Raw genomic sequence first — 115,343 nt, 5'->3', positions numbered from 1 at the left:
CAAGTCATAAATCTGGCTGGATGGAATATCCGTTTTCATATTGTTGCCGACCGCATCCAGAATTCCCCCGATGCTGGCAACTCCGCCGACACTCTTCAGTTCTTTTACAATTTCATTCAGAACTTGCTGCTGCCGTTCATTACGTGCAATATCCGTGGACTCCGCTGTATTGCGGTTTGATTTACGATATCGGATGAAGTCCAGTGTCTGCTTTCCGTTCAGCGTCTGCACGCCTTTTTTCAAATTAATGTCCGTTCCGTCCCAATTATCTACATACCTCATATCCATATCCACATTCAAGGTCAAGCCGCCCAGCTCATCTACTATCTGTTTGAAGCCCTCAAAATCGATGGTTGCCATGTAATCAAACTTGACTTCGAAAAAACTGCCGAAAAAGTCTTTCGTTTTTTTCATCGCTGTTTCCGGTTCAGTCAGGGTAAAATGTGGGTAAAAATAATTAGCTTTATGTGATTCGCCATTCTTTTTCAGCTTCATTTCCACATCGCGAGGCAGAGATACGACCGTCGCAGACTTCGTTTCCGGGTTGAGCGTAACCGCCATAATGACATCACTGTTCAGAGTACCGGTTTCTTCACGGGAATCGACACCCATCAGCAATATGCTGAGCGGTTTAACTTTGGCTGACTGTGCAGGGGGAACGACTTCCGTTGTTCCGACTTTCTTGATGAGGGAATCCGTCTTCGAATATAGGAAACCGACATAGGTACCGATTCCGATAATAAACATCAAGACCAGGATACCGCTGGTGACGGTTATTTTTTTCCAGAGCGGCCATTTGGGTTTCTTTCTTAGCTTACGCTTCGGACCAATACCAGCGGAAATTGGGGATGAATTCGGGTTGGTGACATCAGACATAGGAGAAAACCTCAATTCTTGAGTATAATTAAACTGTTGGTAGAAATGTATAAGCAGGAAATTCAGATGGTATAATTATATATAAGGTAAGGAGAGGAAAGAGTTACAAAATAGTTAAACATTCGACAGATTCCTTTTCTATTATGCCAAAGAGGTGAGAATCATGCAATTCATGAATATTTTATGCGCATATGACGGTTCTAAGATTTCGAAGCAGGCGCTTGAGAATGCAGCAGCACTGGCCAAGAGCAACCCGGGCGCCGTGCTGGACGTAGTACATGTGGCAAGCATGCCATCCTTGGTTGTCGGTGAAGCTCTGATTGCGACTCCGGCTGTTATGTCAGGGGAATATTATGAAGCTGCCGAAGAGATTGCGGAAGAAGCCAGACAGCGTCTTCTCTCCCTCTCACAGCCCGCGGATGTACATATTCTGAACGGCAATCCCGGCCGGATGATCATCGAACATGCGGAACGCACGAATAGAGACCTGATTATTATCGGCAGCCGCGGATTGAACGGGGTCAGAGAATGGGTACTGGGCAGTGTAAGCCATTATGTTGTACAGCATGCCAAAATTCCCGTTCTGGTTATCAAATGAATAATATTTTCACCTGTGAAGCATCTCTTAGGAGGTGCTTTTTCCGTATAATAAATTTCGATAAATTTTCCGTTGCTCCTCCTTATTCCGCTTTCTCTTCTAGAATTCTTTCATTTAATGGCTGACCAATAAAAAAAGAACCCGGATCGGGTTCTTTTTGTTTATATTGTTTAAGAGGCCATTCCGCGGCAGACCTCGGCACAACTGCGGCAAGCCTTGGCACATTCCTGGCAATGCTCATGGTCATGCTCGGCACACTGCTTCGCGCAAATTTCACATATAGTTGCACACAGGTTACAAATCTCTACGACAAAAGGACTCTGCCGGGACATCGCGGATGCGGCGTATGCGCAAATATCGGCACATTCGCGAGTCAGCCGGATGCATTCGGCCATGTGAGAAGCATCCTCTTCCTGTAGACAAGCAGAGAAGCAATAATTGCAAGCCTTGAGGCAGAGCAAACATTCTTCTATGCACCTTTGAATTTCTTCATTATTCGCTTCGTGGGTCATATCATAGCGCATGTGAATATTCCTCCTTCATTGTTAACCTAAGGAATATTAACCTATTTAAACACTCTTGACCCTCCTGGGCTTCATTTAATTCTTACCGCCCATCCGCGCTCTAGCTGTGAACCCAATAGGCGCTGCAATCATCCAGCCGTTTCATAAATCCGTATTCGATCAAATACCTTCTCAGCGTTACATAGTCATCCCAGGCTTCTTTGAGAATCTCGTTTACTTCCTTCTCGCTATATTGTTTGCCCGCTTCAAATCGTGTAATAAGCTGGCGGAGAATCGCTACCTTGCGCTTCTCTTTCTTAGGGAATTTCGTAAGACGCCCGTCTACTCCATCCGGAAAATAAGTCCTCATAAATTCTTCATTTTCCTGCTCCGTAATGGCAAATCTTTCATCAAGCACCGTTGCAGTCTTTGGAACCGGGATAAAGGAGGTGTCACGCCCATTCTCTACTTTTTTATCAAGCAGTCCCATAAGGGCTAAATAAACCTTAGCCTGCTTCTCTCTTTCCCTCATCGTGAATCGGTGATTCCGGATTGTTGAGGTGCTGCCGCCACCCAGTTCCTTTACAATCTCTTTATCCGATAAGCCGCTGTGAAATAAACCAATCAGCTGTTTCTGCAAATCCGTTAAACCCGTAAGCTTTTTATTCATATTCAGCAAATAATGAAACATCGATTCGTGTTCAGCGATAATATGCAAAGAAGCGAACTTCTCAGCTTCGTAGAAGATACCCGCTTCCTGATAAATGATACCTTTGGTAAAAGCTCTCCCGCAAACTAGACATACGAAGGAATCTTCTTTATCCACATAAACGTACCCTTTTTGTATTTCATCTGTAGACGCCTTCCAAAACAATTCCGAAACATCTTTCAAAACAAACACCCACATTCTTTGTTTATATTTATATAAACAATTTAATATATTGTTTGTTCAATGTCAATGCACAGCCGTTCTTGGAACGTTCATTCAACCTCGAATACATAAAAAACCGCTCCCGGTGAGGGAACGGTTCTGGCTGCATTATTCACTGCAGGTAGAAGGTGGAGGTGTTTCACCTGCTTCTACATTAATCTTGTCCGCAATGGTATCCCGGATAACCGACATGACCAATTGCAGCTGGTAGTTAATATCCACTTGCGATTGCTGGAATTCCCTGACGATGGGAATATTGTCGAGTTCATCCTGAAGATCTTCAATTTCCTTCTCGATCTTCTTCACCATCACTTCGTTATCGAACTTTTCAAAAGCGACGATTTCCTTCTGTTTTTTCTTAATCGCTGAGATCAACGTCTGAATATGCTCGTTGGTTGCGATCTGGCGCTCAGCCTGCTGATAAAATTGCACTTCAGTCGATGTCGTAAGCAGTTGCGCCAATTCTTTTGTTTTTGCGAGAATATCTTCCCTTACTACCATTTCTGTGTTGGTGAAGTGCTCCATGGTACACGCTCCGATTCTTATAGTGGCGTTCCTAGATCGATATTTGTAAAGGTTCTTCAACAAGCTCGCCCTTGACTAACCAGGTTTGAGGCTCAGTTACAAGCACATGAGCAAACGATCCGATCAGCTCCTTAGGACCTGTGAAATGTACCAGCTTATTGGTACGGGTACGGCCTGACAGAACTTCGGAATTTCGCTTGCTTTCGCTTTCTACGAGCACTTCGACAATCTGGCCGCGCAGCCTTTCATTGCCTTCCTTGCCATAGGTTGCGATTGCGTCGTTAAGACGCTGCAAACGCTCTTTCTTTACTTCCATCGGCACATTGTCTTCCATTGCGGCAGCAGGGGTGCCTTCCCGCGGAGAATAAATGAACGAATAAGCAAAATCATACTTAACTTCCTTGACGAGGCTGAGGGTATCCTCAAACTGCTCGTCCGTCTCGCCCGGGAATCCTACGATGATATCGGTACTGAGCACTACATCCGGAATCGCCGCTTTGATTTTGCCTACAAGCTCGAGATAACGTTCCCGCGTATATTTCCGGCTCATTTTTTTGAGAACTTCGCTGCTTCCCGATTGAACGGGAAGATGAATGTGCTCCATCAGATTCCCTTTATGCGCCAGAACCTCGATCAGGCGATCGTCAAAATCACGCGGATGCGAAGTCGTAAAACGGATTCTAGGAACATCGATTTTGCGGATATCATCCATAAGATCACCGAAGCCATATGTCAGATCCTCAAAATCTTTGCCATAAGCATTCACGTTCTGGCCGAGCAGGGTAACTTCCTTAAATCCTTGACGGGCAAGATCTCTTACCTCAGCCAATACGTCCTGAGGACGGCGGCTGCGCTCTTTCCCCCGTGTATAAGGAACGATACAATACGTACAGAACTTATCACAGCCGTACATAATGTTTACCCACGCACGCATTCCTTCGCGCTTCTTCGGAAGGTTCTCAATGATGTCCCCTTCTTTGGACCATACCTCTACGACCATTTCCTTGCTCAAATAAGCGTCGTGCAGCAGAGCCGGCAAGCGGTGGATATTATGCGTTCCAAAAATCAGATCCACATGGCCGTGTTTTTGTAAAATACGTTTGACAACGCCCTCCTCCTGGGACATACACCCGCAAACACCAAGAACCAGATGAGGTTTCTCGATTTTGAGATGCTTGAGGTGACCCAGCTCGCCAAACACCTTGTCTTCCGCGTTCTCGCGGATCGCACACGTATTCAGCAGAATGACATCCGCTTCCTGTTTGTCCTCCGTAGAAGTATATCCAAGCTGCTCCAGCAGGCCCTTCATAGTCTCCGTGTCATGTTCGTTCATCTGGCAGCCATAGGTTCGGATCATATACCGCTTCCCCTGGCCGAACTCCTTCATCTCTACCGGAATATTGAAATCATACAGCACTTCAATGTCTTCTTTGCCGCGCTTTTTCGCATCCTTATAGGAAGGAGGTTGAAAATAGATCGAAAAATCCTTCTCGGATTTACCGGATTTCACCGTCATTTCATCATTCCTCCTGAGTATTCCATGCTAGACTCATAACTCTCATTATACCATGCACATGACGGGCAGACAAAGAAAAAAGAGCCGGATTCAAGGCTTGCTGCCCTGTTCCAAGGCTCCTATATATTTATGCTGCTTGCGCCAATTCTTAATCTACGATGAGGCCAACATCACCCGTTCTCAGACCTGCTGCATTGCCTTCATCGGTGTCGATATGCATATCCAGAGCAAATTGATCGGATACACGTGCAATGACATCTTCGAAAATAACCGGGCGGTCTGTCTCCACGCGCACCCGCAGGCGCTGCTTGTCCTCAATGCCCCATCGTTTCGCATCTTCGGTATGAAAGTGAATATGACGGGCAGCCACGATTACGCCTTCATCAAGCACCACTTCACCCTTAGGACCGATCACTTTAATTCCAGGAGTTCCTTCGATATTGCCGGATTCGCGAACCGGAGGCTGCAGACCCAGAGTGAAAGCATCTGTGCGAGAAATTTCAAGCTGAGAGTTTTTACGTGCAGGTCCTAGAATACGGACTTTATCAAAACGGCCCTTGGGACCTTCTGCCGCTACTGTCTCATTCGCAGCAAATTGACCGGGCTGGGATAGATCTTTCATCGCGCTCAGCTCATAGCCTTCACCGAATAATATGTGAATGTGGTCTTCACTTAAATGAATATGCCTTGCGGAAATTCCAATCGGTATCTGCTTCATCTGTGTTATCCTCCTGTATTCTGCTCGTCTCTATGTCGAATCTGAGGCTTATCATGTTATAAATTAATAGTACCCTTTTTTGACCAAAAAAAAAAGCACGCAGCCTCGCTGCGCACCTTATTTAACAGAATTATCTAAATTCAGCAACTAATTTGTCAAAATCAGCTTGGCTGATTTTCATATCCTGCTTGGAAAGACCTTCTTCTTTAAAACCTGGAACCAGATTCTCGTAGCTCGGCTTCACTTTATCTTGATAAATGATACCTGTCAGCATACCGCCTGTTTCCATCAGCTTCGTCATAGCCATCACACGGTTGCTGGAATCATAGTCCGGAATTTCTTCCAGATCGATGATGTTTTCTTTGAACCAGTCGTACGTGTTCACTTTGTTGAAAGTTACACAAGGACTAAACACGTTGATTAACGAGAAGCCCTGATGCTTCATTCCTTCTTCAATAATATGAGTCAACTGCTTAAGATTACTGGAGAAAGATTGGGCTACGAAAGTAGCTCCTGCAGCCAAAGCCATCTCAAGCGGCGCCAATGCGGTTTCGATCGATCCGCTCGGTGTACTCTTGGTCTTGAACCCTTCGCTGCTGCGCGGTGATGTCTGGCCTTTGGTAAGACCGTAAATCTGGTTGTCCATGACGATGTAAGTCATGTCGATGTTACGGCGGATCGCATGAACCGTGTGGCCCATCCCGATTGCAAAACCGTCCCCATCGCCTCCGGAAGCGAGCACGGTCAGCTCGCGGTTGGCCATCTTGAGGCCTTGTGCGATTGGTAGGGAGCGGCCGTGGATACCGTGGAACCCATAGCAGTTCACATACCCGGAGATACGGCCGGAACAGCCGATACCCGACACGATGGCTAGTTGTTCCGGCTCCAGTCCGACATTCGCTGCTGCCCGCTGTATCGAAGCTTGCACAGAGAAGTCGCCGCATCCCGGACACCAGTTAGGCTTTACGTTGTTGCGAAAATCTTTTAATGTTGCCATGCTACAGTCAACTCCTTGCATTCTTGATAAATTTCAGACGGCAGGAACGGTGTTCCATCATATTTAAGCATGTTTTTAATTTTATCTGCACTTCCAGCATTCAGCTTAATCAGGTTGGCAAGCTGAGCCGTCGCGTTATTTTCTACGACAATTACATTTTTGGCTTTCTCCAGGTAAGGTTTCAGGGCTTCACCCGGGAACGGATGCAGCAGACGGACATGGATATGGCTCGTCTTCAAACCTTCCTGCTCCAGTCTCACTCTTGCTTCTTCGATAGTTCCGCCTGTAGAGCTCATGCCGATGATCAGGACATCGGGTTCCTCATGAGGAGCGTTCACCACAATCGGGTTCGTCACTTCTACATGATTCAGCTTCTCCAGACGCTTATCCATCATCTTTTTGCGGTTCACCGGGCTTTCGGAAGGACGGCCTTCCTGATCATGCTCGACACCGGTGACATGGTGCAGGCCATTCTTTACACCCGGCAGAACACGCGGAGATACGCCGTTAGCTGTAAATTCATACCGCTTAAACAGCTGCTTGGCGTCTTCGGCAGCTTCAGGCTGATCGACCAGATTACCACGTTCAATGACAATTTTATTATAATCCAGCACCTCGGAGGATTGCTTACCGAGTGACAGCTGAAGATCAGTCAATAGGATAACGGGAAGCTGCAGCTTCTCCGCAATATTGAACGCTTCGATTGTATCATAGAAGCATTCTTCGATTGTGCTTGGAGCAAGCACAACTTTAGGGATCTCACCATGAGTTCCATAAATCATAGCATTAAGATCACTTTGCTCTTGCTTAGTCGGAAGCCCTGTACTTGGACCTCCACGCTGCGTATCCACGATGACGACAGGCGTCTCTGTAATTCCGGACAGGCCGATCGCTTCCATCATCAGGGATAGTCCGGGACCTGCCGAAGCAGTCATGGCACGTACGCCGCCGTAGTTTGCGCCAATAGCCATTGTGCAGGCTGCAATCTCATCTTCGGTCTGAATAACCGCACCGCCGAATTTGGGCAGGACTTTGGTCAAGTATTCCATGATTTCCGAAGCAGGTGTAATCGGATATGCAGGCATGAAGCGGCATCCCGCCGCCACGGCGCCCAGGGCAATCGCATCGTTGCCGATCATAAACAGCTTCTGCTTGCCGTCCGCAGGGTCTAGCTGCAATTCCTTGATAGGACCGCCCGCAAGCTCCAGTACGGATTCCGCTCCCTTACGTACCGCTTCGATATTCTTCTCTACAACTGCTGCGCCTTTGCGGCCGAACTCTTCCTCTACCGCTTTATTAAATACGTCCAAAGGCAGGCCAAGAAGCGCCCAGGATGCGCCTGAAGCTGCCATGTTCTTGAATAGGGACGTGCCGAGTTCTTCCGCTATAGCGGTAATAGGTACGGGGAAAAGACGCGCAGTGACACCTTCAGGGAGCGTAGGATTGAACTTCGCATCGGCCACGATTACACCATGTCCGCCCAATTCATGAGAGTTCAGGTCTATGGTTTCCTGATCAAATGCTACGAGAATGTCCAAGTCGTCCGAGATCGAACGAATAGGTCTTGTGCTGATTCTGATCTTGTTGTTTGTATGTCCCCCTTTAATACGCGAAGAGAAGTGGCGGTATCCGTATAAGTAGTAACCCAGACGGTTAAGCGCCGTCGAGAAAATACGGTCCGTACTTTCTACCCCCTCCCCTTGCTGTCCCCCGATCTTCCACGATAACTGACTAATCACCTTGCGTCCACTCCTTTTGATGGTAGCTGCTCTTCCTTGGTATAGAGCCGTTTTGAGACATATCTGTACAATTCTTGTATGATTGCCTTATAGGTTATATATAAAAAATTTTTTTCAAGCTTAACCCAAATTCTATTCCTACCGAATGTAAATTGCAAGAGTTTTTGACAAAGGGAAAGATAGCTTTTTTAGATGATACTCATATCAAAAAGAGATCGTTTGCTACGAAACGGGCAAATTTCTTTCCAAAAATCTGTTCCAGTTCCTGGAAAGAAATTTATGAACCTGGCTTAACGAGTACCTCTTGCATAATTCGTTTGCCAGGTTGGTGTACATGCCTGCATCTTCCAGTCCTGTTATGTAACGGTCTATTCCGTCAAAATCAGAACCGAATCCGACATAATCTTCACCGCCAAGCGCACATACATGATCGAGATGACGAAGCAGATCGGAGATCGTTACGGGATCAGCCTTATGAACAAACCAGGGAACAAAGGTCAGCCCGATCATTCCTTGCTGATTAATAAGCTGTTTAATTTGATCATCGGTTAAATTCCGCGGATGCTCACATACCGATTTGGCATTGGAATGAGAAGCAAATACAGACAAATCCGGGTATTCCATGAGGTCCCAAAATCCTTTTATAGACAAATGGGACACATCTAACATAAGGTTCAAGTGATTACTTTCTTTTATCAGCATCCGGCCTCGTGCTGTTAGCCCCCCTCCCCTTGCTTCCATAATGCCGTCTGCCGACCAGTTAGCGAAATTCCAGGTCAGTCCCACACTTCTAAGCCCTAAACGTTGCAGAATTCTTAAATGTCCCAAATTGCCCTGCAGCCCTTCTACTCCTTCCAGTGACAAAATGACACCTTTGCGGCTGCTGTTCATCACAGTGTTAAGATCCGAACGGTTCCGGATGAGGCAAATTTCGGGGTTCGATAAAATTCTCTGGTAGAGAATATCCACGTATTCCAGCACGTGTTCTATTCCAGGCGTACGGATCTCCTCAGGCAAATAGATGGCAAGAAACTGTATTTTTATCCCGCCCGCCTTCATCAAAGGATAATTAACATCGAGTTCTACAGAAGGAGTCTGGAAATCCAGCCTCCGGTTCCGGTACATCTTCATTAAAGCGTCGCAATGAGCATCTATAATCATGGGATCCTCCCGATTTGTGTGGCTTGTCCGGATTTGATGCGAAAAAAACCTGTCTACAGTGTAAACAGGCCCGTTCATTTATGCTCAACCCTGAGGCATTGCTTTCAAATTATCTCGGCTCGACAATAAGCTTGATCGCGGTGCGATCCTCCCCGTCAATCACGATGTCTGTAAAAGCCGGTACACAAATGAGATCGACTCCACTAGGTGCGACAAATCCTCTTGCGATCGCTACTGCTTTAATAGCTTGATTTAAAGCACCGGCTCCAATGGCCTGGAGCTCGGCCGCTCCGCGCTCCCGTAACACGCCCGCAAGCGCCCCTGCTACGGAGTTTGGATTGGATTTTGCTGAAACTTTTAATACTTCCATGGAAAAGTACCTCCTTGGGTTGTTGGATAAAGGTTTTCCTTCTTCATCCTATTCGGACATGTGCCCAAACATTCCTAACCCGTGAGGTACGTTAACCAAGTGCAACCAATGGAACAACTATTCGAAAAGAAGATCCTCTTCATTGATCCGGATGAGCTCGATTTTCTTGGCGAGGCCCGTCGTGTCGTCAAGCTCCACCACAACACCATGAAAATGCCACTGGCCCTCGTCTACGACAAACCGGACAGGGAGCTGCGTAATAAACTTACGAAGCACGGCGGAACGCTCCATACCCAAGACTCCGTCCCTCGGTCCAACCATACCTACATCCGTTACATAAGCTGTACCGGCAGGAAGCACACGGTGATCGTTAGTCTGAACGTGAGTGTGCGTCCCGACAACTGCGGATACACGGCCGTCCAGATGCCAACCCATCGCTATTTTCTCAGAAGTCGTTTCCGCGTGGAAATCAACAAAAATGTACTTGTATTTCTTTTTGGCCTCTTCCAATATCTCATCCACCTTGTTAAATGGACAATCGATAGGCGGCAGGAAGGTACGACCTTGGAGATTTATCAGTAAAATTTCCTGATTTTTCACTTTGAGGACCGTATATCCCAGACCCGGCGTACCTTCCGGAAAGTTAGCCGGACGTACCATCTTCACCTCATCATCAATGAAATCAAAAATTTCTTTCTGATCCCATGTGTGATTTCCAAGTGTAATGCCGTCTATGCCAAGCTGATACAGCTCTTTGGTTATTTGTGCGGTAATTCCCCGGCCTCCGGCTGCATTCTCGCCATTGGCGATAAATACGGCATTCGGGTATTTCAATTTAAGTTTCGGAACCATCGTCTTAACGGCCTGACGGCCGACTGAACCAACTATATCTCCAATAAATACGATTTTAATAATCTCTCACCCTGCCTGTCTCTCTATATTTTCGGCTACAAAAAGGAAAAGTGGCTTAGCAGCCACTTTTCCTAAGTATACTTCTTTTATTTAGCGTATTCAACCGCTCGTGTTTCACGGATGACTGTAACTTTGATATGACCCGGGTAGTCCAGCTCGTTCTCGATCTTCTTCGTGATATCACGTGCAAGTCTGAACGCCTCTGCGTCATCGACTTTCTCAGGTTGAACCATCACACGAACTTCACGTCCTGCTTGAATCGCATACGATTTCTCTACGCCTTCAAACGATTCGGAAATGCCTTCCAGCTTCTCCAGACGCTTGATGTACGTTTCGAGTGTCTCACGACGCGCTCCAGGTCTTGCTGCAGACAGAGCATCTGCCGCACCTACGAGCATCGCAATGACGGAAGTAGCCTCCACATCGCCGTGATGAGAAGCAATCGCATTGATAACGACCGGATGCTCCTTGTACTTCTTGCCGATCTCTACGCCGATCTCAACGTGTGACCCCTCAACTTCATGATCAAGCGCTTTACCGATGTCATGAAGAAGGCCTGCACGTTTGGCCAGCGTTACGTCCTGGCCAAGTTCCCCGGCCATCAGTCCGGAGAGATAAGCAACTTCCATGGAGTGCTTGAGCACGTTCTGACCGTAGCTTGTACGGAACTTGAGACGACCCAGAATCTTGATCAGATCCGGATGCAGCCCGTGCACGCCCACTTCAAACGTAGCTTGCTCGCCATATTCGCGAATCCGCTCATCTACTTCTTTACGCGACTTCTCCACCATCTCTTCGATACGAGCCGGGTGAATTCGACCGTCAGCAACTAGCTTCTCTAGTGAAGTACGAGCAATCTCCCTGCGGATCGGATCAAAGCCGGAGAGGATAACTGCTTCAGGAGTATCATCGATAATAAGATCAATCCCGGTCAGTGTCTCCAGAGCGCGGATGTTGCGGCCTTCACGGCCGATAATACGGCCCTTCATTTCTTCATTCGGCAGACTTACGACAGATACCGTTGTCTCTGCCACATGATCAGCAGCACAGCGTTGAATGGCCAGCGTGATAATCTCACGCGCTTTCTTGTCGCCTTCTTCTTTGGCTTGCTGTTCAATTTCTTTAATAAGCTGTGCGGTTTCATGACGAACTTCCTGCTCGACTCCAGTAAGGATAATATTCTTAGCCTCTTCCATTGTCATACCGGAGATCCGCTCGAGTTCAGAGACTTGTTTGCGATACAATTCATCAATCTGATTCTGCGTCTCTTCAATTCTCTTCTCTTTGTTGGCTACTTGCTCTTCTTTACGCTCAAGAGATTCTAATTTTTTATCCAGCGATTCCTCTTTTTGCAACAATCGTCTTTCATGTCGTTGTGCTTCATTTCGACGTTCACGAGTGTCTTTTTCAGCTTCGGCCCGGAGCTTATGAACTTCATCTTTGGCTTCCAGAACCGTTTCTTTCTTCAGCGCTTCCGCTTCTTTGCGAGCACTTTCGACAATTTGTTCAGCGGCTGTTTCAGCACTGGAAATTTTCGCTTCTGCAAGAGACTTGCGGATAAAATAACCAATCCCTAAGCAAATAAAGCCAACAACGAGAATGATCAGGATCCAGATAATTGGATTCATCATGTCCACCTCCTCGTTGGTTACTCCAAGGTGTTAGCTTGGGATGATTCGGTTTTTTTAATCCGATATTCTTTTGTTCAAGCCCTAAGGACCACATTCCCCAGTAGGAAATGGTTCGGTTGGTTCATCCGTACAACGGGGGTTGTTCGGAACTACATGATGCAGAAGCAATCTTGGCGGAAATTGCTTCAGTCATTTGCCTCATAGAAAATCTGCATGATTTTTTATGAAAATATACACTTGTATTTTATCTTTTCCCAAATAACATTGTCAAGCTATGCCTGCTACTAATCCATCGTAGAGAAGCGAATTTAAGGACTATTCGTCCATGATATCAAAATCCTCATTGGATAGTGTGCGTACAACCTGGCTCGTTACTGAGGATGTATACCCTCGCCTAAGTAAAAAAGACGCGGTCTTCCGTTTGCGATCAATCGTTTCGCCAGAGGTTGTCTTCCATTTTTTGCGTCCGACTATCATAGCGCCTTCAAGCTCTTCTTCTTCGTCTACGCTGGATAACGCTTTCGAAATTTCGTCTTTTGATAGTCCTTTCTGGGCCAGCTCGTACCTCACCGCGTTGCGGCCTTTACGCTGATACTGAATACGCTGCTCGGTCCAAATCTTTGCGAACTCTGCATCGTCCAGATACTTCTGATCCTTCAGCCGGGTTATCGTCAGTTCGATAAGTTCATCTTCATAGCCGATTTCCTTAAGCTTACGGCGGACCTCTTGTTGAGATCTCGGCCTGACTGCAACAAACCGGACTGCTCGAAGGTAAGCATCATGCCGTTCGTCTTCACGGATTGCTTCCTCAAGCCACTTAGCATCCACTTGTTCGCCTTTCAGGAGCCGATATTTAATAAGCACATCCTCATGAACCGAACAGGTGTACTCTCCATTCACATGAACATTATATCTCCGCTTGTTTCTCTTTTGCTTCTCGATCATCGTAATGACAGAAGTGAGACTATTTTGTTCCACTTGTACTCTCCCCTATCCTTATCCCCATCGTTGTGTTTAATCGTTAAGAATAAAAGAAAAAGCTCCTAAAAGGAGCTCCATCCCAGGCTGCCGCGACACCATTTCATGCCCGACCCAACAGCCGTTCGGTTCTATTCTTCATCTTCAGAGAAAAGTGCAATTTCTTCATTCGGATCGTCTACATCCACGCCGCTATCAGGAACCTTCGTTGTCAGGTTGCTCGCTTCCCGGATCTTCAATTCGATTTCTCCGGCCATTTCCTTGTTTTCCTTAAGGAACTGCTTCGCGTTCTCGCGACCTTGACCAAGGCGTTCGCCGTTATATGAGTACCAGGCGCCGCTCTTGTTGACAATGTCAAGCTCTGTCCCGATATCAATAATACTGCCCTCGCGGGAAATACCTTCACCGTACATGATATCGATCTCCGCTTGTTTGAAAGGAGGAGCGACCTTATTCTTTACAACTTTAACACGAGTGCGGTTACCAACCATGTCATTGCCTTGTTTAATTGTTTCAATACGCCGAACGTCAAGACGGACCGTCGAGTAGAATTTAAGCGCGCGTCCGCCTGGAGTCGTCTCCGGATTACCGAACATAACGCCGACTTTCTCACGAAGCTGGTTAATGAAAATCGCAATAACTTTCGATTTGTTGATAGCTCCGGACAGCTTACGCAGTGCCTGAGACATCAGACGTGCTTGAAGACCCACGTGAGCATCGCCCATCTCGCCTTCAATTTCAGCTTTAGGTACCAGCGCTGCTACGGAGTCGATAACGATAATATCGACAGCTCCGCTTCGAACGAGCGCTTCAGCGATCTCAAGAGCCTGTTCACCGGTGTCCGGCTGAGAGAGCAGCAGTTCATCGATGTTGATCCCGAGCTTACTCGCATAAAGAGGGTCGAGTGCGTGCTCCGCATCAATAAAGGCTGCTTGTCCGCCGGTTCTCTGCACTTCTGCGATCGCATGCAGGGCAACGGTTGTTTTACCGGATGATTCCGGGCCATAAATTTCGATGATTCTGCCCCGAGGGAATCCCCCGGTTCCGAGTGCTATATCCAAAGCAAGCGAGCCGCTAGGTATGGTCTCCACCTGCATATGTGTTGATTCTCCGAGTTTCATGATCGAACCCTTGCCAAACTGTTTCTCAATTTGGCGTAATGCCATTTCTAATGCGGCACGACGATCTGACAAAACACTCACTTCCTTTTACTTTGATAGGTCTATCATACCTTCTTTTTGACGCGTTGCCAAGCATTTTTTCGAACATACATTCGTTTATTTTATGACACCCATTTATCCGGCCGCTAAAAAAATAAAAACCGCAGCAAAGATAAATTCTTCGCTACGGTTCTTCCGTTAACATAAGCTCATTATACTGCACAGTCCGATTGAATTCAACACTATTCTGCAATTAATCGTCTGATTTGACAAGTTTCCACAATTCATACAGCGCGCTCTTCGCGGCACGCAACTTAATCGTCTCGCGGAGCCCCGGCAGCTGCAATCGCCGTATATGAATATCGCCGTTCTTGCAGCCGACGCCGACATAGACGAGTCCGATCGGTTTACCCTCAGACATCGTGGGCCCCGCTACACCTGTAACGGATACCGCATAATCGCAGTCAGTCTTCTCCAGTAAGCCGCGAACCATAGCTTCCGCGGTTTCAGGACTAACCGCCCCAGGGGCGTCTTCCCCTTCCAGAGTCTCGACTGGTACATTCAGCATACTATGCTTAAGCTCATTGGAATAACTTACAACGCCTCCCAAGAAGACGGAGGAACGGCCGGGCACGGAAGTGATCAGATCACTGAGAAGGCCGCCTGTGCAGCTCTCGGCTGTCGTGAGTGTCTGATTGCGGGATTGCAGAGCGGCCAGCACCACCTCTTCGATAGGCACATCTTCCTGTGCATAGATGTGTTCCCCGACTCTATTCCGGATCTCTTCCTCAATCTCCGCCATTTTGCGCCAGGCTTCTTCTTCAGATTGCGCTTTGGTCGCTAAGCGGATCGTCACTTCCCCTTCTTTGGCATAGGGGGCAATCGTAGGGTCCGTCTGTTTCTCTATCAGGTCGAACAGTTTATGCTCCAGCGTCGATTCCCCTATGCCCGCAAATTTAAGCATCTTAGAGTGGAGAGGAAGCTCGTCTGTCATAATGCCGCTGAGCCAGTGCTTCGCGTAACGTTCAAACATCGGCTTCATTTCCTTTGGAGGACCCGGCAGAAGCAGATAACGCGTTTCTTCATGAACAAGCCCTAATCCGATCGCGAGGCCCGTGTCATTCGGAATCGGCTCCGCTCCTTCAATCATATTCGCCTGCCTGGAGTTGCTTTCCACCATATGCAGCCCCTGAGAATTAAAGAGTTCCTGGATTTTCACCATAGTAGCTTCTTCCAGGTACAATTTCCTGCCCGTCATATCGGCAAGAACATCCTTAGTTAGATCATCGAGCGTCGGTCCTAGACCGCCGGTCATAATGACAAGATCGGCTCGGTTACCCGCCTGCTCCAGCGCTTCACGAATACGTGCGGGATTGTCACCGACTACCGTCTGAAAATAAACATCAATGCCTAGAAGAGCGCATTCCTGCGCCAAATACTGTGCATTCGTATTCAAAATCTGTCCCAGAAGCAGTTCTGTGCCGACAGCAATAATTTCAGCCTTCATGATCCATCCTCCTCCTTCTGATTGTCAAGCAGCGCCGAAATCAACGCTTATTAGCTTTGGAGACGAAGAAAACACAGCAGCATCACTGTGTTTTTTCGGTAAAATCGATCACATGCTTGTTCTTTACGAAATAGTCAATTCCAGAGTATACCGTAATAATAGCCGCAACCCATGTTGCGATTAAATCGAACGGTACGTCAATGAAAGCAAACGGGAAGTTATTGATCAGCAGTGCAATAATGGCCGTAATCTGGGCAGCTGTCTTAGCTTTCCCCCACTTACTAGCCATGATGACCGAGCCTTCCAGCAAGGCAATTTGCCTGAGCCCTGTGACAGCCCATTCCCGGCTAATGATCACGATAACGATCCAGGCATCGACTTTATCCATCTCAACCAGAGAAACGAGAACAGCCGTAACCAGAAGTTTGTCTGCAAGAGGATCAAGCAGCTTCCCTAAATTCGTTACCTGTTTATTCTTCCGGGCTATATACCCGTCAAGGCTGTCTGTGCTCGCCGCGATAATAAAAATCAGCGCAGCAATAATCTGATTATACGTTATAGTAAACGACGAAATCTCAATGTGCGGAAACTGGACGTTAACCAGCATGAAAAACATGATGATCGGCACTAAAAATATACGTGCCAGTGTGATTTTGTTGGCCAAATTCAAGCGATAACCTCCCCTGATAAATCGAATTCCAGAGAGTGGGTGACACGAACTTTAACCACCCCTCCTATTGGAACGTTGTGTCCGGAAACGAACACCTCTCCGTCAATCTCCGGAGCATCGTACTGGGAACGTCCGATATAAATATCGTTGCGACCGTCATATCGTTCGATCAGCACGTCCACGTTCTCGCCGAGACGGCGTCCTCCGCGCAAATTGGAAATTTCACGTTGAATTTCCATCAGCGTTGCGGCCCGGAATTCTTTGACCTCGTCCGGTACCTGATCGGGCAGCCGGGAAGCCGGTGTATCTTCTTCCATGGAATATGTAAACACACCTAAACGGTCGAATTGCATGTCCTTCACAAAGGCAACCAGGTGTTCAAAATCTTCTTCACTTTCTCCGGGAAATCCGACGATAAGTGAAGTCCGCAGGGCGGCACCGGGCATTCTGCTGCGAATCTTATGAATGAGCTCCCGAGCATCTTTTTCTCTACCCGGGCGCCTCATACGCTTCAAAATGGAATCGGAGCTATGCTGCAGAGGCATATCTATGTACTCGCAAATCTTCGGATTCGAAGCAATCGTATCGATTAACTCATCCGTAAAAAATCCAGGATAGGCATAGTGGAGACGGACCCATTCTATTCCTTCCACTTCACTGACACGATTAAGGAGCTCCGGGAGCATGAACATGTCATACAGATCCGTTCCATAGTTCGTCGAATCCTGGGCAATCAGACTGATTTCCTTGACACCCTGTGCGGCAAGCTGGCGTGTCTCTGCAAGAATCGAATCGACAGATCGGCTGCGGAATTTTCCCCGCATTATCGGAATCGAACAGAAGGTACAGGCATTATCGCAACCTTCTGCAATTTTGACATAAGCGGTATAACGCGGAGTCGACACTTTACGTGGAAGAGCCTGCTCATAATTAAAGATAGGGTTACCTACATAGACCGGTTTCTTCCCTTTAAGCGCTTCATCTACGATAGTATTGATATTGTGAAAGTCCCCTGTGCCCACAATTCCGTCTATCTCTGGCATTTCCAGCATCAGTTCTTCTTTGTAGCGCTGCGTCAGACAGCCCGATACGATCAGCGCTTTCAGATTCCCTGTTCTTTTAAGATCAGCCATATCCAGAATTGTATTCACGGATTCTTCTTTTGCCGCATCAATAAATCCACACGTGTTCACAATGATTATCGTAGCTTCTTCGTTAGTCTCCACCAGGTTGTAGCCACGCTGATCGATCAAGCCGGACATGATCTCCGAATCGACCAAATTCTTCTCACAGCCAAGCGTTACTACCTTAACCTTCTCCGTCATTCCGAAACCTCCAAACGTCATAGCGAAGCTATCCTAGACAAGTATAATACATGCGGATTCGGAGTGTCAAAACAACGAAACCCCCAGTATAACCCCTGCTAGACAAGGATCACCTGGGGATTTCTTCGCTTTACCGGAAATTATCGAACTGAAGATCGATTGCCAAATCCGCTCCTCTAAGCAGCTGCATGACTTTCTGCAAATCGTCCTTACTTTTGCCTGTTACCCGTATAGAGTCGCCTTGAATCTGGCTTTTAACTTTGAGCTTGGAATCACGGATCATAATGTTAATTTTCTTGGCAATGTCTCCTTCGATTCCCTGCTTGAGCTTAACCCTTTGACGGACTGCCCCTAAGGAAGCGGGCTCGATTTTGCCGTATTCCAGGTTCTTGAGGGCAATGCCCCGCTTAGCCATTTTGCCGTGTAGAATATCTATTACATTCTGAAGTTTGAAATCATCGTCGGAAAGCAGCACTAGTTCGTCTTTCTCTAGGGTGATTTCACTTTTACTGTTCTTAAAGTCAAAGCGGGTCTCGATCTCCCGTCTAGCCTGCTGAATAGCATTGTTCAGTTCCGGCATATCTAATTTGGATACAATATCAAATGAACTCTCTGAACTCATGACTCTCGTCCTTCCCCTTACATGAAAGATTTTCTGATATAACGCGAATCGTTTATTGTAAATTGATTTTGATGTTTTTAGGATTAGACGTATCCCCTACGTTCAATTCTTGGCCGTTTACGGTGATTTTGGCCGCCATGGCAGAACCGACACGAATTTGAGCCGAGGATGTCAAAGAGAACGTTGCATCTGCACCCTGCTTAAGGGTGTCCTGCTTTTCCATTTTCTTGGCTCCGTTAACAATGGAGTCTACCCTATACCAGCACTGGGCACCGGAAGCCGTGACGACAATATCCAGTTTCCCGCCTGACGCGGTATACGTATCCAGCGATTTCTCGCTACTGACAAGCGTCAGAGATGTCGCCGGGGTCGGAGTAGGCGTTGGCGTCGGCGTAACCGTTGGTGTCGGAGCCGCAGAAGCCGTGGGCGATCCTGCATTCGGGGCTGCGGTCGCGTTAGGATCCGCTTTATCCGTTACACGGACCGGATCACTGATACTTCCTTCATTCGGCCCTTTATTGTTCATGACGACGAAATAATAAACGATCGCACCAATCAATACGACAAAAGATATGACCATGACAGTTGAAGCCCAGCGGCTCAATCTGTCCGTATTTCTGGCAGACGAGCTGCGCCTCGGTGTACGGATGGTTTCGACAGCCGGCTCTGGAGGAGCCGCGGGTATCGTTCCCTGGTACATGTTCAGCACCTCGTTAGGATCGAGACCTACCGCTTCTGCATAACTTTTAATAAACGCTCTCACATAAAAACTGCCGGGTAACACTTTATAATTGCCCTCTTCGATTGCTTCAAGATATCTGGTTCTAATCTTGGTAATCTCCTGCAAATCGTCGAGTGACATCTTCTTCTCTAATCGGGCCTGTTTCAATCTTTGACCGAGTTCCGACATGTTCTCACCTCCACAAATTCAGCGTCTTTTCAGTAGACGAATGAAACCTTAAAAGGGTTCCGTATTATAAGTAAAACTGTCATAATTGATTTCCTCATCCGGATTGTTTCTAAGCTCAATGATATAGTTGAAATCGTTGTACGTGTAATGGGATTCTTTGATAAAGATATCGGGATGTTCAATAACTTTGGTAGAAGGCATCGCCATAATTTCCTGCAGCAAGGCAAAATGCTTCTCGTTAGAGCGGATGGTAGATACGATCCCATCGATAATAAATACGTTATTATTCGACATTTCATCTTCGGACATCTGGCTTCTTACGGTCTGTCTTAACAAAGTCGATGAGACAAAAGACCAGCGTTTATTGGAGCAGACGCTCCCCGCAATAATAGACTCTGTTTTGCCTACACGAGGCATTCCCCTGAGACCGATCACCTGATTGCCTTCGCGTTTAAAAACTTCTCCGAGAAAATCAACAAGTAAACCGAGTTCATCTCGGGTAAACCGGAAGGTTTTACGGTCATCTGAATCCCTTTCGATATATCTTCCATGCCTGACGGCAAGAATATCAACTAATTTGGGAGTACGAAAAGCGGTTATTGTGATATTATCCACTTTTTTCAACATTTTACCCATTAATTCAATTTTCTCATCATCATTCGTTTGCAGAAGCATGCCCCGTGTCCGGTCTTCAACACCGTTAATCGTGACAATGTTAATATCGAGCATACCCATCAGTGAAGCGATGTCCCCCAGCAGACCCGGGCGGTTCTTATGTATTCGGTATTCCATGTACCATTCTTTGACTTCCAACAACAAACACCTCTTTTACATGGTACGAATTTTAACATTCCGAGATAATAATTCTACAACGTTTGACAAAGTCCTGCCACTTTATTTGTAGGAACAGCTTTTTTCCCAACCAAATTGTACCTGAAGGATGGAACAGGTTTCTATACCCCTCTGGCTCCTTCTTGAATCAAAACCAGCTGTCTTCGCGACCGATGCGGCGCACTTCATATCCGGCTATCGCAAGGCATGGAAAAGCCCCGCATCAAAGGGGGCTCTTTTATATCCATTCATCTATTCTACTCTTTATTGACCAATTTGACCATTAAACGCGCCATAACTTTGCGCTCACTTTCATCGCCTGCATCCCAGAGCTCTTTGAGCACGCGCTCCTCGCCGTTCTCCGGATCTACTTTATCTGCAAGAAACTCACCGATCTGGTAAGCAAGCTTGGAGATTTTCTCATCATCCAGACCGACTTTCTCAGCCTGATCCACACGCTGTGCAAGAAACTCTTTCCACTTATCGAATACGGTCAGTACAGTAGACATGGGCTTACCTCCTTTAATTGATCAAGACGTGCATCTGTAATATCTGCATCCTGACAATCAAATATTCGGAAGGTACGCCCGCCGGCTTAGGGAAATCAGGGAAATGGGATTTTTAAAAAGCAGGGATCAGATCAGGTAAGCCAGCCGCCATTGGGACTGATGATCTGGCCATTGATATAGCCTGACTCGGGCAGAGCCAGGAAGTATACGAGCGATGCGATTTCATCAGGGGCCGCAAAGCGTCCGGCTGGAATTTCGCTCGCAATCGCTTCTTTGTCAGCTGCATCGAAGCCTGACATCATATCCGTATCCACGGCTCCAGGTGCAACCGCATTAACCGTTATGCCCGATGGGGCCAGCTCTTTGGCCAGCGCTTTTGTAAAGGAATTAACCCCGCCTTTGGCGGTGGAATAAAGTACTTCGCAGGATGCCCCGGAAATTCCCCATATGGAAGACACGTTAATGATCCGGCCGTATTTCTGCCGGATCATCCGTTCCATAAACACCTGGCTGCACAGGAATGTGCCTTTGAGGTTCACAGCCATAACTTCGTCCCAATCTTCATCCGTAACGTCCGATAAGAGGCCATAATGGGATATTCCAGCATTATTGACAAGCACATCGGGCATAAAGCCCCGAGCCTCTAATTTATCGCGCATAGCTTCGATTTGTTCCCGGGACCTAAGGTCCGCACTCACTGTCATCACTTTAGCCCCGTGATTCATACAGCGGCGGGCTACCTCATTGGCTGATTCATGCGAATGCAAGTAATGAATGACCACGTTCAATCCGAGTGTAGCGAAGCGCTGGGCAATCGCGGCTCCAATGCCGCGACTGCCTCCCGTAACTAATACAGTCTGCCGGGTGAACGGCCTTACCGCACTCAAGACCGCTCGCTCCGGACGATCGATACGGCGAAGCGGCTCCAATCCAAATGTTCGCGCAGCCGCTGCTCCGCTTCTTCTTTCGTTATGGATTCATACGTCTGAAGGATGTTAAACATATCCGCACCTTTGAACAAGTATCGGGTAAATTCATTCGTAATGGCTTCAGGCGAATTAAGCATGCGGAGGAATCCGCCTATCTTCTTCCGGCGGCTTCTTTCGAATGATTCCTCGTTCAATCCTTCTTCTTTGATCCGGCTCAGCTCTTCCTTGATCCGCGCAAGAAGCAAATCGGGATCTTTCGTATCGCCGCCCATTGCGGAGAAGGCATACTCAGGTGATGAGTTATACTCATGACTGAAGCTGTCCGATATCAAGCCTTCATTATACAGTTTCTGATAGATCGGCGAGCTCGCACCCAGAACAACTTCCAGGACCAGCTTCGTAGTAAGCTCGCGTCTGAGGATCGCTTGCCCTTCCTCATTGAGCGCCTTTTCTTTAAACCCGAACAAGCACTTAGGCAAAGAAACAGGCAGTATTGTCTCTTTGCGTTCTTGGAATACAGCTTCCGGTTCACTCTCAAAATACCGGTGAATTTCACCCTGGGGTTCAAATGTTTTGGACGCTTGGTTTTTTTTAATATGCTCAATTACTTCCTCGGCCTCTACTCCTCCTGCTATGAACACGGTCATATTGCTGGGATGGTAGAACGTGTGGTAGCAATCATACAAGGTATCCTTCGTAATTTGAGAGATGGATTCGATTGTCCCCGCAATATCTATCCGCACCGGATGCTTGCTGTACAAAGCTTCAATCAGCCCGTAATAGGCCCGCCAATCCGGATTGTCGCGGTACATATTGATTTCCTGACCGATAATCCCTTTTTCCTTTTCTACATTTTCCTCTGTAAAATAAGGGTTCTGAACAAAATCGATCAAGGTCGTTATGTTCTCATAGATGCTCTCTGTTGCGGAGAAAAGGTAAACGGTTCTTTCAAAGCTGGTAAAAGCGTTCGCCGAAGCTCCGCGCGAAGCAAAGGTAGCGAAAATATCACCCGTGGGCTCCTCAAACATTTTATGCTCCAGGAAATGAGCAATGCCGTCCGGCACTCGTATTTCGGGACCGCCTTCTACCTGAAAATGATTATCAATCGAACCATAGCGAGTTGAAAATGTTGCATAGGTTTTTTGAAAACCTTCTTTGGGCAGGACATACACGTGAAGACCGTTCGGGAGCTTTTCTTCATAAATGGTTTCATTTAAATGGGGATAGGGAATGATGTTCACTTCGCTTCCTCCTTTTCATCCCGCAGAAAATAAATGGTGTCCAGGAAAACCCCAACAGCTGCCTGCTGAATCTCCGAAATATCTACACGGTTAATTTCGTCAATTAAACCTTGAACCGAACGCTCGCGTCCGGAAAGTACTGCGTTGAAGTCAAAAGCGATCTGCTCGAATGCAGAGTCATCAATTTCGCGGAGCTGATTTGAGATCATTGCCCGGGTCTGGCTAAGCTCAATATCGCTAATAACTCCCGCCTTCATATCTTCCAGTTGTTTGCGAATAATGGTGACGGCCTGCTCGTAATTCTGAACTTCAATTCCTGATTGAATCGTCAGAATTCCCTTGTGTCCATCAAGCCGGGATGAAGCGTAGTAAGCAAGACTCGCCCTTTCACGCACATTAAGAAACAGTTTGGAGTGCGGGTAACCGCCGAGAATACCGTTATACATAAGCGCTGCTGCATAGGCGTCATCCCCGTAGGTTATCGACGTGCGAAGACCCATATTCAGCTTACCTTGGCTGACCGGGAGCTTCTCCACGACCACATTCGTGTCCCCGCTTCTTCTGACAGGAGTGCTGCGACGGTAGCTAGGATTAGTTTCCCGGTCCAGACGGAACGAGTTCTTAACCATCGCTTCCACTTCAGCAAGCGTCGTATTGCCTACAACATACAGATCAATAGGAGCTTCGGCAAGCCAGTTCTGGAAGTGGGTATACAGAGATTCAGGCGAGATATCTGCAATTTCGTCCAATTGTCCTAAGGGATGCAGCCTGTACGGTTCATCCTTGCACATTTCGGCGATACATCGCTCAGCAGCGTAACGAATTTTATCATTAACGATCGATTCAATTCTTTTGTGAAGCGTCTCTTTCTCAGCATCGACATATTTAGGGAGCAGTGCATCTCCCTCCGTAACAGGCTTCGTTATAACTTCACCGAGGAAATGAAGTGCCTGTTCAAGAAGTGGTTCATCCGAAGATACGAACCGGTCATTAATGATGTCCATGCGAAATTGGACGATCTGGTAATCGCCCCTCTTGTAAATATCGAAACCGAATCCAGCTCCGTACAGATCATCCAGACGCTCCCGGAATTGTCTGGTGTCCGGATAACGATCAGTTCCTCGTCTCAGTACAAACGGAACCAGCGCAGTCGGCGTCACCTCTTCTTCGGAAAGCGGCCGGCCTATGTAAGCAGAAATCGCAAATGTTTTATATCGGTCTGTCGGCAGCACATGCAAACGTATCTGATTAAGGGTACTGCGCTCAAATTGTGGTTTTCTCAATGCTGGCATTCTCCCTTCGCAACCTTCATTGGTCTACCTTATTCGGGCATCCATCCGGCTATAACCATTATATTGCCGGGTAAACAGAAGAAGCAACCCAACGGTCACTTCCCCCATAGTGCTATTTAATTTTACAGCCATTATTTACAGAAAATATGCTTGCCGATTGTTTTCACCTGCGGTCTCGACCAAATCCATTTGGATGTCGCCGTTTCCGGATTGAAGTAATATTCACAGCCGCCGGTAGGGTCCATTCCATTAATCGCGTCTCTGACTGCTTTACGTGCCGTTTCGTTCGGTTTGAGCCAAATTTGTCCGTCGTCTACAGCTGTAAAAGCACCCGGCTGGAATATAACGCCCGAAACGGTATTAGGGAAGCTGGCGGAGTCAACCCGGTTTAAAATAACCGCCGCTACGGCAATTTGACCAATGTAAGGCTCACCACGGGCTTCGCCGTATACGGCATTTGCCATCAAGTCCAGATCCGCTTTCGAGAAACCTTTGTGACTGGTCGGAGTCAAATTGGCGCTGGATGAAGCTGCGCCTTGTCCCCCGGACTCAGGTTTGGCTTGGTTGGCTTGACCAGTTTCCGGTGCGGCAGGTTTCCAGCTTTTCGTGGCTTCCCACAGTTTCAGCTTTGTTTTGGGTCCGACGTGCCCGTCAACCTTTAATCCAAAATCGCCTTGGAACCACTTCACAGAGCGAAGCGTTCTCCAGCCGTAATCTCCATCTACCTTCCCCGTATAGAATCCGAGAAATTTAAGTCGCCCTTGCAGTTCATACACGTCGGAGCCCTTAGCTCCGTATTTGATGTTGTTCTTGCTGAACGTCTCCTCGGACGTTACATGCTGTTTAACCTGAAAGCCTGCAAACAAGGTAAGCATCACGCATACGGTAATCAAGATCAATCGTTTATTCATGCTCCATAATCAACCTTTCTCTCATGATGACTGACTGTTAGTGATTATTATGAGAAAGGAGGAAACGTTCTATACACAGAAGAAAGCCCTGCCTGTGGTCAGGCAGAGCTTTCCAATTCGCATAGTGATCAGGATGATATCCGGTTGTGCTGGTGTTGTTCCTGGGATATAAGAACTTCGCGCGGCTTACTTCCTTCGTGAGGACCGACAATACCATTAGATTCCATGGAATCGATTAGCCTTCCCGCCCGGGCGTAACCGATCCGCATACGACGCTGGAGCAGGGATGCGGATGCCTGCTTGGCATCGATGACAATTTGAACGGCCTGTTCATACAATTCGTCGCCGAATTCGTCCTGGGATTCCGGCTGCTCTTCGATCTGAGGCACCATTTCTTCCGAATAATTCGCTTCCTGCTGCGTTCTTACGAAGTTAACAACCGTCTCCACCTCTTGGTCGGACAGAAAAGCTCCCTGCACACGCACAGGCTTGGAAGCCCCTACAGGCAAGTACAGCATATCTCCCCGGCCCAGCAGTTTCTCCGCTCCTACCATGTCGAGAATTGTACGGGAATCGACTTGTGACGAGACTCCGAACGCAATACGCGATGGAATATTGGCCTTGATAACACCTGTAATGACATCGACAGACGGCCGCTGCGTTGCAATAATCAAGTGAATTCCCGCCGCCCGGGCCATCTGGGCTAACCGGCAAATGGCATCTTCCACATCATTGGCGGCTACCATCATAAGATCGGCTAACTCATCTACAATGACGACAATGTAAGGAAGAGGCGCTTCGGTGCCATGCTCGATGAGCATAGCGTTATACCCTTCTATATTTCGTGTCCCGCTTTTGGAAAACAATTCATACCGTTTTTCCATTTCGACCACGACCTTCTTGAGTGCAAGCGAAGCTCTGCGAGGGTCTGTAACAACGGGAGCCATCAAATGGGGAATACCATTGTAGACATTAAGCTCAACCATTTTGGGATCCACCATCAGAAATTTCACTTCGTTCGGTTTGGCTTTATACAGAATACTTGTGATGATGCCGTTAATACATACCGACTTACCGGAACCGGTCGCTCCGGCTACCAGCAAGTGAGGCATTTTGGCGAGATTACCGACAATCGGTTGTCCGGAGATATCTCGGCCCAGAGTAACGGATAACCGGGAACTGGCCTCCTGAAAAGCTGACGTCTCCATCACTTCCCTCATCGTCACGATGGACACCTCGGAATTCGGCACTTCAATCCCTATTGCAGATTTGCCCGGGATCGGCGCCTCCATCCTTATATCTTTTGCGGCCAGAGCAAGCGCAATATCGTCAGTCAAACTGACGATACGGCTGACCTTCACACCCACATCAGGCTGGATTTCATATCGGGTAACAGCAGGACCGCGTACAACTTCAAGCACTTTGGCTCTCACTCCGAAGCTTTCCAGCGTAGCTTCCAGCTTACGGGCGTTCGACTTATAATCGGCCATCTCGGACCCCTTGCCCGCTGCAGGCTTGGACAATAGCGTTAAAGAAGGCAGATCGTACGGAGGCAGTACAGGCGGTGTGGCGCTCGCACCGACATTTAAGTCTAACGGTTCCTCTGGACCCTCTTCTATTGACGCAGCCGTATTGCTACCGGCCGCTGGAGAAGCGGCTGAAGCACCTGCCGCCGCGGGCACAGCAGAAGAAACGGATGGAATCACCTTTTCTTCTCGCTGTACCTGCTCTTGGAAATCGCGGAACACCGTCGAAAATTCTCTATCTTGAGCAAGTGCTGTATTCTCATCTTGATCCATACTGCCTGCATCAGCCTTGTAAAGCACCTGCTCGGCAGTTTGCGGTGATGCAGCCGCACCGTTTACAGGGATGTCTTGATCATCTTCGTATCCATACCCTTCCGTTTCCTCCTTAGGCTGCTTGAGAAGCTGAAGGAACCTCGGTTTCTTGCGTTTGGATTCGGGACGATACGTTTCTTCATCAAACTCATCATCGTAAGGAATCTCTGCTTCCCTGCTGACCTTCCCTTTACTTTTGGAGCCGGAAGCTGAGACCGATCTGCTGTTTTCTCTCGCAGCCGCTCTGCGCTCTTTCTGCCAAACTTCCAGCTTTTTACCCAGCAAAGTAAAAAAACGTTTGAAACGCGCCCGTACTTTTTGCACGAAATCGACATAAGACAAATTTGTAATAAGAATCAATCCAATTGCAAACAATGCGATTTGTACGAGACTTGCACCCACCTCATCAAATAAGAAATAGAGCAGGCTATAAATCACCGCCCCGATCATGCCGCCGCCAACATCGTTAACGAGTATGTTCCCGCCTGCAGGCTGTAAGCCCTGCTTAAGCGCTTCCCAAGTCAGGGTAAGGACAGATGAGGCTGTATAGTCTTTATTAGGAAACAGCTGCGAGAATAGACGGATATGATTCATGACAAGAAGACCCGCCACAATTAACAACACCCCTGTTTTGCGGGTTGTCCATCGTGAGGGCCATGAACGCTTTACCATAACATGAAGAGCTATGTATATACAGACCAGCGGGATCAGAAAGTCCCACGTACCTATGAAAAAGCGGCAGACATAATGAAAAGCACGTCCAACATGGCCTTCCCGTGCCAGTGCAATCACCGAGAAAATCAGAATCAAAATACCATACAGCTCGTACATCAAATTTGCTTTAATCGTCTTACTTTTTTTACGGCGTTTTGCCACTCTATTCCACCTCCGATATGTCATTATACCATAGTTTCGGGAGGCGGAATACGGGCGGCAGTTCCTACACGAAAGGGAAAGCAGGCTTGCTCTCCAGCACATTTCCGGGTGCCAGACCCGGGTTCAGATAATGGCTGGGATCGGGGCTGTAAAGGCGGATAATGCGGACACGGCCTTCCTCTACCGGCTCCACCTGCATAAGCACACCCCCTACTTCAATATCGCGAAAAGCAGGCTTGTTATCCTCCCATCCTTCGTATACCAGCTCTTCCGGCACTATCGAATAGTGCGTCATGCCTTTGCTCCTCCTTTGGAAGCCTTTCGCTCTTCAATCCGGCGGTTTAACTCGGCAATAGCCTGTCCGATCCCGCCAACCTCATCGATCAAGCCATACTTTACAGCATCGGAACCGATTACGGTTGTTCCTATATCTCTTGTTAGTTCTCCCGTTTTAAACATCAGTTCTTTAAACTGTTCTTCCGATATTCGTGAATGCTTGATAACAAATCGAGTCACACGTTCCTGCATCTTCTCCAAATATTCGAACGTTTGCAATACACCGATGACAAGCCCTGTCAGACGTATCGGGTGAATCGTCATGGTTGCTGTTTCCGCAATAAAGGATTTATTGGAGCTGACCGCTATCGGAACTCCTATACTATGGCCCCCTCCAAGGACAAGCGTTACAGTCGGCTTAGATATCGTCGCAAGCATTTCTGCAATAGCAAGTCCAGCCTCCACATCCCCGCCGACCGTATTTAAGATAACAAGAATGCCTTCAATTTTGGGATTCTGCTCAGCGGCAACCAGCTGCGGGATCAAATGCTCATACTTGGTCGTTTTATTCTGTGGAGGAAGCACAATATGTCCTTCAACCTGCCCGATAATCGTCATGCAGAAAATATTTGACTCACCGGCAGGGGTACTCGTTTGTCCAAGCTGCTGTATAGTCTCCACAACTGCAAGCTTTTTTTGCTCTTCCGTGATTTGCTCTTCCGATTTGGGAGGAGGTTCAGCATTTGAAAATGATTCCTTCCGATAAGGAACCGATCCATCCGAAACGCGGTTCACAACCGAAGCTGCATAAGAAGATCCGCTCTGATGCACAGGTGCACGAGTGTTCATGTTAGGTGTGTATCCTAAGCCCATGTAGGCATGCTCCTCTTCGGTAAAACTCTGAGCTTGAGCATTTCCATTAACAGTAGAGTTCGGCTGGCTGATCAAGCTGCCGCCACCATTCCCATTCAGCATCGTCCTGTTAACGGAATTGCCCGGGATTAATGTATTAGGAGAAAACGCTGCAAGGCCTCCGGAACTATTTCGTGGATCGTACGTTAAATTATCCGTTGAACCGTAATCCTGACTCCGCCCTTCATTACCTGAACCGGAATTTGAGTGATAGATTGCACCACTCGAGTAAGAAGCGGGATTTGTGTTGTTCAGCCCGTTTACCAAGTTTCCCGTATTAGCTCTATAAGTTTGGCCGCCATTTGAATACGGATCGGAATGAAGTGAATTTCGCACCGGATTCCTATCTGTCCTGTTTGGGTTGCTGCCTTGTCTTTCTGCCCGGTAACCTGCTCCATAAGGCTGACCGTCGCGCTGATTTCCATAACCCATGCCCATTCCTCCTAGTCGTAATCCATCTTAGTGTAGGCTTTAGAAGCACCAATTTATTCATTTTTTTAGAATCCATTTCTTTTTACCGGAGAAAAAAACATTAAAAAAGCCCTCTCCAATTAAGGAGAGAGCTTGTTGGGTTTTGGGTTAAGTGACTAGCTTTGAGAGACTAGACTTCCATGATGATTGGAAGAATCATTGGTCTTCTTCTGGTTTGTTCATATAAAAATCGTCCAAGTGCGTCCTTCACATGTGTTTTCAGTGAGGCCCATTCATTTACGTTATCATTCATTAATTTGTTAAGCGTACTCGTCACAATACGGTTCGCTTCATCAAGTAAACCTTCGGATTCGCGGACATATACAAATCCGCGGGAAATAATGTCCGGACCGGATAGAATGGTCCCATCCTGCTTGCTGAGTGTTACCACGACGACCAGAATGCCGTCCTGGGAAAGCAGTTTACGATCACGCAAGACGATGTTTCCTACGTCACCAACACCAAGTCCGTCGATCAGAATATTACCTGCTTGTACTCTCGCTCCCTTGCGAGCCACTCCGCCTTGAATTTCAACTGTGTCTCCATTGTCCAAGATAAAGATATCTTCTTGAGCAACGCCGACCGATTCGGCTAGTTGTCCGTGTAAACGAAGCATACGGTACTCACCGTGAATCGGAATAAAATATTTAGGCTTCATCAGGTTGAGCATCAATTTCAACTCTTCCTGACTGCCGTGTCCAGATACGTGAACACCCGTTTTGGATCCTGGTCCGTAGATGACATCAGCTCCAAGGCGGAACAGTTCATCTACCGTGCGACCTACATAGCGCTCATTGCCTGGAATAGGAGTGGCCGCAATAATTACTGTATCACCGGGCAGAATATCTACTTTGCGGTGAGTCGAGCGGGCCATACGGGTTAGAGCAGACATCGGCTCTCCCTGGCTTCCCGTACAAAGAACAACTACGCGGTCGGCAGCCATGCGATTTACTTCCTCGGGCTCTATCAGCATTCCGTCCGGAACTCGCAGGTATCCAAGCTCTGATGCGATGGAAACCACATTAACCATACTACGGCCAATTACCGTTACTTTACGGCGAGTCGCTTCAGCCGCGTCAATAACCTGCTGAACACGGTGAATGTTAGATGCAAAAGTCGCAATAACGACACGCTGCTTCGCTTTACGGAATACTTCCTCGATGGTAACGCCTACGCTTTTCTCAGAGCCGGTAAACCCTGGTTTCTCGGCATTCGTACTGTCGGAAAGAAGGGCAAGGACGCCTTTCTGACCGATTTCGGCCATCCGGTGAAGATCAGCATACTGATCATTAACCGGTGTCTGGTCGAATTTAAAGTCTCCGGTGTGCACTACGACGCCCTCGGGAGTTTCAAGTGCAATCCCCACGGAATCTGGAATACTGTGGTTGGTTCTGAAGAACGTAGCTGTAATCGTTCCCAAATTAAGCTCTGAATCCGCATTGATCAAAATCCGCTTGGTTTCCCCGAGCAAATTGGCTTCCCTCAGCTTGTTCTCCACTAGTCCAAGTGTCAGCTTAGTGCCGTATACCGGCACATTCAGATGTCTCAGTACATAAGGGAGTCCGCCGATATGGTCTTCATGACCATGGGTTAACAAAATGCCGCGAACTTTGTCTTTGTTTTCCAGCAGATAATTGATATCCGGGATCACAATGTCGATTCCTAGCATATCTTCCTCTGGGAACTTCAAACCGCTATCGACCACCACAATATCATTCGCATACTGCACCACATACATATTTTTACCGATTTCACCCACGCCGCCGAGGGCAAAAATCAGAACTTTATCGTTATTTTTCTTAGACAACAAACTTACCTCCTCGAGTTGTTTTGACGACGATTTTTATAATGAAACCGAACCAGTCACTTGCCACCATTATACAGGAAAGAACTACCCGATTACAAGTTCGCTCGTATGTGAAATGTATTGTCTCCCAAAATAATAAAACCGATGCCCCGTGGCACCGGTTTTTTATGGTTGTATTACTTGATAAGAGAGGCGACAAACTTCTCGTCTTCATCATTTAATTGTACCAGCGGCAAACGTACTCCACCGGCATCAAAACCCTTTAGTTTAAGCGCGTATTTAACCGGAGCAGGACTTGGGGCACAGAACATGCCGGTCAGTACTGGAAGCAGTTCGGCGTTAATTTCCGCTGCTCGTTTGATATTACCCGAGGTGTAGGCTGCAATCAGTTCCTGCATTTCCTTGCCGACGACATGGCTCGCTACACTGATAATCCCGTGACAGCCTACAGCAACCGCAGGCAGTGTCATACTGTCCTCACCGCTGTATACCGTAAAGCCCTCTGCCGCTCCAAACACTATACGGGACAATTGATTCGTGTCCGCGCAATCTTTGGTCGCGACAATATTCGGGATCTGTGATAAGCGGATTGTCGTATCCGCATCAATATTAACGCCGGTACGTCCTGGAACGTTGTACAGGATAACCGGGAACTGTACCGCTTCAGTAACCGTCTTGAAATGCTGATACAAGCCTTCCTGAGTGGGCTTGTTATAGTAAGGAGCGACGAGCAATAGGGCATCAATACCGCCTTGTTTAACCACTTCTTTTGAAAACTCTATGGTATGAGCTGTGCTGTTGCTTCCTGTACCCGCAATGATTTTACAGCGACCTTGGGCATGTTTAGCGACTGCAGCAATCAGCTTCAGCTTCTCATTTTCCGTAAGCGTAGGCGATTCGCCCGTTGTTCCGCATACAACTATTCCGTCACTTTTCTGCTCATTAATAAGATAGTCGACCAGCGGTTCCACACGTGTCCAATCTATTTCAAGTTGATCATTAAATGGAGTTACCATCGCTGTAATTACTCTGCCGAAATCCACAACTTCCGCCCCCTACATTGACTACTTATGCAAATTAAAAGAATTGTGCAGTGCCCGTACAGCGCCAACCATGTCTTCTCCTTGAACGAGAATCCATATGGTGGTATTCGAATCAGCCGATTGCAGGATACGAATGTTCTGCTGTGTAAGCGACTCTACGATCCGAGCCATGACTCCCGGCACACCGTTCATTCCGCCGCCAATCACAGAGACTTTAGCGCATCCACTCAGTAAAGTGGGTTTAAAACCTAAACCGCGAAGGAGCTCGAGTGCCCGATCCGCAACATGATCAAATACGGTATAAACAACCCCCGAAGGATTAACGTTAATAAAATCCACACTAATGGAGTGCTGGGCCATGGTTTTGAAGACTTGCAGCTGCAAATCATACTGGCCTTCGACTGCAGGCACCTGAATTTGTGTGATTTGTCCGAAATGCGCAATTCCTGTCACATGACGGTCCTCCACTTTCTTCTCAGACGCATACAAGGATTCCGGATTCGTAACCAGCGTTCCTTCTTCTTTGGAAAAAGTCGAACGTACCCGGATAGGTACATTGGCCTGCATGGCAACTTCCACTGCCCGCGGATGAATCACTTTGGCCCCATTATGAGCCATATTGCAAATTTCAATATAACTGACGCGCGACAAAGGCTTGGCGTCTTCTACAATCCGCGGATCCGCCGTCAGAATACCATTGACATCGGTAAAAATATCGACAACCTCCGCTTTAAGGGCCGCACCAAGTGCAGTAGCGGATGTGTCGCTGCCGCCTCTGCCAAGCGTCGTAAATTCATGATCGGCTGTCTGTCCCTGGAAGCCGGCGACGATTACGACCTCACTGCGTTCCAGGTGCTCCACAATACGTTTGGGCTGTACCGAAACGATCTGGGCATTCCCATATGCGGCATTGGTTTCTATCCCCGCCTGCCCTCCGGTAAGTACAACGGAAGAAATGCCCGCAGCTTGAAGCATGCTGCACAAATTGGCTGCGGAGATCCATTCTCCGCAGCACATCAGCAAATCTTTTTCCCTTGCGGGAAGTGTATCTCCATTCTGCCGGATTAATCCCAGCAGAGTGTCAGTCGCATAAGGCTCGCCCTGCCGGCCCATTGCTGAAACAACGACAACCAACCGGCAATCTTCATTACGAGCATCTTGAATATGTGCCAACACGTGCTGTCTTGCTTCAGGTGTGGACAGGGAAGTTCCACCAAATTTTTGAACACGAATACGCATGTCCTTCCCCCGTTCCTATTCGCTTTGTCTAGTTGTTATTCATGCTGTGCCAAGGAATAAAAATTTTGAAAAGATGCCTTCGTTCACTTACTTCTGTTCTTGAGCGATATGTTCAGCAATCTGAACGGCATTCCAAGCCGCACCTTTAAGAAGGTTGTCGGATACGATCCACATGTTAAGTGCACGCGTGTTGTTCAGATCACGGCGAACACGGCCCACAAATGTTTCAAGCTTGCCTGCAGCATCAGTTGCCAGCGGGTATTGCTGTTCTTGCGGGTTATCCTGAAGAACGATACCCGGCGCATCCGCTATAAGTCTAAGAACTTCTTCCATCTCGAAGTCTTCTTTAAGTTCCACATAGACGGATTCGGAATGTCCGTATACAACCGGAATCCGAACGCATGTAGCTGTAACTTGGATGGATTCGTCCTGCATGATTTTCTTTGTTTCATTGATCATTTTCATTTCTTCATTCGTAAATCCATTATCGAGGAATTTATCGATCTGAGGGATCGCATTGAAAGCAATCTGATGTTTAACCGGCAATGATCCCACCGGCAAAATATCCGGGTTGACCGGATTCCCGGCTAATACTTCACGAGACTGGCGCAGCATCTCATCAATTGCCTTGCTGCCTGATCCGGATACGGCTTGATATGTAGAAACGATGATTTTGGAGATGCCGTAACGGTCATAAAGCGGTTTGAGCGCTGCAACCATTTGAATCGTAGAGCAGTTAGGATTCGCAATGATGCCTTTATGCTCTTGGATAGCATCAATATTAACTTCCGGAACAACCAGCGGAGTGTTAGGATCCATACGGAATGCACTCGTATTGTCGATACATACCGTACCGCCGGCAGCAGCGAGAGGAGCAAGCTCCTTGCTCACATCGCCGCCCGCGCTGAATAAAGCGATATCTACACCGTCGAAGCTTTGAGCTGTTGCCGCTTCGACGGTAACTTCTTTATCTTTGAATTTAATCTTAGTTCCTGCTGAACGAGGAGAAGAAAGAAGCTTCAACTCATTGATCGGAAAATCACGTGTTTCCAGCAAACGGATAATTTGTTCACCGACTGCGCCGGTCGCGCCAACTACTGCAACATTAAACTTTTTCTGATTCGACATATCGTTCTCTCCCCATTTGTACGAGTAATCTATGTTTAAGTATAAAGGAACCGCTCAATGATCATCGGTTGCAGCTGCTTTCCCTGGAGAGCCGCCTCGCATGTTTCGAGAGTCAAATCCATTCTAGCTACGAGCGAATTCGGCTTAGCTTCAGGCGCATCCTGTCCGAACGGCACAAAATAAATGTTCTTCGTAATTAATAGTTTCGCAATATTCATCGAATTGAGTCCAAGACCGTCATTAGTAGAAATGGCCAGAACAAGCGGCCGCTGGTTGCGCATCTGTGCCTTGGCGGCCATCAACACGGGACTTTCGGTCATTGCATTCGCAAGCTTGCTTGTTGTATTGCCTGTACATGGCGCAATCAACATCACATCGAGCTTCTTCGAAGGTCCTAGCGGCTCCGCGTCTACAATGGTCGTAATGAGATTACTGCCCGTCATATCGATGAGCTGCTTCTGCCAATCTGCCGCTTTGCCGAATCTTGTATCCGTAGTCAACACCGACTGGGATACGATGGGCACGACTTTGGCGCCGACATCTACGAATCTTTGAATCTGCGGCATGATCTCTTCTAATGTGCAGTGTGAGCCTGTCAGCGCAAAACCTACCGTTAACCCATGCCAGTTCAATCTTCATCACTCCTGTCCCTGAATTCTTCCACCATCAACTGACTTAGCGTATTCGCCAAAATCCGACCAGCTGTTTTCGGTGCAACGATTCCAGGTAGACCAGGAGCAAGCATCGCCTTAACTCCTCTTTTCTCGGCGAAGCGGAAATCGGTTCCGCCAGGCTTAGAAGCGAGGTCGATTATAACGGCACGATGCGGGATATTTGTTATTATTTGCGCTGTGACTATCATAGTCGGAATTGTGTTAAAAAGCAAGTCAATATTCCCCACTTCCTGATACAAATCCCTGGTGTAGAAAGGCGTGAAGCCCATCTCCAATGCCCTTGCGAAATGCTCTGGTTTACGGACTCCGACCTTCACTTTTGCGCCTAGTCCCTGTAATGATCTTGCCATCGTAAACCCGGTTCTGCCGAATCCGAGAACCATGGATTGAGAACCGTGTATCGTAATATCGGTGTTCTGAATCGCGATCATCAAAGCACCTTCGGCTGTAGGAATCGAATTATATATCGCAACGTCATCTCGCTGCAGCAGTTCGACTAGTCGTAGACCTTGGGAGTCGCACAAATCCTTCAAATAAGGTTTTGCCATACCTGTATAGATCACGGCGTGTTTTGGCAGCGCTGAGAGCAATTCTCCGGTTAAGATCATTTCTGAACTTGAAAAGACCGATTCAACACGACCCTGGTCGTCGGTGCCTATAACCGGAAGAACGAGCGCATCTGCACATTGAAGGGCTTCTGACGTGAGAGTTCCCATTGCAGCTCCCGTAAATGGTTTCTGCAGATTATCAAACCCGATCAATGTAACCGACGCATCAAGTTCGACCAGCTTCTGAACAACTTCAAGCTGGCGTGCATCTCCACCAATAATGATAATTTCGGCTCCGGTGAGCATCCTGCTCTGTACCCCCTTATCTGCATCCGTTTCTGTAAAATATCGTATGCCGATGCCTAAGGAAGGGTGACTAACCCGACGGCCGTTTTCCTAGTTAGACTCCCCCCCTCATAATACCTTTTGGTCTAAAGCGGCTGTAGACCGAGTTCACGCAGCAAATTGTGAGTTAACAAATAAATGTCTCTTGTCACTGGACAGAAAAAGCCCTGATTCGGCGAAATCCGCTGAATCAGGGCTTGCTTATGTGCTGCAATGTATCTTCCAGCATGCCGGTACAGAAAACAGACAGCGTTCTGGAACGTGGTTCATTCTACCGTATAGTCAATAAAGCGGTGACGCTCACTACTGGCTTTGGCCGCTCGCGGCCAGGCCGGTATGACCGAATCCTCCGCTGCCCCGGGACGTGTCATCCAGCTCGTCCACTTCTGCCAGACGGACAGAAGGCACGAGCTGGAATACCATCTGCGCGATCCGCTCCCCGCGCCGGATGGTGAACGCCTCCTGACCATGATTGATCAGGAGCACTTTTACTTCGCCGCGATAATCCGCATCGATCGTGCCCGGCGAATTCAGCGTGGTGATGCCGTGCTTGTAAGCCAGTCCGCTGCGCGGACGTATCTGGGCTTCAAGCTCTACAGGCATCGCCAGCGCGAACCCGGTCGGTACGAGCGCCCGTTCACCGGGCGCAAGAACGACGGGCTGAGTATTCGCCGCATGCAGATCGAAACCCGCCGCGGCGGCGGACATTCTCTCGGGCAGCGGAAGATTGTCGCTGCCCGGCATGCGCTTTATTCTAACTTCGTATGCGTTATTTGCCGACAAGTTCGTCACCTCTTAAAGACTGCAAAGCTTCATCGCGGCTGCCGACCATTGCTACAGCAAACGGCTTGGCGAAAAGCTTGCGGGTCAGATCATGAATATGTTCCATCTCTACGCTCTCAATGCGATTGATCATTTCATCAAGTGTGTAGTGTCTTCCTGTCATTAACTCGTTTTTACCGATCCGGTTCATCCGGCTGCTGGTGCTCTCAAGGCTCAGAATCAGACTTCCCTTCAACTGTTCTTTTCCTTTTCGAAGCTCCGCTTCCGTCATGCCCTTCTCAGCAATTTCATTGAGCAGTTCCAGGGTGACTTTCAGTACTTCTTCGGTTTGTTTTGGCGCAGTTCCGGTATATATCGTAAATACCCCGTTATCGATATGAGAAGAGTGGTACGAATAAACCGAATAAGCCAGACCGCGTTTTTCCCGGATTTCCTGGAATAATCTCGAGCTCATGCCGCCGCCTATTGCATTATTCAGCAGCACCATCGGGTACAGGTTATCTTCCCGAAGCGATAAGCCGGGTAGAGATAGACAAATATGATTCTGTTCTGTCTGCTTGGACTGAAAAACACGCTCGCTCATAAATGCCGGCTCTTCTTGGGCAGCCGGAGCACCTGAGTTGGCGAAAGCGCCGAAGTGCTTCTCAAGCAGATCATAGACACTTGCATCAATGTTTCCTGCGACGGCGATTACTGTATTTTCAATCGTATAGCAGGCTTTCATATAATCACGGAGATCCTGCGGCTTCATACCGGATAAGTGATCCTGCGTACCAAGAATCGTATAACCCAGCGGATGATTCCCGTAAGCGGCTTTGGCTACAAGATCGTGAACGAGGTCATCCGGCGTATCTTCGTACATCGAAATCTCTTCGAAGATAACGTTCTTTTCTTTCTCCATTTCTTTCTCGTTGAAAACAGAATTAAAGAACATATCCGAGAGAATATCTACGGCAATACTGAGGTGATCGTCGAGCACTTTAGCATAATAGCACGTATATTCTTTGGATGTGAATGCATTCACATTCCCTCCGATACCATCGAATACTTCCGCGATTTCTTTGGCTGAATAACGCTCAGTGCCTTTAAAAAGCATATGTTCGATAAAATGCGAAATCCCATTGCTTTGTTCCGTTTCGTTGCGGGAGCCGGTTTTGACCCAGATTCCTATCGCAACGGAGCGGCAAGTGGGAATGCTTTCGGTTACTACTCTAAGACCGTTTTTTAAATGGGTTTTGTTCACCAAGCAGTTCCTCCTCGTTAGTACACACAAATCAGGTCCGGTAAGTGAGGACCTCATGAAGTTTATAACTGATTCTAACAAAAATGAGCCTTTGACTCAACTAATCTGTATTTGATCGGCTGTCCGTTTCAGGTTTGCTCTGTTCGGACAGGCGCTCGGGCGATATCGTCTGGCTTACCGTGCCGAGCTGCAAGCCTTTCCCCTTAATAATCCGGATCATTTCAGGCATAGCTGCACGAGAAGAAGCAGTAGGGTGCATCAAAATGAGTGTACCCGGTTCTATATTTTTGCGCACCTTTGCCAAGATTGCCGGTGCTCCTGGATTTTTCCAATCCACTGTATCCAGCGTCCAGAGTACCGTCTTCAACTTCAATTCCGCCGCGATTTTAACCGTTTCTTTGTCAAAATCACCGGATGGAGGCGCAAAAAGAGTATTCGTCACCCCAAGCTCATGCTTCAAAAGTTCTTCCGTCTTTACTATTTCTTCATAAGCTTTCGAGCGGCTGAGCGTACTCATATTTTTGTGTGAATAGGCATGGTTAGATAGTTCGTGTCCTTCAGCTTGAATTACTTTTGCCAGCTCCACATTCTTTTTAAGCCAGCTCCCGTCAAAGAAGAAAGTCGCTTTAACATTTTCTTTTCTCAGGGATTCGAGAATACCCGGTATAAATTCGTCGCCCCAAGCGACATTGATCATAAAGGAGACCATAGGCTTGGCTGGATTTCCCTTGTAAATTGGTTCTGCACCAAGTTGATCCAAATGGACTTCTGGTGCGACTTGCTTCATTAGAAAAGGAAGCGGGGCCGAACCTCTCTGTTTACGGGCCGCTTCATAAGTCCGGTCAATATCTACCTCAAGTCCGTTGTACCCTGGGATGGCTTTCCAGATCCGATCCACTTTGGCATCCACCGGCGGTACGTATAACTTTTTGGCTTCTTCCCGGATCTGTTTCATGAGTTCGTCTTCTTCCTTACTTGAATCTTCCCCTGACAAAGTGAACTTGGTACCGTTGTAGGCTCGGCTTTCCGGAATTTGAAAATTCGGCTTTCCCTGCTGTACGTTCTGCACAAATACGTGAATACTCTCACTTTGCAAAAGCCAAACATGACCTATTGCCACCAAGCCAAGCAGGAGTAGCTTCTTTTTTTGCATCACCCAGACTCCTCTGTACGGATTATGTCTGAGTTTATGCATAACGGGACAAGGTTATGACTTTCGCCGTGTGATTATTTCCTTGCATGCAAAAAAGAGACAGAAAAATCTGGCTCTTTGTAGGTAAATTGTATGATGTTCTCTAAGATTGTGCAGGAACTTCGTTAGTAACAAGTGTTGCTTTACGGGAAAGATTAACGCGGCCTTGTCCATCAATCTCGGTCACTTTAACCGTAATCGTATCTCCGATTTTGACAACATCCTCTACTTTGGCTACACGTTCAGTGGAAAGCTGGGAAATATGAACCAATCCTTCTTTGCCCGGTAGCACTTCAACGAAAGCACCAAATTTCTCTACGCGTTTAACTGTACCGAGGTAAGTTTCGCCTACTACCACATCACGAACGATACCTTCGATGATTTGTTTCGCGCGCTCGTTCATTTCGGCATTCGAGGAAGCGATGAATACTTTACCATCCTGCTCAATGTCGATCTTAACGCCTGTTTCTTCGATAATCTTGTTAATAATTTTACCGCCCGCTCCGATGACATCACGGATTTTATCCGGATTAATCTGCATGACCACGATCTTCGGTGCATATGCGGATAGCTCTTTCTTAGGTTCCGAAATGCGGCTCAGCATCTTGTTCATGATCGTCATACGGCCTTCTTTGGCTTGCTCCAGCGCTTGCTTAAGGATATCGCGGTTAATCCCGTCGATTTTAATATCCATTTGCAGGGCGGTTACGCCTTTTGCAGTTCCTGCAACTTTGAAGTCCATATCGCCCAGGTGATCTTCCATGCCCTGGATATCCGTCAAAATCGAGAAGTGATCCCCGTCTTTGATAAGACCCATTGCTATACCGGAAACAGGAGCCTTAATCGGAACACCCGCATCCATCATGGCCAGCGTGGAAGCACAGATACTTGCTTGCGAGCTCGAACCGTTGGATTCCAATACTTCCGATACGAGACGGATGGTGTAAGGGAAATCAGCTTCACTCGGAATTACATACGAAAGCGCGCGCTCACCTAAAGCGCCATGTCCGATTTCACGACGTCCCGGTGCGCGAAGCGGTCTTGCTTCACCTACGCTGAACGGCGGGAAATTATAATGGTGCATGAAGCGCTTTGTTTCTACGAGGTCCAGACCGTCGAGAATTTGAACATCGCCGAGGGCGCCTAGTGTACATACGCTGAGTGCTTGTGTCTGTCCACGCGTGAACAATCCTGTGCCGTGAGTACGAGGCAGCAGATTGATGTCGCAATCAATCGGACGAATTTCTTCAAGGGCACGTCCGTCAGGTCTAACTTTGTCGTGAGTAATCAGACGGCGCACTTCATCTTTTACGATATCGTGCAGCACTTCTTTCACGTCTTTAAGCTTCTCCGGAGTTTCAGACAGAAGCGGGGTAAAGTGTTCGATCGCATCCGCGTTTACGGCATCAATCGCTTCCTGGCGCGCATGCTTCTCTTGTACTTTAATCGCTTCAACGAGACGAGCCTCCGCATACTCACGAACGGACTTATTGATCTCTGCATCTACTGTATGCAGTTTCACTTCCATCTTCGGTACGCCCGCTTGCTCTACAAGCTCTTCTTGAAGAACAATGACTTTCTTGATCTCCTCGTGACCGAACATGATGGCTTCGAGCATGACATCTTCCGGCACTTCATCCGCGCCAGCTTCTACCATCATGATTGCATCTTTGGTTCCGGCTACGACCAGGTTGATATCGCTAAGCTCGTCCTGTGCCGGCGTCGGGTTAACGATGAACTTGCCGTCAATACGGCCAACAATGACACCGCCAACCGGGCCGCTGAAAGGTACATTTGAAATCGACAATGCAGCCGACACACCGATCATAGCGGTGATTTCCGGAGGGCATTCCTGGTCTACGCTCATGACCATTGCTACGATCTGAACATCATTACGGAATCCTTCCGGGAAAAGCGGACGAATCGGGCGGTCCGTCAAGCGGCTGGACAAAATCGCCTTTTCGCTGGGACGTCCTTCTCTTTTGATAAAGCCCCCAGGTATTTTACCTACTGCATATAAACGCTCTTCATAATTGACTGTCAGCGGAAAAAAATCAAGATCTTTAGGCTCGCTGGAAGCAGTCACGGTGCAGAGCACTACTGTTTCGCCGTAACGAGCAAGAACTGCTCCGTTGGCTTGTTTGGCAAGTCGGCCCGTCTCAAGAATCAATGGACGTCCGGCAAAATCCATTTGCACACGTTTTTCCATACTCAACCTCCTAGTGGATATCTCTAAATGAAACGCGGAAACAACAAACTACACCGCGCAAAATGGTTCTCTATGGGAAAACGCAAGGATGAACGGATTTCTAACTGGCTTCCGCATCTCCTAGTAATTCTGCGTATGTATAGTATTTCCTTCTTTTCAGCAATTTAAAAAATACACAAAAAGCAACCCGTAGCCGCTGCGGAAGCTCGGCTCCGAGCCCACCACAGAGAACAGCAGGGGTTGCTTATTGATTGTAAATATTATCTACGCAGTCCAAGCTTTTCGATCAAAGCACTGTAACGTTTAACATCTTTCTTCTTCAGGTATGCCAGCAAGCTGCGGCGCTGACCAACCATTTTAAGAAGTCCGCGACGGGAGTGGTGATCTTTCTTGTGTGTACGGAAGTGGCTCGTAAGGTTTACGATGTTCTCCGTCAGGATAGCTACCTGTACTTCAGGAGATCCTGTGTCACTTTCATGCGTCTTGTGTGTTTGAATAATTTCCTGTTTGCGTTCTTGAGTTAATGCCATCAAAAACACCTCCAATTTCATATAATCGCCTATGGCCTAGAGAGCGTCGGTGAAGCGCGGCTCCACGCCAAGGTTCGTTATCGCTGCAAATCGGCAATTACCGAAGCAACGTAAACCAGTATAGCATAAGTGGATGGCAGAAGTAAATGCCATGTCCTACTCTATCTGCTTCAACTTAATCCGTGCGGTATCCACGTCACGTTTGAGCTGTGTAATGAGCTCATCCATACCGTTGAATTTACGCTCAGGACGCAGGTAATCGATAAATTCAACAAAGATAGTGCTGCCATAAATATCGGCATCAAAATCAAGCAGATGCGCCTCCAGGCTGAGTACTTTACCGCTATGAAATGTCGGCTTCGTTCCGATGTTCATAACGCCTTGGTACCAGCTGTCATTCAGCAGCACCTGCACGGCGTAGACACCCGCCGCGGGAATAACGAAGTTTTCCGTCAAATCCATATTGGCTGTCGGAAAACCCAGCTGTCTGCCCCGCTTATCTCCCGAGACGACAACACCGCGCACACCGTAGCTGCGACCCAGCAGCTCGGTCGCAGCGGGAGGTCTGCCCTCCAGCAGGGCCTCACGAATGGCTGTGGAGCTTACTTTGACCCCGTTCATCCGGAATGGACGCACAACTTCAACAGCGAAGCGGCCTTGACCCAGTTCACATAACGTGTCCGGCGTTCCTTGACCTTTGTAGCCGAAAGTGAAGTCGAAACCGACAACGACCATCTCAACGCCGAGTGCGGCCAGCACCCGGTCTACAAACTGTTGAGGAGAAGCCTGCATAAGCGCTTTATCAAACCGGAGGACATAAGTACAGTCTACACCAAGCTTTTCAAATACTTCTAGCTTATAAGACGTGGGTGAAAGCAGCCGTGAGTACTTGTCCTGACCAAGCAGCTCACGCGGGTGAGGATCAAAGGTCATAATAGCCGCAGGAACACCAAGCCTTCTTGCATTCTCGACAGCACGGCCGATTACTTCCCGATGACCCAAATGCACACCGTCAAAATCACCGATTGCGATTACCTTCCTGCCGGCAAAAGGCAGAATTTCAGCATTCTGAATCGGATAGGACAAATGTATCGTTTGCATGAGTACGAGTTCACCTACTATTCCTTGAACCGCTATATGCTTGCTCTGTTATCCCTGCTTATCTTGAAAATGAATCGAGAAGCAGCAGTCTGGTTTAAGAGTTTATGAAAAAACTTTAACGGGAACAAGAAGCCGTTCATTATCGTTCCATTGAAAAAGACCAATAAACAGGCTGCTTGGCCCATATATCCGGTAGAGCCCGCCATCTTCTGCAGGGGTATCAAGTCCTTGATCTCCGCGCGATACCAATGGTGCTTCGAAGATGCGGACCTTACGTCCCTGCAGTGCGAAGACGGCGAACTGTTCGCTCAAGGTTACAGCAGGCAGATGATCAACCGCTTGATCGGCCGAAATAATATGGCGATCCAGCTGATTTTCCTCGCGAAGCCGCGGAAGATCTTCCAGCTTAACGCACGCCTGCAGCCCGATCTTACCTGACGAAGAACGAATCAGTTCCTTCATAACGGCCGGTACGCCGAGTGCCTTCCCTATATCTACACAAAGGGTACGGATATAAGTTCCTTTGGAGCAGAGTACACGAAAGCGGATCTCCGGATGACGCTTCTCAAGATCAAGTTCCATGAGCTCGATTTCATAGATGGTGACTTGGCGCGCCTTGCGCTCCACTTCAACACCTGATCGTGCCAGTTCATACAGTCTTTTGCCGTCCACCTTAACGGCTGAATACATAGGAGGGACTTGAGAAATCTCACCTCTAAAAGAATGGATCACTTCCAGAACACGATCCTTCTCCAGAGTAACATAGTCCTGTTCTTCGAGAACAGTACCGCTCATGTCTTCCGTATCCGTTGCGAGTCCGAACACCATTGTAGCCAAATATTCTTTGGGCAAATCCTGAATGTACTCAACCATACGGGTCGCCCGGCCGATACAAAGCGGCAGCACGCCGGTCACTTCAGGATCAAGCGTGCCGGTGTGTCCGATCCGTTTGATACCAAGGTGACGGCGTGCTTTGGCTACTACATCATGGGAAGTCATTCCCTTAGGCTTTAGTATTGGAAGTATTCCTTCTAACGTCATGATAGTTTGTTCCCTACTTCCTCGACAACCAGCTGGATCGCTTCCTCCAACGTACCTTTAATTGTACAGCCTGCGGCGCGGACATGACCTCCGCCTCCAAAGGTTTGCGCAATTCTAGCTACATCCACATTGCCAGCCGAACGGAAACTGACTTTAACGGTAGAAGCATCTCTCTGTTTGAACAACAAACCCACTTCTACCCCTTCCACATTACGGGCATAATTCACCAGACCATCCATATCTTCATTCGATGCGCCTATTTCGGCTACATCTTCTGTATTTACGGAAATCGAGCTGATTTTACCTTGCTTATGGAAGTTTAATGTGGACAAACCCCGCTGAAGAATACGAATCTGCTCAAATGTCATTCTTTCCAAATAGGCCTCAGCCAACAATGAGCCTTTAACGCCCAGCTCAAGTAAATCCGCCGCTGTTTTCATCACTTTTGGAGTTGTGCTCGAATATCTGAAACCACCCGTATCCGTAAGCAGTCCCGTATATATACAGGTGCCGAAATCAAGATCAGCCTCAAATGGAAAAAGTTTGGCTAAATCATAGATGATTTCAACCGTTGCCGCCGCTTGAGCCTGGATGACCGCACGGCTTCCATATCTGTCATTGGTGGCGTGATGGTCTATATTCAGCAGTTTGAACGATTCGGCGAACCGCTGGCTAACTTGTCCGATTCGCGAGAAATCCGCACAGTCTACACTGATCACATGTGAAAAATGTGTATTCTCAGGCAATTGGGACAGTGTTTGAATATCTTCAAAACCCCAAAGCTGACTAAATTTAGCCGGGATATCACCTTCATTGGCAAGCGTATAACGCTTGCCAAGACGGTGAAGCAGCCATCCGATTGCGAGTGTAGAGCTAATTGCATCCCCATCGGGCTGAACATGGGAAACAACCAGAAAGTCATCATATTGTTCGATGAATTGCTTGGCTGCCTCCAGCTGCTCATTATAACTGCCGTTACAATCAGGTGCAGCCGCCGTCATTCAGCGGACTTCCCATCATTAAGCTGATGGAGAAGATTCTCAATACGGCTGCCGTAATCAATGGATGTGTCGAACTTGAAAATCAATTCCGGGACTTTACGAAGCCGGATTCTTTTGCCCAGTTCGGAACGAATATAACCGCTGGCACTTCCTAGCGCCTTCAGTGTACCTTCCTTTTGCTCGTCGGTACCCAGTACGCTCAGATATACCTTTGCCTGCGACAAATCGTTCGTAACATCTACACCTGTAACAGTCAGAAAACCGATACGCGGGTCTTTAATTTCACTCTGCAAAATTTGGCTGATCTCTTTTTTGACTTGCTCGCCCACTCGTCCTACGCGGACTCTAGCCATAGCTGATCACCTCTCTACTGTTTCCATGACGAAGGCTTCAATAATGTCCCCTTCTTTGATGTCATTAAACTTCTCAAGGGAAATACCGCATTCGTAGCCTTGTGCTACTTCTTTGACATCGTCCTTAAACCGTTTCAGTGCATCAACCTTGCCTTCAAGGATAACAATGCTGTTGCGGATCAAGCGTACTTCTGCGTTACGAGAAATTTTACCGGAAGTAACCATACAACCTGCAATGGTACCTACACCTGTAATTTTAAACGTGTTGCGAACTTCCGCATGTCCGATAATATTTTCTTTAAAGATCGGATCAAGTATACCTTTCATGGCCTGCTCGATCTCTTCGATTACGTTATAAATAATCCGGTGCAAACGAATATCTACTTTCTCCTGGTCAGCCGTAACTTGAGCGGCTGGTTCAGGGCGAACGTTGAAACCGATAATGATCGCGTTAGAAGCGGATGCCAGAATGATGTCCGACTCCGTGATCGCACCTACGCCTGTATGAATCATTTTCACACGCGCGCCTTCAACTTCGATCTTCTCCAAGGAGCCTCTAAGAGCTTCAAGAGATCCCTGTACGTCTGCTTTGATAATAACATTGAGATCTTTGATCTCGCCTTCTTTGATATGCTTGTACAGATCGTCCAGAGTTACGCGGGAATTAGCCGTAATTTCGGACTGACGAAGTGTAATCGCACGCTTCTCCGCAATATCACGAGCTTTACGCTCATCTTCGAAGACGAGGAACGGATCGCCGGCTTGCGGCACTTCGGTTAAACCAGTAATCTCTACCGGAGTGGAAGGACCCGCTTCTTTAAGACGCTTGCCTTTGTCGCTTACCATGGCACGGATCCGGCCGAAGCATACGCCTGCAACAAAGCTGTCGCCGACTTTAAGCGTGCCGTGCTGAACGAGAATACGTGCAACCGGGCCGCGGCCTTTGTCAAGCTCCGCTTCAATTACCGTACCTCTTGCACGTTTATCCGGATTGGCTTTATATTCTTGCACTTCCGCTACGAGAAGAATCATTTCAAGCAGGTTCTCAAGACCGATACGCTGTTTCGCGGATACTTCGCAGAAAATCGTATCGCCGCCCCACTCTTCCGGTACAAGCTCATACTCAGTGAGTGCTTGCTTAATTTTCTCGACATTCGCTTCCGGTTTGTCGATTTTGTTCACAGCTACGATAATAGGAACTCCTGCCGCTTTGGCATGGGAGATAGCTTCCACGGTTTGCGGCATAACGCCGTCGTCAGCAGCAACCACAATGATGGTAATGTCTGTAACTTGGGCTCCGCGTGCACGCATCGTTGTGAAAGCTTCGTGACCCGGAGTATCCAGGAACGTTACTTTCTTACCGCTGGCTTCAACCTGGTAGGCACCGATATGCTGCGTGATACCGCCTGCTTCGCCTTCGGTTACGCTTGTATGACGGATAGCATCGAGCAGGGTCGTCTTACCGTGATCGACGTGACCCATAATAGTAACGACCGGCGGGCGTTCTTTCAGATCCGCTTCGTCGTCCTTTTCTTCTTCAAGCTCAAAACGGTCGTCTTCGACGCGAATCTTCAGATCCACTTCGACACCATATTCTGTCGCTACCAGTTGAATCGTATCCAGATCAAGCTCCTGATTAATGGTCGCCATAACTCCCAGGAAGAGAAGCTTCTTGATCACTTCAGATACGTCTTTGTGAAGCAATTTAGCGAGCTCGCCTACTGTCATATTGCCACGAACAATAATTTTCTTAGGTGTGTTGTCGATCTTCTCTTTCTTAACGAGATCCTGACCACGTCCGCGACCGTTATTACGTCCGCCGCGGTTATTGCCGCCGCTGCGACCGCCGCGTCCGCCGCGTCCGTCATCATAACGGCTCGAATTCTTGCTGCGGTCATCGCGGGCGCCTGGCTTATTATCGCCAGGACGCTGGCCGCTGCGTGCCGAGTCAAACGCCGGACGCCCATCGGTTCTGCGTTGTCCCTGGCCTGCGCTCTGGCCGGCCGGTCTGCCTGCAGTGCTTGCGCCGCCGCGGTTTACACCGCCGCCTTGGCCGCTGCCTTGAGGGCGTTGTCCGCCGCCGCTTTGAGGTCCGCGGTTAAAACCGCCCTGACCGCCGCCTTGTGGACGTTGTCCGCCGCCTGCTCCCTGACTGCGCGGAGCGCCGCCTTGACCTTGTGGACGCTGTCCGCTGCTCTGGCCTTGCGGGCGTTGTCCGCCGCTGCCTTGGCCTTGTGGACGCTGTCCACTGCCTTGTCCTTGCGGACGCGGGCCGCTGCCTTGAGGGCGTTGTCCGCCGCCTTGAGGACGCTGACCGGTACCTTGGCTGCGTGGCGCTCCGCTTTGACCGCTTGGTCTGTTGTCCGTGCGTGGTGCACGGTTATCTTGAGAGCCTTGAGGACGAGTGTCCTCTCTTTTCGGCTGCTCCTGCCCAGCTTGTGCTGCAGGTTGCTTAGCACTCACCTCTGCTTTGGGTGCTGGCTGGTTGGTCTTATCTTGTTTGGGTTGGTTTGAATTGGTAGAACTCACGTTACCTCCATCTGATCCTGCCCGCTTTGCAGCCGCATTTGCTTTAATGTCATGAAAAAATTTCTCAACGCTGCTGACAGCATTATTCTCCATGACGCTCATGTGGTTGTTTACGGGGATATTCAAACGCTTCAGGATCGTTATAATTTCCTTGCTGCTCATATTTAAAGATTTGGCATATTCATAAACCCGAAGTTTGTCCTTAGGATCTTGTTTATTTGTCAAACCCATTCACCTCCGCGGGTCGTTAAACCCGATACTTTTGCAGCATCTTTGCGAAGCCGGCGTCAACGACGGCAATCGTGACTCGCGCTTCCTTGCCAATGCTGGCTCCAAGTTCCTCGCGGTTGCCTAGCACCAGCAAAGGGACGTCGTATGAACGGCATTTGTCCTGAAACTTCTTGTTCGTATTATCAGCCGCGTCTTCCGCTATGATAACCAATTTGGCGTTACCCGATCGAATCGCTTTAAGAACGGTTTCTTCTCCGGTAACAAGTTTGCCGGCTCTCATCGCCAGCCCTAAATTCGAAAAATATTTAGAATTCGTCATCGTCCATCCCATCTTTACCTGCATGAAATTCTTCTTCCACTTGGATAAAATCCTGCTCAAGCTGGTCGTAAATGGGGGCGCCTACGGGCTGTTTAAGCGCGCGGTCCAGCGCCTTGGATTTCTTGGCAAGCTTAAAGCAAGCCACTTTACCGCACAAATAAGCACCTCTGCCGGATTTTTTGCCTTTCAAGTCGATCTGTGTTTCGCCTTCCGGCGTACGGACAACACGAATCAATTCTTTCTTGGGCATCATTTCTTGGCAGGCCACGCATTTGCGCATAGGGATTTTCCGCGTTTTCACGTCATCTTCACCTCGCCCCGCCGGCGTCAGTCAATGCTGACGGAATCTTGATGCATTTCCTCGACTTGCGTTCTCGGACGGCCGTATTCCTGCTCCGCCTGAGCTTCGCTCTTAATATCGATTTTCCAGCCTGTCAGTTTGGCTGCCAGACGTGCATTCTGGCCTTTAATCCCGATAGCGAGGGAAAGCTGATAGTCAGGAACGATCACGCGTGCCATTTTCTCGTTCTCGAACACGTTGACTTCCAAGACTTTGGAAGGGCTTAGCGCATTAGCAACATACTCTTCCACGCTTTCCATCCAACGTACGATATCGATTTTCTCTCCGCGCAATTCACCAACGATCGTCTGCACACGAAGACCTTTAGGACCTACACAGGAACCTACCGGATCCACTTCGTCATTGCGCGAATGAACGGCAATCTTGGAGCGGAAGCCCGCTTCGCGTGCGACGGATTTAATTTCAACGACACCCTCATAGATTTCAGGAACCTCGAGTTCGAATAGCCGCTTCAATAATCCAGGGTGTGTACGCGAAAGAATAATTTGAGGGCCTTTGGTCGTATTTTCCACTTTCGTGATATACGCCTTAACCCGTTCCCCTTGTTTGAACTTCTCGTTTGGCATAACTTCTGTAAGCGGAAGAACCGCTTCCACTTTACCAAGATCGATGTAATAATGACGCTGATCTTGACGCTGGACGATCCCTGTTACAATATCTTCTTCTTTTTCAATAAAAGCATTGTAAATAAGTCCACGTTCCGCTTCACGTATGCGTTGTGTAACCACTTGTTTAGCGGTTTGCGCAGCAATACGTCCAAAATCACGCGGTGTCACTTCAATCTCTACGATATCATCTAGTACATAATTCTGATTTATTTCACGTGCAGCATGAAGCGAAATTTCCAGCCTCGCATCAAGTACATCCTCCACGACGGTTTTACGAGCATAGACGCGGATGACGCCTGTTTGTCTGTTAATATCAACGCGTACGTTCTGCGCCGTGTTAAAATTTCGTTTATAGCTGGAAATCATCGCGGCTTCAATCGCATCAATGAGAAGTTCCTTAGAAATCCCTTTCTCTCTTTCGATCTCCGCCAACGCTTCGATAAAATCCATGTTCATTTGAACCCAGTTCCCCCTTTCAATGCTTCGCAGACGCGATAAATCGCATCAGAATACGATGGCAAGCCTCGCGCTGGCCACTTTGCCGTATGGGATCGCGCTTCGTGTTTTGCCGGTCTGCACGACTAGTTCTTCATCGTCGAACGACAGAAGCTCGCCTTCGAATTCCTTGCTATTGTCAATTGGCTCGTATGTAGTGATAAACACATGTTTGCCAACAGCCTTCTTAATATCTTCCGGTTTTTTAAGCGGCCTCTCGGCTCCCGGTGAAGAGACTTCCAGGAAATAAGCCGTCGATATCGGATCGTTGTCGTCAAGTCTTGAGCTGAGATATTCGCTGATACGACCGCAATCATCTATGTCGATGCCGCCTTCTTTATCTACGAATACACGAAGAAACCAGTTGCTTCCCTCTTTGACATATTCGATGTCAACCAGCTCAAAGCCTTGCTCGTTTAAGTAATCCTGGAGCATATCTTCTATGACGGTTTTAATTGGTGAATTCATTTTCTCTCTACCCTCCTGTATGACCTTCCCGGTAAACCTGCCAAAAAGTCTAAGCAAAATGTAAAGAGTGGGTCGCCCCACTCTCCGGTTCACAGTCGATATCCTCATTATTGCCAAGAAAAATTATACCATAACCATGTAAACCTTGACAATAGCAAGAAAATGATAGGACCCTGCCGTAAAAGGCTTCAAGACCAATTAAAACAGCGAAAGCTGGTTAGATTCGGGCAGCCCACGGAAACAACCCATGCTGCTGAGCAGTTCAACGACGGTCTTAGAAGCTTTGGACTTCGTCTGGAAATCTTCTATCGAAAGGAAGTCGCCGTTTTCCTTGGAAGCGGCAATATTACGCGCAGCATTTTCACCAATACCAGGGACGGCCGAGAATGGAGGAATGAGAGAATCTCCATCAATAATAAACTTCGTCGCCTCTGAACGATACAAATCGATCGGTTTGAAGCTGAAACCTCTCGCCGTCATCTCAAGAGCCATCTCCAGAATGGAGACCATCGCTTTCTCTTTCGGAAGTGCCTGGAAGCCCTTGTCCTCGATCTCAATCAGTTTTTTCATGATCGCATCATAGCCTTGACAGAGAAGTTCCAGATCAAAATCTTCTGCCCGGACCGTAAAATAAGTCGCATAGTACGCGATTGGATAATAGACTTTGAAATACGCCGTTCTAACAGCTGAAATAACATACGCAGCGGCATGGGCTTTGGGGAACATATACTCGATCCGCTCACAGGATTCAATGTACCAGTCCGGAACATTATGCTTCTTCATATCCTGTTTCCACTCATCCGTCAGCCCTTTACCCTTACGTACACTCTCCGTAATTTTAAAGGCAAGACCGGCATCCATACCCGCTTTATAGATGAGAAACAGCATAATATCATCCCGGCAGCCGATAACCGTCTTAATGTTGCAAATTCCTTTGCGGATGAGTTCCTGAGCATTCCCCAGCCAGACTCCCGTACCATGAGAAAGCCCCGAAATCTGAAGTAAATCGGCAAAACTGGTCGGGTTTGTTTCATGCAGCATTTGACGAACGAATTTCGTCCCCATCTCAGGAACTCCGTAGGTCGCGACAGGGGTGCGGATCTTGTCCGGTGTGACCTCAATGGCGTCCGTGGAGTGGAAGATACTCATTACCTTCGTGTCATTCATCGGAATGGTCGTCGGATCAACACCCGTCAAATCCTGAAGCATCCGCATCATAGTCGGATCATCGTGTCCAAGAATATCCAGCTTAAGCAAGTTCGCATCAAAAGCATGATAGTCAAAGTGAGTCGTTTTCCATTCCGAGGTTTTGTCATCCGCCGGAAACTGGACAGGCGTAATATCATCCACTTCCATATAATCCGGAACGACGACAATTCCCCCCGGGTGCTGGCCCGTACTCCGCTTCACACCCGTACAACCGGATGCCAGCCTGACGATCTCCGCATTCCGCCATTTCTGGCCTTGGCTTTCTTCATACTTCTTTACATAACCGAAAGCCGTTTTCTCCGCAATCGTACCGATCGTTCCCGCACGGAATACACTCTTCTCACCGAACAGTTCTTTGGTGTAGTTATGGGCAACAGGCTGATATTCACCTGAAAAGTTCAAGTCAATATCCGGAACTTTGTCCCCCTTGAAGCCGAGGAACGTTTCGAACGGAATGTCCTGGCCTTCCCCTTTGAGCTTGTGGCCGCAGCCCGGACAGATTTTATCCGGCAAATCGAAGCCGCTCGGGATACTTCCGTCCATGATCCATTCGCTATGCTTGCAGCTTCCGCAAATATAATGGGGCGGCAGCGGATTTACTTCCGAAATACCGAGGAAAGTCGCGACGACAGAGGAACCTACCGATCCCCGCGAGCCGACAAGATAGCCGTCTTCGTTAGATTTTTTAACAAGTCTTTCTGAAATCAGATAGTTGGCGGAGAAGCCGTATTTGATGATAGGAACGAGTTCCTTCTCCAACCGGGCTACCACAACTTCCGGCAATTCTTCTCCATAAATGCTGCGGGCCGTTGCATAACAAGTATTCCTGATCTCCTCGTCCGCCCCTTCAATGATCGGCGTAAAGAGTTTGCTCGGAAATAATTCGATCTCCTCAAACCGTTCTGCCAGTTCATTGGTATTCGTTACTACAACTTCCTTCGCCTTGATCTCTCCCAGAAATTTGAATTCCTCCAGCATTTCCCGGGTCGTACGGAAGTGGGCATCCGGCTTTTTCATATCCTTAAGAGGACTAAAGCCCGTAATCCCGTTAATCGTAATGTCACGCGACATTTTCTCACGGGGCTCCAGGTAGTGAACATTGCCTGTAGCAATAACAGGCTTGCCCTGCTTCGCACCTATGGCAACTACACGCTTAACCGCATCTTCCAGATCGGCACGGCTGCCCACAAGCCCCTTGTCCACCAGATGCATGTTGTAGCTGACCGGCTGGATTTCGAGAACGTCATAGAATTCCGCTACCGTTTCCGCTTCTTCTTCTGATTTGTTCAGTACCGTTTCGAAAAATTCACCTTTCTCGCAGCCCGATGCTATGAGCAGTCCCTCACGAAGCTCGACGAGCTTGCTTTTGGGAATACGGGCTACTTTATTGAAATATTCCGTATGGGAAAGCGAGATAAGCTTGAACAAATTCTTCTTGCCAACCGCATTCGTGGCGTAGATACAGCAGTGAAACGGCCTTTGATTGGAGAGGTCCTTACCGACGTGATCGTTCAGCCGCATTACATTGGTGATTTGACGTTCATAACCTTCATTAATCAAATGATAAAGGACGTGGCCGAGTGCAATGGAGTCATCGATCGCGCGGTGATGATTCTCCAGGGAAACTTTAAATTTATCGGATAAGGTATTCAGCCGGTGATTCTTCATGGATGGAAAAAGAAGACGCGCCATCTCCAAAGTATCCACAACGGCGTTGGTCAGTTCCGGATGGCCGAGTTTTTTCAGATTCGCTTGAATGAACCCGATATCAAACCTGGCATTGTGCGCAACAAGAACGGCATCCTCAATGAATTCAATGAATTTAGGAAGCTCATCTTCTAGCTCCGGTGCATTCACGACCATATCATCCGAAATATTCGTCAACTGCTGGATGTGATAAGGAATCTTTTCGTGCGGGTTGATGAAAGTGGCAAAACGCGCAATTTCCTTACCTTCCTGCATTTTAACGCCTGCGATTTCGATGATTTTGTTATTCATGACAGAAAGGCCCGTGGTCTCAATATCAAAAACTACATAAGTCGCCGTTTTCAAATCAGCATCTATCGGATTCAAGACGATCGGAACGGAATCGTTCACCACGTTGGCTTCTACTCCGTAAATCACCTTGACTCCGTGTTTCTTGCCTGCTTTATTAGCATCGGGAAAACACTGCACCCCGCTGTGATCGGTTACGGCGATAGCTTTGTGTCCCCATTTGGCAGCTGTTTTAATATATTGATCGATGGGAGTGATTCCGTCCATCGTGCTCATAGAAGTGTGTAAATGAAATTCAACCCGCTTCTCTTCCGCATCATCCATGCGTCCTTTAGGCGCCAGTACCTCATTGATGTCAGAAGGAATCATTACCAGCTCGGGCACCATCATAAAGCGGTCATACTCAACCCGCCCTCTTGCCCTAATCCAGGTTCCGTTAGACAGCAGATTCAATATACGGACATCCTCTTTTGTTTTGCCGAAACATTTCAGCATGATTGAGTCGGTGTAGTCCGTTACATTGAAAGAGTAAAGTGTGCTGCCGTTCCGGAGTTCTTTAACTTCCAGACCGAATACCGTCCCTTGAATCGTCACTTTCTTCTCTTCTTCTACAACGTTCTGTATCGGGACCGGCACATCCTTAATATCATAGCCGACCATTAAGCGTACGTCGGCATCCGGTATCGCGGAAGTCATCTCCTGCTCGATGGACTGCATGATTTCTTGGGTAACCTGCTTTTCTTCTTCTACGATTTTTTTAGCGAAACGTTCAAATTCTTCCCCATTCTTCTCACTCACGGCATACTTAACCGTAAACTCCGTTTTGAAATAATCCATGAAGAAGGACTTTACCCATGCGTCCATGTTTTTCTTTTTGGCCAGTTCAAAACCAATTTGATCAAGAAGGATAAGAGTTAACTGATTGCCGCTGACTTCAATCTGGGCCTTGCTGAGCCAGCCGTTTACCGTTACCGCTTCACGCTGAACCCATTCAAGAAAGAGACTCCAGTACTCCTCCACCAATTTTGCCGGATCGGCTTGCTCCATATGCAGCACGAAGCGGGTTTTGGCTATGTGTGCAAATTTTTCCTGTATATGACGGCAGAATGAACGATAAACATCCTGAGGCACAAAATCTTGTTTCACCAAGTGAAACTTCCACTCCCGGTTTTTTCGGCTGATTTCGACCTTATCGATATAGCCGTCGGCAAAATATGTCGAAGCCATATCGACAGAAATATCAGCCTGCTTCATCAAAAGCTCAAACCGCTGTCTCTGGTCTGGTGTATGACTCATAATATCCTCCTCCAAGCTTTCCGAGTGAAAGCTGCTAAGCACAAGCCCGGAAAAAGAAAAGGGCAAAAGAGAGTATCTCGTTTGCCCTTCATTCAAGTTCTAAAAAAACTTAATCATACAAATTAAAATTAGTAAGATTTACCAAATACTACGGTGTGTTTGGCTGCTTCTCCGCAGACCAGGCATGTTTGCTTCGTCTGTTCAGGAGCAAACGGAATGTTGCGGCTCGTTGCACCCGCTTCTTCCTTAACCTGGGCTTCACAAGCTGCCGATCCGCACCAGCCGGCAAGCGCGAATCCGCGCTTCACTTCCAGCTCTTGCTTAAACTCATCCAGCGTATCTACAGCGAACATATGATCATCCAGGTGCTGCTTCGCACGGTTGAACATATCTTGATGGATCTGCTCCAACAGCTGCTTAACTTCTTCAACGAAGTTTTCTTGAAGGACAACTTTCTTTTCGCCAGAAATACGCGAAACAAGTACAACTTGTCCTTTCTCCATGTCACGAGGTCCCAGTTCTACACGAATAGGTACGCCGCGCATTTCGTATTCATTGAATTTCCAGCCAGGGCTCTGATCCGGACGATCGTCAACGCGTACCCGTACACCGACTCCTTTGAGCTCAGCGAACAATTCATCTGTTCTTGCCACCACTTGTTCGCGAGTCTTAGGCGGTCCGATCGGGATCATAATCACTTGCGTAGGAGCTACTTTAGGCGGCAGTGCCAGACCGCGATCATCACCGTGCACCATAATGGTAGCGCCGATAAGACGGGTGCTTACTCCCCATGAAGTCGTGTGTACAAACTGGTGCTGGTTCTCACGATTCAGGAATTTAATGTCAAATGCAACCGCGAAATTCGTACCAAGGTAATGGGATGTTCCGGCTTGAACCGCTTTGCCGTCTTTCATCATCGCTTCGATGGAGAATGTGTCTACTGCGCCTGCGAATTTCTCTGAAGGTGTCTTCTGACCCATAATGACAGGCATGGCCAGGAAGTTCTCGGCGAAATCACGATAAATGTCCAGCATTTGCATCGTTTCACGGCGTGCATCTTCCTCATCCTCATGCGCTGTGTGTCCTTCCTGCCACAAGAACTCGCTTGTACGGAGGAACGGAAGCGTACGCTTCTCCCAGCGGACTACGTTCGCCCATTGGTTGATAAGGAGCGGTAGGTCGCGGTAGGAGTTAATCCATTCCGCATACATGTGCCCGATCATCGTTTCGGAAGTCGGACGGATAGCCAGACGCTCCTCGAGCTTCTCGCCGCCCGCTTCGGTTACCCACGGCAGCTCAGGATTGAAGCCCTCCACGTGCTCTTTTTCTTTCTGGAAAAAGCTTTCTGGAATAAAAAGAGGGAAATAAGCATTACGATGGCCGGTTTCTTTGAATCGAGCGTCAAGCTCACGTTGAATGTTCTCCCAAATTTCATAGCCGTCCGGCTTAAAAACGATACATCCGCGAACGGGGGAATAACTCATCAGATCGGCTTTTTTTATGACATCAATATACCATTGCGAGAAGTCCTCACCCTGCGGTGTAATTTCGCGCACAAACTGTTTCTCTTTTGACATACGGATCCTCCTACGAAGTCCAGGCGGTATCGCGTGAAATGCGAAGCAAATACCGCCGCTGGACAGGCATCGTTTCAACAAGATGGTTACAACTTACTATGATAATACAGATCAGCCTTTTATTAAACGTAAAATATCGTTATAGGTTACGGCAACCATCAGAAGCATCAGCATTGCAAATCCGATAAAATGTACCATGCTCTCCCTGCTCGGGTCAACCGGTTTCCCTCGAATTCCCTCGATTGCCAGAAAAACAAGGCGGCTTCCGTCCAGAGCCGGGAACGGCAGCAGGTTGAACAGACCCAGATATAAGCTAAGTAAGGCAACCCAATAAATGTAAGATTCAAGACCATGGCTGGCAAATTCACCCGTTACTTGAACAATGCGTACAGGTCCTCCGAGGTCATCCATTTTGAATTGACCCAGCACCAGCTTCTTGAACCCGTCCAGAATTCCTATCGTGGAAGTCGATATAATATCGTAAGTACCGGTAATTGTCTCGCTGAAAGTTGCGGTGCGGGTATCCCCCGTGATGTAGACACCGACTTTACCCGTCTGATCGGGAGTAATCGTAATTTCCTTGTCTTTACCGCCACGTTCAATAATCCAGCTCATCTTCTGATTAGCGGATGCGCCTACCAGCTGCATAAATTTCTCGCGGTCATCCCCGATAGCCTGCTGGTTCACGGACTTGATCACATCGCCTGCAGCAAGTCCGGCCTGCTCCGAAGGGCGACCCGGCTCGAGCTTATCCACTTTAACGTTCGTGGGGATCCCCTGCATAATGACCAGACCTAAGAATAAAACCGCTGCAAGCAGGAAGTTCATGACAGGTCCCATGAGGATAGCCAGGAATCTTTGGCCAACGGTTTTACTGCCGAATTGGCGGTCATAAGGGGCGATTTGTGTCTCGGCGCCTCTTGCAACCATGATGGCTGCTGGCTGGATCGGATAACGCACCTTCTCGTCTCCGACTTCCAGTCTTACATATAACTCTTTCTCCAGATCAATACTTTCCACTGCTCCCTGCACAACGCCTCCGCGTTGTTCAAGCTGATCCAAATAAATTTTGGATACCCGGTTATCCGGAGTTAGTTTGACAGCGATCGTCTGGCCTTGCTGAATTTGTACAATCTCGGGATCTTCTCCGGCCATTCTCACATAGCCGCCAAAAGGCAGCAATCTCAGTGTATAGCGGGTTTCACCTTTTTTATATGAAAACAATTTTGGTCCGAACCCGATAGCGAATTCACGCACCAAAATTCCGGCCCGTTTCGCAAAATAAAAATGCCCCCACTCGTGAATCGTGACGAGGACGAAGAACATGAGGACAATTTTCAGTCCCGTCTCAATACTTCCCAACCGTATCTGCCTCCTCAAAATGCTTTCTCATGAAAGCTGATTCGTTTCTGCTTGCGTATGCTTTTAATGTACCATTATTGAGCAGGCTAATACAAGCTGATCGCCTATGACAGTATACGCAGATGCATGGAGCCGCTAGACTAAAAAAAACCGGCCGGCCGGAAACTTTTCCGGGCCGGTCGGTTTCACGGTTGCTGTAGATCAGCTTATCGCCGCAGCCGCTTCTCTTGCCCACCTGTCCGCTTCCAGGATGTCTCCGATTTGCGGATTCGGCTGTACGGAATGACGATTCAGGCATTCCTCAATTACCGATTCAATCTGTAGAAACGTAATTTCGCCCCGCAAAAAACGAGCCACAGCAACTTCATTCGCTGCATTAAACACCGTCGGCGCTGTTCCTCCCAGACGGCCGCACTCAAAGGCCATCCGCAGGCAAGGAAAACGGACATAATCCATAGGTCTGAAATGCAAAGAGGCGATTTCAGCCAGATCTAGCGGTTTGGCCGGTGATGACAACCGGTTCGGATAAGACAAAGCATATTGGATCGGAACGCGCATGTCCGGATTCCCCAGCTGCGCAATAATACTGCTGTCTTTGAATTCCACATAGGAATGGATTATGCTCTCGGGATGCAGCAGTACATGTATCTGATCGTAAGGCATGTCGAAAAGCCAGTGGGCTTCTATGACTTCGAGCCCTTTGTTAACCATGGTAGCGGAATCAATCGTAATTTTGGCCCCCATCGACCAATTCGGATGATTAAGAGCCTGCTCTACGGTAACTCCTTCAAGCTGTTCTCTTGTCCGGTCCCGGAAGGAGCCGCCCGATGCCGTAATTGTAATTTTCTTGATCTCGTCACGCCGCTCTCCATTCAAACACTGGAAAATGGCAGAGTGCTCGCTGTCAACCGGCAGCAGGCTTGTGCCCATACGCCGCGCAGCCGCAGTAACAAGATGGCCTGCACTTACCAAGGGCTCTTTATTGGCCAATCCTATATGCTTGCCTGCCTCGATAGCAGAAAGAGTCGGCCGTAGTCCTTGATTGCCGACCACCGCCGTGACAACGAAGTCGGCATCGTTCGCTGAAGCAACTTCGATCAATCCTTCGTCGCCGTATACGACACGCGTACCTGCCGGAACGAGAGTCTTAAGCTTGTCGGCAAGGTCACGTGTTGCAACGGAAGCCAGCTTTGGACGAAACTGCCGGATCTGCTCCGCCAATAACTCCACATTATGTCCGCCCGCAATTGCCTCAAGCGAAAATAATTCAGGATGGTGCGCAATGACATCCAGTGTTTGAGTACCGATTGAGCCGGTGGAACCTAGTACTGCTATTCGTTTATTCATGCGTTACCCCGTCTATCTGTATAGATTTATCGGACCATCGAGTATGAACATGGATTTAATAAGGTATAAGCGCTAGCCAGTGAACGAGCGGGAAGACGATAAGCCAGCTGTCCACACGGTCTAGAATTCCGCCATGTCCCGGAAGAATTGTACCCGTATCTTTGATACCTTTTACCCTCTTATATGCCGACTGCATTAAGTCCCCTAACTGTCCCGACACGGCTACCACTACGCCCAAAAGTACAGCTCTGGCAGGATCAAGCAGATCCGGACGATAAAGCGAGAAGCATAAAGCTACGACAATGGCGACCAGAACGCCTCCCAGAGCACCTTCAACAGACTTTTTAGGGCTGATTACCGGCCATAACAGTCTTTTCCCGAATTTTGAACCGATAAAATAAGCCCCGGAATCCGTAGCCCATATACAGACGAAAATGAGCATGGTCCAAAAAAGTCCGTGATCTTCAATCCAGCGAGTCATGATCATATAGTGAAAACCTACACCTATGTACACAACGCCTAAGAAAAGAAGAGATATCATATCTATGGTAATCTTATTCTTAGAAAATACGGTTGCAGACAACAGCACAAATGCTGCACCCCATATCAGGCCGATTTCATTCAGTTCATAAGTAAACCGATGCGTTTCCCACGGCAAAGTGAGAAGTACCAGCGCAGCCATCCCCAGCAGCCAAGTAATCCGGTGCTGTTTCAAGTTATTCATACGTACAAATTCATCATAGCCAATTACAGCCATAAGTAAAATAAGAGCGGCAAACCAATTGCCACCGGCAGCAAGCAGCCCCAAAAAACCAGCTCCTGCAATAGCGCCTGTCAAGATACGCTGCTTCAAAGTTTCATTCCTCCAAACCGATGCTTATAAGCCTCCGTATCGTCTTGCCCTTCGTTGGTATTCGGCAACGGCCCGGAAAAAATGCTCCTCTGAAAACTCCGGCCAATAAGCATCCGTGAACCATAATTCGGAGTAGGCAAGCTGCCAGAGCAAAAAGTTGCTCAGCCTGAGTTCTCCGCTCGTCCGGATCAACAGATCAGGATCAGGCAGCTCGGAAGTAAGCATATAGGCAGAAAATTTGTCTTCCGTTAACTCTTCGGGACGAAGAGTTCCTTGTAAGGCATCCTGCATGGCTTCCTGCACACCGGCAAGAACCTCTTTGCGGCCCCCGTAGTTAAGTGCAAAATTCAACACCAATCCGGTGTTGTTCTTCGTACGCTCAATTGCATCCTCAATTGCTTTAAGTGTGTACTCCGGCAGGCCTTCTTTCCAGCCTGTCATTCGAATCCTCACATTCCGCTCCACGAGTTCCTGGATTTCAAGCGGAAAAAATTCCTGGGGAAGTTTCATTAGGAACTCAACTTCTTCTTTGGGACGCTTCCAATTCTCGGTAGAAAAAGCATACAGCGTCAGTACTTTGACACCGATACTGTCCGCTGCAATCGTTATTTTCTTCACATTCTTCATCCCGGAATGATGCCCGGCCACACGCGGAAGTCCCCGCTGATTCGCCCACCGTCCGTTTCCGTCCATAATAATCGCAATATGAGACGGAACGTTGTCCAACTCCAAATGGGGAGACTTCTCGTCCTGTGCAGACTCGTTACCAAGCCATTTTTTCAGTTGATTGAACATCTCTTTTCCCCCACTTTGGAAAGATGAAAAGCCCCCGGTATTTCAGGGGGCGACGACAGTTGTTACACTTCCATAATTTCTTTTTCTTTTACTGCAAGAACTTTCTCGACTTCAGCCGTATACTTATCAGTAAACTTCTGAATGTCATCCTGATGCCGACGGGATTCATCCTCGGAGATACCGTTCTTCTCCTCTTTCTTGATGTCGTCGTTAGCATCACGGCGGATGTTGCGAATGGCAACTTTAGCTTCTTCGCCGTATTTGCGGGTCAGTTTGACCAATTCGGCGCGACGCTCTTCAGTCAGCGCAGGAATCACAAGACGGATGATCGTGCCATCGTTAGCCGGCGTCAATCCAAGCTCGGATTTCATAATGGCCTTCTCAATCGCCGACATGGAGCCCTTATCCCAAGGTTGGATAATCAGCGTACGAGTATCAGGTGTAGAGATATTCGCCAACTGATTAACCGGGGTCATCGCACCGTAATACTCAACTTGTATTTTATCGAGCAAAGCAGGTGTTGCACGTCCGGCGCGCAAAGTAGCAAAATCGCGTTTCAACGCATCAATTGCTTTGCCCATCCGCTCTTCTGCATTTTTTTTAATCGATTGCGGCATGTATTATACACTCCCTTTGACAATGGTACCGATTTTTTCGCCGAGGACAACACGTTTAATATTGCCGTTCTCTGTAATCGAAAATACGATAAGCGGGATATTGTTGTCCATACAAAGCGAGGAAGCAGTGGAATCCATCACGCCGAGATTCTTGTTAAGAACCTCCATGTAGGTGAGGGTTTCATACTTCTCTGCAGTCGCATCCTTGAAAGGATCCGCTGAATAAACACCATCCACTTTATTCTTGGCCATCAAGATAACTTCCGCTTCAATTTCAGCAGCTCTTAGAGCCGCCGTCGTATCTGTGGAAAAGTAAGGGTTACCCGTACCAGCAGCAAAAATAACGACACGGCCCTTCTCCAAATGACGAATCGCTCTTCTCCGGATATAAGGCTCCGCTACCTGCTGCATAGAGATGGAGCTTTGCACACGGGTTGGCACGCCGATGTTCTCAAGCGCGTCCTGCATAGCCAGCGAGTTCATTACTGTAGCCAGCATGCCCATATAGTCGGCCGTAGCCCGGTCTATGCCCTTGGCACTTCCGGCGATTCCACGCCAGATGTTGCCCCCGCCTACGACGATCGCAACTTCTACGCCGAGGTCCACTACGTCTTTTACCTGCAGGGCAATAGAAGAAATGATGTCCGATTCGATCCCGAATCCTTGCTGGCCTGCAAGGGCCTCACCGCTCAGTTTCAAGATTACTCGTTTATACAAAGGTCGCTCCAACTTGGTACCCTCCGTTCTAACAAATCAACGTACTTCTATCTTTATTATAACCGTTTACTTATTCTTGTCTAAAAAAGAAGGAACACTACGTGTTCCCGCCCTTGTCAACCGGTATTAGGCATTGCCTTTAGCTTGTGCCATTACTTCTTCAACGAAGTTGTCCACTTTCTTCTCAAGACCTTCTCCGAGCTCAAAACGTGCGAAACGGCGAATGGAGATATTCTCTCCGATCGTGCTGATCATTTCGTTGAGCAGAACGGATACTGTTTTGTCCGGGTCTTTGATGTAAGATTGTTCCATCAGACAAACTTCTTCATAATATTTGCTGATACGGCCTTCTACCATTTTGTCTACGATATGAGCCGGTTTGCCTTCGTTCAGAGCTTGAGCGCGAAGAATTTCTTTCTCCTTGTCAAGCGCTTCAGTCGGCACTTCTTCGCGGCGAACGTAAGAAGGATTAGCTGCAGCGATCTGCATCGCAATGCCTCTTACGAAATCTTTGAAGTTATCGGTTTTAGCAACGAAATCGGTCTCACAGTTTACTTCTACAAGAACGCCGATACGGCCGCCTGCATGAATGTAAGATTCAACCACGCCTTCAGTTGCGATACGGCCCGCTTTGTTTGCTGCTGCTGCAAGGCCTTTCTCACGAAGAAGTTCGCTAGCTTTCGTCAAGTCACCGTTTGCTTCATCCAGCGCTTTTTTGCAATCTAGCATACCGGCGCCTGTTTTTTCACGCAATTCTTTTACCATAGCTGCTGTAACTGCCATTATAGGGGCCTCCCTAATTATCTAAGTATTTTAAAAAAAGGGCGGTGATAGGCTCAAGCGCCTTCAGACCACCCTTTTCCTGTTACGTTCGTTTTTATGTCGATTAAGCGGTTGTTTGTTCGCCTTGGTTCGCTTCGATCACAGCATCAGCCATTTTACCGGTGAGCAGTTTCACTGCGCGAATCGCGTCGTCGTTACCCGGAATCACATAATCGATTTCATCCGGATCACAGTTAGTATCTACGATACCTACGATTGGAATACCAAGTTTGCGAGCTTCAGCAACAGCGATACGTTCTTTACGAGGATCAATGATGAACAAAGCGCTAGGCAGACCTTTCATGCCTTTGATGCCGCCGAGGAACTTATCGAGGCGATCTTTTTCTTTGTTCAGAATGATAACTTCTTTCTTAGGAAGAAGTTCGAACGTGCCATCCGCTTCCATCTTCTCAAGCTCTTTCAGACGGTTGATACGCTTTTGGATCGTTTGGAAGTTAGTCAGCGTTCCGCCGAGCCAACGTTGGTTGATGTAGAACATGCCACAACGTTCCGCTTCTTCTTTAACGGAATCTTGAGCTTGTTTCTTAGTACCTACGAACATGATCGTACCGTTCTCAGCTGAGACCGATTTAACGAAGTTGTAAGCTTCCTCAACCTTTTTGACCGTTTTTTGTAGGTCGATAATGTAAATGCCGTTTCTTTCAGTGAAGATGTATTTGTCCATTTTCGGGTTCCAACGACGGGTCTGGTGACCGAAGTGTACCCCAGCTTCTAAAAGCTGCTTCATGGAAATTACTGCCATCCTCACACACCTCCTCAATAAAATGGTTTTAGTGTAATGCTCCTCCGACAGCCGCATCTCCGTATAAAACTCGCCGTGCGCAAGGCCCGGACAAGCACCGTTATACGAATTAACCATCGTGTGTTTTTAACACCGTCAATAACTATACCACAACTCCTATAGAGGATGCAACAACCTTTGGAGACAAGTTCCACCAGTATTTTCAGCTAATTCGTATGTACTTCCGGACATGTACTTTCAAGAGCAATACTGCTCTCGTAAGCTGCCTTATTAACGCAAAAAGACCCGAGCCGGCCGGCTGAGTCTTTGCATTATTCAGGCTTGGTAATAAGATTTTGAATAAGTTCATCAAGAGTCGGAGTCCCTACGAATTTGTGGACACCGGATTTAATCTTCCCTGTCGCCTTTTTGGCAGCCATCGCTTGTTCAAAACCGGCTTGATCCTGGACAAGACCGCTTATGCTGACAATCTTCGCAACATTGCTGGACTGCATTCCAGGCGCAATATAAATCGCCGTAACTTGAGGCGGCGGAGGTGCCGGCGGTACCGCTGCCAACTTGTCTTTCTCCAGTTGGAGTTGTTTCTGCAGTTCTTGGTCAAACTGTTCTTTCGTATAGAGCACCTGGCTCTTGTCGAAAACTTGGTAATAATTGCCTGTCTCTGTCTTGAGTTTATTTAAATCCATTCCTTCAACAGAAACCGTCGTGCTTGTAGTCAGAGGTTGAGCAGTCTGCCCGGCGGATACCATTAATTGCAGAAGGCTTGCCCCTGCCATCATACCGATCCCAATGCCCAGTAGTAATGTTCTATTTAGTTTCACGGGTAGGGTCCTCCTGTCTGGCAAGCTGCAGGATAAGCATAACCTCACCTTTGTTCATGCGAAACTGCTTGGCGATTTGCTCGGTCGATCTCCCTTTGCTGTACATCTCCAGAAGTTCTGCATATCTCAAGCGGACCGATGCAATAGGATCCGGATTTACTATACCATCCTCTGATGCAGCAGCCGTAGCCATAATTGGCTCAGCAGACCGGGGCTGGTGTAAGCTGTGCGGCTTTGAATCCTCATGCCTCGTATCAACCGGCGTCTTAATACCGGCAGCGGATGTAAGGACGGCGGATTGCTTCTGGCTGGTTGGTGCTTGAGACAGAGACAGATGATCTGCCGCGGGTACGGGCACGAACGCTTCTCTTCGCTGCTGCTCCAGCACCTCAAGTCTAGCATGCAGTTTCGCCACTTCAATCTGATATTCCTGTTTTGTATCTTTAAATAACTCAATCAGTGCGTTATTCTGTTCTTCCAAGTCAGAAGCAAAACTATCCATCGTTTCTTCCATTTCACGGACAAGCTCTTTAGAGCCTCCGGATTCGCCATGCTTGCGCTGGGACCTCGGGATCAGCCCGGCAAATACAACAATGACCAATCCTAAGAGCGCAATCATCATCCACGGTGCCATGTATATTCACCTGCACTTTCCACTTCAAAACCTTTGTACCTGCAACTTACAAACTATAATCGATATGGGAGCCTTTATACGGATGTACGGCTTTCACAGGCTTCGCTTCCTCTGCTTGTCTTTCTTTTGCCGATTTATTGCCGTTATGACCGCTGCCATTATTCTGGTGCCCCTCTTTTCTCACATGTACTTCGTCTGTATCCGATATCCGCTCGCTTGATCTGCGGCTGCGTTCCGCCTTCTTTTCGGCTTCAGCCCCAAGCAGTGCCTGATCCATCTCTGGTTTATGGTTCAACATCTGCTGGCGGATTCCGGCCTCATCGTTTTTATGTATAGCAAACTGCAGATCGATGGCTTTCATATCCATATGAGGTTTCCTCCCTAGCTGCTGCAGGAATTGAATCTAATGTGTTATCTGGGCGTGTAAGTCCCAAAACCGATATCCCCCGCCGTAAAATGGAACACCACGCGGTTCATTGGATCTTTTATGAATTTGGTATAGCGGCCAATGACGATTTTGGCACCGCCATAGATAGTCGAAATCACTTCGACTCTGGCACGGTCGCTATCCTCCAAAGACTTTTCAATCTCGTAAATCCGTTCTCTTAACTCTTTATGCTCTTCGTTCGCCTGTTTTTTAGTGTGATTCAGCTTAATTCGCAGCGCTACTTTGTCAGGTGACAGCTGGCCGGATGCAGCCAACTGATCCAGTAAAATAAGAGCCTTGTCCGTTTTTGAACGGTTCTCTGTGAGCTCCATGAGCTGGGAACGAAGCTGAATCAGTTCATTGCGCAGTTCGGGCAGTACGCCGACTTCAATAATGGTGGTATTGGACAGCGAATTGCCTACTGTACGAGCTATGACTTTTTCACCTGCCTGAACCGTACCTCCTACAATTAACCCCTTAGGTCCGTTACACGAAATGACTTTTCCTGCGCGGATTGTAGAATGCATGATACTTTGCGAAACCGCAATTATTTCCCCCGCTTCCACAATGGCATCTTGTATAAATGAAGTTTTCACATTCTTGCCTGCACGGATTAAAGCTTTATTGCGGCCGACTATGCCCGCTGTAATATCAATAGAGCCGCTAGCCTCAAGTTCTGCAGCTTCCACGCCACCGATAATCCGGATATCGCCGGATGCTTTGATTTTGAAGCCCGGGCTTACATTCCCGCGGATAACCACTGTTCCGACGAAATCAATGTTACCTGTCCGGTAATCCACATCCCCATTGACTTCATATACAGGGAAGACGTTAACCTTATTCCGGTCGGTATAAGTAACCAAACCGTCTATCGCAGCATAAATGGCCGTTTCTTCGGCATCCGTGACGACATTTTTGCCGAGTTTAAAACGTGCTTCTTTACCCGAACGCGTTGGGATCTCTTCACCGGTAACGGCTCTGCCCGGCGTTCCGGGGGTCGGAGGAATCTTTTTACCGATCAGTTGGCCTTTTTTGACGTTGTTTAAGGTAGATACTTCTTTAAAATCAACACGGCCATCTTCCGTTTCCAACGGCTTGCCCGTATTATTATTCGTCTCAAAATGATAGGCGATGTAACCGTCCTTGCCCTGGACAGGAGGCGTCCCCCGTGCAATAACCGTTTCACTCAGCAAATACGCTTCCGGATTAACCGCGATACGAAGCAAAATCTCACTGTCGAGACCGTGGACAATACTATTCGCGCGTGCCAAACCGTGCAGTTCATCTGGTGTTACATGAAAATCTTCCCGAACGTCCGAAAATTTAAGCAGAGAAGTTAACTTGTCATCGGAGACGGATATGTTAATTACCTGATCTAATTCCAAAATCCGATCCATCAAAATCGACAACCTTTCCGACATCGATTATTTTTCAAAAAGTTGAACTTTATAACGACTTAAAGCACCTCTCAAACGAAGCATGGCTTTGGAATGCAGCTGAGATATTCTAGAGGGGGATAAACTCATAACCTCTGCAATCTCACTAAGGGACAGCTCTTCAAAGTAAAACAGGGAAACCACAATGCGTTCTTTTTCCGTCAAACGTTCTATTGCACGTGATAATGTTTCTTTCAGGTAAAATTCATTGACTGTGAATTCGGGATTTTTGGCACGTTCATCTACCAGAAGAGATAACCGTGTCTCCGACTCTTCTTCCCGGATAGGCTCATCAATGGATGTAATGGAAGTTACCGCAATTTCCTGCAGCATATGTTGAAATTCGTCTTCCGTCACTTGCAGGTAATCGCTAATTTCGGAATCCGACACGCTCCGCAAATATTTTTGCTCTAATTTCTGATACGCTTCTTCAATCTTCTTGGCCTTCTCTCGAACAGAACGGGGAACCCAGTCTCCTTGTCTTAATCCGTCAATGATTGCGCCGCGAATTCTCCACGAAGCATACGTTTCGAATTGAAGACCGCGTTCGTAATCAAACTTCTCAACCGCATCGATGAGACCCATGATTCCAAAGCTGCCCAAGTCTTCCTTGGAAACGTTCTTTGGGAGGCCTATGGCCAACCGCCCTGATACATATTCAACTAGGGGCAGGTACGTTTCGATCAGAATCTGCTTGGCATCTTTTGAACCCGCTTGTTTCCACTGCCTCCAAGTTTCAAAATGGGCCAGATTCGGTTTTTTTTCAATCATGGCAGTTCACCGTCCTATTCTTCAGACATTTGTCTCAGGGCTCTAACTGACTGCTCCGTATCAGGCTGCTTCCGGGTAACGAGTTTAGGCGGCGCCAGCGGTGCAAATCCGTCTTCTTCTCTAGCTGTCGCGTCAGTTGTGGGGATAGCGGCTTCATCCGGAGTAGACAGGTCCAGATGCTGTCCTACTTTGTTATCTTCCAGCGGTTCGCCAGATTGTTCAGCGGGGTCAGCTGCAGGTGCGGCCCCTATCGCGGAAACAAGATTTATAATGAAGCGAAAAACAAAAGTTAGTATAAAAAGGATAACGAAACTATAGAAACTCCGAAGCATAGTCGTCTGCCATACGTTATCAGAGAAGGAAAGAATAAAAGTAAAAATAAACGAGGCTGCACCAACAATAAAATTCCAACGAAGATTACCTGCCATGGCTACAATTCCTTTATTCCCTGCAGGACACTGCGGATCGTAAGAGCTCCGGTGTCGCAGTTTAATTCGATCGTTCTTCCGTAGTTGCCGCCTGTGTCTTCACCTTTAATTCCGATATGGTACCGGACCAGCACTGCTTTGCAAGATTCCACATTACGCGGCCCAATTCTCATCGTATCGCTGCCGCCCGCAAATGCGAACATTTGCGCCCCTCCTGCCAGTTTAGCTTCCATGCGTGTGATCGAGGCGCCGAGCAGGGTCATCCGTTCGATCAATTCCGGAATGGCGGTATTCGCATACTTCGCAATGTTGAGTGAGCCTTCACGGGCGATGTCCGATGTCGGAAGCATGACATGAGCCATCCCTCCGATCTTAGCAGCACCGTCAAAGAGTGTGAGACCAACGCAGGAGCCCAGTCCGGTCGTTTTTAGGACGCCTTCATGTGTGCCTACATTTAAATCCGCCATACCGACTTTAATGATCGTTTGTTGAATCATAGGCTTTCTACCCCTAGTGCCGCAAATAATTTCCCGAATGACTCCGGATCCGGAATAAGAAAGAAATGTCCTTGAACTTCCTCGGAGCCTTCCAGAAATTTCGTGTCGATTAAAAGAGCCTGGTCCCCCATCTCACCAAACTGCAGGAGCCCATAGCTGAGAATAGCGCCTGCCATATCAATGGCTAATGCCGGAACCGTCGGATACATCGTTAAACGGGTGAAATCGGCCAAGGATGATAAGTAGGAACCCGCTAAAATGTTGCCGATTTCGTTCAGAGCAGATAGCTCCATTTCGCTGTAATCACCGTTATCCGATAAATCCATTCCGATCAGCTTGGACAGCATATTCCTTGCCGATTCGAGATTCAGAATAAAAAACATATTGCCGGGCGCTTCTCCGACCACCCGAAGAAAGATGGCAAGCACGACTTCCTCGGCACCGCCGACAATTTCAGGAATTTCTTCGAAAGGCAGCACCACCACTTTTGGAACAAGCATATCCACCGGCTTGTCCAATAGAGTAGAGAGAGCAGTAGCCGCATGGCCGGCACCGATATTGCCGATTTCTTTCAGTACATCCAATTGATAATCTGCTAGTCCCTTTATGGTATCCACTCGATCAAGCCTCGATTTTTTCGAGTTGAATGATTTCGTCTTTATTCAGTACTTCATTAAGATTCATTAGAACCAGCAGACGTTCATCACTGATTTTGGCTATCCCGTGCAGATACTTCGCTTTAATACCTCCAACTACCTCTGGAGGATTCTCAATGTTGTCTTCATTAAGGTCGATAACATCGTTCGCTGAGTCTACAACAAGTCCTACTTCTATATCATTGACGGCTACGATAATAATTCTCGTGTTCTCGGTATAAGAAGATTCCGGAAGGCCAAAGCGTGAACGAAGGTCGATAATCGGCACCACCACACCTCGCAAATTAATAACTCCTTTAACAAAAACAGGTGTTTTGGGGACGCGTGTCATCGGCTGCATCCGCTCAATTGTTTTGACCTTATCTACTTCTACGCCGTATTCTTCATGGGCCAGTGCAAACACAATAATTTTCTTGTCTTCAGCCATTGGTATTGCCTCCCTGTATAGGTTATTTAATCAGTTCATTCGTATCCAGAATCAGAGCTACCTGACCATCACCCAGAATAGTTGCTCCGGAGATAGCAAACAAATTCTTTAAATATTTCCCAAGGGACTTAAGAACAATTTCCTGCTGTCCGATAAATTCTTCCACCATCAGCGCAGCCATTTTGTCTCCCTTACGGATAATTACAACCTCTGTTTCTTCTTCCTCTGCATCACTATAGTCCGGCACATCCAGCACGGAGCACAGGGAGAGGAGCGGGATCATGCTTCCGCGGAAATCGATCATGCGGTTGCCGTGAACGGAGCGGATTTGGGATTTCTGCACAAGTGATGTTTCCACAATGGACGACAATGGAATCGCGTATTTCTCACTTCCCAGTTTGACCAGCATAGCCGAAATGATAGAGAGCGTAAGAGGAAGCTTAATGGAGAAAATGGATCCGCTCCCTGGTACGGATTCGACATGAATATGACCGCCAAGGGAATGGATCTTGGTCTTGACGACATCCAGCCCGACACCCCGCCCGGAGATGTCCGAAATCTTATCAGCCGTACTGAAGCCGGATTCGAAAAGGAGCTGATCGATATCGGAATCCGTCATTTTATCCGCTAGTTCCGGCTTAACGATCCCCTTGCTCACAGCAGCAGCCAATACTTTCTCTCTATTGATGCCGTTGCCGTTATCCTCAATTTCAATAAATACGTTATTCCCGCTATGGTAAGCGCGCAAATGAACGGTTCCATTCTCGCTCTTGCCTTTTTCAATCCGTTTAGCGATGGTTTCAACACCATGGTCGACTGCATTGCGCAGCAAGTGAACGAGGGGGTCGCCGATTTCATCGATAACCGTACGGTCCAATTCCGTTTCTGCCCCGGTAATAATCAAATCCACTTTCTTGTCCAAGGACTTGGCGATGTCGCGGATCATTCTCGGGAAACGGTTAAATACGGTATCCACGGGAACCATGCGAAGCTTAAGGACTATGCTCTGCAAATCGCTGCTGACCCGAGACATATGCTCCACCGTTTCAGTCAAGGCACTGTTCTTGATCTCACTAGCCAGCTGCTCCAGGCGCACCCGGTCAATCAGAAGCTCGCTAAACAGATTCATCAGGGTATCCAGGCGCTCAATGTCAACGCGGATGGTGCGTCCGCCAACCTGACCGCCGCCTTGAGCCGCAGAAGGCTTGGACGGAGCAGCTCCGCCCGCAAGTTTGGCAGCTGATGCAGCAGAAGTCGGAGCAGCTGGAGCGGCATACAGAGCTGCTGCTGCGGCCTGAGCTTCGCTAGCTTGAATTTCAGCTTTGGCAGCTGAATTTCCTGTCATTTCATCCAGAGATTCGCGGTCCAGAACGATGATTTGAGCATGTTCAATTTCAGACACATTCAAAATTTCATTCTCCAGAGCCTCTTTTTCCGCATTTGCTATGTAATATACAGAGAAGGAGCGCTCAAATTTCTCTTGTTCAATATCCTGCACAGAAGGGGTAGCTTTAACGACTTCACCACAGCGTTCGAGAATTTCAAAAACCATGTAAGCTCTGACCGCTTTCAGGACACAGTCTTCACGAACCGTTACTTCAACATAGAAAACTTGAAGTCCCGCTTCAATAGACTGCTGGAGAACGGACTGCTGAAACTGGTCAAGGGCAATCGCACTATCGCCTTGAGCACTCGCACTTTGCGCAGCAGCTGACGCTTCTGTCGCTTTGAGATAGTCGCCGCTTACAATTGACTTCAGAGAAACTACGATATGGGTGACATCGCCCTTGCCTGTTCCACCCTGAACGATATCCTCTACCATCGATTCAAGCGCGTCCAGACTCTGGAACAGACTGTCGAAAATGAATGAATCCATTTTGAGTTTATGATTACGGACCAAATCGAGTACATTTTCCATCTCGTGTGTAAGGGATGCCAAGTCTTCGAAGCCCATGGTAGCAGACATCCCCTTAAGCGTATGAGCCGAGCGGAAAATATTATGAACGATATCAATGTCGTCTGGACTGTTTTCCAAGCTGAGCATGTTATCATTGAGCGCTTGCAGATGTTCTTTCGATTCGTCGATGAACATCGATAAATATTGATTCATATCCACAAATCCACACCTCCGTGAAATAGTGATGTACTTTCGTTACCGGCCTCCGCTGTCTTTCATCACCCGTTCGACTAATTTACCGGCGATACTTCCCTGCGGGAGAACAAACATAGCCGCTTCGTTCTCAATAGCTACTCTCGGCATCCCGTACACAACACAGGTCTCTTCCGATTCCGCAATGGTTGTAGCAGCCCCATCCCGGCGCAGCTCCGCAAGTGTACGGGCGCCATCACTTCCCATCCCGGTCATAATGACAGCATGCCTTGATAGATTCTTGAGAGGGAGGAGCGATGCGAACATCTTATCCACGGACGGTCTGTGTCCCGAAAGCGGTTCGCTTTTACTAAGAGCAATACGGTAATCCCCGGCATCCGATTGGACTACTGTCATGTGTAAGCCTCCCGGTGCCACATAAGCTGTTCCGTTGACAAGTATCTGTCCTTCTTCCGCTTCCACTACCCGGATTGCACATTGATCATTCAACCTCATCGAAAGAGACTTCGTAAAATTAGGCGGCATATGCTGGACAATCAGAATGGGAGCTGCGAAATTGGCCGGCAGTGCACTTAAGACACACTGCAGAGCCCGCGGACCGCCAGTCGAAGTCCCGATGGCTACCAGATCTCGGATAACGCGAGCAGGTTTATCCCCCCCTGATCGTTCCTCATCTTTTGGCCGGTGCTTCTCAGGAAGCGGCCCGGCCGTCGTTCGCCAGGACTTGTCTGCTGGGGGAACAGTTGCCGATCCCGGTTTAGGTGAGCTTTCATGCGGCCTTGAGCTTCTGACAGGCGGCAGCGCTCTAAGCTTGGTTTGGACTGCGATACGAAGTTTTTCATGAAGCAGCAGCTTCACTTTATACAAATCAAGCGAGATGGACCCCGACGGCTTCCGGATAAAATCAATGGCGCCAAGCTCCAGCGCCCGTATTGTCTCTAAAGCTCCTGCTTCCGTCAGGGAACTGAGCATAATAACAGGCGTCGGCTGCACTTCCATAATCCGCTCCAGAGCCTGTAAGCCGTTCATTACGGGCATTTCGATGTCCATAGTTATGGCATGCGGCTTCAGTTCCAGTGCTTTCTCGATGGCTTCAATACCGTTTTTAGCTACTGCAGTGACTTGAAACTCTGATTTTTCTTCGATCAGATCAGTGATGATCTTCCTCATGAAAACCGAATCGTCGACGACAAGAATACGGTATGGTTCCATAGCCCCTCCAGACTTTGCTCTAGGATGTTAGTGTGTTCGGCCGATTAGGCGCTTCAGGAATTTCTTCATCCCCCCGCCTAAATCCGCTTTGGGCGGCTGGCCTAAGAATTGGTCTACAAGGACCTTCATGCTTCTGGCTGCTGCTGAATGTGGATACGCAATGATAAAAGGAGTCTGCTCCTTAACTGCCCGCGAAACGAGATGATCGTCTTCAACGTGACCGATTGAAGCGATTTCGATATCGAGAAAGCGTCTTGCAACCATCCGGATTTTGTCTGCTGTAGCCTTGGCTTCTCTAGTATTGGTAGCACGGTTAACAACAAGACGGAACGTAACATCGGGATCTTCATTCCGGACCATTTTAATTAAAGCGTAAGCATCTGTTATCGCTGTAGGCTCAGGTGTAGTAACAACGATGGTCTCTTGGGCAGCCGCAATAAATTGCTGCGTTTCTTTTGACAATCCCGCCCCTGTATCAAATAAAATGAAATCAGCCATCCCGCAAAGTTCCTCAATCTGATTCGTAAAAGAAGCGGTTTCTTCATCGGTCAGCCGGAGTAAATCGAACATACCCGAACCGCCCGCAATAAATTGAATCCCTCCGGGTCCTGTCTGTACCAGTTCGGAGATTGTTTTCTCCCCTTTAATCAGATGCAGCAGATTGGTTTGTGCCGTTATCCCCATCAGAACATCAATGTTGGCAAATCCGATGTCCGCATCAATAATAAGGGTGCGATACCCTCTCTCCATTAAACAAAGGGCAAAGTTCAAGGTGAAGTTGGATTTGCCTACTCCACCCTTACCGCTGGTCACCGTAATAATTCTGGCGTTCGATTGCGGTGCGGCTTCGGACAACGGTAGTGCCGCCCCTTCTCGCTGACGGATCAGATTCCGCAACTTCTGCGCCTGGTCACTCATAAGAATATTCCTCCAAAATCGCATCCGCGATTTTAGCCTCATCTATGATCATAATATCGTCCGGTACATTCTGACCGTCAGTCACGTATGAGAGTTTGACCGGGAAATCATGAAGAAGATTCAAGATAGCGCCATAAGAGTGTGTCTCGTCCATTTTAGTGAATAGAACTTTATCCACTTTATACTTTGAAAAATTAGCCGTAATGGCTTTCATATCGCTATATTTAGAAGTCAGGCTGAGTACAAGAAAAGTCTCGCTTGGACCTTGGTGACGAAGCAGCGTACTGAGCTCGGAAACATACATCTCATTGCGGAAATTGCGCCCGGCCGTATCCATGAATATAACATCGGAGTCCTGCAGCTTATGAAGAGCTTTGGTTAAATCCGCCGGCGAGAAAACCACTTCGACCGGGATATCCAGAATATTGGCATAAGTTCTCAACTGCTCTATTGCTGCGATCCGATAAGTATCCGAAGTTATCAGTCCGACCTTGCGCCGCTGTTTGAGCACCTGATCGGCAGCGAGTTTGGCGATCGTTGTCGTCTTGCCGACACCCGTCGGGCCGACGATGTGAACGATCCTCGACTCCGCCGAGATCGGCTTGCCGTGCGGAGGCGGGAATAGCGCGAGCATCCGCTTGCGCACCGCCTCCGCAGCTTCCTGCGGCCCGGGCTCTATACCCGCCGCAGAAAGATCAATCCTGGCGCCCTGAGTCCACTGCCGAACCAAGTCCGGCAGCACTTCCTGCGCCAGAAGGTGTTCCTCCAGCCGCCTCCAGACCGGCGGCAGCTGCGGCTCTGCTGATGGCCGGGCCAGATCGGCCATCATGCGCTTGAGATGCTGGAGTTCCGCCAGCATCAGATCATCGCGCTCCGCGTCCTTGGAAGCGGGCGCTTCGGGCGCTGCCTCCGCGGAGCGGGCGGCGGCCAGTGCGGCGCGCAGCGCCTCGGCCTGCGCATCGGCAAAGCCGCGCTCCGCCGGCGCTGCTTCCGGCCGCGGCTCAGCCGGAACTGCCGCGGGCTGCTGCCGCACGCCAGGTGCGGGTGGAGCCGCAGGTACAGGCTTCGCCTGTGCATACGCGGCAGCGGCGGCCGATTGCGGCATATGCGCAGGCGGCGGGATTTCGCGCGGCACGGCGGGCCGTTGCTCGGCCAGTGCCTGCCGGTTCTGATCCGGCTGTGTCAAGGGCTTCAGCCGGTCTTGAGCTTCAAGTTGCTGATCAGCATCCTGCCGAGCGCCTGAAGTGCTGGCCGTGGCTGTGTGTAGAGCAGCGGATTCTTCCCCGCTGCCGGAAGCTGACAAAACACCGTGCTGCTGATCATTTCTATCCCTCTGTAACAATTGATCCGTGGTGCGCAATTCCTGATTCTTTATAAGACCCGGCTGTATCGGCCGGGCGGGTACTTGCGGTTTCGCTATTTCCGGCTGTGAAGCCATCTGCGCTGCGGCATTATCGGTTTGACTCCCCCTTATTGACGAAGGGTCAACTGAAGCATGAGCCGCATCTTCTTCGGCTTGCTGAGCAGCCCGGGCCACTGCCGTTACAGCAGCGGCTGCCGCCGCTTTGGAGGATGACCGGGCAGGTTCTGCTTTACTCGCAGAGTAGCCGGCTCCGGCAGGTGCAGGCTGACCTTCCTCTACCGCAGCGATTACCTCGATCCTCTTTTTACCGAAAAAACCGAGAAACCCGCCTGTCCGTACTTCCTTCGTGTTCAAAATAACAGCATCCTTGCCGAGATCGGAGCGGATTTTGTTAAGGGCATCCGGCATCGAATCGACTATATAACGTTTAACTCTCATAGGTTAACAACCCCCATGCTTTGAATTTCTACATTCGGCTCTAATTCACTGTAAGAAAGAACCGGGATGTCCTGCATGGTCCGCTCAAGCAGCTGGCGGAGATACATACGGATCGTCGGAGACGCCAGAATAACCGGCTGATGGCCTGACTGGACCATTTTACTGACTTGTTCCCCCAATTTATGATAGATCATCTGTGAAGATGTAGGATCAATTGCGAGGTAAGAACCTTGGTCAGTCTGTTGAACCGATTCCGCAATTTTCTTCTCTAATCCCGGACCTACCGTAATGACACGAAGCGATTCTTCCTGGGACGTGTATTGCTGGGTGATTTGTCTTGACAAGGCTTGTCTGACATACTCGGTCAGTATGTCATGATCTTTGGAATAGGTTCCGTAGTCGGCCAGTGTCTCCAGAATAGTAACCAGATCCCGGACTGAAATTTTCTCCTTCAGCAGCTTCACTAGTACCTTCTGGATATCCCCGATCGCCAGAACATTCGGAATAAGGTCATCGACCAGAGCCGGATACGTTTCGCGCACATTGTCGATGAGCAGCTTCGTTTCCTGGCGTCCAAGAAGTTCATGTGCATGTTTCTTAATAATTTCTGTGAGATGCGTAGCAACCACGGAAGGCGGATCCACAACCGTATAACCGGATAGCTCGGCGCGCTCTTTGGTGACTTCATCAATCCATAATGCGGGAAGTCCAAAAGCAGGCTCCGTTGTTTCGATGCCCGTCACCGAATCATCGTCATATCCGGGGCTCATCGCCAAATAGTGGTTAAGCAGCAATTCGCCGCCCGCAACGGTATTGCCTTTAATTTTGATGATATACTCGTTGGGCCTCAGCTGAATGTTATCCCGGATCCGAATAACCGGTACTACGATTCCAAGCTCAAGCGCGCATTGTCTCCGGATCAGGATAATACGGTCGAGTAAATCTCCTCCCTGCTGCGTATCCGCCAGCGGTATAAGCCCGTACCCGAATTCGAACTCAATCGGGTCTACTTGAAGGAGGCTAATAACGCTTTCCGGACTACGGACTTCCTCAATCTGCTGCTCCTCCACCATTTGCTCTTCTTCAACCTGTTTGCGGTTAAGATTTTTCTGCATTTTCAAAGCGGCAAATATAAGCACGGCCGAGATCGGCAACGTTGTAAACCAATGAATCGGAGTGAAGATTCCGAGAAAGCCGACGGTTCCGGCGGCTATGTAGAGAAGCTTCGGATAGGCTGTCAACTGGGACATGATATCGTTACTGAATGTACCTTCCGAGGAAGCTCTGGTTACGATGATACCTGCTGCTGTCGAAATAAGGAGCGCCGGAATCTGACTGACCAGACCGTCGCCGATGGTCAAGATAGAGTAGGTAGCGGCCGCATCCCCGAAAGACATGTCCTTCATGGTCATTCCGATGATGAACCCGCCGATGAGATTAATAAGCAGGATAATGATACCTGCGATGGCATCTCCCTTAACAAATTTACTCGCGCCATCCATAGCTCCGTAGAAATCGGATTCCCGCTCTACTTTGCGGCGCCTGTCTCTTGCCTGCTGTTCATTAATCATGCCCGCGTTAAGATCGGCATCAATGCTCATCTGTTTACCCGGCATCGCATCGAGTGTGAACCGTGCCGCTACTTCAGCTACCCGCTCGGAACCTTTCGTGATTACGATGAATTGTACGATAACCAGAATGAGGAACACGATGAAACCGACCACAATGTTGCCGGCCGCAACAAAGTTTCCGAACGTCTCAACTACTTCCCCTGCTTCCGCATGTGCCAGAATATTTCGGGACGTGGAGACGTTCAATGCGAGACGAAACAGGGTGGTTACGAGCAGCAAGGACGGAAACACGGAGAACTGGAGTGCCTCTTGCGTGTTCATGCCGACAAGCACGATCATTACCGAGATGGTAATGTTAATAATGAGTAAAAAATCCAGCAGAACGATCGGGATGGGAATAACCATCATCAATACGATTCCGATAATCCCAATCAGCACAACTAAATCTTTTGCTTTCATGAACGGCTCCTCCTTTCTTAAACTCTCTTAGTTCGACCCTTTATTTTGTATACATATGCCAGCACTTCAGCTACCGCCTGGAACAGATCCCCGGGTATCGCTTCTTCCAGTTCGACCTGAGCATGCAGAGCTCGTGCGAGCGGCTTGTTTTCCATAATTAAAATGCCATGTTCTTTAGCAATTTCTCTAATCTTCAGCGCTACGAAATCGGTTCCCTTGGCAACCACAGTCGGCGCCTGCATGTTGGCCGCATCATATCTTATTGCAACGGCATAATGCGTCGGGTTCGTAATAATGACGTCCGCTTTGGGTATTTCCTGCATCATCCGCTGCATAGCCATTCTGCGCTGCTTCTCACGGATTTTGCCTTTAATGAAGGGATCCCCTTCCGTCTTTTTGTACTCATCTTTGATATCCTGTTTGGACATACGAATGCTTTTTTCAAATTCATAGCGTTGGTATAAATAATCAAATACGGCAAGCACCACTAGAATAATGGCGATTGTGATGCCAAGCGAAAGTGTCATAGACCATACATATTGAAGTGCCTTTTCCAGCGGCACATGACTCAGTGCGAGGAGTTTTTCTTTCTCGCCCCATAGGGTCAAGTAAACGACGACTCCGATAATGACAATCTTTAGAATGGATTTCAGAAAATCAATAAAGGAACGCATCGAGAAAATCTTTTTAAAGCCTTCAATGGGATTAATCTTGTTCAGCTTCATCTTAAGCGGATCGCCTGTCAGCAGAAAACCGATCTGCATGTAGTTGGCAGCTAATGCAATCACCATGGTTAATATTAAAATAGGAGCCAGCAGGATTAAGAACTGTACGAGTATCCGGTAAGAGAGAATTTGTATGTTAGACATGGTGACATCCATTAATAAATCGTGCCTCAGTGAACCGGTAAACAAATCAACCAGTTTTTCTTTCATAAACCCGCCGATCATGTAGAAGGACAAGAACGAGAAGAACAGGATAAACGCCGCCGGCAGTTCCATACTCTTGGCCACCTGGCCTTTTTTACGGGAGTCTTGGCGTTTTTTGGGTGTCGCCGGTTCAGTTTTCTCTTGCGAGAACAACTGTAAATCTAGCTTCAACCTAAGCGATTCCATAAACATCTTTTCCTTTCTCGTACAAGCTAAGATCCTTCTACCGGCCCGCCGGCGACGATGTTAAGAAATTTCTGCATAGCGGCAAACATCCGGTCGTATAATCCATGGAACAACCCTAATAGTTCTGGCATTAACAGTGCTATCAGCAGGAAACCCACCATAAGCTTCAGCGGAACCCCGATGACGAATATATTAAACTGGGGGGCTACCCTCGTCAGCAGGCCAAGTCCCAAGTCGGTCAGGAACATAGCGGCAACAATAGGTGCTGCGAGCTGCATCGAAAGCGCGAACATCGTAAAGAAAGTCCGGATCATAAATTCTGAAATTTGACCGTTATAGACTTGAGCAAACATCTCATTGGATAGCGGAATCCATTCGTAACTGTTCATGATGCCTTGTATCAGAAAATGATGCCCGTTAAAGCTGAGCAGCAGCAGGATGGCAACCATGTACTTTAAATTACCAAGTATAGGTACGGACGTTCCTGTCATTGGATCCAGAACGTTCGCTATGCCAAGGCCGATCTGAACATCAATAAATGAACCTGCGATCTGAACCGCTGTAAAAAACATATAAGCGATAAAACCGAGTGTAATGCCCACCAGAATTTCTCTTATGATCAAAAGCACAAATTGTGCGTCCATGACCACCAGTTGAGTCGTTCCCTGCGTTGCCGTAACGATCAAAGTTAAAAATAACGCCAGACCTATTTTAAAAACATTCGGCACATTTTTAGATGAAAACAACGGAACCACGACAAAGAATGAGGTCATTCGACAAAATATCAACATAGCGTTAGGTAAAAGTTGGACGAACAGCTCCATATTGTCGCCTACCCGATATATTGGTGCAGATTATTAAGTAAATTAAAGGTATAATCCACCAGCGTGTTGAGCATCCACGGACCAAACACAAGCACAGCCAGAAGCACGGCAACGATCTTGGGAACAAAGGCAAGTGTCTGCTCCTGAATCTGTGTAGTTGCTTGGAAAATACTGATCGCCAGACCCACGACAAGGGCGATAATAAGTATGGGTGCGCTAGCCTTCAGTACCGTATAGACCGCTTCGCCGGCCAGCTTGATGACAAATTCGGCATTCATGTTAAGTGACCTCCTGCTTCTGCGTTCATGTACTGTAGCTGAGTAGCAGCGACTTGACGACAAGGTACCATCCGTCCACCAGAATAAACAGCAATATCTTAAACGGCAGCGATATCATGACAGGCGGCAGCATCATCATCCCCATGGCCATTAAGGCACTTGCAATAATCATGTCGATGACCAGGAAGGGAATAAAGATCATAAATCCCATTTGAAAGGCCGTTTTAAGCTCACTGATCGCAAAGGCCGGCACGAGTGCTGTTAATGGAGTGTCCTCGTATCCGGTTGGTGCATCCGCTTTTGTATAGTCCAAAAACAGCTTTAAATCTTTAGGCCTCGTGTGTTTCCACATAAATTCCTTAACAGGAAGTGAGGCTTGCTGCAGAGCAGCTGTCTGATTCATTTCACCTTTCAAAAAAGGCTGAAGCGCCGTATCGTTGATTTGACCCAGAGTCGGCGACATGATGAATAGGGTCAAGAACAAACTCAACCCGATCAGCACCTGATTCGGAGGCATTTGCTGTGTTCCAAGAGATGTTCGGACAAAACCCATTACGATTACGATTCGCGTAAAGCTCGTCATTAAGATAAGGAACGACGGCGCCAAACTCAGGACGGTCAGCAATAAGATGACTGTAATGGTATTGGATGCCCCCGTTGTCCCGCTTCCCGCATCAATATTCACATTGAGTCCGGGGATCAAATTACCATTCGGAGCAGCGAACGCGGTATCGCCTGAATAACCCAAGAGCAGGAATACAGCTGCAAACAGTATGGCCAGTCTTTTATTTGTGCTCATTTGATTTCAACCGTTCTTGTTCATTTTCTTCCTGCAGCCATTCTTCTACATGCTTGTTGCGCTTGGTCGCCTGCTGCAGTTTATCATGAAAAACTTGCTGGAATGTCGGCGTAAGCTCTTCTTCCTCTACAGTCCCTGCACTTGGCTTTCGCCTGATTTTATCGAATATTTTGCCTACCGGGACGAAATCCATTGCGGATTGGGTTTGAGCGGTTATTTTATCTTTTAATTGAGCAGCTTCCACAGGGTCTGCAATTTTCTCAAGCAGTTGAATGTTATCCCCTACCCCTACTACATACAGGGCGTTTCCGATTTCAACGACTTGAATGGATTTGTTCTGACCCAGCGGTACCCCTCCGAGCGACTGCATTGTACGATGAGGACGAAGGCTGTTTTTTTTGGACAACACCTTCATAATACCGTAAAAAAGACCGATGATAAGGATAAGGAAGAAAATGACCTTCCCTATCATCAGAACCGAATCAATAGCTCCGTTACCTGGCGTTCCTTGCCCAGATTGAAATCCGGGTCCAGGATTGCCGTAACACACGGCAGACCAGAACGGCAGCTGTACCAACAGACCTGCCGTTACCAGAAGCAGCTTACCTGCCTTTTTCTTCAAACTTCACATTCCTTTCCTTTTTAAAACCTCCGCTTAGCCCAGCGTCTTCTTGATAGCTTCGATTACACGGTCAGCCTGGAAAGGTTTCACGATAAAATCTTTAGCACCTGCTTGAATGGCATCAATAACCATTGCTTGCTGGCCCATCGCTGAGCACATAATGACCTTAGCATTAGGATCAATCTTCTTAATTTCCTTCAAAGCATTAATTCCGTCCATCTCCGGCATTGTAATATCCATTGTCACCAGGTCAGGGCGCAGTTCTTTAAACTTCTCGACAGCTTGGACGCCATCATTGCCTTCTCCTACTACCTCGTAGCCATTTTTGCTCAAAATATCGCGAATCATCATTCTCATAAATGCTGCATCGTCCACAATCAGAATTCGGTTAGCCATGTTAAAATAGTCCTCCTAGGATAATGATTATTGTATTTTCTGAATGCGATCCCACTGACTGACGATATCGGTGACACGAACTCCAAAGTTCTCGTCAATAACGACAACTTCACCTTTGGCAATGAGTTTGTTATTGACTAGAATATCTACCGGTTCACCCGCCAATTTATCCAGTTCAATAATAGAGCCTTGTGACAATTCCAGAATGTCTTTAATGACCTTCTGAGTTCTGCCAAGTTCAACAGTTACCTTTAAAGGAATATCCAGCAACAGATTCAGGTTAGTGTCATCCACTTGACCGTAACCGCCAGACTGAAGATTGGAGAATTGTACCGGCTGCACATTCACATTGCGGTTAATGCTTCCTCCGCCAGGCGCTCCTTGAGGAACGTTATGCTGAGGCTGCTGAACATACGGCTCGGAATAAGGCGGTTGAACGGGCGGCTGATTGACCGGCATTGAATTTCCTCCCATAGAAGGACTGGAATAAGGTGCTTGCTGCGGCTCCTGATATGTACTTTCAGCAGGCTGTTCATACACGGGAGCCGGAATTTCCTCGGCAATCGTCGGTGCAACCTCACTGTATGAATCTTCAGAGCCGCCCAACAAAGTTCTTACCATTTCTTTGGAGAAATCTACCGGAAGCAGCTGCATAATAGTCGAATCGATTAAATCTCCGATTGTCAGTCTGAAGGATATCTTTATAAATACGTCTTCGTTCGGCAGTTTTCCTTCTCCATTCGACAGATTCAAAATATCTATTCCTGGAGGAGAAATATTAACGAAGCGATTAAAGATTGCGGACATGGATGTAGCCGATGATCCCATCATCTGATTCATGGCTTCCTGCACAGCGCTAATATGAATTTCCGTCAACTCATCATTCGGCGCATGTCCGTCTCCACCCATCATAAGATCGGCAATGACTTGTGCATCACGTGTTTTGATGACGAGTAGATTAATACCATGAAAACCATCTACGTAATTAACATGGACCGCTACATGAGGCTGTGGAAATTCTTTCACTAACTCATCTCTAAGGATGATCGATACTTTAGGTGTCGTGATGTCTACCTTCTTACCAAGCAATGTCGAGAGGGCTGTCGCTGCACTGCCAAACGTAATATTGCCGATTTCCCCTAATGCATCCTGTTCCAGGGGAGTCAGATAATCATCAATTACCGGAGCAAGAGCAGCAGCTTGATCGTCGTCATAACGCTCATCCGAAGTCTGTCTTAACAGGGCGTCAATTTCCTCCTGCGACAAATAATCTTTATTATTCGTCAATTTCTTCTACTCCTTCATGTACAATTTCACCGATTTGAACAGCCATTCTTGATTTAACTGTTCCGGCGCTTCCCGTAAATTTCAATTTTTCGCCGACTTTGATATGCAGCGGGTCATTTACAGGCTTGTTTAGTGTAATAACGTCTCCTGGCTGAAGATTCAAAAACTCATGAATCGTAATCTGAGATTCTCCCAGCTCAGTAATGATCGGCAGCTTCGCTTGTGTCAGTCGTTCCTGCAGAATTTCCATTTCTTCAGGAGCCCGGTTTTTCTTCTGCGATACAAACCAATGATGAACGGACAAGCGAGGCATGATAGGTTCGATAACAACATGAGGGATACAAAGATTGATCATCCCTGTGGTATCCCCTATTTTGGTACTGAGCGATATCAGCGCAATCGTTTCATTTGGAGAAACAATTTGCATGAACTGCGGATTCGTCTCCAGTGCTTCTAAACGAGGAGACAGATCGATAATCGTCTTCCATGCTTCTTGAAGACTTTCAAACGCTCGGCTGAAAATCCGTTCCATGACAATCGTTTCGATTTCTGTCAGGGCACCGGTCTTTTGAGGAGAGTTACCTACACCGCCAAGAAGTCTGTCGAGCATCGCATAAGCGACGTTCGGGTGAACCTCAAGAACCATCCTGCCCTCAAGCGGCTCCGCTTCAAAAATGTTTAGAATCGTCATCTTCGGTATCGAACGGATGAACTCATCATAAGGCAGTTGTTCCACTTGAACCACGCTAATTTGTACGAACGTCCTGAGCTGAGCCGAGAAGTACGTGGTCAAGTACCGGGCAAAATTCTCATGTATCCTTGTGAGACTTCGGATATGATCTTTGGAAAAACGCACGGCTCTTTTAAAATCATATACCCGCACTTTTTTCTGGGTATCTTCTTTTTTGAGCTCCTCCGCATCCATTTCACCCGATGAGAGAGCTGCCAGCAGTGCATCAATTTCATTCTGAGACATAACATCAACCATAAGAGTCACCCCCTTTGTGCGTATCCGATCTATGTTAAAGGCTACTCAAGTGCAAAATCGGTAATATTTATTCGCCTTATTTTTCCTTCATTGAGATGCGTATTTAATTTGCTGATTAGAGTGTTAGTCAGGTTATCTTGTCCTTTACTGCCTTGGATCTGCTCCGCTTTCATATCGGAAAGTGTACGGATAATCGTGCCTTTAATGCGGGAGTCAATCAAATTTTCGAAATCCACTTTTGCTTTTTTGTTTTCAAGTTCAAATGCCAAACTGATTTTGATGAAACTGCCTGGCTCCGCCAGGTTCGTTATAATGTCTTTCATGATGACTGTATTCTCTTTTATTTCTAATGTTGTTATCGGTTTGCTATCTTCTGAACCAGAAGTTTCTGCTTTGTTGTCCATGAAGGTCCAAAGTACAAATGCTGCTGTTAATATTAAAGTAATGGCAACCAGAATGGAGACAGTCATTAGAAAAAATCGGTTTTTAAGCACTACAAGCCCTCCGTATTCGTCGACTTGATCGTTGCTTGAACCGCACCGATCCGTTGTAAAAATTGTTCAACCTGTTCCATGATCACTGCTTCTGCTTCAAGAACCATGATCTTTTTTCCGTTGATCAAGGTAATGATCGTATCGGGCGTTTCCTCCATGCTTTCAATCATCAAAGCATTAATGACTAACGGTTTGCCGTTCATGCGGGTTAAACGTACCATGATACCCTCCATTGATTACAGCAGGGGAGCGAGCTTGCCCCCCTACCCTTTATAACCGACTATTAACGCTTCAGGTTTACGATTTCTTGTAAAATTTCGTCTGAAGTCGTAATGATACGGGAGTTAGCCTGGAAACCACGCTGGGAAACGATCATTTCGGAAAATTCTTCTGTCAAGTCTACATTAGACATTTCTAGCTGGCCTGTAATAATGGAGCCAGTTCCTGTTGCCGGATCTGCTGCCAGAGATTCTCCCAACCTTGCTGCTAGCTCGTCAAAAGTGTCTGCATTTAGAGTGTAGTCATAAAGATTTCCACCGATTTTTTCTAAACCGGCTGGATTAGCAACTTTAACAACTGAAATTTTATAGGGTGAAACTACAGGGATTCCTTCAATTACCTCAATGATACTTCCATCCTGGGAAATGGAGAATTTTGTTGCGTTCTCCGCCAATTGGATTGGCTCCCTGTCGGTTGAAAGCAGATACATACCATCTGGATTAACAATGTGTCTGTTCGCATCGATCGTAAAATTACCGGCACGAGTTAAATAAATAGGTTCATCGCCTCCACCAGTTGACACTGCAAAGAATCCGTTACCGTCGATTCTCAGGTCTGTAGGAACATTCGTCGTCATTGCACTACCACCCGTATGAATGGTATCAATGGATGAGATTGAGGAACCTAAACCAATTTGTTTAGCGTTTATTCCTCCACGAGACGGATCAGTACTTGGTGCTGATGAACCCGATACCGTCTGGCTCATGATATCCGAAAAGTTTACCCGCCCCTTTTTAAACCCGGCAGTATTTACGTTAGCAATGTTATTGCCGATAACGTCAAGCTTGGTTTGAAAACCGCGCATACCCGAAATTCCGGAATACATGGATCTTAACATTTTTATGTTCCTCCTCTTGGTTGTTGCAGAATAGATGCGATCTTTCAGTTGAACCGCTTCAATCGATCGGCGGTACAAGGGCTTCCTGATAGGTCCAGCCCGTTTAATTGCTTCAAGTAATAATGACTGCACTGTCAATTTGCGTAAATACTTGCTCTTTCATAGAAGCTCCATCAAGAGCTGTGACAACGGTCCGGTTAGGTACATTTACAATTAAAGCTGTGCCGCCCAGCATCATCAATGTATCTTTGGCACCTTTGGCAGCTGCTTTATCAATTGCACTTTCCAGTTTGCAGAGTTGTTCGCTGTCCAGCTTAATTCCTCTTTGCTGAAGCCGCATCTCTGCATGGTGGCTGAACTTGACAATCTGATTTTGTAATAAACGGTCAAAATCCGTTGAACCGTTCGTCTGCTTTGCAGCCTGGTTTCTTTGCAGAGGGGCTGCAGGAGTCGGGTACAGCCTACCGACTGTTAACCGCTCATTCATGGTGTCTGATTACCGGGGGCCGGGGGTTCAGGCTTGGGTTCCTCCGGTTTAGGTTCTTCCGGTTTAGGAACGTCAGGTTTCACGTTCTCGATGCTAAGAACATCTTCCAGCACAACTTCTCTCTTTCCGACTACCGCATACTGAACACCGTCACGGATAATGATCGACTCTACCTTGCCTGACATGGTACTCGTCTCGCCTTTATCGTTTAACCCGATCCAGCTTATGTTCTTGTCAATTAGGCTAGAGGTAAAACCGAGTGAAGAACGAAGCAACTTCATTTCAGCAGCCATATTGGACAATTGCTCAACAGAGGTGAATTGCGCCATTTGAGCAATAAATTCTTTATCCTGCATAGGTTGCATAGGATCCTGATTGCGGAGTTGAGCGATCATGATCTTCAAGAAATCATCTTTGCCTAATATTGAACCATCTTTTTCTTTTGCTTTCTTGGTAGAGGCTGTGTTAGTCATTCCTGTCTTAGTAACATCCTGCCATAATTCTGCCATTGTGCACCTCCATTCTTCTATGAACGTATATAGCTTAAGCTGAAGTTTCGAACGAGTTGCCTAAAGCCGCTTTACGCGTTTCCGTGAGTGCGCTCAATTCCTCGTTCCATTCGGTCACTTCCTCTGCTACGCTACCGCTCTTTCTTCCCTCGTGCTGCTGTAGAAACTGCCGGGAAGACTGCTGCTGTCTTGAATCTTGAAACATACTGGAGGACATGTTGCTTTGACTTACTTCCATTTTATCCACTTGAACTCCCTGACTCTGCAAAGATTGTCTGAGACTAGAAAGCTGGCTGTCCAGGAGCTCTTTGCCTACAACAGAATCCGCAGTAAAGATTGCCATTAATTGACCATTCTGGATCTTGAGCGTGATTTCAATATTACCCAAATGCTGCGGACGAAGCGAAAGCTTGGCTTCAGCAAAACCATCGCCTACCTTAACGTTCATCCTTTTAACCATAAACTCGCTTAATTCCTGAGTCAGATTGCTGGCCTGGATGGTAGGCAGCGCAGTTTTTGCTGCTTGTTCAGTGCCCGCTGTCTTAATCACTTCCTGCATGCCGCTCACTAATGTCATATCCGCGTGTTCACTTGATGAGGAACTCTGCGAGCTTACCGGTTCAGCAGTTAGTTCGGCAGTCTGTCTGACTACGTTCCACGCACTACTTTTCGCAGCTAATGCTTCTAATGAGGTTTTTATCGGATTCGACTTGGTTACCGTAACGACTGGTGTTTCCAACACCGGTTCACCAGTTGATGCCGGAAGCTTAGATGAATGGTCTGTAGCTGTGCTCGGCGCGGATTTCGGTTTCTCTGTATTTGCCGCTAAAGAAGTTGCTTGCGGCAGCACTTTTTCAAGAAGCTGTGTAAACTCCTTGGATAAATGCTGGAGAATCGGATGATCCGGCTGCTGTTTCAACATGGCCGTAAGATCCAGCAGTGTTTTTTGTAGTTTCAGAGAAGGATCTTGCGGCTGACTGACGGCTTGAGATGTTATTGCTGTTGTTCCCTGTAATACACTGAGCATAGCCGAAGCTTCCGTCACCCAGCTCTGCATCGTTTCCGATTGAACCAACTGCTGCAGGACTTCCGGATTCTGCTGAATATTCTGAAGTAAGGCATCAATCATTCCTTCAGCGTCGGCTTCTGTACTAGCCAGTGCCTCCTGGATCGCGGGCGGCAGTAGAAGAATCACTTGCATTAAACCGGATAAAAGAGCATCCAACGGTGCTTGTTCTTCCTCAGCAGCCACTGTTGACAGTTGATTCCCCATGATCTCTGCAAAAACAGCTCCGTCTACCGCCGTTTTACTCTGCGCTGTCCCCGTTGTACCGGCCGCCGAAACAGCAGTTCCAGTTCCCGTGACCACACTAGCAAATGCCATTTCCATATTCTTATTCACCCCCTTTCAAGTGACATGTATGTTCGGATGTTCGGATGTTCTCCCTAAGGCAGAAGAAGATTTCCTGTAATGGAAGCCGCCGTTTCTTTGCTGATTACAGCAATTTCATTCATTAATGAAGCACGGCTGGTATTGTCCATTTCTCTTAAAATGTTCAAGACCTGCGCAGAGTTTTTACCGTACATATCAGTCAAGACTTTAGCTGCCTGATTCGCCTTCATAGCCGCAAATGTCTGACTCAATTCAACTTTCGTCATCTTGGCTGTATCTGCATTCGGACTATTCTGGATTTCCAGACGTTCCTGCAATGCAGCGATTTTCTGATTCTCAGCGCTTGTTAAATCCTTCAAAGCGATGGAAGCATCTGCCGCTTTTTTAGGGTCCATTTTCTCAAGAATCTTGACCCTTTCATCCGTTTTCATAGCATTTAAAACTAGAATCGTCTCTTTAGGACTTAAATTTTGTATGATTTGTGCAGCTTTACTGGGCATCATCCTAGCATAGACCGTAGCGAGTTCCCGGACTTTCTTATCATATTCTGCATCCTGTTCTGCTAGCTGCTTGTTAGATAGTTCGGCTTGTTCTTGTTTAAGCTCCGCAATTCTTTCATCCTGCTTCGCGATCATTTGATCAGCCTTGCCCAGCTCTGTTTCCAATTCCTCTACCTTATTGTTCAGTTGTTCCACTTCTTTGGTTTTTTCCTTCTCTGCATCAGCTGCGCTAGGAGTTTTGGCAGATTCCGCCTGGGCATCTTCTTTCGGCTGGGGAATCATTTCACCCACAACGGGAAGTTTGTGCATGGTCCGCTGAACGGTTTTCATAATATCGTAATCGAATACAGATAGTAGAACCCCGAGTAGAACAGCGGTAAACACGAACGGGATGAGAAACCAGACCAGAAAACGCTCTAATCCACCACCTGAGGATGATTCTGCGCCTGATTGTTCCATGACGTTACCTCCTTTCGTGTGGTTATGAATAAGATAGTCGAGTGTGTCGGTTTGTAGCAATCTCATCCAGCGCTTCTTGTTCTTTCTTAAGAACAAAGCTGCTGAATTGTTCATAAGCTTTATCTCTTGCTTTTGTCCATACTTTTTCATCAACCATTTTGTCAGATAAAACTTCCCGGTTTTGTGTAACTTGATACTGGGCCTTCGCAATATCACGACGTTTGATAGCGATCAGCTGATCAATGTGCTCTACATAATATTGCAGCTGTCTGATCTCAGACATTGAGACAGGGCGTTCGGATGACTCCATCAGCTTATCCTGGGCCTCACTCTTCATCCGCATCAGATCATGAAGACTGCTTTCTTCTATATTGAGCTTGCCTATCGCCGAGGATAAATTCCATTCCGCCTGCGAGCGCTCATTATTTTTTAAATTAACGATTTGTTGGAACGCATATTGAAATTTCATATGACCCTCATCCTAAAGAAAATTGATGAATCAAGCGGTGTTGAGCTTCTTCCAATGTCACTTTCTCATCCGTCTTCTGTTTTACATAATCAAGGATTGCATCCATATATTCGAGGGATAAATCAATTTCTTGATTTGAGCCTCTCTGGTACGCCCCCAAATTAATCAAATCTTCCGAATCTTTATAAACAGACATCATCCGTTTAAGATGTGCAGCTGCATTGAGCTGTTCGCGGGATACAATTTCTTTCATTACACGGCTTACACTGGCTAGGACATTAATAGCAGGATACTGGCCTTTATTGGCGATATTCCGATCCAACACGATGTGACCGTCTAGAATACCCCGGACAGCATCCGCAATAGGTTCGTTCATATCGTCCCCATCTACAAGCACGGTGTAGAAAGCCGTGATAGAGCCTTTAAGCCCGGTACCCGATCGTTCGAGCAGCTTAGGCAGGAGAGCGAAAACGGAAGGCGTATACCCTCTCGTAGCAGGCGGTTCACCTACCGCAAGCCCGACTTCCCGCTGAGCCATCGCAAAACGTGTAACGGAGTCCATCATCAGCATGACGTTCAAACCACGGTCACGGAAATATTCCGCAATGCTCGTTGCGATAAAAGCGCCTTTGATCCTTACCATCGCCGGTTGATCAGATGTCGCTACGATGACAACGGAACGTGCCAAACCTTCGGGACCCAGATCTTTTTCTACAAATTCGAGCACTTCGCGTCCCCGCTCGCCTATTAGAGCGATAACATTTACATCCGCCGAAGTATTCCGGGCAATCATTCCCAGCAGTGTGCTTTTACCTACACCCGATCCGGCGAAAATACCAACACGCTGGCCCTTACCTACGGATAAAAGTCCATCAATGGCTCTTACTCCTACACCAAGCGGTTCCTGAACACGCGGTCTTGAAAGCGGATTACTGGGTGCATTGTTCGTAGACACCTGTGTCATCCTCGATGGAAGAAACGAACCGTCAAGCGGCTGACCTAACCCGTCCAGAACTTTGCCGAGCAGTTCATGTCCTACTTGTACGCTAAGCGGCTTGCCTGTTCCGACAACGTCGCATCCAGGTCCGATTGCTTCAAGTTCGCCAAGCGGCATTAGAATAACTTTGTTGCCCCGGAACCCGACAACTTCCGCCATTAACGGCCGGTTCGACTTATGAGGATAGATGTGGCACAACTCTCCAATACTGACATCCGGACCTTCAGATTCTACCGTCAAACCAATGACCTGGGTTACTTTACCGTTAACCCGAACGGGATCGATCTGCCGAAGATAGTCCGTATACTTGCCCGCATTTGGGATCTGGGATGACTTGTTCATGACTCATCACCTTCACCGTGAAGAGCAATGCGCTGCAGAGCGATTTTGATTTCATGCAGTTGTGTATCAATTCTCGCATCAATGCTGCCAAAGGTGGATCGCACTACACAGCCTTGATCCTGGACACTCGCATCGGGTATGATTTGCAGTTCTGCCTGAGAATCAATCGATGATAGCAGCTCTTCTCTTGCATCTTGGATATATGAGAACTGTTTAGGTGCGACGCAAAGTGTAATTACGCCTGTTTCTTTACGCCTTGAAAGTACACTTCGGATCGTATCCAGCACCCACTCCGGAGTTAGCGTGAGCTGCTTGGAAATAATTTTTTCAGCAATCGAACAGCTGAGTTCAATTAGAAAAGGCTCCGATTCCTGAATGATCTGTTGTTTAACCTGGTAGGCCTGCTGCAAAACGTTCTGAGCTTCTTGAAGCATCTCAGCATGCTGCTGATGGATATCTTCTTGAGCTTTCATTAACCCATCTTTGTAACCCGTGTCATAACCATTCTCTCTGGATGCTTCGAATTGTTGTTCATCTTCTTCACGCCGCTGGTTCCACCATGCTTCAATCTCAACTTCTGCTTGGCTTCTAAGTTCAGCTGCTTCCTGGAAAGCTTCCTGGATTTGAGTCTGAGCAAACGATTCCGCATCGCTTATGATTTGCCGTTTTAAAGCTTCCGCTTCACTAATCACAGCTTCTTCTTCTGGTGTAAATCCTGATACCTCATCTTCAAATTGTGCAGACGGGGAGGTCAACGGTTTAACCGGTACTTGAAAAGCCTTGGATTGTTCAGCAGGTACATAATGGGCAGGTTTAAGGATATTAGACAATAATATCGTCTCCTCCACCACGAGCGATGATAATTTCGCCCGCTTCTTCTAAGCGACGAATAGTAGATACGATTCGAGTCTGAGCTTCTTCCACATCCCGCAAACGTACCGGGCCCATAAATTCCATCTCTTCTCTGAATGTCTCCGACATCCGTTTGGACATATTGCGGAAAATTGCTTCGCGTACTTCTTCGCTGGCCACTTTGAGTGCAAGCTGCAAATCCGCGTTTTCAATGTCGCGAATAATTCGCTGAATGGAACGATTATCCACATTGACAATATCTTCGAATACGAACATCCGCTTCTTAATTTCTTCAGCCAGCTCGGGATCTTGAATTTCGAGTGAGTCGAGAATGGTACGTTCAGTTCCACGGTCTACACCGTTCAGAATTTGTACGATAGAGGAAATACCTCCGGCTGAAGTATAATCTTGCGTTACGGTAGCCGATAATTTCTGCTCCAGAATCCGCTCCACTTGACTAATAACTTCGGGTGATGTGCTGTCCATGAGCGCGATCCTCTTCGCTACATCTGCCTGTTTCTCTTGTGGAAGTGACGATAAAATAATGGATGCTTGTTCTGATTGCAGATAAGAAAGCACCAGTGCGATCGTTTGTGAATTCTCGTTCTGGATAAAGTTCAATATTTGTGCGGGATCTGCTTTTCTTGCAAAATCAAAGGGTCTGACCTGCAGATTAGCTGTTAAGCGATTAATGATATCGACTGCCCGATTGGACCCAAGCGCTTTCTCAAGAATCTCTTTCGCATATGCAATACCGCCTTGGGAAATGTATTCCTGTGCACGGCATATTTGATGAAACTCAGCTAGAATGGAATCCTTCTCGATCGCATCCACTTTTCTCACATTAGCAATTTCCAGTGTCAGCTGTTCGATTTCATCTTCACGCAAATGTTTGAATATTTGAGCGGAAACTTCCGGCCCTAAACTGATTAGTAAGATAGCCGCTTTTTGCCGGCCTGTTAATCCCTGCTGATATGCTGCTCTTGCCAATCACTCACACCTCTATTCATCGACAAGCCATGTCCGTAACAAATTAACGAATTCATCCGGCTTCTTTTTGGCTAATGTCTCTAATTGCTTGCGCACCTGGTTCTCGTTCGATGCGTTCTCAATATCAATGGTCGGGTACTCTACCTTAGCAGGTGCAAGATCCAATTCTTCTTCTTCCGCCGCTTTTTTCTTTCTTCGGATCGCATACATACCGAGCGCACCTAACAGCAAGGCAGCAAGTCCGATTCCGCCGTACATCAAATAATTGTTCCAATCCGTTCCGGATAAGCCAGGCTGTGCCGCGAAACTCTGAGGAGTAACGGTTACTCTTCCTCTAATCTGATCGGCTGTATATTCTTGTTTGTTATCCGCCAGTGCCGTCCGTACAATATTCGCCATCTGATCTGTAATTAATCTTTGTAAATTATCGTTTGCAGCCTGATCTCTGCCTGTAGAATCAAATGCAATGTTAATACCCAAATCTTTGACTACATAAGGTGTCTGGATAATGTCATTCGTGATTTTATTCACTTCATAATTAACCGTTTTGGAGCTTTCTTCCGAATTAGCGTTTCCGGAACCAGCTGCCCCAGGGTAGCCCGGTACATCCGTTTGTCCTGTTCCAGCAACTCCTCCGGCGGCCCCGCCAGCACTAGTCGAGCTTTTGTTCGATTCCTGAGTGGAAATTTCCAGCCCTCTGTTATCTTGAACGTTCGGAGCTGTTACAAGCTGCTCGACCGATTTCTTCTGATCGAAGTTCATGGTCGAGAATACACTCACGACCGCTTTATCGGCGCCAAGCATTTTATTCAGCAGATTCGTTACACTGCTTTGAACCTTCGCTTCAAACTTACGCTCAATTTCAAGATGGCTCTGAGCCAGATTTGAAGACTGACCCATGTTCGATTCTTTAGAATAAGCAAGGAACTGACCGTACTGGTCAGAAATTGTAATATTCTGGATCGGCAAGTTTCTCACGCTATGAGAAACCAAATTGTAAATGGTATCAACCTGAGCTTGATCCAGTGTATATCCTTTTTTAACGTTCAGCATTACGGAAGCAGTAGCTTCTTGCTTCTCTTTGGCCAGAAAAACTGTTTCGTCCGGCATCGAAATCAATACTTTTGATTTCTCAATCGATTGATTCGAGTTAATCAACTGCTGAAGTTCGCCTTGAACAGCACTTAAATGTTTGACTCTGAACTCGTTATCCGTCATACCGAATGCGCTATCGGTAGCGAAAGACTCATATCCGATTGAGCTGCCCTTGTTAAGGCCTTGCGACTCAACTCCCAGCTTGACGCTGGCTACTTCGCTCTTCGGCACTTCGATGCTTTTCCCATCCGGACTTAGTACATATGGAATAGCTGCTGTATCCAAGTACCCTTTGATTGCCGCTGCGTCAGCCGGCTGCAAATCCGTATAAGCGAGCGCATATTCTGTCTTGGCCAGATTATAACTGATGATTCCAATCGTCAGAATCAGAACGACTAACGTGCCGATGAAAGCAAGTTTGGTCGTTTTATTATATTGATTCCAATATTGTTTGGCCTTCTCCCAATACTGGAGCAATCTTTCGTTCACAATGTCACCCCATCCGATTCAATCAATCTCCTCATACGGCCGTTTATTATAACTGCATCCGCATGATTTCCTGATAAGCTTCCATCGCTTTATTGCGCACCTGTACGGTGAACTCTAGACCGAGTGATGCTTTCTCGGATGCGATCATCAATTGATGGACGTCCGATAACTCGCCTTTGGCAAACTGCTGGTTCAACTTTTCAACGGCCTGCTGGTCACCGTTCAGTCCGTTAATCGCATTATTCAGAAATGAAGAAAATTGATTCGTCACATCTGATGCACTTACTGTTTGGCTTACAGCCGGCTGTTTTAGATTGCCTACCGGACTAAATGCATTCAAATAGGTATTGTTAATCAAATGAATATCCCCTTTGTGCTATTATCTGCCGATTTCGAGTGCTTTCATGATCATACTCTTGCTTGCATTGAGCGCGGTCACGTTGGCTTCGTAAGAGCGGGTTGCTGAGATCATATCAATCATTTCTTTTGCAACATCAACATTCGGCATCATGACGTATCCTTCTTGGTTTGCATCAGGATGAGTCGGATTGTACACTTGCTTGAATGGTGTTGTATCTCCGGTAATACTGGATACCCGAACCCCTTGTCCGGTTCCATCAGTCATTGCCGTGTTCAACATTTGTGCAAATGAAGGTTGCCCTTTCGGTTCAACGGATACGATTTTTCTCTGATAAGGCGACCATTGTCCATCCACAAAAGATGCTCTCGTTGTATCCGCATTAGCAATGTTGGAGGAAATAACATCCATCCTCAATCGTTGAGCCGTCAAAGCCGATGAACTGATGTCAAAACTGTTCGTTATTCTCATCTGTTACCTTCTCCCATCCATGGCAATTTTAAGCTTGCGGAACTCGTTGTTCATCTCTTGTATGATCGTGTTGTATTTTAGCTGATTTTTGGCCATCAATGACATCTCGTAGTCCATGTCGACATTGTTTAAATTGTTGTTCATAACGGACATCTGCCCTGTTTCAACTATTGGGTTAGCGGGTAAGTTGGTATTGGGCGGGATTCTGAAATGCTTCGAATTTGAACGAACGCCTTCCAAAACTGGCTGTGAACCATTCATTGTCCCTTTCAGCAGTTCTTCGAACACAACGTCTGACCTTTTAAAATGAGGAGTGTCGGCGTTGGCCACGTTGTTAGCAATCACACGCTGCCGGAGTGCGGATGCATCTAATGATTTCTCCATCCACTGGAACCCGGTCTGATTTAGCAAAAACATGGTTACCCCACCTTCGTTATCTTTATGAAACTTTATTCCATAACGAAACTTCACATTCCTCCTAACTTCGACACAAGAATATTCAGAGTGTATACATTATGTAGAATAATGTTGCTAAAATTATCATGAAGAAAACAATGGAAATAGACAATAAGAAAAAAGCCCTATCTTTAGGAGAAAGGGCTTTGTTTCGCACTAAGTAAAACTATGAGAATTTTGTTACATTTTGGATTTCACTTGGTCAATTGCACGCATAAGCTGGTCATTCAATATACGAATATACGTTCCTTTCATGCCAAGCGAACGAGTTTCGATCACTCCAGCACTTTCCAACTTTCGTAGAGCATTTACAATAACGGAACGAGTGATTCCAACCCGATCTGCAATTTTGCTTGCCACGAGAAGTCCTTCTTTTCCTTCTAGTTCTTCAAAAATATGCTCTACAGCTTCCAGCTCACTGAAAGAAAGCGATCCAATTGCTACCTGTACAACCGCTTTACTTCTAGCTTCCTGTTCCACTTCTTCTGCCCGCATGTGAAGAATTTCCATCGCTACTACAGTTGATCCATATTCTGCTAAAATCAGATCATCATCGATAAATTCAGAATGAGTCCGACATAGGACCAAAGTCCCTAATCTGTCTCCTCCTCCTAAAATAGGCACAATGGTGAAGTGGGTATATTCTCTCAAAATTTTCATTTCTTCTACAAATGTCGGAAACATTTCTACCGCTTCTTTATCTGAAGTCGTTTCATCCACTCGCAATAAAAAATGATTGAATTCAGAAGAAAAACGGCGATCTTCCTCTACAATACGGTTTAATGCCGATGCCGGGAGCTCATTGGTGGTAGCGAAGCCCAGAATTTTACCGCGCCTGCTGGCGACGTAAACATTCGCGTGAATCGTATCACGAAGTACCTCGGCCATATCCATAAAACTGACGGCGCTTACTGCTTCTTTCTGCAGCAAGCGGTTCAGCCTTCTCGTTTTATTCAACAAGGTCATTGGCTAGCCTCCTACAATCCTACAATCATACAAAAAGAATCACAAACCGAAGACACATACGTCTTTCGGTTTATAAAATATATTGGCTTAAATCGCGATCCCGGACGATATCGCCCAGCTTCTCACGAACATATTCCGGTGTTATAATGATTTCTTCCAGATTAAGCTCCGGTGCCTCGAAAGACAAATCTTCCAGAAGCTTCTCCAGAATAGTATGGAGTCTGCGCGCTCCTATATTTTCTGTGCTCTGATTTACATCTACTGCAATCCGTGCAATTTCTTCAATGGCAGCCTGACTGAACTCCACTTTGATGCCTTCGGTTTCAAGTAAAGCCGTATACTGCTTCGTCAGAGCGTTTTTAGGCTCTTTCAGAATCAGCACAAAATCATCAAGCGTCAAATTACTGAGCTCAACCCGAATCGGAAAACGCCCCTGCAGTTCCGGAATCAAATCAGAAGGTTTGGAAACATGAAAAGCACCTGCGGCTATAAACAGCACGTAGTCGGTTTTAACAGGGCCGTATTTGGTCATAACCGTAGAACCTTCCACGATAGGCAGAATGTCTCTCTGGACGCCTTCACGGGATACATCGGGGCCTCCGCTGCCGCGTCCGCCACCCGCTATTTTATCTATCTCATCCAGGAAGATGATACCGGATTGTTCCGCTCTTTGGACCGATTCCTGTATCACTTCGTCCATATCGATTAATTTCTGCGCTTCATCTTGTGTCAGCACTTTACGGGCTTCCTTAACCGGCAGCTTGCGTTTCTTCGTCTTTTTGGGCAATAAGCTGCCGAACATCTCCTGCATGTTCATGCCAGCCTGGTCATTGCCTTGACCGGATAACATATCCAGCATCGAAGGAGAATTATCTTCAACGTCTACTTCAACCATCACATTCTCGAGTTCGCCGCGTTTTAACTGCTCCATAATTTGCGAACGTTTAGTAGCAAGAGCAGGGTCCTTCTCTTCCTCATCCGGCTCGGGCTGCGACTGCTGATTGCCGAATATCATTTCAAGCGGGTTGCGCTGGAACTTCTGCCGTGCTGCACTTGGCGCTAGAATCGCAACCAGACGCTCATTGGCCAGCTCCTCTGCCTTGTCCTTGACCTTCTCAGTCCGCTCGCTTTTAACCATACGAATAGACGTCTCCACGAGATCACGGACCATAGATTCTACATCGCGGCCCACATAACCGACCTCAGTAAATTTTGTAGCCTCCAGCTTGACGAAAGGGGCGCCAACAAGCTTAGCCAGGCGGCGCGCTATCTCTGTCTTACCGACACCCGTCGGCCCGATCATTAGAATGTTCTTCGGAACAATTTCATCACGCATGGACTCATCAAGTCTGCTGCGGCGGTAACGGTTGCGCAGAGCAACCGCTACCGATTTCTTAGCCTGCTTCTGGCCGACTATATAGCGATCCAATTCCTGAACGATTTGTCTTGGAGTAAGTGAGCTTGTGCTCAAATGAACCCCTCCTTCATGATTACTTGTTCCACTTCACTGCACCGGTAATCAGCATACGAATGTCTCTGGTCCCGACAGTTCCTATATTTCTTCGACGATAATATTGTGGTTCGTATATACGCATATGTCAGCGGCCATTTCAAGCGCGGCTTTTGCGATTTCCGTCGGGTTCATTTCGGGAGCATACCTGGACAATGCCCGTCCTGCAGCCAGTGCAAAGCTTCCGCCTGAACCAATCGCTACGATTCCGTCATCCGGCTCAATAATTTCACCGTTACCGGATATAAGCAGCAGTCCGGATTCATCCATTACGATCATCATCGCTTCCAGTTTACGCAGCACACGGTCAGAACGCCATTCCTTGGCCAGTTCTACTGCCGCACGCTGAAGGTTGCCGTGATGCTCCTCCAGTTTGCCTTCAAACTTCTCAAACAAAGTAATCGCATCCGCAACAGAACCTGCGAAGCCGGAGATGACTTTGCCCCGGTACAACCTGCGGACCTTCTTAGCGGTATTCTTCATAATCATACTGTTACCGAAGGTCACCTGGCCATCACCTGCAATCGCACCCCGTCCATCCTTACGGATGGCAAAAATAGTCGTTGCATGAAATGTAGCATTCGTAGGATCCATAAGTCACCCCTCAATTCTTTCCTGTAAAGCCTGTATCTAGCAGAGCGGAAAATAAGAAGCAGCAGCAAAAGGTCGTTTTGATGCTGCTTCCATTGTTAATTTCATGTATACGCACAAACAAAGCGTTCAAAACAATTTTATCGTAACACAGCCGAGGTTTCAGTTACAAGGCGGTTGTACATGATTTTGCGAAAAATTCTGAATACTTTCAATCGCACGTTCAGCCAGCTTTTCAATCTTCAATTTTTTATTACGGATTTTCTCAGCCAGCGGCGGGTAAAGTCCGAAGTTAGCATTCATCGGTTGAAAATGTTTTGTATCGGCGGTTGTGATGTACTGCGCCATACCGCCCAGGGTCGTTTCACTCGGGAAAACGAGACATTCCAAGCCACGTGCCAACCTGCCTGCATTAATACCAGCAATTAGGCCGGAAGCTGCTGATTCCACATAACCTTCCACACCCGTCATCTGACCGGCGAAGAACAACTGATCCCGGTTTTTGAACTGGTAGGTTGGCCTAAGCTGGCTTGGTGAATTGATAAAAGTATTCCGGTGCATAACGCCATATCTTACGAATTCGGCATTCTCAAGACCCGGAATCATGGAGAGAACACGCTTCTGTTCGCCCCATTTCAGATGGGTCTGAAATCCTACGAGATTATACAACGTACCTGCCGCGTTATCCTGACGGAGCTGGACGACCGCATGAGGCAGCTCGCCTGTATGCGGGTTCACCAGTCCTACCGGTTTCATAGGGCCGTACAAGGCCGTCTGCTTACCTCTTCTTGCCATGACTTCGATCGGCATACAGCCTTCAAAGTAAATTTCCTTCTCAAATTCTTTAATCGGAGCCGTTTCGGCATGAATCAAAGCGTCGTAGAAGGCATCAAACTCTTCCTCGGTCATTGGGCAGTTCAGATAAGCCGCTTCCCCTTTGTCATACCTGGAAGCCAGATAAACCTTGCTCATATCGATCGAATCTTTCTCGATAATCGGAGCGGCCGCATCGTAGAAATAAAGGTACTCTTCACCCATCAGCTCCTGAAGTCTTGCCGACAATGCCGGGGAAGTTAAAGGGCCTGAAGCTACAATGGTAATACCATCAGGAAGCTCAGTCAGCTCCTCATTACGAACCTCAATCAGCGGATGATTTCTCAGCGTATCTGTGATTTCGCCCGAGAAGCCGTCCCGGTCTACGGCAAGCGCTCCTCCCGCCGGTACGGAGTGCTTGTCGGCACTGGCAAGAATCAGAGAATTGAGTACTCTCATTTCTTGTTTAAGGACGCCGACCGCATTCGTTAAACCATTGGCGCGCAGAGAATTACTGCACACGAGCTCTGCAAATTTATCCGTAATATGCGCGGGTGTTTTGCGTACTGGACGCATTTCATATAAAGTTACGGGCACGCCCTGACTGGCGACTTGAAATGCGGCTTCACTGCCTGCCAGGCCGGCTCCGATTACAGTTACTCTTTGTCCTGCTGTCAATTTCTACACCTCGAATTTAATCATTTACTTCTTCATCTTTGAGTTCTTCTTTAAAACCACACTCGACGCACTGGTGATTTACAGCTGTCTTCGTACGTTTCTCGATCATCATCGAGCCGCAGCTCGGACAAGGCTGTGCAACCGGTTTGTCCCATGAGACAAAGTCGCATTCAGGATAGTGATCACAACCGTAAAAAATACGGCCTTTCTTACTGCGCCGCTCCACGACCTTGCCTTCTTTACATTTCGGACAGGTTACACCGATATCTTTAATAATCGGTTTCGTGTTCCGGCAGTCGGGGAATCCTGAACATGCCAGAAATTTGCCGAACCGGCCCATCTTGTAAACGAGATGCTTGCCGCATTTCTCACAAATTTCGTCCGAAACCTCGTCTTGAATTTCGATCTCTTTCATTTCTTCCTCTGCAAATTCAAGCCGCTTCTCGAAGGAAGTGTAGAATTCATCAAGTACCTTGACCCAGTTCTCCTTACCTTCACCTACATGGTCCAGCTCTTCTTCCATCTGGGCCGTAAATTCAACATCGAGAATCTCAGGAAAGAATTCGACCATCAATTGAATGACCAGATCCCCCAGTTCGGTAGGAACGAACTTCTTCTCTTCGATGGCCACATAACCGCGCTTCTGAATGGTCTCCAGCGTAGGGGCATAAGTAGACGGACGCCCTATACCCAGCTCTTCGAGAGATCGCACCAGACGAGCTTCCGTATAGCGTGGAGGCGGCTGGGTGAAGTGCTGCTTCGGCTCGATGTCATTGGAAGCCACTTCATCTCCCGATGAAAGCGGAGGAAGGAGTTTGTCTTCTTCCGTGGTGCCGTCATCATTGCCTTCTACATACACCTTCATGAAACCCGGGAATTTCAATTTGGAGCCAACCGCACGGAACATAGCATTGTTGACATTCAGGTCAATCGTCATTGTGTCCAGCACGGCAGAAGACATTTGGCTGGCTACGAAGCGTTCCCAGACCAGCTTATAGAGACGAAATTGGTCTCTCGACAGAAATTCTTTAACTGAATCCGGATCGCGCAAAACAGATGAAGGACGAATGCCCTCATGCGCATCCTGGGTGTTCGAGCCTTTTTTAACATAGACACGAGGAGTTTCAGGATAGAAGTTCTCCCCATATTTGCCTAAGATAAATTCCTTAGCTTCCTCTTGGGCGACCGGGGAAATTCTCGTAGAATCGGTACGCATATATGTAATAAGACCGACAGTACCTTCTTTTCCCAGATCAATTCCTTCATATAACTGCTGAGCTACGGACATGGTCTTGGCCGCCCTGAAATTCAGCTTACGCGCGGCTTCCTGCTGCATGGAGCTTGTTATAAAAGGCGGAGAAGGGTTGCGGAGACGTTCCTTTTCCTTTACTTCCTTTACAATGAAAGGAGCGCCTTCAATCGCTTTCAGAATAGCATTGACTTCTTCTTCCGAACCCAATTCTTTCTTCGAACCGTCAATACCGTAGAATTTGGCTTCGAAATTCGCTTTGCCCGCTTGCAGCATCGCTGTAATCGTCCAATATTCCTCAGGTACAAACGCTTTAATTTCATTCTCGCGGTCCATGATGAGCTTAACCGCTACCGATTGAACCCGTCCTGCCGACAAGCCTTTCTTCACTTTCTTCCAGAGCAGCGGGCTGATCTTGTAACCAACAAGCCGATCAAGAATACGACGGGCCTGCTGCGCATTAACCAGATCAATGTTAATCGGACGCGGAGTTTTGAAAGCGTCTTTAACCGCCTGCTTCGTAATTTCATTAAAAACAACGCGGCAATTTTCTGTTTCGTTCAGCTCTAAATAATGAGCCAAGTGCCAGGCAATAGCTTCCCCTTCACGATCCGGGTCAGCTGCGAGGTACACTTTTTTCACTTTTTTGCTGGCATCTTTCAATTCCTTTAAGATGGAGCCTTTGCCGCGGATCGTTATATATTTCGGTTCAAAACCGCGTTCTACTTCAACACCGATCTGGCTCTTCGGAAGGTCGCGGATATGACCCATCGATGCTTTCACGATAAATTTACTTCCCAGATATTTCCCAATCGTTTTGGCTTTTGCCGGTGATTCTACAATCACTAATGAGTCTGCCATCGACCGAATGCTCCTCCCTTCAACGTCATCTAATGCTGCATGTATATCACTTTAATGGTTATGGTAATTTCATATGGATACGTATGTGGAGCCGGGCTGCTCCGCTATCTTGTTTTTCAATAGCAAGGATAGCAGAACTGAATGCAAATGTCCAAACGTAAATTGAGTCTGCTCCAGGAGGACGTCGGCAGTCACCGGCATGCTCGACAAGAATCGATAAAGAACGACTTCGTCCGCAGACATGCCTTCTTCAGGAGATTGAGTTTCCAATTTCCTGAGTGACTCCTTGAAATGTCCACTGGAGGGGGACAAATGAGTATATTCTTCAAGTATATCTTCGGGACTAATTACCATCTTAGCCCCCTGCTTAATCAGGTATAGAGCCCCTCTGCTTTTGGGGGAATGAATCGGACCCGGTACCGCGAATACGTCACGCGACTCTTCCAGAGCCAAATCTGCCGTAATCAGAGAACCGCTGCGCTCGGCAGCTTCGACTACGACAATCCCCAGGCTCAGTCCCGCAATGATGCGGTTGCGCAGTGGAAACAGCCCCGGATGCGGGAGAGTTCCAACCGGATACTCCGATAGAAGGAGCCCTCCGCTTCCGATAATTTCCTCCTGAAGCCGGCCATGTTCCGGCGGATAGATACGCTCAGGAGATACGCCTAGAACTGCTATCGTTCCGCCAGTTTTACCTAATGCCCCCCGGTGGGCCTGGGCATCGATTCCCCTAGCTAAACCGCTTACTACGGTTATGCCGGATCCCGACAAGGCTTGCGCCAGTTCCTCTGCGATTTTCTTCCCGTAGGCGGTAGGTGTTCGGGTGCCGACTATTCCGATTTTAGGATGCTCCAAGGCTTTCAGTGAACCCCTGTAGTAAAGCACCCACGGCGGCTGTGCTGTTTCTTTGAGCAAATCAGGATAATCACTATCAAATCGTGTTAAAAATCCAATACCGAGCCTTCTGGCGAGTTCTACTCGCTCCTGAAGCTTACATTCATCTAGACCTTCTATAATACATTCTGTTTTGGACGCTGGGATTCCGGTTCTTATAAAATCTTCAAACGACCATTCTCTCAGTTCCTTCAAATCGGAACAGGAATCGACCAGACGTTTAATGGTTCTCCAGCCTACTCCGGTTATTCCATGAAGTCCGATGAGCATGCTTCGATTCTCCATCAGTATAAAGCACTCCCTTTGCATTCACAAATTTTGAACCTGTGAAACAAAAAAACCTCCCAATTCCCCTAAGGGAACCGGAAGGTTGCTTACCATTCCAACGATTTATTTATATTCATGTATGAATATAAATTTATTTTTTAGTTATGCATTTCTCCAACAGGCCTTTTTCTTCCAAGACTTCGACCAGTGTCGAACCCATCTCAGAAGGAGTAGCTGCTACCTTGATACCACAAGCTTCAAGTGTAGCTACTTTCTCAGCCGCTGTACCTTTACCGCCGGAAATAATAGCGCCGGCATGGCCCATACGTTTTCCTGGAGGAGCTGTTTTACCGCCGATGAAACCTACTACAGGCTTCTTCATGTTAGCTTTGACCCATTCAGCCGCTTCTTCTTCAGCCGAACCGCCAATCTCACCAATCATAATGACGGCATAAGTATCCGGATCTTCATTGAACATATGAAGGACATCGATAAATTCGGAACCTTTAACAGGGTCTCCGCCGATACCTACTGCAGAGGATTGACCAATACCGCGGGTCGTAAGCTGATGAACCGCTTCATACGTCAAAGTTCCGGAGCGGGAAACAACGCCCACGTGACCCGGTGTATGGATGTAGCCCGGCATAATACCGATTTTGCATTCGCCCGGTGTGATGACGCCCGGACAGTTAGGTCCGATCAGACGAGTACGTTTGCCTTCCATATAACGGGTAACTTTAACCATGTCCAGAACCGGAATGCCTTCTGTAATACAGATGACCAGATCAAGATCAGCATCTACTGCTTCCATGATGGAATCAGCTGCAAAAGCGGGCGGGACATAAATGACGGATGCGGTAGCGCCCGTTGCTTCTTTTGCCTGCTCAACCGTATCAAAAACCGGTAATGAAACTGTCTCACCGTTCTCGAGGGTAATGTCGACGTTCGTACCGCCTTTACCAGGGGTTACGCCTCCGACCATTTGCGTGCCGTAATCGAGCGCGCCCTTCGTATGGAACAAGCCGGTAGAACCGGTAATACCTTGTGTGATCACTTTTGTGTCTTTATTCACCAAAATACTCATGATCTTTGTTCACATCCCTTTACAAATTGAAAAGCATATAACATATAAAGAACATTCGTTCGTCTTCAATTAAACAAGCGCTACAATTTTCTGAGCGCCGTCTGCCATGGAATCTGCAGAAACGATGTTCAGACCGGACTCGTTCAAGATTTTCTTGCCAAGTTCAACGTTAGTACCTTCCAGGCGCACAACGAGCGGACGGTCCAGACCGAGCTCTTTCGCTGCTGCTACTACACCCTCGGCAATTACGTCACAACGCATAATTCCGCCGAAGATATTAACGAAAATACCTTTTACTTTGGAATCGGACAGAATGATTTTGAAAGCCTCGGTAACTTTCTCTTTGGTAGCACCGCCACCTACATCGAGGAAGTTCGCAGGGTCTCCGCTATAGTGCTTGATGATATCCATCGTTGCCATAGCAAGGCCCGCGCCGTTAACCATGCAACCGATATTGCCGTCAAGGGCAATGTAGCTGAGGTCATACTTGGAGGCTTCAATTTCTTTCTCATCTTCTTCTTCCAGGTCGCGTAGCGCCAGAATATCTTTGTGACGGTAAAGCGCGTTGGAATCGAAGTTGAGTTTAGCGTCAAGAGCCATAACATCTCCGCCGCCGGTTACAACAAGCGGATTAATTTCAGCAATGGAGCAATCTTTATCAACAAAAGCCGTATACAGAGCGATCATGAACTTAACCGCTTTGTTAACAAGCTCTTTAGGAATGTTGATGGCATAAGCCAGTTTGCGGGCTTGGAACACTTGCAGACCGATTGCCGGATCAATAACTTCCTTGAAAATTTTCTCCGGAGTATTGGCAGCAACTTCTTCGATGTCCATGCCGCCTTCTTCGGAGCCCATCATGACGACGCGGCCCGTATCACGGTCAACGACTACGCCTATGTAGTACTCTTTCTTAATATCACAGCCTTGCTCGATCAGCAGGCGTTTAACTTCCTTACCTTCAGGACCGGTCTGATGAGTAACCAATACTTTGCCCAGAATTTCTTGTGCATAAGTACGGACTTCATCCAGATTCTTGGCAACTTTCACGCCGCCCGCTTTACCACGGCCGCCTGCATGAATTTGCGCTTTGACTACAACGACCTGAGTGCCTAGCTCTTTGGCTGCTTCAACCGCTTCATCCACGGAAAACGCCACTTTGCCCTGAGGTACATTCACTCCGTACTGTCTCAGGACTTCTTTGCCTTGATACTCATGGATATTCATTTGCAAATCCTCCTAAACGTATTGTTTCTCCCTGTATGCACGAAACCATGTTCAAGTTTCGATTCTTTTCGCACAACCAACGTAGGGTATTCGCCGTTTGACAGGGGAAATCCTGCCCGTCTTTTAGCGGGTTCGGACAAACTTTTGCCACGAATTATTGTATCACTTTTTGTCGACAGTTTCCTCTTCTTTTTAAAAAGAAATCGTTTTTTATTATTGCGCAGGAAATGAACGGGCCCGTTTCCCTTCCTTGACCATGCCGATACCATCCAATTTCTCAGTTATCCCGCCTTCGAACTCTTGGCAGATATAACTTTTCACGAGCAATTTAGCCTGTCACTGCGATCTGTCCTTCTGATAGTTTCCTTGTGGGGGAGATTAATCTTCCTGCACTTCATACGTCCATAAAAAAGACCCCGGAAACATCGGTCCCAGGGCACTGTATCCATTTTATCAACTACCATTTTGTTGCTGCTGCTCTATCGCTTTTCACTAAGTATAAGAGGGATTCGTCTCCGTTGCCACTCTTGGCTCCCTCTCCGCCTGTTTGACAAACCTCATTTCATTACCCACATAGCTGCACACGAGACACTGAATGGTCGGTTCACTCTCAGAAACAGGGTTGGGATCTTGTGTTTCTTTTACTTCGCCTGTAAGCGCATCTTTCAGAAAAGACTGAGAATAACTCGCAATCACACTGAATTTAACCCGGTTGGAACGACAATTGGGGCAAAAATACGGTTTTTCCTGCATTGTAATCACCTCACCTATAGTATGACCAATTTGCAAGAAACAAAAAGTCATTTTAAAGATCTTACCCTTTTGCTATACTGGTTGTAATATAAAGGCATAAGGAAGCACCTTTGTCCATTCTATTTAGGAGAGAGGTGTTTTTTGATGTACGGAAAAGTAACCAGCGGCTGTCTGCACGGCATTGACGGTACCTGCATCGATGTAGAAGTGGATATCACCAATGGCTTGCCCCAAATTAATGTGGTCGGGCTGCCCGATACGGCCGTGCGTGAATCCATTGACAGGGTCCGGTCCGCGATTAAAAATTGTTCATTCCGGTTCCCGCTTGAGCGGATTACGGTGAACTTGGCTCCTGCTGATTTGCGAAAAGAAGGAGCCTCTTTCGATCTGGCTATAGCGGCGGGCATACTCCTCACCAGCGGACAAATCCAGGCAGAAGAAGTAAGGAACACGCTTATACTCGGCGAGCTTGCTCTGGACGGGAGCCTGCGCCCTGTCCCAGGCGTGCTGGCTATGGTAGATGCGGCGCGCAAACAAGGCTTGCGGCGTGTTCTTGTGCCCCAGGGCAACATCGAGGAAGCTCAATTAATCGCTGGTATGAAAGTACGCGGTCTAACCAAATTAGATCAATTAAGCTCTTCCATATACGAGGAAACCCTGCGGAATGATTGGGATTCCAATGTGCGGAACCGTCCCGATTCAGCCAGTCTCATTCCCCTTCATGAAATCCAATTAACAGCCAGAGCCATTGAGGATGCAGGAGTCGAGCAGCCGGTTGAAGACTTTGCCGATGTAATCGGGCAGCATCATGTCAAAAGAGCGTTAATGATCGCCGCATCGGGCATGCACAACATCCTGCTGATCGGACCTCCAGGGACCGGAAAAACAATGCTGGCCAGACGGATCCCGGGAATACTTCCGCCTATGGCAGATGAAGAAGCGCTGGAAGTCACTAAGATTTTCAGTGTGTCGGGTAAACTCGCGCAGTCCGACCGATTCATGCGAATCAGGCCTTACCGTTCTCCCCATCACACCGTAAGTGCGGCAGGATTAATCGGGGGAGGTTCCATCCCCAAACCGGGAGAAGTCAGCCTGGCTCATCACGGGGTCCTCTTTCTTGACGAGCTCCCCGAATTCTCCAGAAGTGTACTGGAAGTTCTGCGGCAGCCGCTCGAAGACAGGAAAGTAACGATCAGCAGAGCCAGAGCCACCTTCACATTCCCTGCGGGATTTCTTCTTGCCGCTTCAATGAACCCCTGTCCTTGCGGATTCTGGGGCTCTGATTCGAATTCCCATCAGACTTGTATCTGCAGTCCGCTTAAAATACGCCAGTACCGGGCCAGGATCTCAGGTCCGCTGCTCGACCGTATCGATCTCCACGTTGAGGTGCCCCGACTTGACTATTCCGCTATGACGGACAAGCAGCAATCGATGTCCTCTTCCCAGATGAAAGACCGTGTATGGGAAGCCCACCAGATCCAGCAGTGCCGCTATGCAAAAACTTCCGTTCGATTTAACGCGGAACTCAGCGGCAAATGGCTGCGGCAGTTTTGCCGCCTTCCTTCTGATGCCGAGGAGCTCCTTCACCGAACATTCGATCGCCTTCATTTGAGTGCGCGGTCTCATGACCGCATTCTCAAGCTTGCCAGAACGATAGCGGATCTTGAAGGCGAAGAACATTTGACCGCCGAACACCTGGCGGAAGCGATTCAGTATCGGAATTTAGATAAGTCTGGTATGCTGTGACCCCTCCTATGAAGCTTGATTTACATAGAGGATAGAACTCAAGACCTTATAGAAAAACGAATCAAACAGACCCCTTGTTCCATGGAGTCTGTTTGGTTTGGATGGAAACGAATCGAATTATCTTGGAGGGAGACAAGCCTTACAGAGGATTCCTATCAGAAGCTATATTGCTCGCAGCGCTGACAGAACGGTACGGTACGTGAAGACGGTACGTGAGACGGTACGTGAGACGGCAGCTAAGAGAAAAAGTAAAATAAGAGGAAGCTTGCGGTAAAGAAACGGGGAAATGAAATTAATTAAAATGCGCCGCACAAATGTTCAAGCTTGACGAATTCGCAAAGAACAGACATTTCAACGGTAATAACATCAAAGCGCAGCTTGCGTTCCTGCTGTTTAACGGAATGCAGATACATTTGCGAAATCTGACGTACTTTCGTCTGTTTCCGGCCATCAACCGATTCTTTGGCATACCCGAACCGGCCGGTTAATCTCCGCGTCCGGACTTCGATAAACACGACAACATCTTCATGCTCGGCAATCAGATCCAGCTCACCATACCTGCACCGCCAATTGCGTGCGAGAATACGGTAGCCCAGACCTTGCAAATGCTCTTCCGCCTTATTTTCCCCGTATTTACCCAGTGATTGTCTGGTTGAGGGTATGCCGGTCATCCTACAGCTCCCTTCGCTCTTGCTGCCGCATTTCTTTCATACGGTTATCCGAGCGGTAAATGTAACTTAAAACTTCTGCGACCAGCTGATACAGTTCGGTCGGAATTTCCTGGTCGATCTCCAGCTTGGACAACACCTCGACCAGAGAGGCGTCTTCTTGGACAGGGATACCGTTTTCTTTTGCTTTATCTACGATAGCCTCGGCAACTTTCCCTTTCCCTTTGGCTATGACGGACGGAGCTTTCTGCTCACCCGGAGCATACCTCAGGGCTACCGCTTTTCGGATTGCTTTACCTTCGCTTTGATTGCCGGGAACCGCAGGTTTGCCTGACGGTTCCCTATCCTCTGATAACGTCATATACGAAAATCAACTCCCTGGTAAGGTACACTTGGCGCTATGGTGTCGATCATCGTACGGCTTAACGGTAAAGAATTCGCTGAATCTTTCTTGGCGGCCGTATCAGGAAAAGGAGAGGCTTTCAATGATAGGAATTGATACCCTAATTTGCCCAGCGCTTCGCCAACTTCCTCCCTAGAATTGCTGAGCAGTTCACCTATAAAGGGCATATCGTTAAACACTTGCAAGCTTACAATCCTGTTCATTACCTGAACATCTACAAGCGTACTTCCCAGTGATTTCATATCAAGATCAAATAATAGGCGGCAATTCTCCGCATCCAACTCGCCACGCTTACCTTTGCGCGACTGTATATGGATTGCTGCCGTAGGCTGACCCTCCGCATTCAAAAGCGGCACGAACAGCGTCATGTGAGTGAACATACCGCTTTTATCCTGCGACATCAGAAGCTGCTGCCCGGTTATATGCTGCACCGCCTGCTGGACAGAATCCCGCAGCGATGCAGGGAGCCCGTCTGCAGTAGACAACTGCAGAAGCAGGCTCTTGAGCGTCTCTGCGGCTTCGGGCTTCAAAGCCGCAAGCGGCATTTCGCCTGCTGCCTGCGACGGCAGCCCTGCCCCGGCAACCACCTGAGATCCGCCTAGCTGCTTAAGCAGCCGGCTCTCATGATCTACGCCGACCGCGCGCAGCAATTCGCGCACCCAGCCGTTGTCAGCGGCACCGGCCTGTCCGCCGCCATTGCTTGGCTGCGCACTGGGGGCTTGCCCCGCTTCCGCCGGGACTGTGCCGACAGGCGCGGCAGGAGCGCCCCCTGCGGGGCTCAAGCCTGGCGCCGCAGCGCGGCTGCCGCTGGCGGTCTGCGGCGCAGCAGCGGCACCAGGAGCGGCGCTGGAGCCTTGCGCTTGGCCGCCCGCTTGGCTACCACCGGCAGCAGATGCCGAGCTTGCGCCAGGCGATGTCTGCGGCGCTCCCTGTCCTGCCCCTAAGGCGGCAGATGCGCTTGCCGGGTTGTTGCCCTGTGCAGCACCAGGGGCTATCCCCGCCGCGCCAGTAGAGCTGCCGGCGTGCACAGGCGCCTGTGCCGTCTGCCCTGCGGCAGCAAGACCAGGTGGCTGGCCCCCTGCGCCAGGTGCAGGACCCTGCCCAGAGGCCCCTGCCCCCTGGGACCATGTACCGGCTGCCGGGCCAGAGCCGCCGGTTATGACACCAGACCCGCCGGGCTGCACCTGAGCGTTGGCCGATCCGCCTCCACGCGCAGCTGCGGAAGCTGTCCCGTCGGCGGGAATGTTGCCGCCAGGAGGCTGCGCACCTTGCGCCGGCTGCCCTGCCCCAGCAGAGACACCTGCTTGTCCGCCGGGACTTGCCGGAGCCTGACCGCTCATGCTGGACGCTCCCTGGCCCAACGCAGCGGCTCCCGGGCCAGGCGCTGCGCTTCCTGCAGCCTGTCCGCCTGCAGCGCTTCCTGCGGAAGCATTCTTCCCTGCGGCGCTGCCCGCAGTTTGCTCTAACATTCGCAGAACATCGCCCAGCTGCCGGAGCAGTTTATCCGCAGAGCCGCCGCCGGAGGCTTCTCCCGTTCCTTTGTTCAAGGCGCCCTGGATAGCCTGCGACAGGTCTTTGAGAGTATCCCCGAATGGTTTGCCGAATAAAGTCTGATGAAGGGCGCTAACCGTGTCCGTGGTCATAGGCAGACCCTTGGAAAGGGCAACGCCTATTGTTTGCAGCCATTGTTCCGGCTTTGCGGATACAGGCATCCGGCTTATCATATCTTGGATCGGAGCGGCTGATTCCTTCGTGAGAGGCAGACCATTTTGGCGCATGAGCTGCACAAGTTCCCGGTTGACTGGTGTATCTTTTAAGCCCGTTTGCCGCAGCATCTGTCCCAGCTCTTCATCCGTTACAGGTACAGCAGACGCTGCCGCTGGCTTAAGAACGATCTGCCCGCCAGGACTTTCTGGCTGAACCTGAAGCCATGCGGTCTGACCCTGCGACATCTGGGCTTCTAATTTTACACGGACCTGAACGCCGTCTATCGACATCTGGGCTTCCTGATTATCATAAACCTGGAGGACAACGCCTTTTACGACCTGCCCCGGCTTTAACTCGAGAGCTTTAGGCTCTGCCGCACGTACATTCCCGGCCAAACCCCGGATCATTCCGCTGATATTCATGCCGATCGCCTCCGTTTACACGTTCTTTTATGTATATATCGGCTGGAACCCCTTTTAAAATAACTCCTGCTGCACCAGCATCACATTGCGGATAAACAGTTTGCGGTGCAAATGGGTAGGCCCATACTCGATCAGCATTTCACGATGCTGTTTAGTCGCATACCCTTTGTGCCTCGCAATTCCGTACTCCGGATACAGCATGTCCCACTCCTGACACATCCGGTCCCGAGTTACTTTTGCAATGATTGATGCCGCCGCGATCGTTTGGCTTACAGCGTCCCCGTGAATTAAGGGCATTTGAGGTAAGGGAGTATCTATATTTTCAGCATCCACCAGTATAAAATCCGGTTCGGGAGTCAGCTGCCGGACGGCAGTCTGCATCGCAAGTCTGGATGCCTGCTTTATATTAATTTCGTTAATCGTCGGCACATCAATAATACCGATGCCTACCGAAATGGCTTCATTCATAATAACCGTGTATAATTCTTCACGCTTTTTCTCAGACAATTTCTTCGAATCATTGACCCCTTCGAGAATAAGTCCTTTGGGCAGTATAACGGCAGCAGCCACGACGTCACCAAACAAACAGCCGCGTCCGACTTCATCAACGCCAGCAATATGCTCGAAGCCCTGCTGCCACAAATGTGTTTCTTCCTGAAGCATGTTCTGTATTCCCCTCCCGCTCTCCATTATAACGGAAGAACTCATTTTATCCCATGAAAACTACTCTAAATTAACCCTGCTCTTTCTGCTAAAACATTTCCATCCGAACTTATATATGGCATTGCCGCTTCTTTGGTCAAAAGCAAAAAAATGTGATGCCTTATTCACTTTAATAGCGAATACAAGGCATCACATTTTTGATAAAGTTATTTATTTACTCAGCGTTACTCAGCCTAATAAGAATAGCCAACCTCAATATTCGGGCGGCACTTCCAGACTGACACGTCCTAATTTGCCGGAACGAAGTTCACGCAGGAACAGCAGGGAGGTTTTGTCCAAGTCCACACGTCCCCCGCTTACGATACAGCCGCGCTTACGACCAATTGTCTCCATAACCTCAATAACTTCATTCGGATTCTCTGTATCCTCCGGCAGGTCTCCAATGCCGAAACGGTCCATCAGACGCTCTCCATAATAATCGATCATATAGCGGATCGTGTGAAAGGCGATATCGTCCAAATGAAGGATCTCTTCTTTAATCGCTCCGGTGGCAGCTAGTTTCATCCCGACATTCTGATCGTCAAATTTAGGCCACAAAATACCGGGTGTATCAAGCAAATCCATATCTGTTCCGAATTTAATCCATTGCTGTCCCTTCGTAACACCTGGCTTATCACCTGTGTTCGCGATTTTGCGTCCAGCCAGTTGATTAATCAATGTAGATTTCCCTACATTCGGGATTCCAACAATAAGAGCCCGTATTGCCCGGGGATTGATCCCTTTACGAAGCTGGGCTTCGATCTTGTGGCTCAAAAGCTCCTTGCAGCGGGGCAAAATTTCTTTAATTCCTGTTCCTGTTGACGCGTCCATCGGCAGCGCCTTCAGTCCTTGATCCGCAAAATATTGAACCCATTCCGCTGTAATAGCCGGATCGGCCAAGTCTGCTTTATTAAGCAGAACCAGACGCGGCTTGCCTTGAAGGATGTCATCCACCATGGGATTCCGGCTCGATAAAGGAATGCGAGCATCGAGCAATTCGATCGCAACATCAATCAATTTGAGCTTATCTTCGATCTGTCTTCTTGCCCGGGTCATATGACCGGGGAACCACTGTATCGTCATCTTATCACCTCTGTATACAAAACGAGCACTTCTTCATCAGAAGTGCACGAAACCTGCTTTATTGATGGGCCAGAACACTAAGTCTGCCCGCCCGATAATTTTATCATAAGGAACGAATCCCACTTCTGAGAATCGGCTGTCTTTACTGTCGGAACGGTTATCTCCCATTACGAATACGGAGTCAGCCGGTACTTTCACTTCTGTACCCGGGTCCGCCCCCAGTTCTGGGAAGTTTCTTCTATTATAAGCATGCCCTTCTTTTAGAGCATTATCAATCGCTTCTTTAAGATAAGGCTCGTCAATGGCCTCATTGTTAACGAAGACCTTGTCTCCATTCACCCGAATCGTTTCACCGGGAAGCGCTACAATCCGCTTGATATAATCGATCCCTTCAGGTGCGCGGAGGACAATGACTTCTCCACGTTTCGGTTCACTGAACTTGTATGTAACTTTGTTTACAATTAACCGCTCGCCTGTGTGAAAGTTAGGTTCCATCGAAGGGCCTTCGACGATAAACGGAGCAAACAACAGCCAACGAATCACAAACACAAGAACGGCTGCAATAAGCAGAGCCTTCGCCCATTCCCATATTTCTTTCTTGACCGGGCTGGTAGTTTGGACCGCTTGGCTCCCTGCTTCAGCCACCGGCTCCTGCTCTTTTCTCTCCATGATCCAGACCCCATTTCCTGTTCAAATGAAATGTTTATCGGAAAACTAAAAGGGGACTTGAAAACAAGCCCCCCCAGGTCTTTATTAACGAATTTCTTTGATTCTAGCTTTCTTACCGCGAAGTCCGCGCAGATAGTAAAGTTTCGCACGACGAACTTTACCGCGACGAGCAACTTCAATTTTCTCAATCTTCGGAGAATGAAGCGGAAGAGTTCTTTCCACGCCAACGCCGTAAGAAATTTTACGAACGGTAAATGTTTCGCTGATTCCGCCGCCGTGACGCTTGATCACAACACCTTCAAACAGCTGAACACGCTCGCGGGATCCCTCGATAACCTTTACGTACACTTTCAATGTATCGCCGGGGCGAAAGTTTGGAAGATCTGTACGAATTTGATCTTTGGTAATTTCCTGAATGATATTCATTTAAGATTCACTCCTTTCACAATAGGTGTTCATTCCGTCTTCTCTTAAGATGTACTCTTGCTGCATACGTAGAGGACCACCCGATTCAAACAACACAACATTGGATAGTTTACCATATACCCAGAAGAAACACAACTAAAATCCCGACTTTCTAGAGAGATGTCGATAATCTGTTGAAAGCTGCACCTGAATCCTAAGCCTGCTAGAGCCTTCAAGTGTGGTTTGCAAGAACTTCTCCGCCTACTCCTTGCGGCTCTCTTCCTGCCTTTTTTCCTTAAGCCAGCGTTTTTCCTTATCTGTCAGCTCCACCCTGTCCAGAAGCTCAGGACGGCG

At 47.9% G+C, this 115,343-nt stretch carries 114 protein-coding genes (2 of these 114 running past the window's edge); 2 read left to right on the top strand and 112 right to left on the bottom strand.

Features of this window, described 5'->3' with window-relative positions:
- Positions 1–876 carry the 5' portion of an LCP family protein gene (locus AR333_RS07825; protein WP_068774708.1) on the bottom strand. The gene continues 552 nt to the left of window position 1, outside the view, so 876 of the gene's 1,428 nt are visible here — the first part of the coding sequence; it begins with the start codon at positions 874–876; its stop codon lies off the left edge, out of view.
- 163 nt (positions 877–1,039) lie between these two features.
- On the opposite strand from AR333_RS07825, the gene AR333_RS07820 reads away from it, so the two are divergent.
- Positions 1,040–1,474, top strand: coding sequence for a universal stress protein (locus AR333_RS07820; protein ID WP_068774707.1), 435 nt, complete (start codon positions 1,040–1,042; stop codon positions 1,472–1,474).
- Positions 1,475–1,556: 82 nt separating this feature from the next.
- Here the strand turns inward: AR333_RS07820 and AR333_RS24925 are convergent, their stop codons facing one another.
- From AR333_RS24925 to sucC, 103 genes are all read right to left on the bottom strand, one after another.
- The gene (locus AR333_RS24925; RefSeq protein ID WP_172798774.1) at positions 1,557–1,721 is read right to left on the bottom strand and encodes a hypothetical protein; all 165 of its coding nucleotides are present in this window, start codon (positions 1,719–1,721) and stop codon (positions 1,557–1,559) included.
- Positions 1,645–1,998: a four-helix bundle copper-binding protein gene (locus tag AR333_RS07815; protein ID WP_068774706.1), complete on the bottom strand. Its 354-nt coding sequence runs from the start codon at positions 1,996–1,998 to the stop codon at positions 1,645–1,647. The genes AR333_RS24925 and AR333_RS07815 overlap by 77 nt, the downstream gene beginning before the upstream one ends.
- Before the next feature lie 100 nt (positions 1,999–2,098).
- Entirely contained in the window at positions 2,099–2,869 is a 771-nt protein-coding gene (locus AR333_RS07810; RefSeq protein ID WP_068774705.1) for a DUF2087 domain-containing protein, read from the bottom strand.
- A gap of 147 nt (positions 2,870–3,016) precedes the next feature.
- Positions 3,017–3,433 (bottom strand): RicAFT regulatory complex protein RicA family protein, encoded by a 417-nt coding sequence (locus AR333_RS07805; protein WP_068774704.1) that lies wholly within the window; start codon positions 3,431–3,433, stop codon positions 3,017–3,019.
- 31 nt (positions 3,434–3,464) lie between these two features.
- Complete coding sequence (gene miaB, locus AR333_RS07800; RefSeq protein WP_068774703.1) at positions 3,465–4,949, bottom strand: tRNA (N6-isopentenyl adenosine(37)-C2)-methylthiotransferase MiaB; 1,485 nt, start codon at positions 4,947–4,949, stop codon at positions 3,465–3,467.
- 148 nt (positions 4,950–5,097) lie between these two features.
- Positions 5,098–5,667, bottom strand: a complete 570-nt coding sequence (pduL, locus tag AR333_RS07795; protein WP_068774702.1) for a phosphate propanoyltransferase — start codon at positions 5,665–5,667, stop codon at positions 5,098–5,100.
- Between the two features lie 130 nt (positions 5,668–5,797).
- Positions 5,798–6,664, bottom strand: a complete 867-nt coding sequence (locus AR333_RS07790; RefSeq protein ID WP_068774701.1) for a 2-oxoacid:ferredoxin oxidoreductase subunit beta — start codon at positions 6,662–6,664, stop codon at positions 5,798–5,800.
- Positions 6,652–8,403, bottom strand: a complete 1,752-nt coding sequence (locus AR333_RS07785) for a 2-oxoacid:acceptor oxidoreductase subunit alpha (protein ID WP_068774700.1) — start codon at positions 8,401–8,403, stop codon at positions 6,652–6,654. The genes AR333_RS07790 and AR333_RS07785 overlap by 13 nt, the downstream gene beginning before the upstream one ends.
- A 222-nt stretch (positions 8,404–8,625) precedes the next feature.
- Entirely contained in the window at positions 8,626–9,564 is a 939-nt protein-coding gene (locus AR333_RS07780) for a dipeptidase (RefSeq protein ID WP_068774699.1), read from the bottom strand.
- A 109-nt stretch (positions 9,565–9,673) separates the two neighbouring features.
- Complete coding sequence (locus AR333_RS07775) at positions 9,674–9,934, bottom strand: stage V sporulation protein S (RefSeq protein WP_005550495.1); 261 nt, start codon at positions 9,932–9,934, stop codon at positions 9,674–9,676.
- A 117-nt stretch (positions 9,935–10,051) separates the two neighbouring features.
- Positions 10,052–10,846 (bottom strand): TIGR00282 family metallophosphoesterase, encoded by a 795-nt coding sequence (locus AR333_RS07770; RefSeq protein ID WP_068774698.1) that lies wholly within the window; start codon positions 10,844–10,846, stop codon positions 10,052–10,054.
- Positions 10,847–10,932: 86 nt separating this feature from the next.
- Positions 10,933–12,474, bottom strand: a complete 1,542-nt coding sequence (gene rny / locus AR333_RS07765; protein WP_068774697.1) for a ribonuclease Y — start codon at positions 12,472–12,474, stop codon at positions 10,933–10,935.
- A 318-nt stretch (positions 12,475–12,792) separates the two neighbouring features.
- Positions 12,793–13,455 carry a RecX family transcriptional regulator gene (locus AR333_RS07760; protein WP_068774696.1) on the bottom strand — a complete coding sequence of 221 codons (663 nt, stop codon included), beginning with the start codon at positions 13,453–13,455 and terminating at the stop codon, positions 12,793–12,795.
- A 131-nt stretch (positions 13,456–13,586) separates the two neighbouring features.
- Entirely contained in the window at positions 13,587–14,648 is a 1,062-nt protein-coding gene (recA, locus tag AR333_RS07755; protein WP_068774695.1) for a recombinase RecA, read from the bottom strand.
- Positions 14,649–14,868: 220 nt separating this feature from the next.
- On the bottom strand, positions 14,869–16,122 hold the full coding sequence (locus AR333_RS07750) for a competence/damage-inducible protein A (RefSeq protein WP_068774694.1): 1,254 nt from the start codon (positions 16,120–16,122) through the stop codon (positions 14,869–14,871).
- Between the two features lie 82 nt (positions 16,123–16,204).
- Positions 16,205–16,792: a CDP-diacylglycerol--glycerol-3-phosphate 3-phosphatidyltransferase gene (gene pgsA, locus AR333_RS07745; RefSeq protein ID WP_068774693.1), complete on the bottom strand. Its 588-nt coding sequence runs from the start codon at positions 16,790–16,792 to the stop codon at positions 16,205–16,207.
- Positions 16,789–18,117, bottom strand: coding sequence for a 30S ribosomal protein S12 methylthiotransferase RimO (gene rimO, locus AR333_RS07740; RefSeq protein WP_068774692.1), 1,329 nt, complete (start codon positions 18,115–18,117; stop codon positions 16,789–16,791). The genes pgsA and rimO overlap by 4 nt, the downstream gene beginning before the upstream one ends.
- A gap of 130 nt (positions 18,118–18,247) precedes the next feature.
- On the bottom strand, positions 18,248–18,739 hold the full coding sequence (locus tag AR333_RS07735; protein ID WP_068774691.1) for a YajQ family cyclic di-GMP-binding protein: 492 nt from the start codon (positions 18,737–18,739) through the stop codon (positions 18,248–18,250).
- Positions 18,740–18,791: 52 nt separating this feature from the next.
- Entirely contained in the window at positions 18,792–19,649 is an 858-nt protein-coding gene (locus AR333_RS07730; RefSeq protein WP_068774690.1) for a RodZ domain-containing protein, read from the bottom strand.
- Positions 19,650–19,697: 48 nt separating this feature from the next.
- Positions 19,698–20,462: a DUF3388 domain-containing protein gene (locus tag AR333_RS07725; RefSeq protein WP_068774689.1), complete on the bottom strand. Its 765-nt coding sequence runs from the start codon at positions 20,460–20,462 to the stop codon at positions 19,698–19,700.
- 275 nt (positions 20,463–20,737) lie between these two features.
- Complete coding sequence (locus AR333_RS07720; protein ID WP_068774688.1) at positions 20,738–20,989, bottom strand: DUF3243 domain-containing protein; 252 nt, start codon at positions 20,987–20,989, stop codon at positions 20,738–20,740.
- A gap of 131 nt (positions 20,990–21,120) precedes the next feature.
- Positions 21,121–21,876, bottom strand: coding sequence for a 3-oxoacyl-ACP reductase FabG (gene fabG, locus AR333_RS07715; RefSeq protein ID WP_068774687.1), 756 nt, complete (start codon positions 21,874–21,876; stop codon positions 21,121–21,123).
- On the bottom strand, positions 21,873–23,159 hold the full coding sequence (locus tag AR333_RS07710; RefSeq protein ID WP_068774686.1) for a pitrilysin family protein: 1,287 nt from the start codon (positions 23,157–23,159) through the stop codon (positions 21,873–21,875). The genes fabG and AR333_RS07710 overlap by 4 nt, the downstream gene beginning before the upstream one ends.
- Positions 23,156–24,451, bottom strand: coding sequence for a pitrilysin family protein (locus AR333_RS07705; protein ID WP_068774685.1), 1,296 nt, complete (start codon positions 24,449–24,451; stop codon positions 23,156–23,158). Before AR333_RS07705 ends, AR333_RS07710 begins: the two co-directional genes overlap by 4 nt.
- Before the next feature lie 131 nt (positions 24,452–24,582).
- Complete coding sequence (gene sleB / locus AR333_RS07700; protein WP_068774684.1) at positions 24,583–25,362, bottom strand: spore cortex-lytic enzyme; 780 nt, start codon at positions 25,360–25,362, stop codon at positions 24,583–24,585.
- 128 nt (positions 25,363–25,490) lie between these two features.
- Entirely contained in the window at positions 25,491–28,076 is a 2,586-nt protein-coding gene (locus AR333_RS07695) for a DNA translocase FtsK (protein ID WP_068774683.1), read from the bottom strand.
- Positions 28,077–28,140: 64 nt separating this feature from the next.
- The gene (locus tag AR333_RS07690) at positions 28,141–28,371 is read right to left on the bottom strand and encodes a YlzJ-like family protein (RefSeq protein WP_068774682.1); all 231 of its coding nucleotides are present in this window, start codon (positions 28,369–28,371) and stop codon (positions 28,141–28,143) included.
- Positions 28,368–29,063, bottom strand: a complete 696-nt coding sequence (locus tag AR333_RS07685) for a ClpP family protease (protein ID WP_068775165.1) — start codon at positions 29,061–29,063, stop codon at positions 28,368–28,370. The genes AR333_RS07690 and AR333_RS07685 overlap by 4 nt, the downstream gene beginning before the upstream one ends.
- 802 nt (positions 29,064–29,865) lie before the next feature.
- A complete protein-coding gene (locus tag AR333_RS07680; RefSeq protein ID WP_068774681.1) occupies positions 29,866–31,542 on the bottom strand; it encodes a ribonuclease J in 1,677 nt (558 codons plus the stop codon).
- Positions 31,543–31,718: 176 nt separating this feature from the next.
- Positions 31,719–32,585 (bottom strand): 4-hydroxy-tetrahydrodipicolinate synthase, encoded by an 867-nt coding sequence (gene dapA / locus AR333_RS07675; protein ID WP_068774680.1) that lies wholly within the window; start codon positions 32,583–32,585, stop codon positions 31,719–31,721.
- 21 nt (positions 32,586–32,606) lie between these two features.
- On the bottom strand, positions 32,607–33,824 hold the full coding sequence (gene dapG / locus AR333_RS07670) for an aspartate kinase (RefSeq protein WP_068774679.1): 1,218 nt from the start codon (positions 33,822–33,824) through the stop codon (positions 32,607–32,609).
- Between the two features lie 87 nt (positions 33,825–33,911).
- Positions 33,912–34,952 (bottom strand): aspartate-semialdehyde dehydrogenase, encoded by a 1,041-nt coding sequence (locus tag AR333_RS07665; protein WP_068774678.1) that lies wholly within the window; start codon positions 34,950–34,952, stop codon positions 33,912–33,914.
- Positions 34,953–34,987: 35 nt separating this feature from the next.
- On the bottom strand, positions 34,988–35,584 hold the full coding sequence (locus tag AR333_RS07660) for a dipicolinate synthase subunit B (protein WP_068774677.1): 597 nt from the start codon (positions 35,582–35,584) through the stop codon (positions 34,988–34,990).
- Complete coding sequence (gene dpsA / locus AR333_RS07655; RefSeq protein ID WP_068774676.1) at positions 35,581–36,480, bottom strand: dipicolinate synthase subunit DpsA; 900 nt, start codon at positions 36,478–36,480, stop codon at positions 35,581–35,583. Before dpsA ends, AR333_RS07660 begins: the two co-directional genes overlap by 4 nt.
- A 342-nt stretch (positions 36,481–36,822) precedes the next feature.
- Positions 36,823–37,302, bottom strand: coding sequence for a dUTP diphosphatase (gene dut, locus AR333_RS07650; protein ID WP_301336112.1), 480 nt, complete (start codon positions 37,300–37,302; stop codon positions 36,823–36,825).
- Entirely contained in the window at positions 37,289–38,545 is a 1,257-nt protein-coding gene (locus AR333_RS07645) for a pitrilysin family protein (protein ID WP_068775164.1), read from the bottom strand. Before AR333_RS07645 ends, dut begins: the two co-directional genes overlap by 14 nt.
- A 100-nt stretch (positions 38,546–38,645) precedes the next feature.
- Entirely contained in the window at positions 38,646–39,698 is a 1,053-nt protein-coding gene (locus AR333_RS07640) for a polysaccharide deacetylase family protein (protein WP_068774675.1), read from the bottom strand.
- Between the two features lie 142 nt (positions 39,699–39,840).
- Positions 39,841–41,946, bottom strand: a complete 2,106-nt coding sequence (gene pnp, locus AR333_RS07635) for a polyribonucleotide nucleotidyltransferase (RefSeq protein ID WP_068774674.1) — start codon at positions 41,944–41,946, stop codon at positions 39,841–39,843.
- 260 nt (positions 41,947–42,206) lie between these two features.
- Positions 42,207–42,476: a 30S ribosomal protein S15 gene (gene rpsO / locus AR333_RS07630; RefSeq protein ID WP_068774673.1), complete on the bottom strand. Its 270-nt coding sequence runs from the start codon at positions 42,474–42,476 to the stop codon at positions 42,207–42,209.
- Between the two features lie 156 nt (positions 42,477–42,632).
- Positions 42,633–43,577, bottom strand: a complete 945-nt coding sequence (locus AR333_RS07625; RefSeq protein WP_068774672.1) for a bifunctional riboflavin kinase/FAD synthetase — start codon at positions 43,575–43,577, stop codon at positions 42,633–42,635.
- A gap of 102 nt (positions 43,578–43,679) precedes the next feature.
- Complete coding sequence (gene truB / locus AR333_RS07620) at positions 43,680–44,618, bottom strand: tRNA pseudouridine(55) synthase TruB (RefSeq protein ID WP_068774671.1); 939 nt, start codon at positions 44,616–44,618, stop codon at positions 43,680–43,682.
- On the bottom strand, positions 44,615–45,619 hold the full coding sequence (locus tag AR333_RS07615) for a bifunctional oligoribonuclease/PAP phosphatase NrnA (RefSeq protein ID WP_068774670.1): 1,005 nt from the start codon (positions 45,617–45,619) through the stop codon (positions 44,615–44,617). The genes truB and AR333_RS07615 overlap by 4 nt, the downstream gene beginning before the upstream one ends.
- Positions 45,616–45,972: a 30S ribosome-binding factor RbfA gene (gene rbfA / locus AR333_RS07610; protein WP_068774669.1), complete on the bottom strand. Its 357-nt coding sequence runs from the start codon at positions 45,970–45,972 to the stop codon at positions 45,616–45,618. Before rbfA ends, AR333_RS07615 begins: the two co-directional genes overlap by 4 nt.
- Before the next feature lie 6 nt (positions 45,973–45,978).
- Positions 45,979–48,732, bottom strand: a complete 2,754-nt coding sequence (gene infB, locus AR333_RS07605; RefSeq protein ID WP_068774668.1) for a translation initiation factor IF-2 — start codon at positions 48,730–48,732, stop codon at positions 45,979–45,981.
- A 16-nt stretch (positions 48,733–48,748) separates the two neighbouring features.
- Positions 48,749–49,051 (bottom strand): YlxQ family RNA-binding protein, encoded by a 303-nt coding sequence (locus AR333_RS07600; protein ID WP_068774667.1) that lies wholly within the window; start codon positions 49,049–49,051, stop codon positions 48,749–48,751.
- Positions 49,038–49,352, bottom strand: coding sequence for a YlxR family protein (locus tag AR333_RS07595; RefSeq protein ID WP_068774666.1), 315 nt, complete (start codon positions 49,350–49,352; stop codon positions 49,038–49,040). Before AR333_RS07595 ends, AR333_RS07600 begins: the two co-directional genes overlap by 14 nt.
- 26 nt (positions 49,353–49,378) lie before the next feature.
- Complete coding sequence (nusA, locus tag AR333_RS07590; protein ID WP_068774665.1) at positions 49,379–50,476, bottom strand: transcription termination factor NusA; 1,098 nt, start codon at positions 50,474–50,476, stop codon at positions 49,379–49,381.
- Between the two features lie 48 nt (positions 50,477–50,524).
- Positions 50,525–50,983, bottom strand: a complete 459-nt coding sequence (gene rimP, locus AR333_RS07585) for a ribosome maturation factor RimP (protein ID WP_068774664.1) — start codon at positions 50,981–50,983, stop codon at positions 50,525–50,527.
- 198 nt (positions 50,984–51,181) lie between these two features.
- Positions 51,182–55,483: a PolC-type DNA polymerase III gene (locus tag AR333_RS07580; protein WP_156430844.1), complete on the bottom strand. Its 4,302-nt coding sequence runs from the start codon at positions 55,481–55,483 to the stop codon at positions 51,182–51,184.
- 128 nt (positions 55,484–55,611) lie between these two features.
- Complete coding sequence (gene proS / locus AR333_RS07575) at positions 55,612–57,060, bottom strand: proline--tRNA ligase (protein WP_068774663.1); 1,449 nt, start codon at positions 57,058–57,060, stop codon at positions 55,612–55,614.
- A gap of 111 nt (positions 57,061–57,171) precedes the next feature.
- Positions 57,172–58,422 (bottom strand): RIP metalloprotease RseP, encoded by a 1,251-nt coding sequence (rseP, locus tag AR333_RS07570; RefSeq protein ID WP_068774662.1) that lies wholly within the window; start codon positions 58,420–58,422, stop codon positions 57,172–57,174.
- Between the two features lie 201 nt (positions 58,423–58,623).
- Positions 58,624–59,769 carry a 1-deoxy-D-xylulose-5-phosphate reductoisomerase gene (locus AR333_RS07565; RefSeq protein ID WP_068774661.1) on the bottom strand — a complete coding sequence of 382 codons (1,146 nt, stop codon included), beginning with the start codon at positions 59,767–59,769 and terminating at the stop codon, positions 58,624–58,626.
- Between the two features lie 55 nt (positions 59,770–59,824).
- Positions 59,825–60,622, bottom strand: a complete 798-nt coding sequence (locus AR333_RS07560; protein ID WP_068774660.1) for a phosphatidate cytidylyltransferase — start codon at positions 60,620–60,622, stop codon at positions 59,825–59,827.
- A gap of 24 nt (positions 60,623–60,646) precedes the next feature.
- Complete coding sequence (locus AR333_RS07555) at positions 60,647–61,417, bottom strand: isoprenyl transferase (protein WP_068774659.1); 771 nt, start codon at positions 61,415–61,417, stop codon at positions 60,647–60,649.
- Between the two features lie 62 nt (positions 61,418–61,479).
- Complete coding sequence (gene frr / locus AR333_RS07550; RefSeq protein ID WP_068774658.1) at positions 61,480–62,034, bottom strand: ribosome recycling factor; 555 nt, start codon at positions 62,032–62,034, stop codon at positions 61,480–61,482.
- Between the two features lie 3 nt (positions 62,035–62,037).
- Complete coding sequence (gene pyrH / locus AR333_RS07545; RefSeq protein WP_068774657.1) at positions 62,038–62,763, bottom strand: UMP kinase; 726 nt, start codon at positions 62,761–62,763, stop codon at positions 62,038–62,040.
- A 114-nt stretch (positions 62,764–62,877) separates the two neighbouring features.
- Positions 62,878–63,534, bottom strand: a complete 657-nt coding sequence (gene tsf, locus AR333_RS07540; RefSeq protein WP_068774656.1) for a translation elongation factor Ts — start codon at positions 63,532–63,534, stop codon at positions 62,878–62,880.
- A gap of 103 nt (positions 63,535–63,637) precedes the next feature.
- Positions 63,638–64,336: a 30S ribosomal protein S2 gene (rpsB, locus tag AR333_RS07535; RefSeq protein WP_068774655.1), complete on the bottom strand. Its 699-nt coding sequence runs from the start codon at positions 64,334–64,336 to the stop codon at positions 63,638–63,640.
- 311 nt (positions 64,337–64,647) lie between these two features.
- Positions 64,648–65,157 carry a hypothetical protein gene (locus tag AR333_RS07530; RefSeq protein WP_068774654.1) on the bottom strand — a complete coding sequence of 170 codons (510 nt, stop codon included), beginning with the start codon at positions 65,155–65,157 and terminating at the stop codon, positions 64,648–64,650.
- Positions 65,144–65,791 (bottom strand): hypothetical protein, encoded by a 648-nt coding sequence (locus AR333_RS07525; RefSeq protein ID WP_068774653.1) that lies wholly within the window; start codon positions 65,789–65,791, stop codon positions 65,144–65,146. Before AR333_RS07525 ends, AR333_RS07530 begins: the two co-directional genes overlap by 14 nt.
- Before the next feature lie 46 nt (positions 65,792–65,837).
- The gene (locus AR333_RS07520) at positions 65,838–66,158 is read right to left on the bottom strand and encodes a hypothetical protein (RefSeq protein ID WP_068774652.1); all 321 of its coding nucleotides are present in this window, start codon (positions 66,156–66,158) and stop codon (positions 65,838–65,840) included.
- A gap of 44 nt (positions 66,159–66,202) precedes the next feature.
- The gene (locus tag AR333_RS07515; protein ID WP_068774651.1) at positions 66,203–67,615 is read right to left on the bottom strand and encodes a DUF342 domain-containing protein; all 1,413 of its coding nucleotides are present in this window, start codon (positions 67,613–67,615) and stop codon (positions 66,203–66,205) included.
- Between the two features lie 27 nt (positions 67,616–67,642).
- Entirely contained in the window at positions 67,643–68,425 is a 783-nt protein-coding gene (locus AR333_RS07510) for a FliA/WhiG family RNA polymerase sigma factor (protein ID WP_068774650.1), read from the bottom strand.
- A gap of 14 nt (positions 68,426–68,439) precedes the next feature.
- Positions 68,440–68,853, bottom strand: a complete 414-nt coding sequence (locus AR333_RS07505; protein WP_068774649.1) for a hypothetical protein — start codon at positions 68,851–68,853, stop codon at positions 68,440–68,442.
- A gap of 2 nt (positions 68,854–68,855) precedes the next feature.
- Complete coding sequence (locus AR333_RS07500; protein WP_068774648.1) at positions 68,856–69,350, bottom strand: chemotaxis protein CheD; 495 nt, start codon at positions 69,348–69,350, stop codon at positions 68,856–68,858.
- Positions 69,347–69,967 carry a chemotaxis protein CheC gene (locus tag AR333_RS07495; RefSeq protein ID WP_068774647.1) on the bottom strand — a complete coding sequence of 207 codons (621 nt, stop codon included), beginning with the start codon at positions 69,965–69,967 and terminating at the stop codon, positions 69,347–69,349. Before AR333_RS07495 ends, AR333_RS07500 begins: the two co-directional genes overlap by 4 nt.
- 4 nt (positions 69,968–69,971) lie before the next feature.
- Positions 69,972–70,433 carry a chemotaxis protein CheW gene (locus AR333_RS07490; RefSeq protein WP_068774646.1) on the bottom strand — a complete coding sequence of 154 codons (462 nt, stop codon included), beginning with the start codon at positions 70,431–70,433 and terminating at the stop codon, positions 69,972–69,974.
- A 22-nt stretch (positions 70,434–70,455) separates the two neighbouring features.
- The gene (locus AR333_RS07485) at positions 70,456–72,549 is read right to left on the bottom strand and encodes a chemotaxis protein CheA (protein WP_068774645.1); all 2,094 of its coding nucleotides are present in this window, start codon (positions 72,547–72,549) and stop codon (positions 70,456–70,458) included.
- Positions 72,550–72,585: 36 nt separating this feature from the next.
- Entirely contained in the window at positions 72,586–73,755 is a 1,170-nt protein-coding gene (locus AR333_RS07480) for a chemotaxis response regulator protein-glutamate methylesterase (RefSeq protein WP_068774644.1), read from the bottom strand.
- Between the two features lie 27 nt (positions 73,756–73,782).
- Complete coding sequence (locus AR333_RS07475) at positions 73,783–74,673, bottom strand: MinD/ParA family protein (protein WP_068774643.1); 891 nt, start codon at positions 74,671–74,673, stop codon at positions 73,783–73,785.
- The gene (flhF, locus tag AR333_RS07470; protein WP_068774642.1) at positions 74,666–76,474 is read right to left on the bottom strand and encodes a flagellar biosynthesis protein FlhF; all 1,809 of its coding nucleotides are present in this window, start codon (positions 76,472–76,474) and stop codon (positions 74,666–74,668) included. The genes AR333_RS07475 and flhF overlap by 8 nt, the downstream gene beginning before the upstream one ends.
- Positions 76,471–78,504 (bottom strand): flagellar biosynthesis protein FlhA, encoded by a 2,034-nt coding sequence (flhA, locus tag AR333_RS07465; protein ID WP_068774641.1) that lies wholly within the window; start codon positions 78,502–78,504, stop codon positions 76,471–76,473. Before flhA ends, flhF begins: the two co-directional genes overlap by 4 nt.
- 17 nt (positions 78,505–78,521) lie before the next feature.
- Entirely contained in the window at positions 78,522–79,619 is a 1,098-nt protein-coding gene (gene flhB / locus AR333_RS07460) for a flagellar biosynthesis protein FlhB (protein WP_068774640.1), read from the bottom strand.
- Between the two features lie 26 nt (positions 79,620–79,645).
- Positions 79,646–80,443 (bottom strand): flagellar biosynthetic protein FliR, encoded by a 798-nt coding sequence (gene fliR, locus AR333_RS07455; RefSeq protein ID WP_068774639.1) that lies wholly within the window; start codon positions 80,441–80,443, stop codon positions 79,646–79,648.
- Between the two features lie 8 nt (positions 80,444–80,451).
- A complete protein-coding gene (fliQ, locus tag AR333_RS07450; RefSeq protein ID WP_068774638.1) occupies positions 80,452–80,721 on the bottom strand; it encodes a flagellar biosynthesis protein FliQ in 270 nt (89 codons plus the stop codon).
- Between the two features lie 25 nt (positions 80,722–80,746).
- Entirely contained in the window at positions 80,747–81,520 is a 774-nt protein-coding gene (gene fliP / locus AR333_RS07445; RefSeq protein WP_068774637.1) for a flagellar type III secretion system pore protein FliP, read from the bottom strand.
- Positions 81,507–82,142: a flagellar biosynthetic protein FliO gene (gene fliO, locus AR333_RS07440; protein WP_068774636.1), complete on the bottom strand. Its 636-nt coding sequence runs from the start codon at positions 82,140–82,142 to the stop codon at positions 81,507–81,509. Before fliO ends, fliP begins: the two co-directional genes overlap by 14 nt.
- Before the next feature lie 33 nt (positions 82,143–82,175).
- Entirely contained in the window at positions 82,176–82,538 is a 363-nt protein-coding gene (locus tag AR333_RS07435; protein ID WP_068774635.1) for a response regulator, read from the bottom strand.
- A gap of 27 nt (positions 82,539–82,565) precedes the next feature.
- On the bottom strand, positions 82,566–83,825 hold the full coding sequence (gene fliY, locus AR333_RS07430) for a flagellar motor switch phosphatase FliY (protein WP_068774634.1): 1,260 nt from the start codon (positions 83,823–83,825) through the stop codon (positions 82,566–82,568).
- Positions 83,815–84,813: a flagellar motor switch protein FliM gene (gene fliM, locus AR333_RS07425; protein ID WP_068774633.1), complete on the bottom strand. Its 999-nt coding sequence runs from the start codon at positions 84,811–84,813 to the stop codon at positions 83,815–83,817. The genes fliY and fliM overlap by 11 nt, the downstream gene beginning before the upstream one ends.
- A 41-nt stretch (positions 84,814–84,854) precedes the next feature.
- Complete coding sequence (locus tag AR333_RS07420; protein ID WP_068774632.1) at positions 84,855–85,307, bottom strand: flagellar basal body-associated FliL family protein; 453 nt, start codon at positions 85,305–85,307, stop codon at positions 84,855–84,857.
- Complete coding sequence (locus tag AR333_RS07415) at positions 85,307–85,528, bottom strand: flagellar FlbD family protein (RefSeq protein ID WP_068774631.1); 222 nt, start codon at positions 85,526–85,528, stop codon at positions 85,307–85,309. The genes AR333_RS07420 and AR333_RS07415 overlap by 1 nt, the downstream gene beginning before the upstream one ends.
- A 62-nt stretch (positions 85,529–85,590) precedes the next feature.
- Complete coding sequence (gene flgG / locus AR333_RS07410) at positions 85,591–86,424, bottom strand: flagellar basal body rod protein FlgG (protein ID WP_068774630.1); 834 nt, start codon at positions 86,422–86,424, stop codon at positions 85,591–85,593.
- Positions 86,425–86,536: 112 nt separating this feature from the next.
- Positions 86,537–86,911 (bottom strand): TIGR02530 family flagellar biosynthesis protein, encoded by a 375-nt coding sequence (locus tag AR333_RS07405; RefSeq protein ID WP_068774629.1) that lies wholly within the window; start codon positions 86,909–86,911, stop codon positions 86,537–86,539.
- Positions 86,908–87,384 (bottom strand): flagellar hook capping FlgD N-terminal domain-containing protein, encoded by a 477-nt coding sequence (locus tag AR333_RS07400; RefSeq protein WP_367584198.1) that lies wholly within the window; start codon positions 87,382–87,384, stop codon positions 86,908–86,910. Before AR333_RS07400 ends, AR333_RS07405 begins: the two co-directional genes overlap by 4 nt.
- Positions 87,385–87,454: 70 nt before the next feature.
- On the bottom strand, positions 87,455–88,810 hold the full coding sequence (locus tag AR333_RS07395) for a flagellar hook-length control protein FliK (protein ID WP_068774628.1): 1,356 nt from the start codon (positions 88,808–88,810) through the stop codon (positions 87,455–87,457).
- Between the two features lie 56 nt (positions 88,811–88,866).
- Positions 88,867–89,772, bottom strand: a complete 906-nt coding sequence (locus tag AR333_RS07390) for a MotE family protein (RefSeq protein ID WP_068774627.1) — start codon at positions 89,770–89,772, stop codon at positions 88,867–88,869.
- Positions 89,773–89,794: 22 nt separating this feature from the next.
- Positions 89,795–90,241: a flagellar export protein FliJ gene (gene fliJ / locus AR333_RS07385; RefSeq protein WP_068774626.1), complete on the bottom strand. Its 447-nt coding sequence runs from the start codon at positions 90,239–90,241 to the stop codon at positions 89,795–89,797.
- 7 nt (positions 90,242–90,248) lie between these two features.
- Positions 90,249–91,580 (bottom strand): flagellar protein export ATPase FliI, encoded by a 1,332-nt coding sequence (gene fliI, locus AR333_RS07380; protein WP_068774625.1) that lies wholly within the window; start codon positions 91,578–91,580, stop codon positions 90,249–90,251.
- Complete coding sequence (locus AR333_RS07375) at positions 91,577–92,410, bottom strand: FliH/SctL family protein (protein ID WP_068774624.1); 834 nt, start codon at positions 92,408–92,410, stop codon at positions 91,577–91,579. Before AR333_RS07375 ends, fliI begins: the two co-directional genes overlap by 4 nt.
- Positions 92,403–93,422 (bottom strand): flagellar motor switch protein FliG, encoded by a 1,020-nt coding sequence (gene fliG / locus AR333_RS07370; RefSeq protein ID WP_068774623.1) that lies wholly within the window; start codon positions 93,420–93,422, stop codon positions 92,403–92,405. Before fliG ends, AR333_RS07375 begins: the two co-directional genes overlap by 8 nt.
- Positions 93,423–93,434: 12 nt before the next feature.
- Positions 93,435–95,006 carry a flagellar basal-body MS-ring/collar protein FliF gene (gene fliF, locus AR333_RS07365; RefSeq protein ID WP_068774622.1) on the bottom strand — a complete coding sequence of 524 codons (1,572 nt, stop codon included), beginning with the start codon at positions 95,004–95,006 and terminating at the stop codon, positions 93,435–93,437.
- Positions 95,007–95,052: 46 nt separating this feature from the next.
- Positions 95,053–95,364, bottom strand: coding sequence for a flagellar hook-basal body complex protein FliE (gene fliE, locus AR333_RS07360; RefSeq protein WP_068774621.1), 312 nt, complete (start codon positions 95,362–95,364; stop codon positions 95,053–95,055).
- Positions 95,365–95,385: 21 nt separating this feature from the next.
- Positions 95,386–95,835, bottom strand: a complete 450-nt coding sequence (gene flgC, locus AR333_RS07355; RefSeq protein ID WP_068774620.1) for a flagellar basal body rod protein FlgC — start codon at positions 95,833–95,835, stop codon at positions 95,386–95,388.
- Positions 95,836–95,838: 3 nt separating this feature from the next.
- Positions 95,839–96,252, bottom strand: a complete 414-nt coding sequence (gene flgB / locus AR333_RS07350; protein WP_068775161.1) for a flagellar basal body rod protein FlgB — start codon at positions 96,250–96,252, stop codon at positions 95,839–95,841.
- A gap of 219 nt (positions 96,253–96,471) precedes the next feature.
- Entirely contained in the window at positions 96,472–97,257 is a 786-nt protein-coding gene (codY, locus tag AR333_RS07345) for a GTP-sensing pleiotropic transcriptional regulator CodY (RefSeq protein ID WP_068774619.1), read from the bottom strand.
- Between the two features lie 70 nt (positions 97,258–97,327).
- Positions 97,328–98,728 (bottom strand): ATP-dependent protease ATPase subunit HslU, encoded by a 1,401-nt coding sequence (hslU, locus tag AR333_RS07340; protein WP_068774618.1) that lies wholly within the window; start codon positions 98,726–98,728, stop codon positions 97,328–97,330.
- 81 nt (positions 98,729–98,809) lie between these two features.
- The gene (hslV, locus tag AR333_RS07335) at positions 98,810–99,361 is read right to left on the bottom strand and encodes an ATP-dependent protease subunit HslV (protein ID WP_068774617.1); all 552 of its coding nucleotides are present in this window, start codon (positions 99,359–99,361) and stop codon (positions 98,810–98,812) included.
- A 159-nt stretch (positions 99,362–99,520) separates the two neighbouring features.
- Entirely contained in the window at positions 99,521–100,849 is a 1,329-nt protein-coding gene (gene trmFO / locus AR333_RS07330) for an FADH(2)-oxidizing methylenetetrahydrofolate--tRNA-(uracil(54)-C(5))-methyltransferase TrmFO (protein WP_068774616.1), read from the bottom strand.
- Positions 100,850–100,865: 16 nt separating this feature from the next.
- The gene (gene topA / locus AR333_RS07325; protein WP_068774615.1) at positions 100,866–102,959 is read right to left on the bottom strand and encodes a type I DNA topoisomerase; all 2,094 of its coding nucleotides are present in this window, start codon (positions 102,957–102,959) and stop codon (positions 100,866–100,868) included.
- Positions 102,960–103,028: 69 nt separating this feature from the next.
- Complete coding sequence (gene dprA / locus AR333_RS07320) at positions 103,029–104,138, bottom strand: DNA-processing protein DprA (RefSeq protein WP_068774614.1); 1,110 nt, start codon at positions 104,136–104,138, stop codon at positions 103,029–103,031.
- Between the two features lie 133 nt (positions 104,139–104,271).
- Positions 104,272–105,204 (bottom strand): succinate--CoA ligase subunit alpha, encoded by a 933-nt coding sequence (gene sucD, locus AR333_RS07315; RefSeq protein ID WP_068774613.1) that lies wholly within the window; start codon positions 105,202–105,204, stop codon positions 104,272–104,274.
- Positions 105,205–105,273: 69 nt separating this feature from the next.
- Positions 105,274–106,431, bottom strand: a complete 1,158-nt coding sequence (gene sucC / locus AR333_RS07310) for an ADP-forming succinate--CoA ligase subunit beta (protein ID WP_068774612.1) — start codon at positions 106,429–106,431, stop codon at positions 105,274–105,276.
- An 897-nt stretch (positions 106,432–107,328) separates the two neighbouring features.
- Here sucC and AR333_RS07300 point away from each other — a divergent pair.
- Complete coding sequence (locus AR333_RS07300; protein ID WP_068774610.1) at positions 107,329–108,930, top strand: YifB family Mg chelatase-like AAA ATPase; 1,602 nt, start codon at positions 107,329–107,331, stop codon at positions 108,928–108,930.
- Positions 108,931–109,226: 296 nt separating this feature from the next.
- On the opposite strand, the gene AR333_RS07295 is transcribed toward AR333_RS07300, so the two are convergent.
- The 8 genes from AR333_RS07295 to trmD form a co-directional block, all read right to left on the bottom strand.
- Complete coding sequence (locus AR333_RS07295) at positions 109,227–109,601, bottom strand: YraN family protein (RefSeq protein ID WP_068774609.1); 375 nt, start codon at positions 109,599–109,601, stop codon at positions 109,227–109,229.
- 1 nt (position 109,602) lies between these two features.
- Positions 109,603–109,959: an EscU/YscU/HrcU family type III secretion system export apparatus switch protein gene (locus tag AR333_RS07290; protein ID WP_068774608.1), complete on the bottom strand. Its 357-nt coding sequence runs from the start codon at positions 109,957–109,959 to the stop codon at positions 109,603–109,605.
- The gene (locus tag AR333_RS07285) at positions 109,956–112,130 is read right to left on the bottom strand and encodes a hypothetical protein (RefSeq protein WP_068774607.1); all 2,175 of its coding nucleotides are present in this window, start codon (positions 112,128–112,130) and stop codon (positions 109,956–109,958) included. The genes AR333_RS07290 and AR333_RS07285 overlap by 4 nt, the downstream gene beginning before the upstream one ends.
- 54 nt (positions 112,131–112,184) lie before the next feature.
- A complete protein-coding gene (locus tag AR333_RS07280) occupies positions 112,185–112,820 on the bottom strand; it encodes a ribonuclease HII (RefSeq protein WP_068774606.1) in 636 nt (211 codons plus the stop codon).
- Between the two features lie 225 nt (positions 112,821–113,045).
- Positions 113,046–113,915: a ribosome biogenesis GTPase YlqF gene (gene ylqF / locus AR333_RS07275; protein WP_068774605.1), complete on the bottom strand. Its 870-nt coding sequence runs from the start codon at positions 113,913–113,915 to the stop codon at positions 113,046–113,048.
- 36 nt (positions 113,916–113,951) lie between these two features.
- Positions 113,952–114,584 (bottom strand): signal peptidase I, encoded by a 633-nt coding sequence (gene lepB / locus AR333_RS07270; protein WP_068774604.1) that lies wholly within the window; start codon positions 114,582–114,584, stop codon positions 113,952–113,954.
- An 84-nt stretch (positions 114,585–114,668) separates the two neighbouring features.
- Positions 114,669–115,010 carry a 50S ribosomal protein L19 gene (gene rplS, locus AR333_RS07265; RefSeq protein WP_068774603.1) on the bottom strand — a complete coding sequence of 114 codons (342 nt, stop codon included), beginning with the start codon at positions 115,008–115,010 and terminating at the stop codon, positions 114,669–114,671.
- A 240-nt stretch (positions 115,011–115,250) separates the two neighbouring features.
- Positions 115,251–115,343 carry the final stretch of a tRNA (guanosine(37)-N1)-methyltransferase TrmD gene (gene trmD / locus AR333_RS07260; RefSeq protein WP_068774602.1) on the bottom strand. It continues 720 nt past the right edge of the window, so the window shows 93 of its 813 coding nt (coding positions 721–813); its start codon lies beyond the right edge, outside the window; the stop codon is at positions 115,251–115,253.

The organism is Paenibacillus sp. FJAT-26967 (assembly GCF_001541095.1).
Lineage (GTDB): Bacteria > Bacillota > Bacilli > Paenibacillales > NBRC-103111 > Paenibacillus_F.
This window is presented reverse-complemented; position numbering and strand designations above follow the sequence as displayed.

Excerpts from the sequence above, each read along its gene's own strand:
- flhB (WP_068774640.1), bottom strand. The coding sequence starts at position 79,619 with ATGGAATCGCTTAGGTTGAAGCTAGATTTACAGTTGTTCTCGCAAGAG.
- AR333_RS07665 (WP_068774678.1), bottom strand. The coding sequence starts at position 34,952 with ATGTCGAATCAGAAAAAGTTTAATGTTGCAGTAGTTGGCGCGACCGGC.
- tsf (WP_068774656.1), bottom strand. The coding sequence starts at position 63,534 with ATGGCAGTTACAGCAGCTATGGTAAAAGAATTGCGTGAAAAAACAGGC.
- flgB (WP_068775161.1), bottom strand. The coding sequence starts at position 96,252 with ATGTTTTTGCTAAATCAGACCGGGTTCCAGTGGATGGAGAAATCATTA.
- topA (WP_068774615.1), bottom strand. The coding sequence starts at position 102,959 with ATGGCAGACTCATTAGTGATTGTAGAATCACCGGCAAAAGCCAAAACG.
- fliQ (WP_068774638.1), bottom strand. The coding sequence starts at position 80,721 with ATGAATGCCGAATTTGTCATCAAGCTGGCCGGCGAAGCGGTCTATACG.
- AR333_RS07735 (WP_068774691.1), bottom strand. The coding sequence starts at position 18,739 with ATGAGTTCAGAGAGTTCATTTGATATTGTATCCAAATTAGATATGCCG.
- nusA (WP_068774665.1), bottom strand. The coding sequence starts at position 50,476 with ATGAACATGGATTTTATCGAAGCGTTGGCGGAGATCGAAAGAGAGAAA.
- rpsB (WP_068774655.1), bottom strand. The coding sequence starts at position 64,336 with ATGGCAGTAATTTCCATGAAGCAGCTTTTAGAAGCTGGGGTACACTTC.
- flgC (WP_068774620.1), bottom strand. The coding sequence starts at position 95,835 with ATGAGAATAACGAACAGTTTTGACATCAGTTCATCGGCTTTGACGGCT.
- lepB (WP_068774604.1), bottom strand. The coding sequence starts at position 114,584 with ATGGAGAGAAAAGAGCAGGAGCCGGTGGCTGAAGCAGGGAGCCAAGCG.
- AR333_RS07475 (WP_068774643.1), bottom strand. The coding sequence starts at position 74,673 with ATGAGTGACCAGGCGCAGAAGTTGCGGAATCTGATCCGTCAGCGAGAA.
- rimO (WP_068774692.1), bottom strand. The coding sequence starts at position 18,117 with ATGACGGAGAAGGTTAAGGTAGTAACGCTTGGCTGTGAGAAGAATTTG.
- AR333_RS07490 (WP_068774646.1), bottom strand. The coding sequence starts at position 70,433 with ATGGCTGAAGACAAGAAAATTATTGTGTTTGCACTGGCCCATGAAGAA.
- AR333_RS07780 (WP_068774699.1), bottom strand. The coding sequence starts at position 9,564 with ATGATTATAGATGCTCATTGCGACGCTTTAATGAAGATGTACCGGAAC.
- fliM (WP_068774633.1), bottom strand. The coding sequence starts at position 84,813 with ATGGTTGATGTTATGTCTCAGAATGAAATTGATGCACTGCTGGCAGCT.
- AR333_RS07480 (WP_068774644.1), bottom strand. The coding sequence starts at position 73,755 with ATGGAACCATACCGTATTCTTGTCGTCGACGATTCGGTTTTCATGAGG.
- AR333_RS07790 (WP_068774701.1), bottom strand. The coding sequence starts at position 6,664 with ATGGCAACATTAAAAGATTTTCGCAACAACGTAAAGCCTAACTGGTGT.
- AR333_RS07290 (WP_068774608.1), bottom strand. The coding sequence starts at position 109,959 with ATGACGTTATCAGAGGATAGGGAACCGTCAGGCAAACCTGCGGTTCCC.
- AR333_RS07720 (WP_068774688.1), bottom strand. The coding sequence starts at position 20,989 with ATGTCTACTGTACTGACCGTATTCGATAAGTGGAAAGAGTTTCTTGCA.
- AR333_RS07285 (WP_068774607.1), bottom strand. The coding sequence starts at position 112,130 with ATGAATATCAGCGGAATGATCCGGGGTTTGGCCGGGAATGTACGTGCG.
- rpsO (WP_068774673.1), bottom strand. The coding sequence starts at position 42,476 with ATGGCATTAACTCAAGAACGCAAACAGGAAATTATTCAAACACACAAG.
- AR333_RS07705 (WP_068774685.1), bottom strand. The coding sequence starts at position 24,451 with ATGCCAGCATTGAGAAAACCACAATTTGAGCGCAGTACCCTTAATCAG.
- AR333_RS07750 (WP_068774694.1), bottom strand. The coding sequence starts at position 16,122 with ATGAAGGCTGAAATTATTGCTGTCGGCACAGAACTGCTTCTGGGACAG.
- AR333_RS07600 (WP_068774667.1), bottom strand. The coding sequence starts at position 49,051 with ATGACGAATTCTAAATATTTTTCGAATTTAGGGCTGGCGATGAGAGCC.
- dapG (WP_068774679.1), bottom strand. The coding sequence starts at position 33,824 with ATGCGTATTCGTGTTCAAAAATTTGGTGGAACTTCCCTGTCCACACCT.
- truB (WP_068774671.1), bottom strand. The coding sequence starts at position 44,618 with ATGACGTTAGAAGGAATACTTCCAATACTAAAGCCTAAGGGAATGACT.
- AR333_RS07515 (WP_068774651.1), bottom strand. The coding sequence starts at position 67,615 with ATGGATCGGATTTTGGAATTAGATCAGGTAATTAACATATCCGTCTCC.
- frr (WP_068774658.1), bottom strand. The coding sequence starts at position 62,034 with ATGCCGCAATCGATTAAAAAAAATGCAGAAGAGCGGATGGGCAAAGCA.
- rny (WP_068774697.1), bottom strand. The coding sequence starts at position 12,474 with ATGAATCCAATTATCTGGATCCTGATCATTCTCGTTGTTGGCTTTATT.
- flhF (WP_068774642.1), bottom strand. The coding sequence starts at position 76,474 with ATGAGAGTTAAACGTTATATAGTCGATTCGATGCCGGATGCCCTTAAC.
- AR333_RS07775 (WP_005550495.1), bottom strand. The coding sequence starts at position 9,934 with ATGGAAGTATTAAAAGTTTCAGCAAAATCCAATCCAAACTCCGTAGCA.
- AR333_RS07405 (WP_068774629.1), bottom strand. The coding sequence starts at position 86,911 with ATGAATGAGCGGTTAACAGTCGGTAGGCTGTACCCGACTCCTGCAGCC.
- AR333_RS07565 (WP_068774661.1), bottom strand. The coding sequence starts at position 59,769 with ATGAATAAACGAATAGCAGTACTAGGTTCCACCGGCTCAATCGGTACT.
- AR333_RS07415 (WP_068774631.1), bottom strand. The coding sequence starts at position 85,528 with ATGGTACGTTTAACCCGCATGAACGGCAAACCGTTAGTCATTAATGCT.
- AR333_RS07615 (WP_068774670.1), bottom strand. The coding sequence starts at position 45,619 with ATGACGGCGGCTGCACCTGATTGTAACGGCAGTTATAATGAGCAGCTG.
- infB (WP_068774668.1), bottom strand. The coding sequence starts at position 48,732 with ATGGGTTTGACAAATAAACAAGATCCTAAGGACAAACTTCGGGTTTAT.
- AR333_RS07690 (WP_068774682.1), bottom strand. The coding sequence starts at position 28,371 with ATGACGCACTATTCGATAGTGCCGGAAGAGCTGGTATACGAAGGATGG.
- dpsA (WP_068774676.1), bottom strand. The coding sequence starts at position 36,480 with ATGCTCACCGGAGCCGAAATTATCATTATTGGTGGAGATGCACGCCAG.
- hslV (WP_068774617.1), bottom strand. The coding sequence starts at position 99,361 with ATGGATCCTACGAATGCTACATTTCATGCAACGACTATTTTTGCCATC.
- dprA (WP_068774614.1), bottom strand. The coding sequence starts at position 104,138 with ATGGAGAATCGAAGCATGCTCATCGGACTTCATGGAATAACCGGAGTA.
- AR333_RS24925 (WP_172798774.1), bottom strand. The coding sequence starts at position 1,721 with ATGACCATGAGCATTGCCAGGAATGTGCCAAGGCTTGCCGCAGTTGTG.
- AR333_RS07525 (WP_068774653.1), bottom strand. The coding sequence starts at position 65,791 with ATGGCACCGTGGATGATGATTGCGCTCTTAGGATTGGTCATTGTTGTA.
- rplS (WP_068774603.1), bottom strand. The coding sequence starts at position 115,010 with ATGAATATCATTCAGGAAATTACCAAAGATCAAATTCGTACAGATCTT.
- AR333_RS07555 (WP_068774659.1), bottom strand. The coding sequence starts at position 61,417 with ATGTTCAATCAACTGAAAAAATGGCTTGGTAACGAGTCTGCACAGGAC.
- AR333_RS07625 (WP_068774672.1), bottom strand. The coding sequence starts at position 43,577 with ATGCAAACGATACATTTGTCCTATCCGATTCAGAATGCTGAAATTCTG.
- AR333_RS07400 (WP_367584198.1), bottom strand. The coding sequence starts at position 87,384 with ATGACTAACACAGCCTCTACCAAGAAAGCAAAAGAAAAAGATGGTTCA.
- fliR (WP_068774639.1), bottom strand. The coding sequence starts at position 80,443 with ATGGAGCTGTTCGTCCAACTTTTACCTAACGCTATGTTGATATTTTGT.
- fliP (WP_068774637.1), bottom strand. The coding sequence starts at position 81,520 with ATGAGCACAAATAAAAGACTGGCCATACTGTTTGCAGCTGTATTCCTG.
- AR333_RS07730 (WP_068774690.1), bottom strand. The coding sequence starts at position 19,649 with ATGTCGGAACTCGGTCAAAGATTGAAACAGGCCCGATTAGAGAAGAAG.
- pduL (WP_068774702.1), bottom strand. The coding sequence starts at position 5,667 with ATGAAGCAGATACCGATTGGAATTTCCGCAAGGCATATTCATTTAAGT.
- AR333_RS07805 (WP_068774704.1), bottom strand. The coding sequence starts at position 3,433 with ATGGAGCACTTCACCAACACAGAAATGGTAGTAAGGGAAGATATTCTC.
- AR333_RS07815 (WP_068774706.1), bottom strand. The coding sequence starts at position 1,998 with ATGCGCTATGATATGACCCACGAAGCGAATAATGAAGAAATTCAAAGG.
- rbfA (WP_068774669.1), bottom strand. The coding sequence starts at position 45,972 with ATGGCTAGAGTCCGCGTAGGACGAGTGGGCGAGCAAGTCAAAAAAGAG.
- AR333_RS07390 (WP_068774627.1), bottom strand. The coding sequence starts at position 89,772 with ATGGAACAATCAGGCGCAGAATCATCCTCAGGTGGTGGATTAGAGCGT.
- AR333_RS07500 (WP_068774648.1), bottom strand. The coding sequence starts at position 69,350 with ATGATTCAACAAACGATCATTAAAGTCGGTATGGCGGATTTAAATGTA.
- AR333_RS07395 (WP_068774628.1), bottom strand. The coding sequence starts at position 88,810 with ATGGAAATGGCATTTGCTAGTGTGGTCACGGGAACTGGAACTGCTGTT.
- AR333_RS07300 (WP_068774610.1), top strand. The coding sequence starts at position 107,329 with ATGTACGGAAAAGTAACCAGCGGCTGTCTGCACGGCATTGACGGTACC.
- sucC (WP_068774612.1), bottom strand. The coding sequence starts at position 106,431 with ATGAATATCCATGAGTATCAAGGCAAAGAAGTCCTGAGACAGTACGGA.
- rimP (WP_068774664.1), bottom strand. The coding sequence starts at position 50,983 with ATGAATTCACCAATTAAAACCGTCATAGAAGATATGCTCCAGGATTAC.
- flhA (WP_068774641.1), bottom strand. The coding sequence starts at position 78,504 with ATGAAAGCAAAAGATTTAGTTGTGCTGATTGGGATTATCGGAATCGTA.
- AR333_RS07295 (WP_068774609.1), bottom strand. The coding sequence starts at position 109,601 with ATGACCGGCATACCCTCAACCAGACAATCACTGGGTAAATACGGGGAA.
- sleB (WP_068774684.1), bottom strand. The coding sequence starts at position 25,362 with ATGAATAAACGATTGATCTTGATTACCGTATGCGTGATGCTTACCTTG.
- AR333_RS07510 (WP_068774650.1), bottom strand. The coding sequence starts at position 68,425 with ATGATTGAAAAAAAACCGAATCTGGCCCATTTTGAAACTTGGAGGCAG.
- AR333_RS07640 (WP_068774675.1), bottom strand. The coding sequence starts at position 39,698 with ATGCAAAAAAAGAAGCTACTCCTGCTTGGCTTGGTGGCAATAGGTCAT.
- AR333_RS07580 (WP_156430844.1), bottom strand. The coding sequence starts at position 55,483 with ATGAGTCATACACCAGACCAGAGACAGCGGTTTGAGCTTTTGATGAAG.
- AR333_RS07435 (WP_068774635.1), bottom strand. The coding sequence starts at position 82,538 with ATGGCTAACCGAATTCTGATTGTGGACGATGCAGCATTTATGAGAATG.
- pnp (WP_068774674.1), bottom strand. The coding sequence starts at position 41,946 with ATGGAAAAACGTGTGCAAATGGATTTTGCCGGACGTCCATTGATTCTT.
- AR333_RS07280 (WP_068774606.1), bottom strand. The coding sequence starts at position 112,820 with ATGGAGAGCGGGAGGGGAATACAGAACATGCTTCAGGAAGAAACACAT.
- codY (WP_068774619.1), bottom strand. The coding sequence starts at position 97,257 with ATGACCTTGTTGAATAAAACGAGAAGGCTGAACCGCTTGCTGCAGAAA.
- sucD (WP_068774613.1), bottom strand. The coding sequence starts at position 105,204 with ATGAGTATTTTGGTGAATAAAGACACAAAAGTGATCACACAAGGTATT.
- proS (WP_068774663.1), bottom strand. The coding sequence starts at position 57,060 with ATGTCAAAAGAGAAACAGTTTGTGCGCGAAATTACACCGCAGGGTGAG.
- AR333_RS07820 (WP_068774707.1), top strand. The coding sequence starts at position 1,040 with ATGCAATTCATGAATATTTTATGCGCATATGACGGTTCTAAGATTTCG.
- flgG (WP_068774630.1), bottom strand. The coding sequence starts at position 86,424 with ATGTTAAGATCCATGTATTCCGGAATTTCGGGTATGCGCGGTTTTCAA.
- ylqF (WP_068774605.1), bottom strand. The coding sequence starts at position 113,915 with ATGACGATACAGTGGTTCCCCGGTCATATGACCCGGGCAAGAAGACAG.
- AR333_RS07520 (WP_068774652.1), bottom strand. The coding sequence starts at position 66,158 with ATGGATATGAAAGCCATCGATCTGCAGTTTGCTATACATAAAAACGAT.
- fliI (WP_068774625.1), bottom strand. The coding sequence starts at position 91,580 with ATGAACAAGTCATCCCAGATCCCAAATGCGGGCAAGTATACGGACTAT.
- AR333_RS07505 (WP_068774649.1), bottom strand. The coding sequence starts at position 68,853 with ATGGCAGGTAATCTTCGTTGGAATTTTATTGTTGGTGCAGCCTCGTTT.
- miaB (WP_068774703.1), bottom strand. The coding sequence starts at position 4,949 with ATGACGGTGAAATCCGGTAAATCCGAGAAGGATTTTTCGATCTATTTT.
- fliJ (WP_068774626.1), bottom strand. The coding sequence starts at position 90,241 with ATGAAATTTCAATATGCGTTCCAACAAATCGTTAATTTAAAAAATAAT.